Annotated in this window: 76 protein-coding genes; 44 read left to right on the top strand and 32 right to left on the bottom strand. The window is 55.3% G+C overall.

Features of this window, described 5'->3' with window-relative positions; all coding sequences use genetic code 11:
• Positions 1-373 precede the first annotated feature (373 nt).
• Positions 374-2,971: a bifunctional aconitate hydratase 2/2-methylisocitrate dehydratase gene (gene acnB / locus IBT47_RS22235; RefSeq protein WP_200563076.1), complete on the top strand. Its 2,598-nt coding sequence runs from the start codon at positions 374-376 to the stop codon at positions 2,969-2,971.
• A gap of 258 nt (positions 2,972-3,229) precedes the next feature.
• On the opposite strand, the gene IBT47_RS22230 is transcribed toward acnB, so the two are convergent.
• A complete protein-coding gene (locus IBT47_RS22230; RefSeq protein ID WP_200563074.1) occupies positions 3,230-4,153 on the bottom strand; it encodes a LysR family transcriptional regulator in 924 nt (307 codons plus the stop codon).
• Between the two features lie 66 nt (positions 4,154-4,219).
• Here IBT47_RS22230 and IBT47_RS22225 point away from each other — a divergent pair, with 66 nt between their 5' ends.
• Positions 4,220-4,837, top strand: a complete 618-nt coding sequence (locus tag IBT47_RS22225; RefSeq protein WP_200563072.1) for a LysE family translocator — start codon at positions 4,220-4,222, stop codon at positions 4,835-4,837.
• Positions 4,838-4,999: 162 nt separating this feature from the next.
• Positions 5,000-5,365: a protein YacL gene (yacL, locus tag IBT47_RS22220; protein WP_105595406.1), complete on the top strand. Its 366-nt coding sequence runs from the start codon at positions 5,000-5,002 to the stop codon at positions 5,363-5,365.
• A gap of 165 nt (positions 5,366-5,530) precedes the next feature.
• On the opposite strand, the gene speD is transcribed toward yacL, so the two are convergent.
• From speD to IBT47_RS22205, 3 genes are all read right to left on the bottom strand, one after another.
• Positions 5,531-6,340: an adenosylmethionine decarboxylase gene (speD, locus tag IBT47_RS22215; protein WP_105595407.1), complete on the bottom strand. Its 810-nt coding sequence runs from the start codon at positions 6,338-6,340 to the stop codon at positions 5,531-5,533.
• Between the two features lie 27 nt (positions 6,341-6,367).
• Positions 6,368-7,225: a polyamine aminopropyltransferase gene (gene speE / locus IBT47_RS22210; RefSeq protein WP_200563071.1), complete on the bottom strand. Its 858-nt coding sequence runs from the start codon at positions 7,223-7,225 to the stop codon at positions 6,368-6,370.
• Positions 7,226-7,334: 109 nt separating this feature from the next.
• The gene (locus IBT47_RS22205; RefSeq protein ID WP_105595409.1) at positions 7,335-7,682 is read right to left on the bottom strand and encodes a YacC family pilotin-like protein; all 348 of its coding nucleotides are present in this window, start codon (positions 7,680-7,682) and stop codon (positions 7,335-7,337) included.
• Between the two features lie 180 nt (positions 7,683-7,862).
• On the opposite strand from IBT47_RS22205, the gene cueO reads away from it, so the two are divergent.
• Positions 7,863-9,551, top strand: a complete 1,689-nt coding sequence (gene cueO, locus IBT47_RS22200; RefSeq protein WP_200563091.1) for a multicopper oxidase CueO — start codon at positions 7,863-7,865, stop codon at positions 9,549-9,551.
• A gap of 58 nt (positions 9,552-9,609) precedes the next feature.
• Here the strand turns inward: cueO and IBT47_RS22195 are convergent, their stop codons facing one another.
• Complete coding sequence (locus IBT47_RS22195) at positions 9,610-10,890, bottom strand: cystathionine gamma-synthase family protein (RefSeq protein ID WP_200563070.1); 1,281 nt, start codon at positions 10,888-10,890, stop codon at positions 9,610-9,612.
• 248 nt (positions 10,891-11,138) lie between these two features.
• On the opposite strand from IBT47_RS22195, the gene hpt reads away from it, so the two are divergent.
• Positions 11,139-11,675: a hypoxanthine phosphoribosyltransferase gene (hpt, locus tag IBT47_RS22190; RefSeq protein WP_105595412.1), complete on the top strand. Its 537-nt coding sequence runs from the start codon at positions 11,139-11,141 to the stop codon at positions 11,673-11,675.
• Positions 11,676-11,788: 113 nt separating this feature from the next.
• On the opposite strand, the gene can is transcribed toward hpt, so the two are convergent.
• The gene (can, locus tag IBT47_RS22185) at positions 11,789-12,451 is read right to left on the bottom strand and encodes a carbonate dehydratase (protein ID WP_105595413.1); all 663 of its coding nucleotides are present in this window, start codon (positions 12,449-12,451) and stop codon (positions 11,789-11,791) included.
• Positions 12,452-12,570: 119 nt separating this feature from the next.
• Between can and IBT47_RS22180 the strand changes: the two genes are divergently transcribed.
• Together IBT47_RS22180 and IBT47_RS22175 are read left to right on the top strand one after the other, a co-directional pair.
• Entirely contained in the window at positions 12,571-13,497 is a 927-nt protein-coding gene (locus IBT47_RS22180; protein ID WP_105595414.1) for an ABC transporter ATP-binding protein, read from the top strand.
• Positions 13,494-14,264, top strand: coding sequence for an ABC transporter permease (locus tag IBT47_RS22175; protein WP_200545267.1), 771 nt, complete (start codon positions 13,494-13,496; stop codon positions 14,262-14,264). Before IBT47_RS22180 ends, IBT47_RS22175 begins: the two co-directional genes overlap by 4 nt.
• Before the next feature lie 50 nt (positions 14,265-14,314).
• Here the strand turns inward: IBT47_RS22175 and panD are convergent, their stop codons facing one another.
• From panD to thpR, 9 genes are all read right to left on the bottom strand, one after another.
• Positions 14,315-14,695, bottom strand: a complete 381-nt coding sequence (gene panD, locus IBT47_RS22170) for an aspartate 1-decarboxylase (RefSeq protein ID WP_062747172.1) — start codon at positions 14,693-14,695, stop codon at positions 14,315-14,317.
• 63 nt (positions 14,696-14,758) lie between these two features.
• Positions 14,759-15,613 carry a pantoate--beta-alanine ligase gene (gene panC, locus IBT47_RS22165; RefSeq protein WP_200563069.1) on the bottom strand — a complete coding sequence of 285 codons (855 nt, stop codon included), beginning with the start codon at positions 15,611-15,613 and terminating at the stop codon, positions 14,759-14,761.
• Positions 15,614-15,628: 15 nt separating this feature from the next.
• Positions 15,629-16,423 carry a 3-methyl-2-oxobutanoate hydroxymethyltransferase gene (panB, locus tag IBT47_RS22160; RefSeq protein ID WP_200563068.1) on the bottom strand — a complete coding sequence of 265 codons (795 nt, stop codon included), beginning with the start codon at positions 16,421-16,423 and terminating at the stop codon, positions 15,629-15,631.
• A gap of 102 nt (positions 16,424-16,525) precedes the next feature.
• Positions 16,526-17,005, bottom strand: coding sequence for a 2-amino-4-hydroxy-6-hydroxymethyldihydropteridine diphosphokinase (gene folK, locus IBT47_RS22155; RefSeq protein ID WP_200563067.1), 480 nt, complete (start codon positions 17,003-17,005; stop codon positions 16,526-16,528).
• A complete protein-coding gene (pcnB, locus tag IBT47_RS22150) occupies positions 17,002-18,426 on the bottom strand; it encodes a polynucleotide adenylyltransferase PcnB (protein ID WP_370569935.1) in 1,425 nt (474 codons plus the stop codon). The genes folK and pcnB overlap by 4 nt, the downstream gene beginning before the upstream one ends.
• 58 nt (positions 18,427-18,484) lie before the next feature.
• Complete coding sequence (gene gluQRS / locus IBT47_RS22145) at positions 18,485-19,396, bottom strand: tRNA glutamyl-Q(34) synthetase GluQRS (RefSeq protein ID WP_370569933.1); 912 nt, start codon at positions 19,394-19,396, stop codon at positions 18,485-18,487.
• A 67-nt stretch (positions 19,397-19,463) separates the two neighbouring features.
• On the bottom strand, positions 19,464-19,919 hold the full coding sequence (gene dksA, locus IBT47_RS22140; protein WP_105595421.1) for an RNA polymerase-binding protein DksA: 456 nt from the start codon (positions 19,917-19,919) through the stop codon (positions 19,464-19,466).
• Between the two features lie 269 nt (positions 19,920-20,188).
• Entirely contained in the window at positions 20,189-20,893 is a 705-nt protein-coding gene (gene sfsA, locus IBT47_RS22135) for a DNA/RNA nuclease SfsA (RefSeq protein ID WP_200563065.1), read from the bottom strand.
• A gap of 9 nt (positions 20,894-20,902) precedes the next feature.
• Positions 20,903-21,430, bottom strand: coding sequence for an RNA 2',3'-cyclic phosphodiesterase (thpR, locus tag IBT47_RS22130; protein WP_200545280.1), 528 nt, complete (start codon positions 21,428-21,430; stop codon positions 20,903-20,905).
• A 76-nt stretch (positions 21,431-21,506) separates the two neighbouring features.
• Here thpR and hrpB point away from each other — a divergent pair, with 76 nt between their 5' ends.
• From hrpB to fhuB, 7 genes are all read left to right on the top strand, one after another.
• Entirely contained in the window at positions 21,507-23,948 is a 2,442-nt protein-coding gene (hrpB, locus tag IBT47_RS22125; protein WP_200563064.1) for an ATP-dependent helicase HrpB, read from the top strand.
• A gap of 123 nt (positions 23,949-24,071) precedes the next feature.
• Positions 24,072-26,633 (top strand): bifunctional glycosyl transferase/transpeptidase, encoded by a 2,562-nt coding sequence (mrcB, locus tag IBT47_RS22120; protein ID WP_200563086.1) that lies wholly within the window; start codon positions 24,072-24,074, stop codon positions 26,631-26,633.
• Positions 26,634-26,928: 295 nt separating this feature from the next.
• Entirely contained in the window at positions 26,929-27,663 is a 735-nt protein-coding gene (locus tag IBT47_RS22115) for a phosphatase PAP2 family protein (protein WP_200563063.1), read from the top strand.
• Between the two features lie 248 nt (positions 27,664-27,911).
• Positions 27,912-30,131, top strand: coding sequence for a ferrichrome porin FhuA (gene fhuA / locus IBT47_RS22110; protein WP_200563062.1), 2,220 nt, complete (start codon positions 27,912-27,914; stop codon positions 30,129-30,131).
• Positions 30,132-30,179: 48 nt separating this feature from the next.
• A complete protein-coding gene (fhuC, locus tag IBT47_RS22105; RefSeq protein ID WP_200563061.1) occupies positions 30,180-30,974 on the top strand; it encodes a Fe3+-hydroxamate ABC transporter ATP-binding protein FhuC in 795 nt (264 codons plus the stop codon).
• Positions 30,975-30,983: 9 nt separating this feature from the next.
• Positions 30,984-31,865: a Fe(3+)-hydroxamate ABC transporter substrate-binding protein FhuD gene (fhuD, locus tag IBT47_RS22100; protein ID WP_200563060.1), complete on the top strand. Its 882-nt coding sequence runs from the start codon at positions 30,984-30,986 to the stop codon at positions 31,863-31,865.
• Positions 31,862-33,841: a Fe(3+)-hydroxamate ABC transporter permease FhuB gene (fhuB, locus tag IBT47_RS22095; protein ID WP_234472050.1), complete on the top strand. Its 1,980-nt coding sequence runs from the start codon at positions 31,862-31,864 to the stop codon at positions 33,839-33,841. The genes fhuD and fhuB overlap by 4 nt, the downstream gene beginning before the upstream one ends.
• Before the next feature lie 121 nt (positions 33,842-33,962).
• Here fhuB and hemL read toward each other — a convergent pair whose 3' ends face one another.
• On the bottom strand, positions 33,963-35,243 hold the full coding sequence (gene hemL / locus IBT47_RS22090) for a glutamate-1-semialdehyde 2,1-aminomutase (protein WP_200563059.1): 1,281 nt from the start codon (positions 35,241-35,243) through the stop codon (positions 33,963-33,965).
• Positions 35,244-35,518: 275 nt separating this feature from the next.
• Between hemL and erpA the strand changes: the two genes are divergently transcribed.
• On the top strand, positions 35,519-35,863 hold the full coding sequence (erpA, locus tag IBT47_RS22085) for an iron-sulfur cluster insertion protein ErpA (protein WP_105595431.1): 345 nt from the start codon (positions 35,519-35,521) through the stop codon (positions 35,861-35,863).
• 74 nt (positions 35,864-35,937) lie between these two features.
• Here the strand turns inward: erpA and IBT47_RS22080 are convergent, their stop codons facing one another.
• The 3 genes from IBT47_RS22080 to mtnN form a co-directional block, all read right to left on the bottom strand.
• Entirely contained in the window at positions 35,938-36,195 is a 258-nt protein-coding gene (locus IBT47_RS22080) for a hypothetical protein (protein ID WP_200563058.1), read from the bottom strand.
• A gap of 146 nt (positions 36,196-36,341) precedes the next feature.
• The gene (btuF, locus tag IBT47_RS22075; protein WP_200563057.1) at positions 36,342-37,136 is read right to left on the bottom strand and encodes a vitamin B12 ABC transporter substrate-binding protein BtuF; all 795 of its coding nucleotides are present in this window, start codon (positions 37,134-37,136) and stop codon (positions 36,342-36,344) included.
• Positions 37,129-37,827 carry a 5'-methylthioadenosine/S-adenosylhomocysteine nucleosidase gene (mtnN, locus tag IBT47_RS22070; protein ID WP_200563056.1) on the bottom strand — a complete coding sequence of 233 codons (699 nt, stop codon included), beginning with the start codon at positions 37,825-37,827 and terminating at the stop codon, positions 37,129-37,131. Before mtnN ends, btuF begins: the two co-directional genes overlap by 8 nt.
• Before the next feature lie 89 nt (positions 37,828-37,916).
• Here mtnN and dgt point away from each other — a divergent pair, with 89 nt between their 5' ends.
• Together dgt and degP are read left to right on the top strand one after the other, a co-directional pair.
• Entirely contained in the window at positions 37,917-39,422 is a 1,506-nt protein-coding gene (gene dgt, locus IBT47_RS22065) for a dGTPase (protein ID WP_200563055.1), read from the top strand.
• A gap of 146 nt (positions 39,423-39,568) precedes the next feature.
• Positions 39,569-41,008, top strand: coding sequence for a serine endoprotease DegP (gene degP / locus IBT47_RS22060; protein WP_200563054.1), 1,440 nt, complete (start codon positions 39,569-39,571; stop codon positions 41,006-41,008).
• 101 nt (positions 41,009-41,109) lie between these two features.
• Here the strand turns inward: degP and IBT47_RS22055 are convergent, their stop codons facing one another.
• The 4 genes from IBT47_RS22055 to map form a co-directional block, all read right to left on the bottom strand.
• Positions 41,110-41,502 carry a DUF3461 family protein gene (locus IBT47_RS22055; protein WP_105595436.1) on the bottom strand — a complete coding sequence of 131 codons (393 nt, stop codon included), beginning with the start codon at positions 41,500-41,502 and terminating at the stop codon, positions 41,110-41,112.
• A gap of 334 nt (positions 41,503-41,836) precedes the next feature.
• A complete protein-coding gene (dapD, locus tag IBT47_RS22050) occupies positions 41,837-42,661 on the bottom strand; it encodes a 2,3,4,5-tetrahydropyridine-2,6-dicarboxylate N-succinyltransferase (RefSeq protein ID WP_105595437.1) in 825 nt (274 codons plus the stop codon).
• Positions 42,662-42,757: 96 nt separating this feature from the next.
• The gene (gene glnD / locus IBT47_RS22045) at positions 42,758-45,415 is read right to left on the bottom strand and encodes a bifunctional uridylyltransferase/uridylyl-removing protein GlnD (RefSeq protein ID WP_200563052.1); all 2,658 of its coding nucleotides are present in this window, start codon (positions 45,413-45,415) and stop codon (positions 42,758-42,760) included.
• An 87-nt stretch (positions 45,416-45,502) separates the two neighbouring features.
• Positions 45,503-46,297, bottom strand: coding sequence for a type I methionyl aminopeptidase (gene map, locus IBT47_RS22040; protein ID WP_200563050.1), 795 nt, complete (start codon positions 46,295-46,297; stop codon positions 45,503-45,505).
• Between map and IBT47_RS22035 the strand changes: the two genes are divergently transcribed.
• From IBT47_RS22035 to IBT47_RS21925, 23 genes are all read left to right on the top strand, one after another.
• The gene (locus IBT47_RS22035) at positions 46,285-46,479 is read left to right on the top strand and encodes a hypothetical protein (RefSeq protein WP_146114203.1); all 195 of its coding nucleotides are present in this window, start codon (positions 46,285-46,287) and stop codon (positions 46,477-46,479) included. The two genes, map and IBT47_RS22035, sit on opposite strands and share 13 nt — an antisense overlap.
• A 186-nt stretch (positions 46,480-46,665) precedes the next feature.
• A complete protein-coding gene (gene rpsB, locus IBT47_RS22030; RefSeq protein ID WP_105595440.1) occupies positions 46,666-47,391 on the top strand; it encodes a 30S ribosomal protein S2 in 726 nt (241 codons plus the stop codon).
• Positions 47,392-47,590: 199 nt separating this feature from the next.
• Positions 47,591-48,442, top strand: coding sequence for a translation elongation factor Ts (tsf, locus tag IBT47_RS22025; RefSeq protein ID WP_105595441.1), 852 nt, complete (start codon positions 47,591-47,593; stop codon positions 48,440-48,442).
• Between the two features lie 157 nt (positions 48,443-48,599).
• Entirely contained in the window at positions 48,600-49,325 is a 726-nt protein-coding gene (gene pyrH / locus IBT47_RS22020) for a UMP kinase (protein ID WP_105595442.1), read from the top strand.
• A 246-nt stretch (positions 49,326-49,571) separates the two neighbouring features.
• Positions 49,572-50,129 (top strand): ribosome recycling factor, encoded by a 558-nt coding sequence (gene frr / locus IBT47_RS22015; RefSeq protein WP_105595477.1) that lies wholly within the window; start codon positions 49,572-49,574, stop codon positions 50,127-50,129.
• A 149-nt stretch (positions 50,130-50,278) separates the two neighbouring features.
• Complete coding sequence (gene ispC, locus IBT47_RS22010) at positions 50,279-51,484, top strand: 1-deoxy-D-xylulose-5-phosphate reductoisomerase (protein ID WP_200563048.1); 1,206 nt, start codon at positions 50,279-50,281, stop codon at positions 51,482-51,484.
• A gap of 179 nt (positions 51,485-51,663) precedes the next feature.
• Positions 51,664-52,416: a (2E,6E)-farnesyl-diphosphate-specific ditrans,polycis-undecaprenyl-diphosphate synthase gene (ispU, locus tag IBT47_RS22005; RefSeq protein ID WP_200563046.1), complete on the top strand. Its 753-nt coding sequence runs from the start codon at positions 51,664-51,666 to the stop codon at positions 52,414-52,416.
• Between the two features lie 18 nt (positions 52,417-52,434).
• The gene (cdsA, locus tag IBT47_RS22000; protein ID WP_105595445.1) at positions 52,435-53,292 is read left to right on the top strand and encodes a phosphatidate cytidylyltransferase; all 858 of its coding nucleotides are present in this window, start codon (positions 52,435-52,437) and stop codon (positions 53,290-53,292) included.
• 9 nt (positions 53,293-53,301) lie between these two features.
• Complete coding sequence (gene rseP / locus IBT47_RS21995; RefSeq protein ID WP_200563044.1) at positions 53,302-54,651, top strand: sigma E protease regulator RseP; 1,350 nt, start codon at positions 53,302-53,304, stop codon at positions 54,649-54,651.
• Between the two features lie 96 nt (positions 54,652-54,747).
• Positions 54,748-57,159 carry an outer membrane protein assembly factor BamA gene (gene bamA / locus IBT47_RS21990; protein ID WP_200563042.1) on the top strand — a complete coding sequence of 804 codons (2,412 nt, stop codon included), beginning with the start codon at positions 54,748-54,750 and terminating at the stop codon, positions 57,157-57,159.
• Positions 57,160-57,282: 123 nt separating this feature from the next.
• Positions 57,283-57,780 carry a molecular chaperone Skp gene (skp, locus tag IBT47_RS21985; RefSeq protein ID WP_105595448.1) on the top strand — a complete coding sequence of 166 codons (498 nt, stop codon included), beginning with the start codon at positions 57,283-57,285 and terminating at the stop codon, positions 57,778-57,780.
• A gap of 3 nt (positions 57,781-57,783) precedes the next feature.
• A complete protein-coding gene (gene lpxD, locus IBT47_RS21980) occupies positions 57,784-58,806 on the top strand; it encodes a UDP-3-O-(3-hydroxymyristoyl)glucosamine N-acyltransferase (RefSeq protein ID WP_200563040.1) in 1,023 nt (340 codons plus the stop codon).
• A gap of 159 nt (positions 58,807-58,965) precedes the next feature.
• Positions 58,966-59,421 (top strand): 3-hydroxyacyl-ACP dehydratase FabZ, encoded by a 456-nt coding sequence (gene fabZ, locus IBT47_RS21975; RefSeq protein WP_105595450.1) that lies wholly within the window; start codon positions 58,966-58,968, stop codon positions 59,419-59,421.
• Between the two features lie 3 nt (positions 59,422-59,424).
• On the top strand, positions 59,425-60,213 hold the full coding sequence (gene lpxA / locus IBT47_RS21970) for an acyl-ACP--UDP-N-acetylglucosamine O-acyltransferase (protein WP_200545305.1): 789 nt from the start codon (positions 59,425-59,427) through the stop codon (positions 60,211-60,213).
• Positions 60,214-60,216: 3 nt separating this feature from the next.
• Positions 60,217-61,362 (top strand): lipid-A-disaccharide synthase, encoded by a 1,146-nt coding sequence (gene lpxB / locus IBT47_RS21965; protein ID WP_200545306.1) that lies wholly within the window; start codon positions 60,217-60,219, stop codon positions 61,360-61,362.
• Positions 61,359-61,982, top strand: coding sequence for a ribonuclease HII (rnhB, locus tag IBT47_RS21960; protein WP_200563038.1), 624 nt, complete (start codon positions 61,359-61,361; stop codon positions 61,980-61,982). Before lpxB ends, rnhB begins: the two co-directional genes overlap by 4 nt.
• Before the next feature lie 30 nt (positions 61,983-62,012).
• Positions 62,013-65,495, top strand: a complete 3,483-nt coding sequence (dnaE, locus tag IBT47_RS21955; RefSeq protein WP_105595454.1) for a DNA polymerase III subunit alpha — start codon at positions 62,013-62,015, stop codon at positions 65,493-65,495.
• Between the two features lie 12 nt (positions 65,496-65,507).
• Positions 65,508-66,467, top strand: coding sequence for an acetyl-CoA carboxylase carboxyl transferase subunit alpha (accA, locus tag IBT47_RS21950; RefSeq protein ID WP_200545309.1), 960 nt, complete (start codon positions 65,508-65,510; stop codon positions 66,465-66,467).
• A 132-nt stretch (positions 66,468-66,599) separates the two neighbouring features.
• A complete protein-coding gene (locus IBT47_RS21945; RefSeq protein ID WP_234472048.1) occupies positions 66,600-67,385 on the top strand; it encodes a hypothetical protein in 786 nt (261 codons plus the stop codon).
• A gap of 106 nt (positions 67,386-67,491) precedes the next feature.
• Complete coding sequence (locus IBT47_RS21940) at positions 67,492-69,642, top strand: lysine decarboxylase LdcC (RefSeq protein WP_105595457.1); 2,151 nt, start codon at positions 67,492-67,494, stop codon at positions 69,640-69,642.
• Between the two features lie 83 nt (positions 69,643-69,725).
• Positions 69,726-70,121: a VOC family protein gene (locus IBT47_RS21935; RefSeq protein ID WP_105595458.1), complete on the top strand. Its 396-nt coding sequence runs from the start codon at positions 69,726-69,728 to the stop codon at positions 70,119-70,121.
• Positions 70,122-70,175: 54 nt separating this feature from the next.
• A complete protein-coding gene (gene tilS / locus IBT47_RS21930; protein WP_200563036.1) occupies positions 70,176-71,477 on the top strand; it encodes a tRNA lysidine(34) synthetase TilS in 1,302 nt (433 codons plus the stop codon).
• 14 nt (positions 71,478-71,491) lie between these two features.
• Positions 71,492-71,806, top strand: a complete 315-nt coding sequence (locus tag IBT47_RS21925; RefSeq protein ID WP_105595460.1) for a cytochrome c — start codon at positions 71,492-71,494, stop codon at positions 71,804-71,806.
• A 49-nt stretch (positions 71,807-71,855) separates the two neighbouring features.
• On the opposite strand, the gene rof is transcribed toward IBT47_RS21925, so the two are convergent.
• Positions 71,856-72,119, bottom strand: a complete 264-nt coding sequence (gene rof / locus IBT47_RS21920; RefSeq protein ID WP_105595461.1) for a Rho-binding antiterminator — start codon at positions 72,117-72,119, stop codon at positions 71,856-71,858.
• Positions 72,106-72,306, bottom strand: a complete 201-nt coding sequence (locus IBT47_RS21915) for a YaeP family protein (RefSeq protein ID WP_105595462.1) — start codon at positions 72,304-72,306, stop codon at positions 72,106-72,108. The genes rof and IBT47_RS21915 overlap by 14 nt, the downstream gene beginning before the upstream one ends.
• Before the next feature lie 130 nt (positions 72,307-72,436).
• Here IBT47_RS21915 and IBT47_RS21910 point away from each other — a divergent pair, with 130 nt between their 5' ends.
• The 3 genes from IBT47_RS21910 to IBT47_RS21900 are packed head-to-tail and all read left to right on the top strand — an operon-like array spanning position 72,437 to position 73,857.
• Positions 72,437-72,991 (top strand): YaeQ family protein, encoded by a 555-nt coding sequence (locus tag IBT47_RS21910; protein WP_105595463.1) that lies wholly within the window; start codon positions 72,437-72,439, stop codon positions 72,989-72,991.
• Entirely contained in the window at positions 72,988-73,404 is a 417-nt protein-coding gene (arfB, locus tag IBT47_RS21905) for an alternative ribosome rescue aminoacyl-tRNA hydrolase ArfB (RefSeq protein ID WP_200563034.1), read from the top strand. The genes IBT47_RS21910 and arfB overlap by 4 nt, the downstream gene beginning before the upstream one ends.
• 39 nt (positions 73,405-73,443) lie before the next feature.
• Positions 73,444-73,857: a copper resistance protein NlpE N-terminal domain-containing protein gene (locus IBT47_RS21900; RefSeq protein ID WP_200563032.1), complete on the top strand. Its 414-nt coding sequence runs from the start codon at positions 73,444-73,446 to the stop codon at positions 73,855-73,857.
• Positions 73,858-73,928: 71 nt separating this feature from the next.
• On the opposite strand, the gene proS is transcribed toward IBT47_RS21900, so the two are convergent.
• From proS to metN, 7 genes are all read right to left on the bottom strand, one after another.
• On the bottom strand, positions 73,929-75,647 hold the full coding sequence (gene proS, locus IBT47_RS21895; protein WP_200563030.1) for a proline--tRNA ligase: 1,719 nt from the start codon (positions 75,645-75,647) through the stop codon (positions 73,929-73,931).
• Positions 75,648-75,738: 91 nt separating this feature from the next.
• Positions 75,739-76,446 carry a tRNA (N6-threonylcarbamoyladenosine(37)-N6)-methyltransferase TrmO gene (gene tsaA / locus IBT47_RS21890; protein ID WP_200563027.1) on the bottom strand — a complete coding sequence of 236 codons (708 nt, stop codon included), beginning with the start codon at positions 76,444-76,446 and terminating at the stop codon, positions 75,739-75,741.
• Positions 76,447-76,851 carry an Rcs stress response system protein RcsF gene (rcsF, locus tag IBT47_RS21885; RefSeq protein WP_200563025.1) on the bottom strand — a complete coding sequence of 135 codons (405 nt, stop codon included), beginning with the start codon at positions 76,849-76,851 and terminating at the stop codon, positions 76,447-76,449.
• Positions 76,852-77,060: 209 nt separating this feature from the next.
• Positions 77,061-77,462, bottom strand: coding sequence for an Rcs stress response system protein RcsF (rcsF, locus tag IBT47_RS21880; protein ID WP_200545318.1), 402 nt, complete (start codon positions 77,460-77,462; stop codon positions 77,061-77,063).
• Between the two features lie 139 nt (positions 77,463-77,601).
• Positions 77,602-78,417 carry a MetQ/NlpA family lipoprotein gene (locus tag IBT47_RS21875; RefSeq protein ID WP_105595470.1) on the bottom strand — a complete coding sequence of 272 codons (816 nt, stop codon included), beginning with the start codon at positions 78,415-78,417 and terminating at the stop codon, positions 77,602-77,604.
• A gap of 35 nt (positions 78,418-78,452) precedes the next feature.
• The gene (locus IBT47_RS21870) at positions 78,453-79,106 is read right to left on the bottom strand and encodes a methionine ABC transporter permease MetI (protein WP_105595471.1); all 654 of its coding nucleotides are present in this window, start codon (positions 79,104-79,106) and stop codon (positions 78,453-78,455) included.
• On the bottom strand, positions 79,099-80,130 hold the full coding sequence (gene metN / locus IBT47_RS21865; protein ID WP_200563023.1) for a methionine ABC transporter ATP-binding protein MetN: 1,032 nt from the start codon (positions 80,128-80,130) through the stop codon (positions 79,099-79,101). Before metN ends, IBT47_RS21870 begins: the two co-directional genes overlap by 8 nt.
• 194 nt (positions 80,131-80,324) lie before the next feature.
• On the opposite strand from metN, the gene gmhB reads away from it, so the two are divergent.
• Complete coding sequence (gene gmhB, locus IBT47_RS21860) at positions 80,325-80,885, top strand: D-glycero-beta-D-manno-heptose 1,7-bisphosphate 7-phosphatase (protein WP_105595473.1); 561 nt, start codon at positions 80,325-80,327, stop codon at positions 80,883-80,885.
• The last annotated feature ends 126 nt before the right edge of the window (positions 80,886-81,011 follow it).

Here is an 81,011-nt window from a genome sequence, read left to right as displayed (position 1 = left end):
CAGCCCAGCCCAGCCCCTAACCCGAATCTCAGGTTATCAACTAATGCGAAAAGTTGACGATTTTTAGCACAAAATTAAAAGCGACAAAGATTAATTACTGGATTAAATGCCGCTATATCACCCAACGAACAGAATAAATACTAAACATTAACCACCTGACTAGTGTGGAATGCTGTAAAAAAGGAACTAACCGGAGTTGACGCACCTCGCAAATAATGTTGCTTATTTGTAAACAGATTAACATGCGAACGAAATCCTGCTATGCTGCCCCACGCGGAACCGGGCGCCTTACCCTACACATGGATGGTTATCACTAATAGCGGTGACTTGGGTGACCCGGGATGCCATATACAATGAGAGCGAGGAGAACGTCGTGCTAGAAGAATACCGTAAGCACGTTGCCGAGCGTGCTGCCCAGGGGATCGTTCCTAAACCGTTAGATGCTTCCCAAATGGCCGCGCTGGTTGAACTGCTAAAAGCCCCTCCAGCGGGTGAAGAAGAATTCCTGTCAGACCTGTTGATCAATCGAGTCCCGCCGGGTGTAGATGAAGCGGCCTATGTTAAAGCCGGTTTCCTGGCCGCTGTCGCGAAAGGCGAAGCTACCTCCCCTCTGGTTACTCCTGAAAAAGCAGTTGAACTGCTTGGCACCATGCAGGGCGGCTATAACATCCATGCGCTGATCGAAGCCCTGGATGAAGAAAAGTTGGCTCCGATTGCCGCAGAAGCCCTGTCCCATACGCTGCTGATGTTCGACAACTTCTATGATGTTGAAGAAAAGGCCAAAGCGGGCAACCCACACGCGAAAAAAATTATTCAGTCGTGGGCTGACGCAGAATGGTTCCTGAAGCGTCCTAAACTGGCAGAAAAAATCACCGTAACCGTGTTTAAAGTGACCGGCGAAACCAATACCGATGACCTCTCTCCGGCACCGGATGCATGGTCTCGCCCGGATATTCCACTGCACGCGCTGGCGATGTTGAAAATCGAACGTGATGGCATTGTACCCGACGATGCCGGTAACGTTGGACCGATCAAGCAGATCGAAGAATTACAGAAAAAAGGCTTCCCGCTGACCTACGTTGGTGACGTAGTCGGTACCGGTTCATCACGTAAATCAGCCACCAACTCGGTGCTGTGGTTTATGGGTGACGACATTCCTTACGTGCCTAACAAGAAGGGCGGCGGCGTGTGCCTCGGCGGCAAAATCGCTCCAATCTTCTTTAACACGATGGAAGATGCCGGTGCGCTGCCGATCGAAGTGGAAGTCGACAAGCTGAATATGGGCGATGTGATCGATATCTTCCCGTACAAAGGCGAAGTGCGTAACCACGAAACCGACGAACTGCTGGCGAACTTCGAGCTGAAAACCGACGTGCTGCTGGATGAAGTGCGCGCCGGTGGCCGTATCCCGCTGATTATCGGCCGCGGCCTGACCACCAAAGCCCGCGAATCCCTCGGCCTGCCGCACAGCGATGTGTTTGTTCAGGCGAAAGATGTGGCGAGCAGCAGCCGTGGCTTCTCACTGGCGCAGAAAATGGTTGGCCGTGCCTGTGGCGTAGAAGGCATCCGTCCTGGCGCTTACTGCGAACCGAAAATGACCTCAGTAGGTTCTCAGGACACCACCGGCCCGATGACCCGTGACGAGCTGAAAGACCTTGCCTGTCTGGGCTTCTCAGCCGACCTGGTGATGCAGTCGTTCTGTCATACCGCTGCGTATCCTAAGCCGGTTGACGTGACCACTCACCATACTCTGCCTGACTTCATTATGAACCGTGGCGGCGTGTCGCTGCGCCCGGGCGATGGTGTTATCCACAGCTGGCTGAACCGTATGCTGCTGCCGGATACCGTCGGTACAGGTGGTGACTCACATACCCGTTTCCCAATCGGTATCTCCTTCCCGGCGGGGTCTGGTCTGGTGGCGTTTGCCGCTGCGACCGGCGTGATGCCGCTGGACATGCCTGAATCGGTGCTGGTGCGTTTCAAAGGCGAAATGCAGCCGGGTATCACCCTGCGCGACTTGGTTCACGCCATTCCGCTGTATGCGATCAAAGCAGGCCTGCTGACCGTTGAGAAGAAAGGTAAGAAAAACATCTTCTCCGGCCGCGTACTGGAAATCGAAGGTCTGCCGAAGCTGAAAGTTGAGCAGGCATTTGAGCTGACCGATGCTTCCGCAGAGCGCTCTGCCGCCGGTTGTACCATTAAGCTGGATAAAGAGCCGATCATCGAGTATCTGCAGTCCAACATCGTGCTGCTGAAGTGGATGATCTCTGAAGGCTACGGCGATCGTCGTACGCTGGAGCGCCGCGTAGAAGGCATGGAAAAATGGCTGGCCGATCCGCAGCTGCTGGAAGCCGATGCTGACGCAGAATATGCGGCGGTGATCGACATCGATCTGGCGGATATCAAAGAGCCAATCCTGTGTGCGCCAAACGATCCGGACGACGCCCGTCTGCTGTCTGACGTGCAGGGTGAGAAGATTGATGAAGTCTTTATCGGTTCGTGCATGACCAACATCGGTCACTTCCGTGCTGCCGGTAAACTGCTGGATGCCCATAAAGGGCAGCTGCCAACCCGTCTGTGGGTGGCTCCGCCAACCAAGATGGATGCTGCGCAGCTGACTGAGGAAGGCTACTACAGCGTATTCGGTAAGAGCGGTGCGCGCATCGAGATCCCGGGCTGTTCACTGTGCATGGGTAACCAGGCGCGTGTGAAAGATGGCGCAACGGTGGTATCGACCTCAACGCGTAACTTCCCGAACCGCCTTGGTAACGGAGCTAACGTGTTCCTGGCCTCCGCCGAGCTGGCTGCGGTTGCTTCTCTGCTGGGCAAACTGCCGACGCCGGAAGAGTATCTGAAGTTTATGGATCAGGTGGATAAAACCGCCGTGGATACCTATCGTTATCTGAACTTCGACCAGCTTAGCCAGTACACTGACAAAGCTGACGGCGTGATTTTCCAGACTGCGGTCTGATAACGCCGAGAGTAATGATTTTTCCGATGTCAGTCGGTAAAAATCATTCAGATTGGGCAATATTCAGGCAGAAATAACTGAGCATTGCCCTGTTAAAAAGAGCCGCAGGTCGGCTCTTTTTTATTGTCCTTCTTAAACTTCCACCTCAGAAAGCGGCTGCTATTCCCCTCAGTCTTATCTTTCCCTGAGCTCAGGCGATTGTCATTCCCGTCCCCCTCAGCTTGCCGACTGTCTTTTCTGCGCTGATTTTCCTCTTCTTTATGCCTGCAACCTCAACCATGCCAGCAGATCCGCCTCTGGGCTGCCCGGTACGAGGGGTTTGGGTGACAGCAGGCAGTAGTGGGAACCGTCTTCGATAAACCCCAGGGGCGCGCTCAACACGCCGCTCTCCACATCGTCACGCACCAGGTGCCACGGGCCGATGGCCACGCCGAGCCCTGCCACTGCGGCCTGCAGGCTGAAATAGAAGTGATCGAACGTTTGCCCGCGGGTATCAAAAGGCGAATGCCCCGCAGCGGTCGCCCATTCCTGCCATGCGCCGGGCCGGGTACGCGTATGCAGACGTGGCGCATCCTGCCTGAGTTTGGCAGCGTGCTGTTCTTCGCTAAACCAGCCTGCGGCCTTATCCGTACGGCAAACCGGGCCGACCTTTTCAGCAAACAGCCGTTCGGCGTGATAGCTCCCCGGTAGCGGAAAATCGCTGCGGCGAATCGCCAGATCGATGCCGTTAGCAAAAGAGAACGGGCCACCGCCGGCAACAAGATGAACGTCTGTGCCCGGATGGCGAGCCTGAAAATCTGACCAGCGGGGGATCAGCCAGCGCATCAGCAGCGTTGGCTCGCAGGACAGCACCCACTGCCGCTTCTGGCTGGCGCGGGCGCGCAGCTCGCTGACCGCCTGGCGCATCAAATCCATTCCCTCGCCGACTGCTCTGGCCAGCGTGCGGCCCGCATCGGTCAGAAATACCCGTCGGCTGCGGCGCTCGAACAGCGCCACGCCCAGTTCATCCTCCAGCAGACGCACCGCACGGCTGACCGCGCCGTGCGTAAGGTGCAGCTCCACGGCGGCGCGGCTGAAGTTCTCCAGCCTGGCGGCGGTCTCGAAGCAACGAAGCGCCAGCAGAGAAGGCAGTCGCTCATCGTTTAATGGTGATTCAGACTCACCGTTGATGTCAGAAATCATCGTTATTCATCCTGATAGTCCGCCGCTATTATCGCGGAAATTAACTCATTTCTGACAGGATAACCCATGACCGAACTGATAGCTGTAATCACCATTACTCTGCTGGCCGTGATCAGCCCGGGGCCGGACTTTGCCATGGTCACGCGCAACAGCCTGATGCTGTCGCGCCGGGCAGGCGTGCTGACCGCGGTGGGGATTGGCCTTGGCGTGCTGGTTCACGTGACCTATACGCTGGTTGGCGTCGGGCTGCTTATCCAGCAGTCGCTGTGGCTGTTTAACACCATCAGGCTGGTGGGTGCCGTCTGGCTGGTGTATCTCGGCGTTAAAATGCTGCGCTCCCGCGCGGGCGGTGCGCCGGTTGACCGCCGGGTGATACCGCTGTCCGACGCGGCTGCGCTGCGCACCGGCTTTCTGACCAACGTCCTCAATCCGAAGACGACGATCTTTATCGTCAGCCTGTTTATGCAGGTGGTAGGGCCTGAAACGCCGCTGGTGGTGCAGATCGGCTACGGTGGGTTTATCTCGGTGGCGCATATGGCGTGGTTCAGCCTGGTGGCGCTGGGCTTCTCTGCGGGGGCCGTGCGGGAGCGCCTGCTGGCCGTGCGCCACTGGATTGACCGCGCGTTTGGCGGGCTGCTGGTTGTTTTTGGCCTGCTGCTGGCAGTCACGGGAGGAAATCGTTAAGTGTGGCAGTGCACCCTGCGCCGTAGTGGATGTAACTGACGTCAATATTGCTGTTTTTCCCCCGCCGGGCTGCGATAATGCGCGCTGATGCTCAGTATTATCCAGGCAGAGGCGCAAAATAGCCTTGAGCATGCGCGGTCAGTCTGCCGGGAGGGGAACACGATGGAATATGAATTTTTACGCGATATCACCGGAGTGGTGAAGGTTCGCATGTCGATGGGCCACGAAGCCGTTGGCCACTGGTTCAACGACGAGGTGGATGAAAAGAATCTGGCGCTGCTGGATGAAGTTGAAGCCGCCGTTGCCAGCGTTAAGGGCAGCGAGCGCCAGTGGCAGCGCGTGGGGCGGGAATACACCCTGTGGCTGGATGAGGAAGAGGTGATCGTTCGTTCTAACCAGCTCGGCTTTGAAGGCGATGAAATGGAAGAGGGCATGAACTACTACGACGAAGAGAGCCTGTCTTTTTGCGGCGTAGAGGATTTTCTGGCGGTGATTGCCGCGTATCGCGCCTTTCTGCAGGGGCGTTAAGCCCGATAGCTCCGCGCGATCATAACGTCCTACCTGAAACGATCACTACCTTACAGGCAGCTTATAAATAACAGGAAAGGTATGGTTTTAGACAGCACATCCTTAAGGCTGCTAAAGGGCGACCCGCAGGTCGCCCTTTCAGGCTCTCATGCCTGTATGCAGCAGCTACTGCGTTTTTAATCCCACCGACGGAATATTGCGTCCGTAGTAAATCTCCCGCATCTCTTTCCACAGCAGATCGGTGATCCGCTTATGCTCCTGCGGGCTGAGATCGTCAGGTTTAGTGTTAAACAGATAGTGGCGAAGATCGAAATCCTTCAGCAGCATCTTGGTGTGGAACATATTTTCCTGATAGACATTCACGTCCATCATGTCATACATCCCTTTCATATCGTCGGACATGAAGTTCTGGATTGAGTTGATCTCGTGGTCGATAAAGTGTTTCACCCCGTTCACGTCGCGGGTGAAACCGCGCACGCGATAGTCGATGGTGACAATATCGGATTCCAGCTGGTGAATCAGGTAGTTCAGCGCTTTCAGCGGCGAAATCACCCCGCAGGTCGACACTTCAATATCGGCGCGGAAGGTACACAGGCCGCCTTCCGGATGGCTTTCCGGGTAGGTGTGAACGCAGATATGGCTTTTATCCAGATGGGCAACTACCGAGTTCGGCAGCGGGCCGGGATGTTCAGAGGTATCAATATCGCGCGGATCGATCGGCTCTTCGCTGACCAGAATCGTCACGCTGGCGCCCTGCGGCTCGTAGTCCTGGCGGGCAATATTCAGCACGTTAGCGCCGATAATCGAGCAGGTTTCGCTAAGAATTTCCGTCAGACGGTTGGCGTTGTACTGCTCATCAATGTACGCAATATATCCGTCGCGTTCCGCTTCTGTGTTCGCGTAACAGATATCGTAGATACAAAAACTCAGGCTTTTCGTCAGGTTGTTGAAGCCATGTAGTTTAAGCTTTTGCAATTTCGTTCACCCCCTTAAAATGCCCGGTCAGCCGACCAGCGCATTTAACAGATACTGTGGCAGGGCAAAGCTGCCCGTGTGGATTGCCGGATTGTAGTAGCGGCAGGTCAGCCCGGAGGCGGCAAAGCGCGCGGCAATCGTTGGTGCATCCAACTGGCGCAGCGCCGGATTATCGCTGGCCCAGGCAAAGGTCATGATGCCGCCGTAGTAGGTCGGTACTGCTGCCTGATAGAAGCTGACGTCTGTGAAATAGTGGCCGAGCTTACGGTGGCTGTTGACCGCCTCGTCCTGCTGCAGGAAGCAGACGCCATTCTGCGCCACGAAGATGCCATTTTCATTAAGGATGCGGTGGCAGCCTTCGTAGAAGTCTGAGGTGAACAGGCTCTCTCCCGGACCGATCGGATCGGTGCAGTCAGAGATAATCACGTCAAACTTTTCAGCGGTCTGCTTCACGAAGTTCACGCCGTCATCAATCACCAGTGTAAATCGCGGATCGTCATAGGCACCCTGGCTGTGGTTTGGCAGGTACTGTTTGCAGAAGGTCACCACCCCGGCATCGATCTCAACCATGGTGATTTTTTTGATGCTCTGATGGCGGCTCACTTCGCGCAGCATGGCACCGTCGCCGCCGCCGATAATCAGCACGCTCTCCGCCGCGCCGTGGGCCAACAGGGGAATATGGGTCATCATCTCATGATAAATGAACTCATCGCGCTCGGTGGTTTGTACCACGCCGTCCAGCGCCATCACGCGGCCCAAAGCGGCATTTTCAAAGATGATCAGATCCTGGTGCCCGGTCTGCTCGCGATACAGTACGTTATCGACAGAAAAATACTGTCCGAATCCGGCATGAAGGGTTTCATACCACATTTCTTTATCGGCCATGGTGGGGTTTTCTCCTCATAACAGCCACGAAAAATGGGGAAAACAGGATAGCGATTTCTGACCGTGGTTGCACGGTCAATTCGGACGCGGGGAGGGGAACGGCGGGTGATTATCGGACGTAGGCAAGCAGGCTCAGTGAGTCGCGGGCCAGGGATTTGCACTTAGTGTCGTTCGGAATGGCAATACCGCTCAGATCGCGATAGCTGTCCTCACCGAGTGCTTTCATATTGAAGCTGTTGTAATTGCTTAAATCCCAACGATTCTGCTGTGCATAAAACATCAATGCGCGACGAACCTGCCCGTCCGGAAGATCCTGGTAGCCACAATCATTTTTCAGATAAACAAATACAGCGGTTAAATCGGCCAAATCTTCTGCTTCCGTTTCACTCAGGGCGAAACTGGTGGAGGAGAAGCCAAAAAGCCCTAGCAGCAACAGAGCCTTGATGCTTTTCTTCATAGTTATTCTCATTCGTGTGCAATGAGCAGACGTTAGCACAGTTCAGGCCGGGTGCCAGCCCCTTTTCCCTTAGAAATCCTGCGATATGCCGTTTTCGCATTTTTTATCGCGGCTTGACCTTCCCGCAGGGTAAGGGTTTATGCTGCCTGTATTTTCGACATCTGACAAAAGGAATGGATGATGCAACGTCGTGACTTTCTAAAATTAAGCGCCGCGCTTGGCGCAGCAAGCGCCCTGCCGCTGTGGAGCCGCTCGCTGATGGCGGCTGAACAGCGTCCTTTATTACCCATTCCCTCACTGCTGCTGCCCGATGCGCGCGGTGAAATCAAACTCGTGGCTCAGCAGGGTAGCAGCAACTGGCGGGGCAAAGATGTTCCGACCTGGGGCTATAACGGCGGCCTGCTCGGCCCGGCGATCCAGCTGGAGCGTGGCAAAGAAGTCCGTGTCAATATTTTCAACCGCCTGCCCGACGCCACCACCGTACACTGGCACGGTCTGGAAATTCCCGGCGAAGTGGACGGCGGGCCGCAGGCGAGAATTGAACCGGGGCAGCAGCGCAGCGTCAGCTTTACCCCGGACCAGCCCGCAGCCACCTGCTGGTTCCACCCTCATCAGCATGGCCGTACGGGTTATCAGGTTGCGCAGGGACTGGCTGGCCTGGTGCTGATCAACGATCCCGAGAGCGGCAAACTCCTGCTGCCAAAACAGTGGGGCGTGGATGATATTCCGGTGATCCTGCAGGACAAACGCCTGACCGAAGACGGCAGCAAAATCGATTATCAGCTGGATGTGATGGACGCGGCGGTCGGCTGGTTCGGCGATACGCTGCTGACCAACGGCGCGATTTATCCGCAGCACGGCGTGCCGCGCGGCTGGCTGCGCCTGCGCCTGTTAAACGGCTGCAATGCCCGCTCGCTAAATCTGACTACCAGCGATGGCCGCCCGATGTACGTGATTGCCAGTGACGGTGGTCTGCTGGCGGAGCCGGTCAAACTGAGTGAGCTGCCGATGATACCGGGTGAGCGCTTTGAAGTGCTGGTGGATACCTCCGATGGCAAACCGTTTGAACTACAAACGCTGCCGGTGCGACAAATGGGCATGACGCTGAAGCCGTTTGACCAGCCGCTGCCGGTGCTGTCGATAACTCCGCTGCGGGTGATGGCCAGCGGCACGCTGCCGGACAAACTGCTGGAGATGCCTGCCGTTGCGGTGCCGCAGGCTTCCGACACTCGTTGGCTACAGCTGATGATGGACCCTGAGCTGGACCGCCGGGGCATGCAGGCGCTGATGGATAAATACGGCCATGCGGCGATGGCGGGGATGGACATGTCCGCGCACGGGATGGGTGGGGCGACTGGCGATCGTTCCGCCGCCGCGCCAGCCGGGAAAATGCAGGGCATGGATCACGGCAGTATGGGCGGAATGGACCATGGAAAGATGGCCGGGATGGACCACGGCAAGATGGCGGGAATGGACCACGGCGAGATGAAGAGTAAGCAGGCGAAATCTCCTGCACCATTCGATTTTCACAATGGAAATAAGATTAACGGCGTTGCTTTCAATATGGAGAAACCCGCGTTCGAGGCGAAGCAGGGCGTGTGGGAGAAGTGGACCATCTCCGGCGAGGGCGACATGATGATGCATCCTTTCCACGTGCACGGCGCCCAGTTCCGCATTCTGTCTGAAAACGGCAAACCGCCGGCAGCGCACCGCAGCGGCTGGAAGGACATGGTGCTTGTAGAGGGCTGGCGCAGCGAAATCCTGGTGCGCTTTAACCACAAGGCGGACAAACCCAACGCCTATATGGCGCACTGCCATCTGCTGGAGCATGAAGATACCGGGATGATGCTGGGCTTTACCGTGGCGTGATGATGGCCGTTGCCGGAGTGGAGATGATTTCCCCCGGCAACGGCCATCAATCAAACCGTTATCCCAGCAGCGCCAGCCGCAGATCCTCAATCAAATCGTCTTTATTCTCGATACCGATCGACAGGCGAATGGTGGTGGATTTAATGCCGATGCGGTCGCGGACCTCCAGCGGAACGCCGGAGTGGGTGGTGCTGGCCGGGTGGCTGGCGAGGGATTCGGTACCGCCCAGGCTGACCGCCAGCTTGAACAGCTGTAGCGCATTGAGGAATTTAAACGCTGCTGCTTCACCGCCGTGAATATCAAAGGAGAAGGTGGAACCGGCACCGCTGCACTGTGCGCGATACGTTTTGCCCTGCGGTGAGTCGGCGTCGAGGAACGGCAGGTAGTGGATGTGTTCCACCTGCGAATGGCTGCGCAGAAACTCCGCCACCGCGGCGGCGTTGTCGTTAGCGCGCTCCATACGCAGCGCCAGCGTTTCCAGCGATCGGCCAATCATCCAGCTGGAATGCGGATCGAGCTGGGTGCCGATGGCGCTGCGCAGCGCTTTCACCTGGCGAATCAGCGCCTTGCTGCCCATTGCTGCCCCGGCAATGAGATCCGAATGGCCACCGACGTACTTAGTCAGCGAATAGAGCGAGATATCCGCGCCGTGTTCGGTGGGGCGTGAGAATACCGGCCCCAGCAGCGTGTTATCGCAGGCAATGACCGGGCGGTAATTCTGCTGCTGCTCAATCCTGTCCGCAACGCGTTTAATCAGCGCAATATCCACCAGGCTGTTGGTCGGGTTGGCCGGGGACTCAATCAGGATCATCGAAACGCGACCCTGCGCCAGCGCCTTATCGGCAGCGGCCTGAACCGAGGCTTCATCCACGCCGTCGGCGAATCCCGCGCTGGAAATATTCAAGTTACCGAAGGTTTTACTCAGCAGGGTTTCCGTACCGCCATAAAGCGGCTGGGAGTGCAGAATGGTGTCGCCAGGCCGGGTGAAGGCCAGCAGCGTGGTAGAAATCGCCGACATACCGGAGGAGAACAGCACTGCGCTGTCGGTGCGTTCATATACTGCCAGCCGGTCTTCAACAATCTCGCTGTTCGGATGGTTAAAGCGCGAATAGACCAGGCCATTTCCCTCGCCCGATGGCGGTTCGCGGCGGCCGGAAACGTAGTCAAAGAAATCACGGCCCTCTTCGGCGCTGTTAAACACAAAAGTGGAAGTCAGAAACACCGGCGGTTTGACTGCGCCTTCCGACAGCGCCGGGTCGTAACCATAATTGAGCATCTGGGTTTCCGGCTGCAGTTCGCGGTTGCCGATATGCGTTTTTTTAGAATGTGAGGAAGCCATACAATCTCCTGCCTTTTGGCACGGTGCTTTTATTATTGGCGCTAAACTATCATGCGCGGTATGGGCAGGATAAATGAATTAACGTTCTATGGATAAAACATGTAGCGATATAAAATATGGATATCTTTACGTTTAGCAGTCCGTGTGTCTATTGCGTAATTTAACGCGGCGCGTTGCGCAACGGAGGGCGTCACGAGGGAGAAATGTGCTAAACTGTGCCGCTTTCCCTGAACAATCGACGATTAACTATGAAACATACCGTTGAAGTAATGATCTCCGAAGCCGAGATCAAATCCCGTATCGCTGAGCTTGGCCAGCAAATCAATGAGCATTACCGCAACAGCGGCAGCGACATGGTGCTGGTTGGCCTGCTGCGCGGCTCCTTTATGTTTATGGCCGACCTGTGTCGCGCCATTGATGTTCCTCACGAAGTCGATTTTATGACCGCTTCCAGCTACGGTAACGGCACCTCCAGCACCCGCGATGTAAAAATACTCAAGGATCTGGATGAAGATATTCGCGGCAAAGACGTGCTGATTGTCGAAGATATTATCGATTCAGGTAATACGCTGAGCAAAGTGCGGGAAATCTTCAGCCTGCGCGGGCCTAAGTCACTGGCGATTTGTACCCTGCTGGATAAGCCCGAGCGCCGGGAAGTGCAGGTGCCGGTTGAATACGTCGGCTTCTCTATTCCTGATGAGTTCGTGGTGGGCTACGGAATTGACTACGCCCAGCGCTATCGCCACCTGCCGTATATCGGCAAAGTGGTGATGCTGGACGAGTAAATCGGGCTAAATGACCGCGAGTGCACACCGCACAATCGACCAAGGCCGGAAATTTCGGCCTGTTATATGATATGCGGCAAAGTGCAGTCGGGCAGGGGGTTGCCGCCCGTGGCTTACGGATTGAGGTCCGGGTCGTTCAGCAGGTTAGCGATGCCGTGACGGTAGCGCTGTTCCAGAATCTCGCGGCTGGTGGCCGTTACGCCCAGGTCGCGCAGATAGCCGTCCAGGATGCCGTATACCCAGCCGTGAATTGTCACCTTCTGTCCGCGTTTCCACGCTGACTGCATCACGGTTGAGTGACCAAGGTTGTAAACCTGCTCAATCACGTTGATTTCACAAAGTTTATCGAAGCGTTTTTCTGGTGCCAGCTCACCCAGCAGCGAACTGTGTTTGTACCAGAGATCGCGAATGTGCAGCAGCCAGTTGTTAATCAGGCCGAGTTCCGGGTTCTCCACCGCTGCCTGAACGCCGCCGCAGCCGTAGTGGCCGCAGATAATAATATGTTCTACTTCCAGCACCTCCACCGCGTACTGCACCACGGAAAGGCAGTTGAGGTCGGTGTGAATCACCAGGTTGGCCACGTTACGGTGAACAAAAAGTTCGCCAGGCTCCAGCCCGGTCAGGCGCTCGGCGGGTACGCGGCTGTCAGAGCAGCCGATCCACAGGAAACGGGGTTTTTGTGCCAGGGACAAACGTTCAAAAAAACCGGGATCTTCCTCCTTCAGCAATCTGGACCATTCGCGGTTATTGCTGATAAGGGTTTCAATATCTTTCATAATGGTGTCGACCAGTCACACAAAAACGTTGCGGTAATATAGGGCAATGCTCAGCGATTGAAAACGGCAAACAAGAAACTAAACGCGATACGATAAATACAAAGGGCTATTTCTTACCTATGACTTATGCACTGGAACTTGAAAAACTGACCAAAACCTACGCGGGCGGAGTTCAGGCGCTCAAGGGAATTGATCTCCGGGTTGAAGCAGGTGACTTCTATGCGCTGCTCGGTCCCAACGGGGCAGGTAAATCCACCACTATTGGCATCATCAGTTCGCTGGTGAATAAAACCAGCGGCCGGGTGCGGGTGTTTGGTTACGATCTGCAAAACGATGTGGTCAATGCCAAGCGTCAGCTGGGGCTGGTGCCGCAGGAATTTAACTTTAACCAGTTTGAAACCGTGCAGCAGATCGTCGTCGATCAGGCCGGTTATTACGGCGTGGAGAAGCGCGAAGCGGTGAAGCGGGCGGAAAAATATCTGACCCAGCTCGACCTCTGGCAGAAGCGTAACGAGCGTGCGCGTATGCTCTCCGGCGGTATGAAACGTCGCCTGATGATTGCTCGTGCGCTGATGCACGAACCGAAGCTGCTGATCCTGGATGAGCCAACCGCCGGGGTGGATATTGAGCTGCGTCGTTCGATGTGGACCTTCCTGAAAGATCTGAATGCCCGTGGCACCACCATTATTCTGACCACTCACTATCTGGAAGAGGCAGAAATGCTGTGCCGCAATATCGGCATTATCCAGAGCGGTGAACTGGTGGAGAACACCTCAATGAAGGGACTGCTGGCGAAGCTGAAATCTGAAACCTTCATTCTCGATCTGGCCGCAAAAAGCCCGCTGCCGCAGCTGGAAGGATTTAAATATCGGCTGGTTGACACCTCTACGCTGGAAGTGGAAGTGCTGCGCGAGCAGGGGCTGAACAGCGTGTTTAGCCAGCTGAGCGCCCAGGGCGTGCAGGTGCTGAGTATGCGCAACAAGGCTAACCGTCTTGAGGAGCTGTTTGTTGACCTGGTCAATGGTCACACGGGAGAGAAAGCATGACACATTTGTACTGGGTAGCCCTGAAGAGCATCTGGAGTAAAGAGGTTAACCGCTTCGCCCGTATCTGGATTCAGACGCTGGTCCCGCCGGTGATTACCATGACGCTGTACTTTATTATCTTCGGTAATCTGATCGGTTCACGCATTGGTGAAATGCATGGCTTCACCTATATGCAGTTTATCGTGCCCGGCCTGATCATGATGGCGGTGATCACCAACGCCTATGCCAACGTCGCCTCGTCGTTTTTCAGCTCCAAGTTCCAGCGTAATATTGAAGAACTGCTGGTGGCACCGGTGCCAACGCATGTGATTATCGCCGGTTACGTTGGCGGCGGCGTGGCGCGCGGGGTCTGCGTGGGCGTGCTGGTCACGGCAATTTCGCTGTTCTTCGTGCCTTTCCAGGTGCATTCGTGGCTGATGGTGGCGGTGACTCTGCTGCTGACGGCGATTCTGTTCTCGCTGGCCGGGCTGCTTAACGCGGTATTTGCCCGCACCTTTGACGATATCAGCCTGATCCCGACCTTTGTGCTGACGCCGCTCACCTATCTTGGCGGGGTGTTTTACTCGCTGACGCTGCTGCCGCCAGTCTGGCAGATGATCTCCAAGCTGAACCCTATCGTCTATATGATTAGTGGATTCCGTTACGGTTTCCTCGGCATCAATGACGTGCCGCTGGGCTTTACCATGGCGGTGCTGGTGGCGTTTATCGTGGTGTTTTATGCGCTGGCGTGGTCGCTTATCCAGCGCGGCCGCGGGCTGCGGACCTGATGTGATTGACTGAACTGAACGGGGCGACCAGCAATGGCCGCCCCGTTTTTTTACGCCACCTGAACCGGTACGGCTTTCGCCACGCGCTTCATCTGGTTGTCGCCTTCAAAGTAGGCCACTTTCGGCTGCCATTCGCGGGCTTCCGCATCCGACATCTGCACATAAGAGCAGATAATCAGCAGGTCGCCTTCGCAGGCGCAGCGTGCGGCCGCGCCGTTCACCGAAATGATTTTCGAGCCGCGCTCTGCGGCAATGGCGTAGGTGGAAAAACGCTGGCCGTTGTTGACGTTGTAAATATCGATCGCTTCATACTGCAGGATGCCGGAAGCGTCGAGGAAATCCTGATCGATGGCGCAGGAGCCTTCGTAATTCAGGTCGGCCTGGGTGACTTTCACCCGGTGGAGTTTACCCTGCAACATAGTACGGTTCATAAGCTGTAACTCTGCAATCAGTCGAAAAACGAACGACAGTATTGCCCCTGCGGGCAACGCTGTCTACTGGGTGAGATCAACCTGCTGGTTATCAATCAGGCGGGCTTTACCCAGCCACGCGGCCATCAGGATCACCGCCCGGCGGCTGTCCGTGGTTAACGGCAGCAGGGTATCGGCATCCACAATCGCCAGGCCATCGGCGCGTAGCCCTTTTTCCGCAAGCGCGATCTCCGCGTCGGCAATCAGCTCTTCAATATGGCGTTCGCCGTTGTTGAGTTTGGTGGCGATATCGTTCATCACCTGGCTCAGCCCCGGCGCGATTTTACGCTCATCGGCGGTCAGATAGCCGTTGCGAGAGCTGAGCGCCAGGCCGTCTTTCGCGCGTACCGTTGGCACGCCGACGATCTCTATGTCGTAGCCCATATCCGCCACCATTTTGCGGATCAGCGCCAGCTGCTGGAAGTCCTTCTCGCCGAAGCAGGCAATATCCGGCTGGACCAGGTTAAACAGCTTGCTGACGATGGTGGACACGCCGCGAAAATGTCCGGGACGGCTCGCGCCTTCCAGCAGGGTGGAGAGGCCGGGAACATCGACAAACGTCTGCTCGTGCAGGCCCTGCGGGTAGATATCCGCAGGAGCCGGGGAAAACACCAGATCGACGCCGCGACGGTTCAGCTTTTCACAGTCGGCCTGAAGCGTACGTGGGTAGTTCGCCAGATCGTCGGCGCGCTCAAACTGCATCGGGTTAACGAAAACGGATACCACTACGATGTCCGCACGCGCGCGCGCTTCATCAACCAGTGTCATATGTCCATCGTGCAGGTTACCCATGGTGGGGACCAGCGCGATACGTTTACCATCCTGACGCCAGCGGCGGATTTCACGGCGGAGCAGCGGCAGGGTTTCAATAATCAGCACGGTGTTTCTCCTGGGTTACTGGAAGCTGTGTTCTTCGGCGGGATAGCTGCCGTTTTCCACTTCCGTGACGTACTGACGCACGGCTGCACGGATGTCGCCGGTTTCAGCAAGGAAGTTTTTGGCGAATTTCGGGATATGGCCGCCGGTGATGCCGAAGGCATCGTGCATCACCAGGATCTGTCCGTCGGTCACGTTACCGGCACCGATGCCGATAACCGGAATGGTCAGCGCGTCGGTGACGCGTTTTGCCAGCGCCACCGGCACGCACTCCAGCACCAGCAGCTGCATACCCGCGGCTTCCAGCGCCAGCGCATCGTCCAGCAGGCGTTCGGCATCGGCCTCGGCACGGCCCTGAATTTTATAACCACCGAAGATATTCACCGATTGCGGCGTCAGGCCGAGGTGACCACATACGGGTACTGCACGTTCGGTTAGCTGTTTAACCGTATCGGCCAGCCATTTCCCACCTTCCAGCTTCACCATATTGGCCCCGGCACGCATCAGCTGCGCCGCGCTGTCGAAGGTTTGCTGTGGCGTGCTGTAGCTCATAAACGGCAGGTCAGCGAGCAGCAGGGCGGCTGGAGCACCACGGCGGACCGTTTCGGTGTGATAGGCGATATCAGACACGGTGACCGGCAGCGTGGAGTCGTGTCCCTGAACCACCATACCCAGTGAATCGCCCACCAGCAGTACCTGGATGCCCTCATCGGCAAACAGACGGGCGAAGCTGAACTCATAGGCGGTGATAGAGGCAAATTTACGCCCCTGCTGTTTCCATTGACGCAAGGTCGAGACGGTAGTCGGTTTCATCGTATCCTCAGTAAGAGTCTTCCTGGTTGGCGTATCTTAAAAGGATGGGAAGGAGAGTGCAAAGGAGATATCCGGCGCAGCACAGGCTGCACCGGAAAGGCATTACCAGGGGCGTATCACGCTGCTGTCGAGAGGAGCCAGCAGATCGGCAATACGTGTACCGTCCGGCAGACAGAGATCGGGAGCGATCTCTCGCAGCGGCAGCAGCATAAAAGCGCGGTTGTGCATATCGTAGTGCGGCACCGTCAGGCGAGTCGTTGCCAGCGTCAGGTCGCCAAACAGCATGATGTCGAGATCCAGCGTGCGCGGGCCCCAGCGATGATCCTTACGCACGCGTCCCTGTTCCAGCTCAATACGCTGGGTGTGGTCCAGCAGCGCCTCAGGGCTGAGTTCGGTATCCAGCGCCACGGCGGCATTAAGATAGTCAGGCTGATCGGGTGGCCCGTACGGTGGCGTGCGGTAAAGCGAAGAGCAGGCAATCAGCCTGCTCTGTGGGATCGCCGCCAGCGCATCCAGGGCTGATTGCACCTGGTGCAGCGGATCGGCCAGGTTACTGCCCAGCGCCAGATAAACGCGCATCATGCGTTGTTATTATGGCCGTCACGGCGGCTGTTCCCCGGAACGCGCTTACGCGGACGGCGGGTGCGGCGGCGCGGTGCCGGATCGTCACCGAGGGTGTTGAGCATGGTTTTCTGCTGCGGCGGTGCGGAAACCTGGAACTCGCCCCACCAGGTGGTCAGGCGCTGCAGTTCATGATTGTTTTCCACTTCGGCACGCAGGGCCAGCAGATCGTAGGCGGCGCGGAACTTAGGATGTTCCATCAGCTTCCACGCGCGTTTTCCGTGGCGGCGCGACAGGCGCAGCTGTAAGGTCCAGATATCGCGCACCAGCGAGGTGATGCGTTTCGGAATCGCCAGCGAGCGGCAGGCTTCATCCAGCACGTCGTTCATCGCCAGAGCGAAGGCATCGTAATAGGCAAGGCCGCTTTCCTGGGCAATTTTCTGCGCCGCTTCCAGCTGCGGGTACCAGAACATCGCCGCAAACAGGAATGCCGGATTGACGCGCATCTGACTGTGAATACGGGTATCCGTATTCTTCAGTACCAGCTTGATCATCCGCTCCATATTGCTGTCACCCTGTTCGGTGAAGTAGCGGGTGATAATGGGGAACAGCGGCTGGAACAGCTGATATTCGCACAGCTTGCGGTAGGTGGCTTCACCGTAGCCCGCCTGCAGCAGCTTGAGGGCTTCCTCAAACAGACGTGCCGGTGGAATGTCACGCAGCAGCGTGGCAAGGCGCGGAATTGGCTCACCGGTTTCCGGCGCGATACTCATATCCAGCTTGGCGGCAAAGCGCACCACGCGCAGCATGCGCACCGGATCTTCGCGATAGCGGGTTTCCGGATCGCCGATCATACGGATAATGCCCTGCTGCAGATCGTTCAGGCCGCCGACATAATCGCGGACGGTAAAATCGGCCACGCTGTAGTAGAGGCTGTTAATGGTCAGATCGCGGCGCTGGGCGTCATCTTCGATAGAACCAAAAATGTTATCGCGCAGCAGCATGCCGTTCTGGCCGCGCTGCGAGCTGTTGCGATCGTCAACGGACTGCTGTTCAGCCTCGTGGTGACCGCGGAAGGTGGCCACTTCGATGATTTCCGGGCCAAACATCACGTGTGCCAGGCGGAAACGGCGGCCCACCAGGCGACAGTTGCGGAACAGTTTACGCATCTGCTCTGGGGTCGCATTGGTCGTGACATCGAAATCTTTTGGCTTTTTACCCAGCAACAGATCGCGTACGCCACCGCCCACCAGGTAGGCTTCAAAGCCCGCTTTATTCAGGCGATAGAGCACCTTGAGGGCATTTTCGCTGATGTCCTTGCGTGAGATATTATGACGATCGCGAGGAATAACGGTCATCTGACGCTCTTCCTCGATCCCGGCTGGTACTACCTCATCGCGACTGAGAACTTTTCGGCAAAAATTAGCAACTCGGGTAAAAATGGGACACCTCGATAGTGACAATGAATTCTGTGCGGTAAAAACAGCGGCTAATCATAGCTCAGAGTGAACCGTTTGAGAATGCCGATGTCGCCGTATCCTGCTGCTGCGCGTCGGTAATCGGGATTAAACTCAAATCCCAGCGACTGACAGCCTGCTGTAAAAGTGCTTCCTGTGTCGCATCATGCCAGTCCTCTGTCACCGGCTGGCCAAGAAAGCGCAGCGCCTGTACCAGTGCGGGGCGCGGATCGCCCTCTGGCAGCGGCGTGGCATGATTCTGTTTCGACAGCTTGTTGCCATCATGATTGAGCACCAGCGGCAAATGCAGATGGTCGGGAACCGTCCAGCCAAACTGCTGATAAAGGGTTATCTGCCTGACCGTCGGTTCGATCAGATCGGCACCGCGCACCACTTCAGTGATCCCCTGGAAGTGATCGTCAACCACGACTGCCAGATTATAGGCAAACAGCCCGTCGCGGCGGTGAATAATAAAGTCCTCTGCGGCCAGGCGCGCATCGGCCTGCACTACACCGCGCAGGCGATCGCTGAATGAGCTGACCGGTGCATCCACCTTCAGACGCAGTGCAGCCTGCTGCGGGCCGTGATGCAGGGTGCGGCAGTGACCATCATACAAACCACCGATCTGCTGGATGCGGCTACGTGTGCAGGTACAGTAATAGCTCATTCCCTGCTGTTTTAGCCAGTCAAGTGCGGAGCGGTAGGCATCATGACGCTGCGACTGCCAGAGCACGTCACCGTCCCAATGCAGGCCGTAGTGCTCAAGCTGCCTGAGGATGCGGGTGGCGGCACCGGGAATTTCACGGGGAGGATCGATATCTTCAATACGCACCCGCCACAGACCGTGCTGTGCGCGAGCCTGCAGGTAGCTGCCAACGGCGGCAATCAGAGAGCCGAAATGTAAATCACCGGATGGAGAGGGGGCAAAGCGCCCGATATAGGATGCTGACATCATGAATGGGGAAGGGCAGTGAAACGGGAACGAGAGCCGCTCCCGGATCCACTGCGCAATCCTTGTGCCGTTAACCGGCCATTTGTTTTTCGCGGATTTCCGCCAGCGTTTTGCAGTCGATGCACAGATCGGCAGTTGGACGCGCTTCAAGGCGACGGATACCGATTTCAACGCCACATGATTCACAGTAGCCGAAATCGTCGTCCTGCACTTTCTTCAGCGTCTTCTCGATCTTTTTGATCAGCTTGCGCTCGCGGTCACGGTTACGCAGTTCAAGACTAAACTCTTCTTCCTGTGTTGCGCGGTCAGCGGGGTCCGGGAAGTTAGCAGCTTCATCCTGCATGTGCGAAACCGTGCGGTCCACTTCATCCCGAAGCTGGTTGCGCCAGGCTTCAAGGATCTTCTTGAAGTGCTCCAGCTGGGCTTCGTTCATATACTCTTCGCCTGGCTTCTCTTGGTATGGCTCCACCCCAGCGATGGCGAGAATACTCAGGGACGATGTTTTACGGTTTTGCCCTTCTTGCATGTTGTTTCTCCTGGATAACACGCACTATACCCTTCACTTCTCAGGCTGCAGATACTGTCAGCCGGCGAAGTACCACACGGCTATTACCTGCCCTGCATCCCGAGACTGTCGGGCATCGATCCCCCGGAGGGGAAAAAACAGGCCGCTATAAATAACAGAAGCGATTAAGGTTGGCAATTATTCCTGAACATGCCTTGACAAGCATGTGAGGAAGAGCGTATTTGGCCCCTTGCCGAAAGCGTGCTTATAACAGCAAATTGCGCCAATTTTTACAACTCTACCTTCAGGGGCCGAATCAGGCTTATCCCTTTGGGTGATAACTGCGCCTTATAGCAAAGCAGCTCAACGCCATTTTGCTGTGCCTGTACCAGTAGTTCTGCGTAGCGCGCATCAATGTGACTTGCGGGGGCAACGTCCTCAATCCCCGAGTGCAGAACGGCGAAAAACAGAACTGCCCGTTGGCCGGATTGCGCGATCTGGCTCAGCTCGCGCAGATGCTTCTGACCACGCGTGGTCACCGCGTCCGGGAAGTACCCTTTGCCCTGCTGTAACAACGTAACGGATTTGACTTCAATATAGCAGTTACGGCAACCCTCTGCCTGTAACAGGAAATCAATACGGCTGTTTTCGGCGCCGTATTTAACTTCAGGTTGCAGGCGGGTGTAACCGGATAATTCTGCAATCCGTCCTTCTTCCAATGCTTCACGTACTAACGTGTTAGCCCGCAGGGTATTAATGCATATCAACTCTCCGCTTTGCGTCCCGGTCAGCTCCCAGCTGTGGGGATACTTTCGTGTCAGACTGACGGAGGTGGAATACCACACGGTATCCCCCGGTGTTGCGCAACCGGTCATCGCACCGGTATTGGCGCAGTGAATTGTCAGCGTCTCACCGTCGGGCGTTATCACATCGGCCAGAAAACGCTTATAGCGTTTAATCAGCGTTGCCGGTTGCAGAGCGGGACTGTATTCCATAGGAATTCCTTATTGAAGCGCCCAGTCCTTAATCTCCTTAATACGGGTTTTCCCGCGGGAGAAGTGTGACTGAAACAGCACAAAACGCCCGACGGGCAGCGACCAGCTAAAATGGCGTGCTGGCAGCTTTACCGGCTGCGTAGCCTGGCGCAGTAATGTGACATGCGGATGAAAGGGTTGTGGCGATTGATAGCACCCGCTGCGGGCTGCCTGGGAACGCAGCAATTCTGCCAGCTGGAGCAGGCCCCGCGGTGCGCGGTGCGGCCCGAGCCAGATCGTTCCCGAACGCGGCCAGTGGCCGGCATCGTCCAGTGTCAGGGTGAATCCCGGCTGCCGAATGCGCCCGGCCAGTTGCATCAGCATCTGCGCTTTCTCATCGCTCACTTCGCCCAGATACGCCAGCGTCAGATACAGGCTCTCGGCGGCAACGGGAAAACCGGCCTCAGTGGGAAAGCTGTCGGCACGCCACTGGATAATCTGCTGCTTCACCTCACCCGGCAGATCGAGGCCGAAGAACAGCCGTTTAGATGCGCCCATCGCGTCCTCCGGTAAATTAAACCCGGGAATGCTACAATGCGCGGAAGATTAAGACCATGTTGTTATGGAGCTAAACGTGAGTTCATTACCGGTCAGTGCCATTTTGCCCGAGCTGCTGGTGGCGCTGGAATCCTTCCCTCAGGTCCTTCTGGCAGCCCCCACCGGTGCCGGGAAATCCACCTGGCTGCCGCTACAGATTTTAAAGCAGGCTTCTTTTAGCGGGCGCATTCTGCTGCTGGAGCCGCGCAGGCTGGCGGCACGCAACGTGGCGCAGCGGCTGGCGGAACAGCTGGGGCAGGAGCCGGGTGGGATCGTCGGTTACCGCATGCGCGGCGAAAGCCGCAGCGGGCCGCAGACCCGGCTGGAGGTGGTGACGGAAGGGATCTTAACCCGCATGTTGCAGCAGGACCCGATGCTGGAAGGCGTGTCGCTGGTCATCCTTGATGAATTCCATGAACGCAGCCTGCAGGCCGATCTGGCCCTGGCGCTGCTGCTGGATGTGCAGCAGGGGCTGCGTGATGATCTGAAGGTGCTGATTATGTCGGCGACGCTGGATAACGCGGCGCTAAGCAAACGTCTGCCGCAGGCACCGATGATTGTGTCTGAAGGGCGATCGTATCCGGTGGACCGCCGTTACCAGCCGCTGGCGACGAATCAGCGTTTCGACGAGGCGGTAGCCCGGCAGACGGCGCAGCTGCTGCGTGAAGAACCGGGATCGCTGCTGCTGTTTTTGCCCGGCGTGGCGGAGATCCAGCGGGTGCAAGCTCAACTGGCTGAGATGATCGCGGCCGATATCGATCTCTGCCCGCTTTACGGCGCGCTGCCGCTGTCCGAGCAGCAAAAGGCGATCCTGCCCGCGGCGGAGGGGCGGCGTAAAGTCGTGCTGGCAACCAATATTGCCGAAACCAGCCTGACGATTGAAGGTATCCGGCTGGTGGTGGACAGCGCGCTGGAACGTAGTGCGCTGTTCGATGTGCGCACCGGCCTGACCCGTCTGCAAACCCAGCGCGTCAGCCAGGCTTCGATGACTCAGCGCGCAGGCCGCGCCGGGCGACTTGAACCCGGCATCTGCCTGCATCTGCTGGCGAAAGAGCAGGCGGAGCGCGCGGCGTCACACGGTGAACCGGAGATCCTGCACAGCGATCTCTCCGCCCTTTGGCTGGATCTGCTGCAGTGGGGCTGTCGTGATGCCGATCAGCTCAACTGGCTGGATCGTCCCCCCCAGACGGCTATTGACGCCGCCCGACAGCTTTTATGTCAGCTGGGCGTGGCGGACGACGGCGGACAGCTGACTACGCGCGGGCGTAAAATTGCTGCGCTGGGCAGCGAGCCGCGCTTCGGGGTGATGCTGGCGGCAGCGGGTGACAGTGCCGATGCCGTTGCCACCGCCGCGCAGCTGGTGGCGATGCTTGAAGATCCACCGCGCGGCAGTATCGATCTGCGCGACGGTTTTCATCGCCGTCTGCCGCACTGGCAGCGCCGGGCAAAGCAGCTCCAGCAGCGGGCGGGCATCAGCGGTGGCACAGTGGATGAGGATCGTCTTGCTCCGCTGCTGGCGGCAGCTTTCCCGGACCGGATTGCCCGGCGTCGTGGCGATGGGGGGCGCTATCAGCTGGCGAACGGCAGCGGTGCCACGCTGGAAAATGATGAGGCGCTGACCCGCTACGAATGGCTGATTGTGCCATCGCTGCTGCAAAGCGGCAGCCAGCCCGATGCGCGAATATTGCAGGCGCTGCCGATAACGATTGACTCCCTGATCCGTGAGGTTCCGGCGCTGGTACAGCAGCAAACGGAAGTGGAGTGGGATGAAGAAAAAGGCACGCTGCGCGCCTGGAAACGCGAGCAGATTGGCCAGCTGGCTCTTAAATCGCAGCCGCTGGCTAAGCCCGATGAGCAGGAGCTGCATGCCGCCATGCTGCGCTGGGTGCGCGGCAAAGGGCTGAGCGTGCTGAACTGGACGCCGCAGGCCGAACAGCTGCGACTGCGGTTATTGTGTGCTGCACAGTGGCTACCGGAGGCCGAGTGGCCCGGCGCGGATGAGGCCACGCTGCTGGCCTCGCTTGAACAGTGGCTGCTGCCGGCGATGAGTGGCGTACGCGACGGTAAAGGACTGAAGCAGCTGGATGTGGTGGGGGCGCTCTTACAAATGTTGACATGGTCACAGCGTCAGCAACTGGATACTGTGTTGCCAACTCATTACACTGTGCCCACCGGAAGTCGGCTGCCGATCGTCTACCATGATGATAAGCCCCCGGTGCTGGCGGTGCGACTGCAGGAGATGTACGGCGAAGCGCAGAATCCCAGCGTTGCGCAGGGAAGAGTGCCGCTGGTGCTGGAGCTTTTGTCTCCGGCGCATCGGCCGTTGCAGATCACGCGCGATTTGGCGGCCTTCTGGGCCGGAGCATACCGTGACGTGCAGAAAGAGATGAAAGGGCGCTATCCAAAGCATCTGTGGCCCGACGATCCCGCCAGCGCGCTCCCCACGCGGCGGGTTAAAAAATTTTCCAACCCGTCATAAGCCCCGGCTTTGTTTAGCTGGCATGACGGCCGCGCTATTTCGGAAGGTTCTTCTTCCGCAATAGCCAGAGTAAGACGAGAGTAGTCGGCGTTGCCGACGCCTGCCTCAGGAGAAATGAAACGAATGTCTGACGATCGCGAGCCTATCGGGCGCAAAGGTAAGCAGCCCAAGCCAACGCGGAAATCTGCGGGAAAAGGTCGCTACAGGGAAGAAGAGTATGACGAATATGACGATCAGGATGATGACCAGGAAGACGAGGAGGTAACCCCGGTGCCACGTAAGGGAAAAGGTAAACCACCGCGTAAAAAACGCCGTTGGCTACGACTGCTGCTTAAACTGCTGGTGATCTTTATTGTGGCGATGGCCGCCTATGGCGTTTATCTCGATTCACAGATCCGCAGCCGTATTGATGGCAAAGTCTGGCAGCTGCCGGCCACGGTCTATGGTCGTATGGTCAGCCTTGAGCCGGGCATGTCCTACAACAAAAAAGAGATGATCGCTCTGCTGGAAGGCACGCAGTACCGCCAGGTCACGCGCATGACGCGCCCCGGTGAATTCACCGTGCAGGCCAACAGCATTGAGATGATCCGCCGTCCGTTTGATTTCCCCGACAGTAAAGAGGGGCAGATCCGCGCACGTCTCAGCTTTAGCGGCGACAGCCTGAGCGACATTAAAAACCTCGACAACGGGCGCAGCTTTGGTTTCTTCCGCCTCGATCCGCGGCTGATTACCATGCTGCAATCGCCGAACGGCGAACAGCGCCTGTTTGTTCCCCGCGCTGGTTTCCCGGACCTGCTGGTGGACACGCTGGTGGCTACCGAGGACCGTCACTTCTATCAGCATGACGGCATCAGCTTCTACTCAATTGGCCGTGCGTTCCTCGCCAACATTACCGCCGGTCGCGCGGTGCAGGGCGGCAGTACGCTGACCCAGCAGCTGGTGAAGAACCTGTTCCTGACCAATGAGCGTTCACTGTGGCGTAAGGCGAACGAAGCCTACATGGCGCTGATTATGGATGCCCGCTACAGCAAGGATCGTATCCTTGAACTGTATCTGAACGAGGTTTACCTCGGTCAGGCGGGCAGCGATCAGATCCGTGGCTTCCCGCTGGCCAGCCTTTACTATTTCGGTCGTCCGGTTGATGAGCTGAGCCTCGATCAGCAGGCGCTGCTGGTGGGCATGGTGAAGGGCGCGTCGTTGTACAACCCGTGGCGCAATCCTAAGCTGGCGCTGGAGCGTCGTAACCTGGTGCTGCGTTTGTTACAGCAGCAAAACGTGATCGACCAGGAACTCTACGACATGCTGAGCGCGCGTCCGCTGGGCGTGCAGCCGAAAGGGGGAGTGATTACGCCGCAGCCTGCATTTATGCAGATGGTACGTAACGAGCTGCAGGCGAAGCTGGGTGATAAGGTTAAAGATCTCTCCGGCGTGAAGATTTTCACCACCCTGGATTCGGTTTCGCAGGATGCGGCGGAGAAATCCGTTGAGGATGGCATTCCGGCGCTGCGTAAACAGCGTGGCCTGAACGATCTGGAAAGCGCGATGGTGGTGGTCGATCGCTTCAGCGGTGAAGTGCGCGCAATGGTCGGCGGTGCCGATCCGCAGTTTGCCGGCTATAACCGTGCGCTTCAGGCGCGGCGTTCAATTGGTTCACTGGCGAAACCAGCGACCTATCTGACCGCGTTGAGCCAGCCGGATACCTATCGTTTGAACACGTGGATTGCCGATAATCCGATCTCGCTCAAGCAGCCAAACGGTCAGATCTGGCGTCCGCAGAACGACGATCGTCGCTTCAGCGGCCAGGTGATGCTGGTGGATGCGCTGACCAACTCGATGAACGTGCCGACGGTGAACCTGGGGATGACGCTGGGCCTGCCGCAGGTGGTGGACACCTGGACCAGGCTGGGCGTATCGAAAGATCAGCTACAGCCGGTTCCGGCTATGCTGCTGGGTGCGTTGAACCTGACGCCAGTTGAAGTTGCGCAGGCTTTCCAGACGATTGCCAGCGGCGGTAACCGTGCTCCACTGTCGGCGTTACGCTCGGTGATTGCGGAAGACGGCACCGTGCTGTATCAGAGCTTCCCGCAGGCGGAGCGTACGATCAGCGCGCAGGCGGCTTACCTGACGCTCTATACCATGCAGCAGGTTGCCGATCACGGTACGGCGCGTGCGCTGGGTGCCAAATATCCGAAAGCGATGCTGGCAGGGAAAACCGGTACGACCAATAACCTGGTGGACAGCTGGTTTGCCGGGATCGACGGTAAAGAAGTGGCGATTACCTGGATTGGTCGTGATAACAACCAGCCGACCAAGCTGTACGGGGCCAGCGGGGCGATGCAGCTGTATCGCCGCTATCTGGAAAATCAGGCACCGATGCCGCTGCAGCTGACGCCTCCTGAGGACATCGCCCGAATGAACGTCGACTCTGCCGGTAACTTTGTTTGTGGCTCCGGCAGCAGCAGCTGGCGTTCACTGCCGGTATGGACCACCGACGCCGATGCGCTCTGTCAGCAGCAACAACAGCAGTTTGATCAGCAGCAGCAACAGCAGCATATGCTGCAGCAAAACAACAATCCTCAGCAGAATCCTCAGGGGCAGCCGCAGACTCAGCCGCAGCAGTCACAGGATCAGCAGAAGGATAGCGATGGTGTCGCTGGCTGGATTAAGGATATGTTTGGTCAGTAATTAACCTGAACATATCAGCGTAACCGGGGAGATAATCTCCCCGGAAATAAGGCGTACTTCGGCATATCAGTAAAAAATAAGACCCGAATTCGATATTGTTATCAATTCGGGTTTTTTTATTCTTATGGGATTTGTGAATAATTAATTGTTTGTATTAACTATTTATTTTAACCTTGCGTGCTATTTAAACTTTTATTTTACATCCTTTTATAAAAACAGGATAGTGAGCGCATTTTTTAAACATCTGTTTCAGAGAGTATGTGAGCGCTGATTAATTTTATTAAAGGGATAATGCATGAAGCATAATTTAATAGTTTCCAGCTTGCTGTTTAGTGCTGCGTTATTATCGACGACCGCCATTCAGGCAGCCGATCAACCGCAATTAAAGCCCGCTCCACTTCACGAAGAATCTTATACCGTAGACAGCCTTTACTACCTGCCACCGCCGCCGAAACAGGGGGATGCTGCCTTTGAAAATGACAAAGCGGCCTATCGTAACGGCTTCAAAATGAAGGGATCGGCACGCTGGAAGCAGGCGGCGGAAGATGCCGATCTTCACCTGGCAAATCAGGCTAAGGTCTGGTCGCAAGCGCTGGGTGTTAATATCAGCGAAACCAGCACGCCGAAGACCTGGAAGATGTTGGGAGAGCTGCTGGTGGTAGGGGCTGATTATGCCAGCAACCGGGCGAAGCAGCATTACATGCGAGTGCGTCCGTTCGTGGTGTTTAATAACCCGACCTGCCGGCCTGCCGATGAAGCAGCGTTGCGAAAAAATGGCTCTTACCCTTCTGGCCATACCGCTTTTGGCACGTTGACGGCACTGGCATTCTCGCAGGCGAAGCCGGAGCGGGCAAAAGAGTTAATGAAAAAAGGCTATGAGTTTGGTCAAAGCCGGGTTATTTGCGGTGCCCACTGGCAGAGCGATGTCGATGCCGGACGTTATGTTGGTGCAACCGAATATGCACGCCTGCAAACGTTGCCTGAAGTCGATAAACAAATAGAGCAGGTTAAAGCAGAACTTCATCAGTAAGTATCTTTAATCTATTTCCGGTAATATTATTGATTTGCTATAGATCTTATTTTTAACCTTACAAACAATAATCTCTTTTCTGGTTGCGTGAGCATTGCTTGCGCGGCCTTTTCTGCGTTTCAACAAGCCGATTTTTTCTTGCAGAACTTGCTTTGTTTCGCATATTATCTAATCCGTTATAATAATAATTCTCGTTTAGCTTCACATTTACCACTCACTCAATCACTCTTTGTTCAGAGAAAAGCAATATGGCCCATTCGCGCGATTTTTCATCAAATAATTCAATCATAAACACCCGTAAGCGTCAGCTGGCAATTTTTGTCGCCATGTCGCTGGCGGGAGTAGGCAATGCGATTGCCGCCGGTGAACAGACGATCACCGTAAGTGCTAATGCCGCGAATGGACCGCAGGAAAGTGCATGGGGACCTTCCCCGACGATTGCAGCAAAACGTTCTGCAACCGGGACGAAAACGGACACCGCACTTGAAAAGAACCCGCAGTCCGTTTCGGTGGTGACCAGCCAGGAAATCGAACTGCGCCAGCCGCAGTCGGTCAAAGAGGCCTTTGGCTACAGTGCGGGGGTGATGGTAGGCAACCGTGGTGCCTCTAACGTCATTGACGCTTTGTCTATTCGCGGCTTTAGCGAAACCAATACTAATCAGTATTTTAATGGCCTGAAGCTGCCCGCTGACTTCTATTCTGAATTTAGCATCGATCCTTACTTCCTGGAGCGCGCGGAGTTGCTGCGTGGTCCTACGTCCGTGCTTTACGGGCGCAGTAACCCTGGCGGAATTGTATCGATGATCAGCAAGCGTCCGACCACGGAAACGCTGCGTGAAGTGCAGTTCCAGATGGGCAGTAACAATCTTTATGCCACCGGTTTTGATTTTGGCGGCGCGCTGGATGACAACAACGAATTTTCCTACCGTCTGACCGGTAAAGCCAGCAGTGCCGACTCACAACAACAGATGAACAAAGAGAAGCGCTACACCATTGCGCCTTCGTTCAGCTGGCAGCCAGATGAGAAAACGAACTTCACCTTCCTCAGCTATTTCCAGAACGAGCCGGAAACCGGCTACTACGGCTGGCTGCCGCGTGAAGGGACGGTGGTTCCGCTGATCGACGCCAATGGCAATCAGCACAAGCTGTCGACCGATTTTGATGACGGTGACGGGAAAAATAAAATTTCCCGCAAGCAGCAGATGGTGGGTTACAGTTTTGACCACGAATTTAATGACACCTGGACCGTGCGCCAGAATCTGCGTTATGCGAAAGTGCAAACTGATTACCGCAGCCTGTACGGTTACGGTGTGATACCGGGTACCACAACCCTGCAGCGCTCGACCGCTGTCTCTGATGAAGATCTGAGTTCGTTCGCTGTTGACACCCAGGCACAGGCGAAATTCGCTACCGGTGCGGTGGATCACACTCTGCTGCTGGGCGTGGACTTCCAGCGTATGCATAACGATATCAATGCTGGCTTCGGTTACCTCGCGGGTTCTTCTCTTGATCTGCTCAACCCGCAGTACAGCGAAGATGCTATGGTCACCACTTATCCGAATAGCGTGGTTGATAAGCAGCAGCAGACAGGTTTGTATGCGCAAGATCAGATTGAATGGGATCGTTGGGTCCTCACGCTGGGCGGTCGTTACGACTATGCGATGACCTCCGTTTACAACCGCAATGCTGCCGCCGGAACCGATCCGCTGGATAAACGCAACGACCAGGCCTTTACCTGGCGTGGCGGCGTAAACTACGTCTTTGATAACGGTATTGCGCCTTACTTCAGCTACAGCGAATCCTTCATTCCAACGTCAGGTAAGTCCTATACCTCTCAGGCATTTGAACCTTCCCGCGCTAAGCAGTACGAAGCAGGCGTGAAGTTTGTGCCGAAGGATCGTCCGATCATTATGACCGCAGCTGTTTATGAGCTGACCAAAACCAAAAACCTGACCGCTGATGCCGATCACCCTGGTTACAGCACTATGGGCGGCGAAATTCGCTCACGTGGCATTGAGTTGGAGGCCAAAGCAGCGGTTAATGCCAATATCAATGTGTTGGCGTCCTATAGCTTTACCGATGCAAAGTACACCAAGGATTCCGAGCTTCAGGGCCAGCGCCCGGTGCAGGTGCCAAGAAATATGGCTTCCCTGTGGGCTGATTACACCTTCCATGAAACCGCTCTCAGCGGCCTGACCATCGGCAGCGGCATTCGCTACGTGGGTAACAGCGTGGGTCAGTACAGCACCGGAACCGATATCAATAAAAACTTCAGCGTAGCCTCCTACTCGGTGGTTGATGCGGCGGTGAAATACGATCTGGGTCGCTTCGGCCTGCCGGGCTCTTCCGTCGGTGTGAACATCAACAACCTGTTCGATCGTGAATACGTTGCCAGCTGCTACCGCGACTACGCCTGCTACTGGGGCGCGGATCGTCAAATCGTTGGTACTGCTACCTTCCGCTTCTAAATGTCTAACCGGGCGCGGTTCGCTGCGCCCGCCAATCAGAAGATCGCTATGCAACCTCAGCACGCTACAGAAACGACTTTCTCTCTCGATCACGTCAGTTTTACCGTTCCTGGCCGAACACTGCTTCAGCCGCTGTCTCTGACCTTTCCTGCCGGAAAAGTCTGTGGGCTGATTGGCCACAACGGTTCCGGTAAATCCACCCTGCTTAAAATGCTCGGCCGCCATCATGCGGCAACGGCGGGGCAGGTGATGCTCAACGATCGCCCGGTGGCGGACTGGCAGAACAAAGCCTTCGCCCGTGAAGTGGCCTATCTGCCGCAGCAGCTGCCTGCCGCTGAAGGGATGACGGTGCGCGAGCTGGTGGCGATTGGCCGCTACCCGTGGCACGGTGCGTTAGGGCGTTACGGTATTGAGGACCGCGAACGCGTGGATGAAGCCATTGCGCTGGTCGGCCTGAAGCCGTTTGCCCAGCGACTGGTGGACAGCCTCTCCGGAGGAGAACGCCAGCGTGCGTGGATTGCCATGCTGGTGGCGCAGAACAGCCGCTGCTTGCTGCTGGATGAACCGACTTCCGCACTGGATATTGCCCATCAGGTTGAAGTGCTGGCGCTGATCCAACGCCTCAGCCGCGAGCGTGGTCTGACGGTGATTGCCGTGCTGCACGATATTAATATGGCTGCCCGCTACTGCGACCACCTGGTGGCGCTGCGCGGTGGTGAAATGATTGCTCAGGGCGATCCTGAAGCGATTATGGATGGCGATGTGCTGCAGGAAATTTACGGTATTCCGATGGGGATATTGCCGCATCCGCAGGGTGGGGCACCGGTAAGCTTTGTTTACTAAGGATTGATTGTGACCCCGGATATCACACGCCGCCGTCTGCTGACGGCGCTCGCTTTTTCTCCGCTGCTCGCCCATCTTCCCGCTATTGCCCAGCTACCGACCGAAGAGCGGATTATCGCGCTGGAGTGGCTGCCGCTGGAGCTGTTGATGGCGCTGGGCGTAACGCCAATGGGCGCCGCTGAACTGTTTAATTACCGCCAGTGGGTCGGCAAGCCGGAGCTGCCGTCTTCCGTTGTTGATGTCGGGCTACGTACCGAACCTAATCTTGAGCTGCTCACCCAGATGCGGCCGTCGCTGATCCTCTATTCTCAGGGCTACGGTCCCGATCCGGCCCGCTTTGAGCGCATCGCGCCGGGCCTGGGGTTTTCTTTTAACGATGGCAAAGGTAAACCGCTGAGCGCCGCCCGCGACTCGCTGATGGCGCTGGCTAAACGCATTCATCGCGTGCCGCAGGCGGAGGCGCATCTGGCCGAACTGGATGCGTTGATCCTGCGGGTGAAAACCCGTCTGGCGGCACGACCGCAGCGACCGCTGCTGCTGATGTCTATCTTCGACGCACGCCATGCCATTGTGTTCAGCGCGAACGGTCTGTTCCAGCAGGTGATGGACGAGCTGGGGCTGGTTAATGCCTGGAAAGGGGAGACGACTTTCTGGGGCAGCGTGGTGGTCGGTATTGAACGCCTGGCCGATATGCACGATGTTGAGGCGATTAACTTTGAGCACGACAACCAGAATATTATCGACCAGGTGACGTCCGCTTCGCTCTGGCAGTCGCTGCCGTTTGTCCGCGAGGGCCGTTTCCGCCAGGTGCCACGCGTGTGGTTCTACGGCGCAACGCTGTCGGCTATTCAGCTGATCCATACTCTTGACAGCGCGCTGGGGGAAAAATGATCAAAACGTATCGCTTACCCATTTTCCTGCTGCTGCTGCTGTTTGTTTCCGCGCTGCTGCTGACCCTCAGTAACTTTAAACATCATCTGCCGATGGATCAGTGGCTGCTGGCGCTGCGCTCCCCGGATTCCGATAACATTCAGCAAATGGTGTTCCACCACAGCCTGCTTTCGCGCCTTGCGCTGTCGCTGCTGGTCGGTGCCGGGCTGGGGCTGGTCGGCCTGCTGTTCCAGCAGGTGTTGCGCAACCCGCTGGCGGAGCCGACCACGCTTGGCGTGGCTAGCGGTGCCCAGCTCGGTATCACTGTGGCTACGCTTTGGAGCCTGCCCGGTGGATTAGTCACCCAGCAGCTGGCGGCGACCATCGGAGCGGTGGCTATCGGTCTGCTGGTGTTTGGCGTGGCGTGGGGTAAACGCATGTCGCCGGTGACGCTAATCCTCGCCGGGCTGGTGCTGTCGCTCTACTGCGGTGCGGTAAACCAGATTTTCGCCATCTTTAACCATGACCAGCTGCAAAACATGTTCCTGTGGAGCACCGGTTCACTGAATCAGATGGACTGGAGCAACGTCAGCTTTATCTGGCCGCGCCTGCTGGCCGGTGTGGTGCTGACGCTGCTGATGCTGCGGCCGATGACCCTGATGGGGCTGGACGACGGCGTGGCGAAAAACCTTGGGCTGGGGCTGTCGCTGGCGCGTTTTGCCGTACTGGCGATCGCCATTCTGATCAGCGCCTCGCTGGTGAATGCCGCCGGGATTATCGGCTTTATCGGGCTGTTCTCCCCGCTGCTGGCGAAGATGCTCGGTTTCCGTCGTCTGTTCAGCCGTCTGCTGCTGGCACCGCTGATCGGCGCACTGCTGCTGTGGCTGGCGGACCAGTGCGTGCTGTGGCTGACCGATCGGCTGGGGGAAATCTCCACCGGAACGGTGACGGCGGTGATCGGTGCGCCGCTGCTGCTGTGGCTGCTGCCGCGCCTGCGGACCGGCGGCAGCGGTCCGGCGATGAACTTTGGCGATCGCGTGCCGGCGGAACGGCAGAACGTGCTGCTCTGGTCGCTGTGCTGCGGCGGAGTCATGCTGGTGCTGGCGGCGATCGCGCTGAGCTTTGGCCGCAATGCCGATGGCTGGGTATGGGCAACCGGTGACCTCTGGCAGCAGCTGCTGCCGTGGCGTGGCCCAAGGCTGGTTGCCGCGCTGGCCACCGGGATGATGCTCGGCGTGGCGGGTTGCATGGTGCAGCGCCTGACGGGGAATGCGATGGCCAGCCCGGAAGTGCTGGGCATCAGCTCCGGTGCCGCCTTCGGCGTGGTGATCATGCTGTTTATCGTGCCCGGTGATGCGTTTGGCTGGCTGCTGCCTGCGGGTACGCTGGGGGCGGCGGTGACGCTGCTGATCATCTCGATTGCTGCCGGGCGGGGGGGCTTCTCGCCGGAACGTATGCTGCTGGCGGGGATGGCGCTGAGTACCGCCTTTACCACCATCACCATGCTGCTGCTGGCCAGCGGCGATCCGCGGATGGCCAGCCTGCTGACCTGGATGGCGGGATCGACCTACAAAATCGATGCCCCGCAGGCGCTGCGTACGGTGATAATCGCCGTGGTGCTGATTGCGCTGGTGCCGCTCTGCCGCCGTTGGCTGACCGTGCTGCCGCTGGGCGGCATGACGGCGAAAGCGGTAGGCATGGCGCTGACGCCTTCGCGGCTGGCCCTGCTGCTGCTGGCGGCCTGCCTGACCGCTGCCGCGACGTTAACCATTGGTCCGCTGAGTTTTGTCGGCCTGATGGCACCGCATATGGCGCGTATGCTCGGCTTCCGCCGCGCGCTACCGCAGCAGGTGATGGCGGCGCTGCTGGGCGGTGGCCTGATGGTCGCGGCCGACTGGTGCGGGCGCATGCTGGCCTTCCCCAATCAGATCCCGGCGGGGCTGTTGGCGACATTTATCGGTGCGCCGTACTTTGTTTATCTGCTACGGAAGTCGTGATGAAAAAGACGAACCCCATCTGAAAAATGGGGGGCATCAGCAATATGAACGGGGCGAAAGCCCCGTTTTTTATACTGCGGTCAGCGACAGATGGCCGCCGACGCGATGCGAGGGAACGTGATTACAGCTTAGCGAAACTGCGGCGTGCAGCAGAAATCGTGCGCTGGATATCCTCTTTACTGTGTGCAAGGGACATAAAGCCGGCCTCAAACGCTGAAGGCGCTAAATACACCCCTTCTTCCAGCATCAGGTGGAAGAAGCGCTTAAAGCGTTCCACATCGCATTTTGTCACGTCTGCGTAGCTGGTGACGGTCTTTGCATCGGTAAAGAACAGGCCGAACATACCGCCGACGTGGTTCACCACCAGCGGGATATTTTCCGCTGCGGCGGCTTCCAGCAGGCCTTCCGCCAGTTCAGTCGTCAGATCGGTCAGCGTGGCATGGGTACCCGGCTGAGAGATTTCGGTCAGGCAGGCGTATCCTGCCGCCATCGCAATCGGGTTGCCGGAAAGCGTGCCCGCCTGGTAAACCGGACCGACCGGCGCCAGCGCATCCATCACTTCACGGCGACCGCCGAACGCGCCCACCGGCATGCCGCCGCCGATGATTTTGCCCAGGCATGTCAGATCCGGCTCAACGTCGTAGTAAGCCTGCGCGCCCGCCAGCGCCACGCGGAAACCGGTCATCACTTCATCGATAATCAGCAACGCGCCGAACTCATCGCACAGCGCGCGCAGGCCCGGCAGGAATTCCGGCAGCGGTGGGATACAGTTCATATTCCCGGCCACTGGCTCAACGATGATACAGGCGATATCTTCCGGGTACTGCTCGAAGGCGGCACGTACGCTGTTGAGATCGTTATAGGTGCAGGTCAGCGTATGTTTGGCGAAATCGGCCGGGACACCCGGAGAGTTCGGCTGGCCGAGTGTCAGCGCACCGGAACCGGCTTTCACCAGCAGGCAGTCGGCGTGGCCGTGGTAGCAGCCTTCAAACTTGATGATTTTATCGCGGTGGGTGAAGCCGCGCGCCAGGCGAATGGCGCTCATGGTGGCTTCGGTTCCCGAGTTAACCATGCGCACCGTATCCATGGTCGGCACCAGTTCGGTGACCAGCTGCGCCATTTTCACTTCCATCTCGGTTGGCGCACCGAAGCTGAGGCCGCGCTCGGCCGCCTCGATCACCGCATTGCGAATAGCGGGATGGTTGTGACCGAGAACCATTGGCCCCCAGGAACCGACGTAGTCGATATAGGCTTTGCCGTCGGCGTCATACAGCCAGGCACCGTCGGCGCGTTCAATGAAGAGCGGCACGCCGCCGACGCCGGTAAAGGCTCGCACCGGCGAATTCACGCCGCCGGGGATGAATTGCTGCGCCTGAGCGTACAGGTTTTCAGACTTACTCATGGAACCGCTCCTGATTATTCATTAAAAAAACCCGTCTATTCTAAGTGAACACCTGCGCGAAACGAAAGGCAGAAAAAATTAACTCAGAGACTGCGCTTGTATTCCACACTATCTGCCCGCACTCTGAGTACGGTAGGGCAGCAGATAGGGATCACCGCACGGGGTGGTACAGCCATAACTTGATTGCTACCCCTGCGTATAAGATAATAGCCATAACAATGGTCGAATAATGACCTGTCAGGCAAATGGCCTGAGTGCATCCTGGAGTATTTTAAATGAGCGACGACGTAGCCGTACCCCTGCAGTTTACCGAAGCAGCGGCCAGTAAAGTGAAGAATCTGATTTCCGATGAGAACAACCCGGATCTGAAACTGCGCGTGTATATCACCGGCGGTGGTTGCAGCGGTTTCCAGTACGGCTTCACTTTTGACGATAAAATTAACGACGGTGACATGACTATCGAGAAAGCGGGCGTAGCGCTGGTTGTCGATCCGATGAGCCTGCAGTATCTGGTCGGCGGCGCGGTGGACTATACCGAAGGGCTGGAAGGTTCGCGCTTTATTGTGACCAACCCGAATGCGAAAACCACCTGCGGCTGCGGTTCCTCCTTCAGCATCTGATTGCTTCTCTTCTGAGATTACCCTGGCCTGCACGGTAAGGGTAATCACCCGGCACAGCGGTGCCGGGCAGGGCTTTACCATTCAACGGTGATGAGCCTTTTTTCCAGATCGGTTTCCGTTTTTGGGCTGAGAATCGCCTCGGTGATTTTCGGCTGAACGTCGTTGCGCGTTCCGCAGGCGACGGTGGGCAGGTGTGAGGTGGCTGACATACTGCCATTAACCTGGCACGGTGGTGCAATGATGGTGAGTTGCACACCAATGGTGCCGCTGGTCGCAGCCACACAGGTATGCGCCGCCATTATCAGTCCCAGAGACAGATAAACGGTTTTCATGATCTGATTTTCCTGATGTTTCAATAAGGCCTGTTGGCCAAAATCAGGTAGCTCGCGCGACTGCACGGCTACCGTATTTCTTCTTCACGCTACTGGCCAAAAAGCGGCATTCAGTGCGCGATTCTTAACTGCGTTATGGGTATTTCTTACTTTCTGTCGGGCTGTAACTGGGCGCAAAGCTGCCGCGCGGCCAGAATGATGCGCGGCCCGGCCCGGCTGAACCAGTCGTCGTTGACCGTATAGACCGGAACCTTAAGCTGTGGTTGCCAGAACTGTTCAATCGTCACGGCCCGGGCGGCGTCACCCGGCATCACGATGGCCTGCGGCTGGCGCACCAGCACCTGCTCACGGCTGACCTGCGGCCAGGGCACGCGGCTGTCGGAAAAAATATTCTCTCCGCCGCACAGCCCGAGCACTTCGTTTTGCAGCGTGTTATCCGCTGCGGTAAACAGCGGCTTCATACCGAACTGCAAAAACACCCGCTTACGCTGCGGCTGGCGATAGCGCTGCTGAAGATCGTCGAACTGCTGCTGAAGTGTGGCAGCGGCCAGCTCTGCCTGCTGCGGCTGCGGGCTGTACTCTGCAAGCTGACGCAGGGTAGCGATAAGCTGTTCGATAGAGTCCGGGGCCAGCCACAGCACCTTCACGCCCAGCGACTGGAGCTGCTCGATCTGGCGCGGTGATGTTCCTCCGCGCCAGGCGATGACCAGGTCGGGCTTCAGGCTCAGCAGCTTTTCAGTATTGATCCCCTGCCAGTTGGCCACGTGAACAATACTTTTTGCCTCCGCAGGATAATCCGAATAGTCGCTCACGCCGACCGGCGTGATGCCAGCAGCAAACGCCAGTTCGGTAAGATTGGGGGCCAGTGTGACCACCCGCTGCGGTGCCGCTGCTGCGGAAAAGGTCAGCCACAGCAGCAGGGCGATGAGGCCTTTAGCCATTGGCCAGGCGGGCCAGCAGCGTTTCAACCATCAGGGAAGACTGCGTAGCAGCAACGGCCAGGAATTCTTCAAAGCTGAGGTGAGATTCCTGGTCTGCCACATCGGAGATCGCGCGGACGACTACAAACGGCGTGCCGAACTGATGACACACGTGGCCGATTGCCGTGGCTTCCATCTCGACGGCGATCGCCTGCGGGAAGGTGCCACGAATGCGCGCCAGCGGCTCTGCACCGTTGATAAAGGCGTCGCCGCTAACCACCAGGCCGCGTACCGCATTCAGCTGCAGATCGCTGATGCACTGTTCTGCCGCCGCAATCAGCTTATCGTCGGCTTTAAACGCTGCCGGGCAGCCGGCCATCTGGCCTGGCTCGTAGCCGAAGGCGGTAACGTCGGCATCGTGATAGCGCACTTCATCGGAAACGACGATATCACCGACTTTCAGCGACGGGGCCAGGCCACCGGCAGAACCGGTATTAATAATGAAGTCGGGTTTACACAGTTCCAGCAGCAGCGTGGTGCCCAGCGCGGCGGAGACTTTACCAATGCCGGATTTCAGCAGGGCCACCTCAACGCCGTTTAACGTACCGGTATAGATTTCGCAGCCTGCCAGCGTGAGCGTTTGACGGTTTTCAATCTTGTCACGCAGCAGCGTCACTTCCTGTTCCATTGCACCAATAATGCCTGCTTTCATGGGGATACTCGCTATTTCAGTGGAATTTTTCGTGGTTTTCGGCGCATAGTCTATCATGGCAACATGATGGAAATAACAGGGAACTCCGGATGACCGGGATCGACTTTCGCAAAAAAATTAACTGGCAGCGCTGCTATCGTCCCTATGAAGGTGAGAAGGACGAGCACGAGATCCTGCGCATTTTTGAAAGCGATCGCGGGCGGATCGTTAACTCGGCGGCCATTCGTCGGCTGCAGCAGAAAACCCAGGTCTTTCCGCTGGAGCGCAACGCCGCGGTACGAACCCGGCTGACGCACTCGCTGGAGGTGCAGCAGGTGGGGCGCTATATCGCCAAAGAGGTGCTCACCCGACTGAAGGAGCAGGGGCAGCTGGAACAGCTGGGGCTGTCGCAACTGACCGGGCCGTTTGAAAGCATCGTCGAGATGGCCTGCCTGATGCACGATATCGGCAACCCGCCGTTTGGTCATTTCGGCGAGTCGGCGATTAACGACTGGTTCCGCCAGCGGTTGGATGCTGACTGGCAGCCGCAAAGTGCCACTGCCGATCGCTGTGAGGTGGCGGTTTTACGCAGTAAAGAAGATGGCCTTGACCCGCTGCGTGCAAAGATTCGTCAAGATTTATCTCACTTCGAAGGTAATGCGCAGGCGATCCGCATGGTACATACGCTGATGAAAATGAATCTGACGTGGGCGCAGGTCGGCTGTATTTTAAAATATACGCGCCCCGCCTGGTTTACCGGCGATATCCCCGTCAGCCATCGTTATTTGATGAAAAAGCCGGGGTATTATCTCGCTGAAGAAGAATATGTCGCAAATTTGCGGCAGGAATTAGATTTAGAGCCACATTGCCGTTTCCCACTGACCTATATTATGGAAGCGGCGGATGATATTTCTTACTGCGTTGCCGATCTGGAAGATGCGGTAGAAAAAAATATTTTTACCGTTGAGCAGCTTTACGAGCATTTATACCGGCTTTGGCCGAAACATCAGTCCGATGACCTGTTTTCTGAGGTGATTACCGTTGCGCTGGAGAAGTCGCGCAGAACGCCCGCCGACCGTTGCAACGAAGACCAGTTCTTTATGTATTTACGGGTGAATACCGTTTCTCGCCTGGTGCCGCATGCTGCAAATCGTTTTATCGATAATCTTCCCGAGGTCTATCACGGCGAGTTTAATGAAGCCCTGCTGGAGGACGGCAGCCCGCACAGCCTGCTGCTGGATATCTTTAAGAAAGTCGCTTTTCGCCATGTTTTTAACCATCCCGAGGTGGAACAGCTGGAGCTACAGGGATATCGCGTGATCAGCGGGCTGCTGGATATCTACCGTCCGCTGCTGCTGCTGACACAGCAGGAATTTAGCGAGCTGGTTGAAAAAGATTATCTGAAAGGATATCCGATCGAAACGCGGCTTTTTCATAAGCTGTCTACCCGTTTCCGCCAGGCCTATAATGAAGCGGTTGAACGGCTGGATAAAACTCCCGCTGAGACCGAAATCTGGGAATATTATTATCGCGCCCGCCTGTTGCAGGATTACATTAGTGGAATGACCGATCTGTATGCCTGGGATGAGTACCGCCGTTTGATGGCGGTAGAATAAAAATGCCAGTGATGAGTTTTGTAAAGATGCACAATAATTTTTTACTTTTCATCAATATTCAAACATGAACTTCGCGCTAAAAAATTAATCTCAATGACACGACCGCAGCAATGGTTACTTAACTGAATCACTTGAGAATCCAACGAATGAAAAAAACAACGTTAGCACTAAGCGCACTGGCCTTCAGCATTGGACTGGCAATGAGCCCTGTTACCGCCAGTGCCGCTGAAACCGCGTCATCAACAACCTCCACTCAGCAGCTGCCAAGCCTGGCACCGATGCTGGAAAAAGTGATGCCTTCCGTGGTCAGCATTAATATCGAAGGTAGCACCACAGTGCGGACTCCACGCCTGCCGCAGCAGTTCCAGCAGTTCTTTGGCGATAATTCTCCGTTCTGCCAGGACGGTTCGCCATTCCAGAGCTCGCCAATGTGCCAGGGCGGTCAGGGCGGTGCGGGCGGTGATGATACGCAGCAGCAGAAATTCCGCGCGCTCGGTTCCGGTGTGGTGATTGATGCCGCTAAAGGCTATGTGGTGACCAACAACCACGTGGTGGATAACGCCACCAAAATTCTGGTGCAGCTGAGCGATGGCCGTAAGTATGACGCGAAGGTGATTGGTAAAGATCCGCGCTCTGATATCGCGCTGATCCAGCTGAAAGATGCCAAGAATCTGACTGCAGTGAAAATTGCCGATTCCGACAGCCTGCGAGTAGGTGATTATACCGTAGCTATCGGTAACCCTTACGGTCTGGGTGAAACCGTGACCTCGGGCATCGTATCCGCGCTGGGCCGCAGCGGCCTTAACGTAGAAAACTATGAGAACTTTATTCAGACCGATGCCGCCATCAACCGGGGTAACTCCGGCGGTGCGCTGGTTAACCTGAACGGTGAACTGATCGGGATCAACACCGCGATCCTGGCACCGGACGGCGGTAACATCGGTATCGGCTTCGCTATCCCAAGTAATATGGTGAAAAACCTGACCAGCCAGATGGTTGAATTCGGCCAGGTGAAGCGCGGTGAGCTGGGTATTATGGGGACCGAGCTGAACTCTGAGCTGGCGAAGGCGATGAAAGTCGATGCTCAGCGCGGCGCGTTCGTCAGCCAGGTGCTGCCGAAGTCTTCTGCGGCGCAGGCTGGAGTGAAAGCCGGGGACGTGATCGTTTCTCTCAACAACAAGCCAATCTCCAGCTTTGCTGCACTGCGTGCTGAAGTGGGATCGCTGCCGGTGGGGACCAAGATGGAGTTGGGTCTGATCCGTGATGGCAAACCGCTGACGGTCAACGTTGAACTGCAGCAGGGTGCGGGCGTGAAGGTAGATTCCGGCACGATTTACACCGGTGTTGAAGGGGCTGCACTGAGCAACTACGACAGCAAAAATGTTAAAGGCGTGAAGGTGGATAGTGTGAAAGCCGGTTCGGCAGCGGCGCGTATTGGCCTGAAGAAAGACGATATCATCCTCGGGGTTAATCAGCAGCCTATTACCAATCTGGGCGAGCTGCGTAAAATCCTGGATGCCAAACCGTCCGTGCTGGCGCTGAATATTCAGCGCGGTGATAGCTCTATTTATCTGCTGATGCAGTAAGCGCAGAATAACGGCCGGCTATCCGGCCGTTTCTGATGGGCAATAAAAAAACGGTGCTAATAAATAGCACCGTTTTTTTTAATTCTGCCGAACGGAATAAATTAGCGACCGCCGCGGGTCAGCTTATCCAGGTCAGATTCAATCTCAGCGATTTTATTGGATACCACGCTTTCCAGATGACGCAGATCGTCCAGGATTTTGCGTTTCAGATCGACTTCAACCTGATCGCGCTGGCAGATCTGATCCAGTTCATCAATCACGTAGCGCAGATTCGGGCTGATTTCCTGAATCTCTTTATAACCCTGGCTGGCGTTATCGGCCACTACGGTTTTGCGCTGGCGCGGATATTTGAATTTTACGCTTTTGGCAAAAAACTCGCCTTTATCCTTACGGAAATAGATTTTCAGGATGTCGTTATTCGCTTCCTGGCGCAGGCTGTAGCGATCGATATCTTCAGGCGATGTAATACCCAGACCTTTTAAATTGTCATACATAGCATCGGTTCCTTATAAGTTAGGTGGCGATCCGGCTGCGCGTTGTGACTACTGCGTTGTGCAGAGCTGGCCTTACCTACGTATTTTATACGCTCTGGTGGCTGCGCGCTTACGCCTTGTCTTCACTTAGCTCGTGTGTTTCAAACTACGGTGTATCCGAAGGATGCATCTGAAACAGTCAGGATCGTTTAAATTTAATACTGGAATTAACTGGCGCGGATTATACGCCTGGAATGTGCGCAATATCACTATCTGATGAAAGGCAAAAAAGCGGTTGTGTAACGGAAAAGCGTAAAGAAAAAATTACGGGCCGCCGCAGCGGCCCGCAGATAAATCAGTCGATGGTACGCAGCAGCTCGTTAATACCGACTTTGCCACGGGTTTTCGCGTCAACTTTCTTCACGATCACCGCGCAGTACAGGCTGTAGCTACCGTCTTTAGACGGCAGGTTGCCGGAAACCACTACGGAGCCAGCAGGTACGCGACCGTAGTGAACTTCACCGGTTTCGCGGTCATAGATTTTGGTGCTCTGGCCGATGTAAACGCCCATGGAGATCACTGCACCTTCTTCCACGATCACGCCTTCAACGATCTCAGAACGCGCGCCGATGAAGCAGTTATCTTCAATGATGGTTGGGTTAGCCTGCAGCGGTTCCAGTACACCGCCGATGCCCACGCCGCCTGACAGGTGAACGTTTTTACCGATCTGCGCGCATGAACCCACGGTCGCCCAGGTATCCACCATTGAGCCTTCATCAACATAAGCACCGATGTTGACGTAAGACGGCATCAAAACGGTGTTGCGGGCGATGTATGCACCCTGGCGTACTGCGGCCGGTGGTACAACGCGGAAGCCTTCTTTTTTGAAACGCGCATCGTCGTAGTCAGCGAATTTCATCGGAACTTTGTCGTAGTAACGGCTCTCTGCGCCATCAATTACCTGATTGTCATTGATGCGGAAAGAGAGCAGAACGGCTTTCTTCAGCCACTGATGCGTCACCCACTGGCCGTCAATTTTTTCTGCTACACGCAGGGCACCGCTGTCCAGCAGGGCGATAACCTGGTTAACCGCTTCACGGGTAACGGTGTCAGCATTCGCTGGGGTGATGTCAGCACGGCGCTCAAAGGCCGCTTCAATAACACTCTGTAACTGTTGCATGGTTTCTGCTTTCCTGGTTCTGCCATCCCGTGAAACCGCATAACAATGCGGTTTATAAGGCATTGCGGGGTGGCGAGGTTAAAAAGTAAATCCGGGTCACACTTTATCGTTTGGATTAAGGGCCTCTGTCAACCGTTGTTGCAGCACTTCGCGCATTTCTGCATCTAATGCCCGCCGATCGCTGTTAGCAAGGATAAATAAATCCTCTACCCGTTCCCCAATCGTACTGATCCGCGCTCCGTGCAGCGAAATATTCAGGTCGGCAAACACTTCCCCTACGCGGGCAAGTAATCCTGGCTGATCGAGGGCGATGAGTTCCAGGTAGGTGCGGCGATCGGTGTGGGTTGGCAGAAAATTAACCTCGGTATCGACATTAAAATGCTTCAGCCGCGCCGACTGACGACGGGCACGCGGAGGCTGCCAGCTGCTCTGGGTGATTGCCTGCTCCAGCGCGTGGCGGGTCAGCTCATGCCGATCGGCCGACAGCGGGCTGCCGTCCGGCTCCAGCACGATAAACGTATCCATGGCCATGCCGTCGCGGCTGGTAAAGATTTGCGCATCGTGAACGCTGAGGTTGCGGCGATCCAGCTCACCGGCAACGGCGGCAAACAGATACGGGCGATCCGGACTCCAGATAAAGATCTCGGTGCCGCCGCGCGTTGCCTGTGGGCTGACGAGGATCAGCGGCTGGTCGAGATCGTGCTTCATCAGATGGCGAGCGTGCCAGGCCAGCTGATTCGGCGTGTGCCGCAGGAAGTAATCCGCGCGGCAGCGCCCCCAAATCTGATGCAGTGCCTCTTCGTTAATATTATCCATCCGCAGCAGGGCCAGCGCCTGCAGGCGGTGGTGGCGCACCCGCTCGCGCAGGTCAGGGCTGTTTTCCATGCCCCGACGCAGCTGTTTCTCAGTAGCGAAGAACAGCTCGCGCAGCAGGCTCTGCTTCCAGCTGTTCCACAGGGTTTCATTGGTGGCGCAGATATCGGCGACGGTCAGGCAGACCAGATAGCGCAGGCGGTTTTCGTTCTGCATCACTTCGGCAAACTGCTGAATAACGGTCGGGTCCTGAATGTCACGGCGTTGGGCGGTGACCGACATCAGCAGGTGGTGGCGCACCAGCCAGGCAACCAGCTGGGTTTCTCGCGAGTTCAGGCCGTGCATCTCAGCAAACTCCAGCGCATCCTGCGCGCCGAGGATCGAATGGTCGCCGCCGCGTCCTTTGGCAATGTCGTGGAACAGGGCGGCCATCAGCAGCAGCTCCAGCTGCGGCAGGCGCGGCCACAGCTCTACGCAGAGTGGATGAAGAGAGCGGGTTTCTTCATGAGCAAAGCTTTCCAGCTTTTGCAGTACGCGAATGGTGTGTTCATCAACCGTGTAGGCATGGAACAGGTCGAACTGCATCTGGCCGACAATGTTGCTCCACTGGGGCATATAGGCCCACAGCACGCTGTGGCGATGCATCGGAACCAGCGCCCGGCTGACCGCCCCCGGATGGCGCAGAATCGACATAAACAGCTCGCGCGCGACAGGGATGGTGCACAGAGGCTGTTTCAGATTGCGCCGCGCGTGGCGAAGATGGCGCAGCGTAGTGGAGTAAATACCGGTGATTTTCGGCGTACGCACCATGGTATAAAACATGCGCATAATCGCTTCCGGCTCGCGGTTGAACAGCGTTTCATCGCGCAGGTCGATCAGTGAACCGCGCAGCTGGAAATTATCGTCGATCGGCCGCGGCTTTTCATCGGTCGGCAGGGCCAGAATCGCTTCATCAAACAGCTGCAGCAGCATCTGGTTCAGCTCGCCCACCCGGCGGGTGACGCGAAAGAAGTCCTTCATCATGCGCTCAACCGGCTCATTGCCTTCGCCCTCGTAGTTGAGGCGGCGGGCAACGTTAAGCTGGCGGTCAAACAGCAGGCGGTTATCGTAGCGGGTCAGCGTCAGGTGCAGGGCGAAGCGAATCCGCCACAGAAAGCTCTGACACTCATTGAGTTCATTGCGTTCGGCCTGAGTTAAAAAGCCAAAGCCGACCATCTCATCCAGGGACGTTGCACCAAAGTGGCGGCGCGCAACCCACAGCAGGGTGTGAATATCGCGCAGGCCGCCGGGGCTGCTTTTGATGTCTGGCTCAAGGTTATAGCTGGTGCCGTGATAGCGTTTATGGCGCTCCTGCTGTTCGCTAATTTTTGCCGCGAAGAAGCGGTCGGAAGGCCAGAAACCATCGCTGAAGACGTTTTTCTGCATCTCCAGAAACAACGCCAGATCGCCGGTCAGCATGCGCGACTCAATCAGGTTGGTCGCCACGGTCAGATCGGACAGCCCCTCCAGCAGGCACTCTTCCAGCGTGCGTACGCTATGGCCGACTTCAAGCCGGAGGTCCCACATTAGCGTCAGCAGATCGCTGGTACGCTGTGCGTCAGTATCGGAAAGCGGTTTGCGGCTGAGGATCAGCACATCAATATCGGAGAGCGGGTGCAGTTCACCGCGCCCGTAGCCGCCGACCGCAACCAGGGCGATACCTTCTTTTTCCGGGAAGCCAAAGAAGCGCCAAAGACGGCGCAGCAGCCGATCGATGAACAACGTGCGTGCGGCAATCAGGCTTTCCGCATCCTGGCCTGCATCGAAGGCTCCGGCCAGATGTTGCTGAAAGTTATCCAGATGAGTCTTCAGGAATTCGCGAGTGATTTCAGCATCTTCCCAAAGTATGGGCGACTTGGTTAAAATTTTCAGCGTGCTGGCATCGGTCACATCTTTATTCATTTCACCGCTCCGGACAGATACTGCAGACATTAAAAAAGCCGGCGGGTGCCGGCTTCAGACTCACTGTAAGGGTCGATTTTACGGCGATTAACCTTCGTGCGTCAGAACGGACGGAAGGGTTTCATCTTTACGCAGCGTCATAATTTCGCAGCCGTTTTCCGTTACTACAATAGTGTGTTCATACTGCGCGGACAAGCTGCGATCTTTGGTTTTTACCGTCCAGCCGTCTTTCATCGTACGAATGCGGTAGTCACCGACGTTGACCATCGGTTCAATGGTGAATGCCATACCTGCCTGTAATACTACGCCGCCGTCATCGGCATCGTAATGCAGAACCTGAGGTTCTTCATGGAAGCCTTTACCGATACCGTGGCCGCAGTATTCGCGCACCACCGAGAACTGCTCGGCTTCAACAAATTTCTGAATTTCACGGCCCAGGGCGCGCAGACGAATGCCCGGCTTAACCATGCGCAGCGCCAGATACAGGCTCTCCTGGGTGACACGGCACAGGCGTTCGCCCTGAATAGTTGGTTTACCAACGATAAACATGGTGGAGGTATCGCCGTGATACTCATCCTTGATGACCGTCACGTCAATGTTGACTACGTCGCCATCCTTCAGGATTTTTTCATCGCTTGGGATACCGTGGCACACCACTTCGTTGACCGAAATACATACCGATTTCGGGAAGCCGTGATAGCCAAGGCAGGCGGAAACGGCCTGCTGCTTGTTGACGATGTGCTCGTGGCACAGGCGGTCCAGCTCTCCGGTGCTTACGCCGGGTTTAACATAAGGTTCAATCATCTCAAGAACTTCGGCTGCGAGGCGACCGGCCACGCGCATTTTTTCGATTTCTTCAGGTGTTTTAATTGAAATTGCCATTCATTAAGTCCGCATTTGTCGTCATTTTCGACAATAATAAAGAAAGTGCTGCAATGGTAACAGCCCGTCCGGACGCTGCCAATTGTCGTTTATGGCGATGCTTGTTCGCTATTGGTATGGGTGATGCAGCGCAGCGCAAAGCGGCAACAACTATTGGCGTCAACGGCTGCTTTATGGTATAAAGCGCGCCGACGATTCTTTGTTCGGTGGATTTCTCCCCGTCTGAGAACGCGAAAATCTCACTTTGTGTAAATAACACACACGTATCGACACCTTACTCCGGGGTGCCCAAAAGCGTTAACGCTTTTGTGGTCGGTTGTATGGGATACGTGGAGGCCTAACCCCAATCAATCTATTTAGAGGTAATCATGGCAACTGTTTCCATGCGCGACATGCTCAAGGCTGGTGTTCACTTCGGTCACCAGACCCGTTACTGGAACCCGAAAATGAAGCCATTCATCTTCGGCGCACGTAACAAAGTTCACATCATCAACCTTGAGAAAACTGTACCAATGTTCAACGAAGCTCTGGCTGAGCTGAACAAGATCGCTGCTCGTAAAGGCAAGATCCTGTTTGTTGGTACTAAGCGCGCTGCAAGCGAAGCGGTAAAAGATGCTGCTCTGAGCTGCGACCAGTTCTTCGTTAACCACCGCTGGTTGGGTGGTATGCTGACTAACTGGAAAACCGTTCGTCAGTCAATCAAACGTCTGAAAGATCTGGAAACTCAGTCTCAGGACGGTACCTTCGACAAACTGACCAAGAAAGAAGCGCTGATGCGCAACCGTGAACTGGCCAAGCTGGAAAACAGCCTGGGCGGTATTAAAGACATGGGCGGCCTGCCAGACGCACTGTTTGTTGTTGATGCAGATCACGAACACATCGCTATCAAAGAAGCAAACAACCTGGGTATCCCAGTATTTGCTATCGTTGATACCAACTCTGATCCAGACGGCGTTGACTTCATTATCCCTGGTAATGACGATGCAATCCGTGCTGTTAGCCTGTACCTGACTGCAGTGGCTACCACTGTACGTGAAGGTCGCTCTCAGGACCTGGCTCAGCAGGCAGAAGAAACCTTCGCCGAAGCTGAGTAATAAGGCTTGCTCTTAACAGAGCCCTTATCAATCAGATGTAAATCTGTAAGGGGCCAGAATGGCCCCTTTATTTTTTCGACTTCGCTTTGCCGTTTGTCACAATCGGCGAGGCAGAATGTATCTCCCGAGAAATAGACATGTGATGTGGACTTGCCCGATGGCGAGCTGCAGCAGATGCTGACTAACCGAGGATTAGAGAATGGCTGAAATTACCGCTGCTCTGGTAAAAGAACTGCGCGAGCGTACTGGCGCTGGCATGATGGACTGTAAAAAAGCACTGACCGAAGCGAGCGGCGACATCGAGCTGGCGATCGAGAACATGCGTAAATCTGGCGCGATCAAAGCCGCTAAGAAAGCAGGCAACGTTGCTGCTGACGGCGTGATCAAAACCAAAATCGTTGGTAACTACAGCGTGATTCTGGAAGTTAACTGCCAGACCGACTTCGTTGCTAAAGATGCTGGTTTCCAGGCGTTCGCTGATAAAGTGCTGGATGCCGCAGTTGCTGGCAAAATCACTGACATCGAAGTGCTGAAAGCACAGTTCGAAGAAGAGCGTGTTGCGCTGGTTGCTAAAATCGGTGAAAACATCAACATCCGTCGCGTATCTTCTCTGGAAGGCGAAGTGCTGGGTAGCTACCTGCACGGCGCACGTATCGGCGTTCTGATCTCTGCTAAAGGCGCAGACGAAGAGCTGGTTAAGCAGCTGGCAATGCACGTTGCAGCAAGCAAGCCAGAATTCGTTAAGCCAGAAGACGTTTCTGCAGAAGTGGTTGAGAAAGAGTACAAAGTTCAGCTGGACATCGCCATGCAGTCCGGTAAGCCGAAAGAAATCGCAGAGAAAATGGTTGAAGGCCGCATGAAGAAATTCACCGGCGAAGTTTCTCTGACCGGCCAGCCTTTCGTTATCGACCCAAGCAAAACCGTGGGCCAGGTTCTGAAAGAGCACAATGCTGACGTTGTTAACTTCATCCGCTTTGAAGTGGGCGAAGGTATTGAGAAAGTTGAGTCTGACTTCGCAGCAGAAGTTGCTGCCATGTCTCAACAGTCTTAATCGCGATAAAGGAACCGCCAAACGGCGGTTCTTTTTTGCCTGCCTCTGGCGCAGCGCAATTTCAGTCTCATCCCAATAGCATTCTTCTCCTGCTTCCAGGATGATACCGCACAGTTTATACCCCTTTTTTCGATGATTGCTTCCAGGAAAAAACACCATGGCGACTAATGCAAAACCCGTATATCAACGTATCCTGCTGAAACTGAGTGGCGAAGCACTGCAAGGCGCAGAAGGCTTTGGTATTGATGCCAGCGTTCTGGATCGCATGGCTCAGGAAGTGAAAGAGCTGGTTGAACTGGGCATTCAGGTGGGCGTGGTCATCGGTGGGGGGAACCTGTTCCGTGGTGCAGGCCTGGCACAGGCCGGCATGAACCGCGTTGTTGGTGACCACATGGGTATGCTGGCAACCGTGATGAACGGCCTGGCAATGCGTGATGCGCTGCACCGCGCCTATGTGAATGCTCGCCTGATGTCGGCAATCCCGCTGAACGGCGTTTGCGACAACTACAGCTGGGCAGAGGCGATTAGCCTGCTGCGTAACAACCGCGTAGTGATTTTCTCTGCCGGTACCGGCAACCCGTTCTTTACTACTGACTCCGCAGCCTGCCTGCGCGGCATCGAAATCGAAGCCGATGTGGTTCTGAAAGCCACTAAAGTGGATGGCGTTTATTCTGCGGATCCGGTGAAGAACCCGGATGCAACGCTGTACGAACAGCTGACCTATACTGAGGTGCTGGATCAGGAACTGAAAGTAATGGATCTGGCCGCCTTTACGCTGGCGCGCGATCACCAGCTGCCTATCCGCGTGTTCAATATGAACAAACCTGGCGCACTGCGTCGCGTGGTGATGGGCGAAAAAGAAGGCACGCTGATTACGCATTAATATCAGTCTGCATTTAAAATGGTTAAGATAAGGTATATTCTGCCAGTCAGGGTTATCCTTCATACTCTAAATAATTCGATCTGCGGCAAAGCCGTTAATCTGCGGGAGCACCGATAACGGTGTGACCGGGGTGAGTGGTTACAGCAAACGCACCTGCAGCTTGAATTATGACGTGTATACATATATTTGAACGGCTTCCGGCGCTGCCGGTTGCTGGTGGATCAAACAGAATCCAAGGGTTTCAACGTGATTAACGACATCAAGAAAGATGCAGAAGTACGCATGGATAAATGCGTAGAAGCATTCAAAAACAACATCAGTAAAATTCGTACCGGCCGCGCATCGCCGTCTATTCTTGACGGTATTATGGTCGAATACTACGGGTCTGCGACCCCGCTGCGCCAGCTGGCGAGCGTCACAGTCGAAGACTCCCGCACGCTGAAAATCAACGTGTTTGACCGCTCAATCAGCAATGCGGTTGAAAAAGCGATTATGTCTTCTGACCTCGGTCTGAACCCAATGTCTGCGGGCACCGATATCCGTGTTCCACTGCCAGCGCTGACGGAAGAACGTCGTAAAGATCTGATTAAAATCGTTCGTGGTGAAGCAGAGCAGGGCCGTGTGTCCGTGCGTAACGTGCGCCGTGATGCCAACGATAAAGTCAAAGCGTTGCTGAAAGACAAAGAAATCAGTGAAGACGATGATCGTCGTTCACAGGAAGACATCCAGAAAATGACCGATGTTGGTATCAAGAAAATTGATGCTGCACTGGCCGAGAAAGAAGCGGAGCTGATGGAATTCTGATTTCATCATGATCCGATGAAACGCCGTACAGATCGCCTTTCCTGGGAACGGACGATCTGGCGGCGTTTTGCATTTACTCATTCCCCCAAAGGGCGGTTTTGCCTTTCTCTGGTTGCCGCCTGTGACGGGTCACTACACAGAGCAGCCTCATGAAGCAATTGACCATTCTCGGTTCGACCGGTTCAATCGGCACCAGTACGCTGGCCGTCATTCGTGCTAATCCTCATCTGTTTTCCGTCAGGGCACTGGTTGCCGGGCGTAATGTTGAACTGATGGTTGAGCAGTGCCTGGAATTTCGCCCCACTTATGCCGCGATGTCGGATGAGCAGGCGGCGGTAGAACTGCGCCTGCGTCTGCAGAGCCTTAATGTGAAGACGGAAGTGCTGAGCGGCGAGCAGGCGGCCTGCGATCTGGCCTCGCTCGATGATGTCGATCAGGTGATGGCAGCGATTGTCGGCGCGGCGGGTTTACTGCCGACCCTGGCAGCCATTCGCGCCGGTAAGCAGGTGCTGTTGGCAAACAAAGAAGCGTTGGTGACCTGCGGACGTCTGTTCCTTGATGCTGTCAGCGCGTCAAAAGCCCAGCTTTTACCCATTGATAGTGAACACAATGCTATTTTTCAGAGTTTGCCTGCTTCCTTACAGCAGCAGTTAGGGTACGCTTCTCTCGAGGAAAATGGCATCGACAGCATTATCCTCACGGGGTCGGGTGGCCCGTTCCGTGATACACCGCTGGCTGAACTCAGCCGCGTTACGCCAGATCAGGCGTGTGCACATCCGAACTGGTCAATGGGAAGAAAAATCTCCGTTGATTCGGCCACCATGATGAACAAAGGCCTGGAATATATTGAAGCCCGCTGGTTGTTTAACGCCACGGATGCGCAGATGGAAGTCATTCTGCATCCGCAGTCCGTTATCCACTCAATGGTTCGCTACCGTGACGGCAGCGTGATTGCACAGCTGGGGTCACCGGATATGCGTACGCCAATTGCCCATGCGATGGCGTGGCCGGAGCGCGTTAACTCAGGTGCTCAGCCGCTGGATTTCACCCGTATGAAGGCACTCACTTTTGCGGAGCCGGACTACGCGCGTTATCCGTGCCTGAAACTGGCAATCGATGCAAGTCTTGCCGGACAGGCGGCGACTACCGCACTGAATGCGGCCAACGAGATCGCCGTTGCGGCGTTTCTTGCATCGCAAATCCGCTTTACCGATATTGCAGCACTCAATGTTGCGGTACTGGAAAAACTGTCAAGCCAGGAGCCGCAGAGTGTAGAGGCGGTGCTCGCTATCGATCGCGAAGCGCGTGCACTGGCGACGTCACTGGTACCTCGTTTTTCTGCTCACTCGGCGTAACGCGATTTCGCGAACCGCCATTTGTGGGCATCGGGAGGAGATGATATAGTCTCCGCCCACCGAACAGAGGTACTACGTGATAAAGCGGATGAGTTAACCCTTTTTGCACGAATTTTGTGCTGTGCGGGTGAAATATTCCTAAGCCGTTGTATTTCTGAACAAGGAAATCATTACGCGTTATGTCGTCCGAAAATTTATTACAAAGCGATGACCAGGCGGGGCTGAAGCCTCGCCATGTGGCCATCATTATGGATGGCAATGGCCGCTGGGCTAAAAACCAGGGTAAGCTGCGCATTTCCGGCCATAAGGCGGGGGTTAAATCCGTGCGCCGCGCCGTCAGTTTCGCCGTGAGCAATAAGCTGGACGCGCTGACGCTGTATGCCTTCAGCAGCGAAAACTGGAACCGTCCGCAGCAGGAAGTTCTGGCTTTAATGGAGCTGTTTGTCTGGGCACTCGACAGTGAAGTAAAAAGTCTCCATAAGCATAACGTCAGACTGAGAATTATCGGTGACATCAGCCGCTTTAATTCCCGTTTGCAGGAACGTATTCGCCGCGCTGAGGAACTTACTCAACAAAATAATGGACTAACGCTCAACATAGCCGCGAATTATGGCGGTCGTTGGGATATTATCCATGGTGTCAGAAAATTGGCCGAGCAGGTCCAGGAAGGTCTTCTTCGCCCCGATCAGATTGGGGAAGAGACGCTGGAACCTTATCTTTGCCTCAATGAACTGGCCCCTGTGGATTTAGTAATAAGGACTGGGGGAGAGCATCGCATCAGTAACTTCCTGCTGTGGCAAGTCGCCTACGCAGAGTTCTGGTTTACTGATACTCTCTGGCCTGATTTTGATGAACAAGTTTTTGAAGGTGCACTGAATGCGTTTGCACAACGAGAGCGCCGATTTGGCGGCGCAGCACCCGGCAGCGTATAGGCGCACTGGGGGTAATCTTTGCTAAAGTCTCGCCTGATTACCGCATTTATTTTAATTCCGATTGTGATTGCAGCGCTGTTTCTGCTGCCACCGTTAGGATTTGAGATCGTCATTTTAGTGATTAGCATGCTGGCTGCCTGGGAATGGGGGCAGTTCTCCGGCTTTGCTTCGCGTTCGCAGCGGATCTGGCTGGCGCTGCTTTGCGGCTTGCTGCTGGCATTTATGCTCATCACTCTTCCTGCTTATCAACATTTGGTTCAGCTGCCACAGGTTAGTGGTGCGCTCTGGCTCGCCTTAGGCTGGTGGATTGCGGCGCTGCTGCTGGTGCTGTTCTATCCGGGCTCCGCAGCGCTCTGGCGGACATCTAAGCCGCTAAGACTGATATTTGGTTTGCTCACGATAGTACCGTTTTTCTGGGGCATGCTGGCGCTACGTCAGTATCATTACGAAGCCGATCATTTTGCCGGTGCCTGGTGGCTACTGTACGTGATGCTGCTGGTATGGGGCGCCGATTCCGGTGCCTATATGTTTGGTAAGCTGTTTGGCAAACATAAGCTGGCACCGAAAGTTTCTCCGGGTAAAACCTGGGAAGGTTTTATCGGCGGGCTGGTCACCTCTGCGTTGCTCTCGTGGTTGTTCAGCGCGTTTGCTCCACTTGAGGTTTCCTTAGGCACGCTGTTGGTTTGCTCTATCGCGGCCGCACTGGCCTCGGTGCTGGGCGATTTAACCGAGAGCATGTTCAAGCGTGAAGCGGGCATCAAGGACAGCGGTAATCTTATTCCCGGCCACGGTGGCATCCTTGACCGTATTGATAGCCTGACCGCGGCGGTTCCCGTTTTTGCCTGTCTTCTACTGCTGGTGTTTGGGACTCTGTAGGGAAACATTATGTTGAGCGTACTCTGGAGTCTTGCTGCTTTTATCGTTGCGCTGGGGATTTTAATCACCGTGCATGAGTTTGGTCACTTTTGGGTGGCCCGCCGCTGTGGCGTCAAAGTCGAACGTTTCTCGGTCGGCTTTGGTAAGGCCCTGTGGCGTCGTCGTGATAAGCAGGGAACAGAGTACGTTATCGCCCTGATCCCACTCGGCGGCTACGTCAAGATGCTCGATGAGCGTGTTGAGAGCGTGCCGCCGGAGCTTCGCCATCAATCCTTCAACAACAAAACCGTTCTTCAGCGCGCAGCTATTATTGGCGCCGGGCCAATGGCCAACTTCATCTTTGCTATCATTGCCTACTGGCTGGTATTTATCATCGGCGTTCCCGGTGTTCGACCAGTTATTGGTGAAATAACCAGCAATTCGCCTGCTGCAATCGCGCAAATTACCCCAGGCATGGAACTTAAAGCCGTTGACGGTATCGAAACGCCTGATTGGGATGCTGTGCGTATGGCACTTGTTGCGAAGATTGGTGATGAAAGTACCACCGTCAGCGTAGCGCCGTTCGGTAGCGATCGGACAAGTGACAAACGCATCGATCTGCGCAACTGGCAGTTCGAACCCGATAAGCAGGATCCGGTTGTGGTCCTGGGTATTCAGCCCCGCGGACCACAGATAGAAACGACACTGGCGCAGGTACAGAAGAACTCCGCAGCAAGTAAGGCGGGTTTGCAAGCGGGCGACAGGATCGTTAAAGTCAGTGGTCAGCCGCTGGAGCAGTGGCAGGATTTTGTGACGACGGTGCGTGATAATCCGGGAACGGCAATCGCACTGCAGGTTGAACGTCAGGGCGGCACGGTTGATTTAACGCTGACGCCGGACATCAATCCACGTAATAAGGCAGAAGGGTTTGCCGGGGTAGTCCCCCGGGTTATTCCGCTGCCCGATGAGTACAGAACGGTACGACAGTATGGACCGTTTGCCGCTATCGGTGAAGCCAGTGCGAAAACCTGGCAACTGATGAAGTTAACGGTAAGCATGCTGGGTAAACTGATTGTCGGTGATGTGAAACTGAATAATCTCAGCGGGCCGATTTCTATCGCCCAAGGGGCTGGGATGTCAGCGGAGTATGGCTTGATTTATTATCTGATGTTCCTCGCTCTGATTAGCGTGAACCTTGGCATAATCAACCTGTTCCCACTGCCGGTGTTAGATGGTGGACATTTGTTGTTCCTGGCGATCGAAAAGATCAAAGGGAAGCCGGTGTCCGAGCGAGTTCAGGACTTCAGTTATCGTATCGGCTCTATTTTGCTGGTGCTGTTAATGGGGCTTGCACTATTCAATGATTTCTCGCGCCTCTAGGAGCTCAGGAATTAGCCAGCGAAGGCCACAACAGGCCAGCGTAAGCTGAAATCCCCTTAAGCGATGAGAACCAGTTAGGAAGAATGCATAACAACGATGGCGATGAAAAAGTTGCTCATAGCGTCGCTGCTGCTTAGCAGCGCTACCGTATACGGTGCAGACGGATTCGTAGTGAAGGATATTCATTTCGAAGGCCTGCAGCGAGTCGCCGTCGGTGCGGCATTGCTCAGTATGCCAGTCCGCGTGGGAGACACTGTCTCCGATGAAGATCTCAGTAATACTATCCGCGCACTTTTTGCGACCGGGAATTTTGAAGACGTTCAGGTCCTGCGCGACGGCAACACGCTGATTGTTCAGGTTAAAGAGCGTCCGACGATTGCCAGCATCACCTTCTCCGGCAATAAAGCGGTGAAAGAGGACATGCTGAAGCAAAACCTCGAAGCTTCAGGCGTGCGTGTGGGTGAAGCACTGGATCGCACCACCATTTCCTCGATTGAGAAGGGACTGGAAGACTTCTACTACAGCGTCGGTAAATACAGTGCCAGCGTTAAAGCAGTGGTAACGCCGCTGCCGCGCAACCGTGTTGACCTGAAGCTGGTGTTTACCGAAGGTGTTTCCGCACAGATTCAGCAGATCAACATCGTTGGTAACAAAGCCTTCAGCTCTGAAGAGCTGATCTCCCGCTTCCAGCTGCGTGACGAAGTGCCGTGGTGGAACGTGGTGGGCGATCGTAAATACCAGAAACAGAAACTGGCCGGTGACCTTGAGACGCTGCGCAGCTTCTATCTGGATCGCGGCTATGCTCGTTTCAACATCGATTCCACCCAGGTCAGCCTGACGCCGGATAAAAAAGGCATTTACATTACCGTTAACATCACCGAAGGCGAACAGTACAAGCTCTCTGGCGTGACGGTAAACGGCAACCTGGCAGGGCACTCGGCGGAGATCGAAGGGTTGACTAAAATCACCCCGGGTGAACTCTATAACGGTGCCAAAGTGACCCGTATGGAAGACGATATCAAGAAGCTTCTGGGGCGCTATGGCTATGCCTACCCGCGCGTTCAGACTCAGCCTGAAATCGACGACAGCAATAAAACCGTTAAGCTGCATGTGAATGTGGACGCGGGCAACCGTTATTACGTGCGTAAAGTTCGCTTTGAAGGTAACGATACCTCGAAAGATTCCGTACTGCGCCGCGAAATGCGCCAGATGGAAGGCGCATGGCTGGGTAGCGACCTGGTTGAGCAGGGTAAAGAGCGCCTGAACCGCCTTGGTTACTTCGAAACCGTGGATACCGATACGCAGCGCGTACCGGGCTCGCCGGACCAGGTAGACGTCGTCTATAAGGTGAAAGAGCGTAATACCGGTACGCTGAACTTTGGTATCGGTTACGGTACTGAAAGCGGCGTCAGCTTCCAGGTGGGTGTGACCCAGGATAACTGGCTGGGTACCGGTAATACCGTCGGTATTAGCGGAACCAAAAACGATTATCAGACCTATGCTGAATTCTCTCTGACCGATCCGTACTTTACGGTCGACGGTGTCAGCCTGGGTGGTCGTATTTTCTACAACGACTTTAAAGCTGATGATGCTGACCTGTCTGACTATACCAACAAGAGCTATGGTTTAGATGGCACGCTGGGCTTCCCGGTGAACGAAAACAACACCCTGCGTGTGGGACTGGGTTATGTGCATAACAGCCTGTCTAACATGCAGCCGCAGATTGCTATGTGGCGCTATCTGCGTTCTGTTGGGCAAAATCCAACAATTGCGGGTGACGAAGACTATTCGGCCGATGACTTCACCTTTAACTACGGCTGGACGTACAACACGCTGGACCGCGGTTTCTTCCCGACGTCCGGTAACCGTACTAACCTGAATGGTAAAATCACCATTCCTGGTTCAGACAACGCCTTCTATAAGGCAACGCTGGATACGCAACAGTATCTGCCGCTGAATCAGGATCGTACCTGGGTGATGTTGGGCCGTGGCCGCGTAGGTTATGGTGACGGGCTCAGCAGCAAAGAGCTGCCGTTCTATGAGAACTTCTATGCCGGTGGATCCAGCACCGTGCGTGGCTTCCGTTCCAATAACATTGGTCCGAAAGCGGCATACCTGAACAACGGTTCTTCAGACTGTTCCGGCACTGACGTGAACAAAGTCTGTAATTCAGACGATGCGATCGGTGGTAACGCCATGGCTGTCGCCAGCCTTGAGCTGATTACGCCAACGCCATTTATCAGTGAGAAGTACTCGAACTCGGTACGTACGTCACTGTTTGTGGATGCGGGTACGGTCTGGGATACTAAGTGGGAAAACACCGCCGAAACGCGTGCGGCAGGTATTCCTGACTATAGCGATCCAAGCAACATTCGTATGTCTGCCGGCTTAGCGTTGCAGTGGATGTCACCTTTAGGTCCTCTGGTGTTCTCCTACGCTCAGCCGTTTAAAAAGTATGATGGAGATAAAGCCGAACAGTTCCAGTTTAACATTGGTAAAACCTGGTAATTCGGTGTAGCAAGGAAGTACGCAAAAGAGTATCGCGCAGTTAAGTGATGGCCTGCTTAAGCAGGCCACACAATGCGCAACACATGTGTCCATGACACAAACGTTGATGGTAAGGAGTTTATAGTGAAAAAGTTGTTGTGTGCCGCAGGTCTGGGTATTGCTATGGCGGTTTCCGCTGGAGCCCAGGCAGCTGACAAAATTGCAGTGGTGAACGTTTCCAGCATTTTCCAACAGTTACCAGCGCGTGCGACCGTTGCGAAGCAGCTTGAGAATGAATTCAAAGGCCGTGCTACCGAACTTCAGGGCATGGAACGCGATCTGCAAACTAAAATGCAGCGTTTACAGCGTGACGGTTCTACCATGAAAGCCAGCGATCGTAGCCGTCTGGAAAAAGACGTGATGGCACAGCGTGAAACCTTCTCAACCAAAGCGCAGGCTTTCGAGCAGGATAACCGTCGTCGTCAGGCTGAAGAGCGCAACAAAATTCTGAGCCGCATTCAGGATGCCGTGCAGAAAGTTGCTGATAGCGAAGGCTATGATGTGGTTATCGATCAGAATGCTGTAGCCTATTCGGCTAAAGCAAAAGACATCACTGCAGATGTACTGAAACAGGTTAAATAATACATGTCTTCAATTCGACTGGCTGATTTAGCCCAGCAGTTGGATGCAGAATTGCACGGAGATGGCGATATCGCCATCTCCGGCATTGCTTCTATGCAATCCGCTCAAACCGGTCAGATCACTTTCCTTTCCAACAGCCGTTATCGTGAACAGCTGGCTACCTGTCAGGCGTCTGCCGTGGTGCTGTTAGAAGCAGACCGCGAATGCTTTGCTGGCGCGGCTCTGGTAGTGAAAAATCCTTATCTGACCTATGCCCGTATGGCACAGCTGCTGGATACGACACCGCAGCCGGCCACCGCTATCTCGCCTCACGCAGTGATCGATCCTACTGCGACTTTGGGCAAAAATATCTCGATTGGCGCACATGCGGTGATCGAATCCGACGTCGTGCTGGGCGATAACGCGGTTATCGGTGCTGGCTGCTTCGTTGGGAAAAAAGCACGAATTGGTGCCGGTAGCCGCCTTTGGGCCAATGTGACCGTTTACCACGAAGTGCAAATCGGCAGCGATTGCCTGATCCAGTCAGGTACAGTCATTGGTGCTGACGGTTTCGGCTATGCCAACGATCGCGGCAATTGGGTGAAAATCCCCCAGCTCGGCACGGTCATTATTGGCGATCGCGTTGAGATCGGCGCCTGTACCACCATCGATCGTGGTGCGCTGGATAACACTCAAATCGGGAATGGTGTTATCATAGATAATCAGTGCCAGATTGCACACAATGTTGTGATCGGTGACAACACTGCCGTTGCAGGCGGAGTGATTATGGCTGGCAGTCTTAAGATCGGTCGTTACTGCATGATCGGCGGTGCCAGCGTAATTAATGGTCATATGGAAATTTGTGACAAAGTAACCGTCACTGGAATGGGAATGGTGATGCGACCAATCACCGAACCTGGAGTATACTCTTCGGGGATTCCACTGCAGCCCAACAAAACCTGGCGCAAAACTGCAGCGCTGGTGATGAACATCGACGAACTGAGCAAACGCTTGAAGGCCGTCGAACGCAAGGTTGATAAAGACTGAGCGACGATTCACCACTTACGCTGCCCAGCTTTCATAAATAGAACATGCTAAGCAGGGAAAGCCAAGCGCACGGAAATGATTTGCGGCCTGCTAACGATCTCCGATTGTTGCAGGCCGTGTTATTGATGCCATCAGAATGTTTAGGACAGGAAGAGTATTTTGACTACTGAAACGCATACTCTGAAGATTGAAGAGATTATTGAACTACTGCCGCACCGCTACCCGTTTCTGCTGGTCGATCGCGTGCTTGAGTTTGAAGAGCACAAGTATCTGCGTGCGGTGAAGAACGTCTCGGTTAACGAACCGTTTTTCCAGGGCCATTTCCCTGGTAAGCCGATTTTTCCAGGCGTGTTGATCCTGGAAGCGATGGCTCAGGCCACGGGAATTTTGGCGTTCAAGAGCGTAGGGAAACTGGAACCGGGTGAGCTGTACTACTTCGCCGGAATTGACGAAGCGCGCTTTAAGCGCCCTGTAGTGCCTGGTGACCAGATGATCATGGAAGTGACCTTCGAGAAAACCCGCCGTGGGTTAACGCGCTTTAAGGGCGTGGCAACCGTTGACGGTAAAATTGTCTGCGAAGCAACAATGATGTGTGCCCGCAGCCGGGAGGCTTAATTCGTGATTGACAGCACCGCCGTAATTCACCCAAGTTCGATCGTTGAAGAAGGTGCCGTCATTGGCGCTGGCGTTCAGATTGGTCCCTTTTGCGTCGTAGGCGCTAATGTATCAATCGGTGAAGGCACGATTCTAAAATCGCACGTCGTGGTGAATGGCCATACCCGTATTGGTAAGGACAACACCATTTACCAGTTTGCCTCCATCGGTGAGGTAAACCAGGATCTGAAATACGCCGGTGAACCTACCCGTGTTGAGATTGGCGATCGTAACCGCATTCGTGAGAGCGTGACTATCCACCGTGGTACTGCTCAGGCAGAAGGCGTGACCAAACTGGGTGATGATAATTTGCTGATGGTGAATGCGCATATTGCCCATGACTGTGTCGTTGGTAATCGCTGTATCCTGGCGAATAATGCCACGCTGGCAGGCCACGTTACCGTCGATGACTTCGCGATTATCGGTGGTATGACGGCGGTGCATCAGTTCTGCATCATTGGCGCGCATGTGATGGTCGGCGGCTGTTCCGGTGTAGCGCAGGACGTTCCTCCTTACGTTATCGCCCAGGGCAATCACGCAACGCCATTTGGTATTAACCTTGTGGGTCTGCAGCGCCGTGGCTTCAGCAAAGATGCCCTGCACGCAATCCGTAATGCTTACAAGCTGCTGTACCGCAGCGGTAAGACGCTGGATGAAGTGAAGCCAGAGATTGCAGAGCTGGCGAAAGCGCACCCTGAAGTTCAGCCTTTCTATGACTTCTTTGCGCGCTCGACCCGGGGTCTGATTCGTTAACTCATGCCTAAGCATCCCTTAACGATTGCCCTTGTCGCCGGAGAAACCTCCGGCGATATTCTTGGTGCCGGTCTGATCCGTGCGCTGAAGGCAAAGCATCCTGATGCCCGTTTCGTTGGCGTAGCGGGCCCGCTGATGCAGGCCGAAGGCTGCGAAGCGTGGTATGAGATGGAAGAGTTAGCCGTGATGGGTATCGTCGAGGTACTCGGGCGGCTGCGCCGTATCCTGCACATCCGCCGGGATTTGACTGCCCGCTTTACCGAGCTGAAGCCCGATGTTTTCGTCGGTATTGATGCGCCCGATTTCAATATTACGCTGGAAGAACGTCTGAAACAGCGTGGTATCCGTACGATTCATTACGTCAGCCCGTCAGTCTGGGCATGGCGGCAAAAGAGGGTATTTAAAATAGGCCGTGCTACCGATCTGGTGCTGGCTTTCCTGCCGTTTGAAAAAGCCTTTTATGACCGCTTTAATGTACCCTGCCGCTTTATCGGCCATACGATGGCCGATGCGATGCCGATAGAGCCTGATAAGCTGGCTGCGCGGCAGGAACTGGGCATCGCGCCCGATGCGCTTTGCCTCGCTCTGCTGCCGGGCAGCCGCAATGCCGAAGTGGAGATGCTCAGCGCAGATTTCCTGCGTACCGCCATGCTGCTGCGGCAAAAATACCCGCAGCTGGAGGTGGTTGTTCCGCTGGTCAATCCGCGTCGCCGCGAGCAGTTTGAAAAGATAAAAGCCGACGTTGCGCCGGATCTGACCATGCATTTGCTGGATGGCAAAGGCCGCACTGCAATGGTGGCCAGCGATGCCGCACTGCTTGCCTCCGGCACTGCCGCGCTGGAGTGTATGCTGGCGAAATGTCCTATGGTCGTGGGCTACCGTATGAAGCCGTTCACTTTCTGGCTGGCGAAACGCCTGGTGAAAACGGATTATGTTTCACTGCCCAATCTTCTGGCCGGTCGTGAGCTGGTGAAAGAGCTGTTGCAGGACGAGTGTGAACCGCAGAAACTGGCTGCGGCGCTGGAACCACTGTTGTTCAACGGTGAAGCTCGTCAACAGTTACTGGCGACCTTTACCGAGTTGCACCACCAAATCCGCTGGAATGCGGATGAACAGGCTGCGGCCGCCGTACTGGAGCTGTGTCCATGAGTGATTTTATTTATCCCAACGCCGCGCTGATTGCTGGCGTTGATGAGGTAGGGCGTGGCCCGCTTGTCGGTGCCGTGGTAACCGCCGCAGTAATTCTCGATCCTGCCAACCCTATCCAGGGCCTGGCCGATTCGAAAAAACTGTCTGAAAAGCGGCGGCTGGCGCTGTACGATGAAATCGTTGAGAAAGCGTTGAGCTGGAGCCTGGGACGGGCAGAACCGGAAGAGATCGATCGGATCAATATCCTGCATGCCACTATGCTGGCGATGCAGCGTGCCGTGGCCGGTCTGCATATCACGCCTGATTTTGTACTGATTGACGGCAACCGCTGCCCGGCGCTGGCGATGCCCAGCCAGGCTGTGGTCAAAGGGGATAGCCTGGTGCGTGAAATCAGTGCGGCTTCCATTATCGCCAAGGTGACGCGCGATCGTGAAATGGCCGAGCTGGATCTGCTGTATCCCGAATACGGTTTTGCCCAGCACAAAGGCTACCCAACCGCCTTGCATATGGAAAAACTGACGCAGCACGGTGCAACGCCGCATCATCGCCGCAGTTTTGCTCCGGTGCGCAATGCGCTGCTGGATGCTGAAATTGCCGCTACGCGTTCCCGTACGCTGTAATCTTCCCCTTCAGTTTTAACGGAATCCCAGATGGCCGAACCTCGTTTTATTCATTTACGCGTTCACAGCGACTACTCCATGATCGATGGACTGGCGAAGACGGGCCCGTTGGTGAAAAATGCGGCGAAAATGGGTATGCCGGCAATTGGTATCACCGATTTCACCAACCTGTGCGGGCTGGTCAAGTTTTACGGGACTGCACACGGGCAGGGAATGAAGCCGATTATCGGCGCAGATTTTAACGTTGCCAGTCCGCTGATGGGCGATGAACTGAGCCAGCTGACCGTGCTCGCTGCGGATAACGAAGGCTATCAAAACCTTACCCTGCTGATTTCCCGCGCCTACCAGCGTGGCTACGGACCGGCGGGCCCGACCATTGACCGCGACTGGCTGATGGAGCACCAGCAGGGCATTATTCTGCTCTCCGGTGGGCGGCGCGGTGACGTCGGCAAAATGCTGCTGCGCGGCAATCCCACCGGCGTTGCCGAGTGCCTGAGCTTCTACCAGACCTATTTCCCGGATCGTTACTATCTGGAACTGATCCGTACCGGCCGCCAGGATGAAGAGGTTTACCTGCACGCAGCGGTCGATCTGGCGATTGCTGAAGGGATACCGGTAGTGGCAACCAACGAAGTCTGCTTCCTGCAGGAAGATGACTTTGACGCCCATGAGATCCGTGTGGCGATCCACGACGGCTTCACGCTTGACGATCCCAAGCGCCCGAAAAACTACAGCCCGCAGCAGTATATGCGGACGGAAGAGGAGATGTGCGAGCTGTTCTCGGACATCCCGGAAGCGCTGGAAAACAGCGTGGAAATTGCCCGACGCTGTAACGTGACCATCCGCCTTGGTGAATACTTCCTGCCGCAGTTCCCGACCGGTGAAATGACCACCGAAGATTTCCTGGTGATGAAATCGAAAGAGGGGCTGGAAGAGCGTCTGGAATTCCTGTTCCCTGATGAACAGCTGCGTGCCGAACGCCGGCCGGAATATGACGAGCGTCTGGATGTTGAACTCAATGTTATCAACCAGATGGGGTTTCCTGGCTACTTCCTTATCGTAATGGAGTTTATCCAGTGGTCGAAGGATAATGACGTACCGGTGGGGCCGGGTCGTGGTTCCGGTGCCGGTTCGCTGGTGGCGTATGCGCTGAAAATCACCGACCTCGATCCGCTGGAGTTTGACCTGCTGTTCGAACGCTTCCTCAACCCTGAACGTGTTTCCATGCCGGACTTCGACGTTGACTTCTGTATGGAGAAGCGCGACCTGGTCATCGATCACGTGGCGGAAATGTACGGGCGTGAAGCGGTATCGCAGATCATTACCTTCGGTACGATGGCGGCGAAGGCGGTTATTCGCGATGTGGGGCGCGTGCTCGGGCATCCGTACGGCTTCGTCGATCGTATTTCCAAGCTGGTGCCGCCCGATCCGGGGATGACGCTGGAAAAAGCCTTTGCCGCTGAACCACAGCTGCCGGAAATCTACGAGGCGGATGAAGAGGTTAAAGCGCTGATTGATATGGCGCGCAAGCTGGAAGGCGTCACACGTAACGCCGGTAAACACGCCGGGGGCGTGGTTATCGCGCCGACTAAAATTACCGACTTTGCGCCGCTTTACTGTGATGAAAACGGCAACCACCCCGTTACTCAGTACGATAAGAATGACGTGGAATACGCAGGGCTGGTCAAGTTCGACTTCCTCGGCCTGCGTACGCTGACGATCATTGACTGGGCGTTGGGAATGATCAACGCGCGGCGTAAAAAAGAGGGGCTTGAGCCGATCGATATCGCGGCCATCCCGCTTGAAGACCAGAAAAGCTTCGACATGCTGCAGCGTTCGGAAACCACCGCGGTCTTCCAGCTTGAATCGCGCGGCATGAAGGATCTGATTAAGCGCCTGAAGCCCGACTGCTTCGAAGATATGATCGCTCTGGTTGCCCTGTTCCGTCCCGGGCCGCTGCAATCCGGCATGGTAGATAACTTTATTGACCGTAAGCACGGACGTGAGGAAATCTCCTATCCTGATATTCAGTGGCAGCACGAGTCGCTGAAGCCGGTGCTGGAACCCACCTACGGCATCATCCTGTATCAGGAACAGGTTATGCAGATTGCCCAGGTGCTGGCGGGATACAGTCTGGGCGGCGCGGACATGCTGCGTCGCGCAATGGGTAAAAAGAACCCGGTTGAAATGGCCAAGCAGCGCGGCGGCTTTGAAGACGGCGCGAAAGCTCGCGGCGTTGACGGCGAACTGGCGATTAAGATCTTTGACCTGGTGGAGAAATTCGCCGGGTACGGCTTTAACAAATCACACTCTGCCGCCTATGCGCTGGTTTCCTATCAGACCCTGTGGCTGAAGGCGCACTATCCGGCCGAGTTTATGGCCGCGGTAATGACCGCCGATATGGACAACACCGAGAAGGTGGTTGGCCTGGTGGATGAGTGCTGGCGTATGGGCCTCAAGGTGCTGCCGCCGGATATTAACTCCGGGCTGTATCAGTTCCACGTTAATGACGATGGCGAAATCGTTTATGGCATCGGGGCAATTAAGGGCGTCGGCGAAGGCCCGATCGAAGCGATCATTGAGGCGCGTAACGAGGGAGGATACTTCCGCGAGCTGTTCGACCTCTGTGCCCGTACCGACACCAAAAAGCTGAACAAGCGGGTGTTGGAAAAACTGATTATGTCCGGTGCATTTGACCGTCTGGGGCCACACCGTGCCGCGCTGATGAGTGCGCTGCCCGATGCGTTGAAGGCTGCCGATCAGCATGCGAAAGCAGAAGCGATTGGCCAGGCGGATATGTTTGGCGTGCTGGCGGAAGCGCCTGAGCAGGTAGAAAAGTCCTATTCTGACGTCACACCCTGGCCTGAACAGATCCAGCTGGATGGCGAAAGAGAGACTTTAGGGCTTTACTTAACCGGTCACCCGATTAATCAGTATTTAAAAGAAATTGAGCGCTATGTCGGTGGACTGCGCCTGAAAGACATGCACCCGACCGAACGTGGCAAAATGACCACTGCGGCCGGTCTGGTGGTGGCGGCCCGCGTAATGGTAACAAAACGCGGTAACCGGATTGGTATCTGTACACTTGACGATCGTTCGGGTCGTCTGGAAGTGATGTTATTCACAGATGCGTTAGATAAGTTCCAGCATATGTTGGAAAAAGACCGTATCCTGATCGTCAGCGGACAGGTCAGCTTTGATGACTTCAACGGCGGGCTTAAAATGATGGCCCGAGATATGATGGACATCGACGAAGCACGCGAAAAATATGCGCGTGGACTTGCTATATCGCTGACGGACAGGCAAATTGATGACCAGCTTTTGAACCGTCTCCGTCAATCCCTGGAACCCCATCGTTCGGGGACAATTCCGGTACATCTCTACTATCAGAGAGAGGATGCGCGGGCGAAGTTGCGCTTTGGCGCGACCTGGCGCGTGTCGCCCAGCGATCGTTTATTAAACGATCTGCGGTCGTTGATAGGATCGGAGCAGGTGGAACTGGAGTTTGACTAAAACAGGATTATTATGAGTCTTAATTACCTGGATTTTGAACAGCCAATCGCAGAGCTTGAAGCGAAAATTGATTCACTGAAATCGGTTGGCCGTCAGGATGAAAAACTGGATATTAATCTGGATGAAGAAGTTCAGCGTCTGCGCGATAAAAGCGTGGAACTGACCCGTAAAATCTTCTCCGATTTAGGTGCATGGCAGATCGCGCAGCTTGCGCGTCATCCGCTGCGTCCTTATACGCTGGATTATGTTCGTAACGTTTTCACCGATTTTGATGAGCTGGCGGGCGACCGTGCCTATGCCGATGATAAAGCCATTGTTGGCGGCATCGCTCGTCTGGAAGGCCGTCCGGTGATGATCATTGGTCATCAGAAAGGGCGCGAAACCAAAGAGAAAATTCGCCGTAACTTCGGCATGCCGGCACCGGAAGGTTACCGTAAAGCGCTGCGTCTGATGGAGATGGCCGAGCGTTTTAATATGCCTATCGTCACCTTTATCGATACCCCTGGTGCTTATCCGGGTGTGGGTGCGGAAGAGCGCGGTCAGTCTGAAGCTATCGCCCGCAACCTGCGTGAGATGTCCGGTCTGAAAGTGCCGGTTATCTGTACGGTGATTGGTGAAGGTGGTTCAGGTGGTGCACTCGCTATCGGCGTGGGCGACAAAGTGAATATGCTGCAGTACAGCACCTACTCGGTGATCTCACCGGAAGGCTGCGCATCGATTCTGTGGAAAAGCGCTGACAAAGCGCCGCTGGCTGCGGAAGCGATGGGGATTATTGCCCCACGTCTGAAAGAGCTGAACCTGATCGATACCGTGATCCCGGAACCGCTGGGCGGCGCGCACCGTAATCCACTGGCGATTGCTGATTCTCTGAAAGCGCAGCTGCTTTCAGATCTGGCGGAGCTGGATGCATTGAGCAAAGAGGAATTGCTGGATCGTCGTTATCAGCGCCTGATGAATTACGGCTACGCTTAATTTCGTCATCCTCGCAACCAAGGCCCCTCAGGGGCCTTTTTTGTCTCAGAATTTTCACAATTTATGCTATCTGTAATCTTTCCCGAATCATGTTAGCCTTTTTTTGCTAACTCACTAAAAGGAAGGGAAATTATGGATATTAATCGTCGTAAATTAGCCATGGGTTTACTGACCCTCCCGGCAGCTGCCGCCGTTGGCGGCTGCGTTTCAGCAGAAAAGCCACACAAAGATAAAACCTTCGATCGGATGGCGCTTAATCAGCTGAGCGACCAGCTGGAGGATCGCCACACGGCCGATATTCTGGCCCCGTTTATTCTGGATGCCGCTTTTAACATGACACCACCGACTGGCCGCATACAGGAGGCCAGTATGGTGATGGCTTTCGCCTTCGGCAACCGACCTAATCCTGAACACGATCCCAATAAGCTTGCTTTACCTGGACCGATGAACAGGGCACTGGCCCAATGCTGTGCTGCCGTATGGCGTAATAAACGCATGCCTCTCTATCTGCAATGGGAAATTGCGCGCTGGATGGATTCCTCCGAGTTTTCGGATATTCCACGAAGTGACATTATTTCTATAGAGCCCTACTGGGATGAAAGCGGTAAGCTGATTTATCTCAGCACTGATGGTGTTGTACAGGAAATTATTAACAAATACTTTTCCGGCGATCCTGCAATAATGGGCAAGGCAGCGATCGTGGGTCATCGCGACCATGTTAAACGCTGCATTATGACCTGTGCGGCGCGTAAGGTGCGTGGGTTTGCACCCGGGGGAATTTCCCTGCCGCGATGGTATGACCCACAGTCCGATCAACCCTGGACCCGGCGTCGCGATCTTTATGTGCTACAGGACATTACCGCGCAGCTGTCGATGAGCGCTCAGGCAAACATTGCTAAGGCTTACCCGCAGGGATAAGCGCAAGAGGATGCGATCCGCTATGCTTACAGTTTGACTGCAGGGTCAACCGGTCTTGACCAGGCGGAAGCAATCTTCCGCCTTTGTATGCAGATGGAGGTAAGCATTGAACATTATCGCGATCGTAGGACCGCACAACGTTTTTTATAAAGATGAACCAATCCGACAGCTGGATGCCGCACTGCAATTACAGGGCTTCCAGACCATCTACCCGCACGATGCTGCGGACCTGCTGAAGCTGATTGAGCACAACCCGCGAATAAGCGGCGTGATTTTTGACTGGGATGAACACAGCTTTGAGCTTTGCAGTGAAATCAATCAGCTGAACGAATATCTGCCGCTGTATGCTTTTATCAATACCCATTCGACGATGGACGTCAGCATTAACGAAATGCGTATGGCGATCTGGTTCTTCGAATATGCGCTTAACGCGGCAGAGGATATCGCTCAGAGGATACGCCAGTACACCGATGAGTATCTGGAAAACATCACGCCGCCGCTGACCCGCGCGCTGTTCACCTACGTTAAAGAAGGAAAATACACCTTCTGTACCCCCGGACACATGGCCGGAACGGCCTTCCAGAAAAGCCCGGTAGGCTGCCTGTTTTACGATTTCTTTGGTGCAAACACTCTGAAGGCGGATATTTCCATCTCGGTGACCGAACTGGGATCGCTGCTCGACCATACCGGTCCGCATCTTGAGGCCGAAGAATATGTTGCCCGCACCTTCGGTGCCGAGCAGAGCTATATGGTCACTAACGGAACCTCGACCTCAAATAAAATCGTCGGCATGTATGCAGCCCCCGCCGGAAGCACCGTGCTGGTCGATCGCAACTGCCATAAATCACTGACCCATCTGTTGATGATGAGTGATGTTATTCCGATTTGGCTGAAGCCGACGCGCAACGCTCTGGGGATACTCGGTGGTATACCGAAACGAGAGTTCACCAGAGAGAGTATTGAACAGAAAGTGGCCCAGACGCCGCGTGCCAGCTGGCCGGTTCACGCGGTGATTACCAATTCAACCTACGACGGGCTGCTGTATAACACGCAGTATATTAAGGAGACGCTGGACGTTCCCTCTATCCACTTTGATTCTGCCTGGGTGCCGTATACCAATTTTCATCCTATCTACAGCGGGTTGAGCGGCATGAGCGGCGAGCGAACGGCGGGGAAAGTGATTTATGAAACGCAGTCGACGCATAAACTGCTGGCCGCTTTCTCGCAGGCGTCGCTGATCCACATTAAGGGCGACTACGACGAACAGACCTTTAATGAGGTCTATATGATGCACACCACCACGTCGCCCAACTATTCAATCGTCGCTTCCATTGAAACGGCGGCGGCCATGCTGCGCGGTAATCCCGGTAAGCGGCTGATTAACCGTTCGGTTGAGAGGGCACTGCATTTCCGCCGTGAAATCCAGCGCCTGCGCGAAGAGTCAGACGGCTGGTTCTTCGATATCTGGCAGCCGGAAGGCATTGATGAACCGGAATGCTGGCCGATCCAGCCTGGCGAGGAGGACTGGCACGGTTTTCGCGATGCGGATGCCGATCATATGTACCTTGATCCGATCAAAGTCACTATCCTGACTCCCGGTATGAGCGAGCTTGGCGAGATGGCGAAAGAGGGGATCCCGGCGGCGCTGGTAGCGAAATTCCTCGATCAGCGCGGTATCGTGGTGGAGAAAACCGGGCCTTACAATCTGCTGTTCCTGTTCAGTATCGGCATTGATAAAACCAAAGCGATGAGCGTGCTGCGCGGGTTGACGGAGTTCAAGCGGGCTTACGACCTTAATCTGCGGGTCAAAAATATGCTGCCGGATCTGTATGCGGAAGATCCGGACTTTTATCGCAATATGCGTATTCAGGATCTGGCGCAGGGGATCCACTCACTGATCTGCCAGCATGACTTACCGCGCCTGATGCTGCAGGCGTTTGCCGTACTGCCGGAGATGAAACTTACTCCACACCAGATGTTCCAGCAGCAGGTTAAGGGCAATGTTGAAACCGTGGATATCAGCGAGCTGGTGGGGCGGATCTCGGCCAATATGATCCTGCCCTATCCACCGGGCGTACCGGTGGTAATGCCGGGTGAAATGATCACTGCTGAAAGCCGCGCCGTGCTCGATTTTCTGTTGATGCTGTGTTCGGTGGGGGAGCGCTATCCCGGCTTTGAAACGGATATACACGGTGCCACCCTTACCGAGGACGGGCAGTATCTGGTGCGGGTGCTGAAAGATGACGCGGTAATTTAGGCCGTTTTACGGAATCTCACCCGTTGCGGTCAGGTTCGTCGCTGCGTAAGGTACTGCTAAACAGCATTGATTCAGGTGACAGCATGTCCGGTTTACAGTTAAAGCAGGTGCATCATATCGCGATTATTGCGCGAGACTATCCGCTCAGCCGAGCGTTTTACTGCGATATTCTGGGTTTTACGCTCATGGCAGAGGTATATCGCGAAGCGCGTGATTCCTGGAAGGGCGATCTGGCACTGAACGGCAGCTATGTGATTGAGCTGTTTTCGTTCCCTGAACCCCCGTCGCGGCCTTCGCGGCCGGAAGCCTGCGGCCTGCGCCATCTTGCATTCAGCGTGGAGGATATTGATGCCGCCACGCAGTATCTGAGCGAACGCGGCGTGATCTGTGAAGATATTCGCATCGATCCGCTGACCGGCAAGCGTTTTACCTTCTTCAGCGATCCTGACGGTTTGCCCCTGGAACTGTATCAGGCTTAAAATAGGAACGTCCAAACCCGGCGTACCGCGCCGGGTGTTCTCTTTAGGATTACCATGTCAGATCTTGCTCATCTTGAACGCTCACTGACGGCAGAGCAGCCCGTACTGCTGGCCTACAGCGGCGGTCTGGATTCCACCGTGCTGCTTCACCAGCTGGTGCAGCTGCGCCAGCAGTGGCCGACGCTGCGACTGCGGGCGCTGCACGTTCATCATGGTCTTAGCCCGCTGGCGGACGGCTGGGTGGCACACTGCCGCCGCCAGTGTGCGGAGTGGCAGGTGCCGCTGGAGGTGGTGAAGGTGACGGTTGATGCGCGGCTGGGGGGCATTGAGTCGGCGGCGAGAAGCGCACGCTATCAGGCGCTGGCTCAGCACATCGATCCGGAGGAAACGCTGTTGACCGCGCAGCACCGGGACGATCAGAGTGAAACCCTGCTGCTGGCGCTCAAACGCGGTAGCGGCCCGGCGGGCCTGGCAGCCATGTCACCGGTGCAGATGCGCGGTGACAATCTGCATCTGCGCCCGCTGCTGGATTTCAGTCGTCAGCAGCTTGAGGCGTGGGCCGCGCGCCATCGGCTCAGCTGGATTGAAGATGAGAGTAATCAGGACACGCGCTATGACCGCAACTTCCTGCGCTTAGAGATATTGCCGTTACTGAATGAACGCTGGCCACACTTTTCTGCCGCCGCTGCCCGCAGCGCCGCACTGTGCGGCGAACAGGAGCAACTGCTTGACGAGCTGCTGGCCGAGTCGCTTGATGCGCTGATCGCCGAAGATGGAAGCCTGGGTTTCACGCCGCTGTTGAGCATGAGCCCGGTCCGCCGCGCTGCGCTGCTGCGGCGCTGGATTGCGCGGCAAAACGGTGCGATGCCCTCGCGGGAAGGGCTTGAGCGGCTGTGGCAGGAGGTGGTGCTGAGCCGTGAAGATGCCACGCCGTGCCTGCGGCTTGGAGTTTCTGAAGTTCGTCGTTTTCGCGATCGTCTGTGGTGGTTACGCCCATCTGAGCCGCTGGCCGATCGTCAGATCGACTGGGCTGCACCCTGGTTGCCGTTGACGTTACCGGCTGAGCTGGGGCAGCTGGCTGTAGATGATGCCGGGATATCGCTGCGTCAGCCGCAGTCATCGGAAACGGTCAGCGTACGATTTCAGGCGCGGGGCTCGTTTCATATCGTGGGCCGTGCGGGCAGCCGCCCGCTGAAAAAGCTCTGGCAGGAGGCCGGTATTCCGCCCTGGCGGCGTGAACGTATACCGCTGCTGTTTTATGGTGAACAGCTGATTGCCGCGTTGGGGGTATTTGTGACCCATGAAGGGGCGCCATCTTCAGCGGAAACCGCCTGGCGGATACGCTGGCAACAATGAATTCAGGGAGTGCTATGTTGAAAAAAAGCCTGACGGCAGCGATGTTTCTGTTAACCAGCCTGCCGGTTATTGCGGCGGGTGACAGTAGCGCCGGGCAGCAAAAATCCGCAGCCTGTATGGCCTGCCATGGTGCAGACGGTAAAGCCGCTGCGCCGATCTACCCTAATCTGGCTGGGCAAAATGAGGCGTATCTTGGACTGGCGCTACACGCGTATAAAACGGGTGCCCGCAGTGGCGGACAGGCTGAGGTGATGAAGGCGTTTGTTGCCGGTCTCAGTGATGAAGATATCGATGATTTAGCGGCGTACTACGCGGGCCTGAAGCCCTGACGGGGAAGGGGCGAGGTGTTTTCCGCCCCTGTTATGATTGACGTGTGGGTTAATCTGACTCGCTAACCACGACGGTGCCGAGGTCGGGATGGCTGAAACTGGCAATATGATCGAGGCGGAGGTCGCTGGTTTCACCGGCAATCTCCACCGTCAGGTACTCAACGTTTTTCCGCGACAGAATATCTTTCGCTTTGGCTTTTAACTGCTCGCCGCTTTTCAGCGTCAGCGCCAGCGTCCAGTGTTTTTGGCAGGCGAGTTCCAGGCTGTCGTAGTCATCACAGTTGATCGGTTTGTAGGCTTCATTCGTCAACATAGTCGCTCACCAATAAGTTAGCGGCAGCAAAGGCTGCCTGTTCCCTGATGGAAGAGTTTAGCTCAGGATTCCCGGCTATTTCATCGAGTGCTTTCAATACGCAGGCCAGAGCATCCGGCACGTATCCCAGGTCGCCACTGCCGATCTCGGCATATTTACGGCGAACTAATTCACAATAGTTTTGCACTTGCACCTCCTTCAGAGTGTTTCTCTGACTAACATCGACTATAGCACAGGCTTTTATCGGAAATCAGCCGGGTACGGGTGAATTGCTGCGCCATCGGTTACAATGACCGGTAACGAAGATAAGGATCCCTATGGCACTGAAAGCAACGATTTACAAAGCGACGGTTAACGTCGCGGATATGGACCGCAATGTATTTATTGACCAGGTACTGACGCTGGCACGTCACCCGTCTGAAACCGAAGAGCGCCTGATGCTACGACTGCTGGCGTGGATGGTTCATGCCCATGAACGTTTAACGTTTACCCGCGGCTTAAGCGCCGAGGATGAGCCGGAAATTTGGCAGCTTAACGATCATAACGGCATTGATCTGTGGGTAGAACTGGGGCTGCCCGAAGAGCGACGTATTAAAAAAGCCTGCAGTCGTTCGCAGCACGTCTGGCTGTATGCCTATAACTGGCGTGCGGCACAGCCCTGGTGGCAGCAGAATCAGAACAAGCTGGCACAGCAGGATAATTTGTCCATTCGTTACCTGAACGATGAACAGCTCAGCGCACTCACCCAGCTTGCATCCCGTTCCATGCAGTTACAGGCAACCATTCAGGATGGCACAATCTGGCTATCTGATGATACCCACCACCTTGAAATTCAGTTTGAGACGTGGTTGGATGCAGGTAAGAAGCCATGATTATTCTTTCACGTAATGTCACCATTCCCGACGCTGAAATCGAAATTACTGCGATTCGCGCGCAGGGAGCGGGTGGGCAACACGTGAATAAAAGCTCTACGGCCATTCATCTGCGTTTTGATATCCGGGCTTCCAGCCTGCCCGAGTTTTATCAGTCGCGCATGCTGGCCGCCAGTCATCATTTGATTACGCCTGAGGGCATAGTGATTATCAAGGCGCAGGAGTATCGCAGCCAGGACATGAACCGTGAGGCGGCATTAAAAAGGCTGGAGAATTTAATCCTTGAGCTGACGGTTGTTGAAAAGGTTCGCCGCAGTACGCGCCCGACGCTGGCATCTAAAAAGCGCAGGCTGGAGAGTAAAGCGCGTAAATCGTCGACCAAATCGCTTCGCGGCAAAGTTCGCAGCGACTAACGGACCTTGGGTCTATTTATTCAGGCAGCAGGAGATGCGATGAAAACGGTTTTGTTAAGTTTCAGTGCCGCACTGGTACTTGCCACGCTGATTGGCTGTAATAACCATCAGCCCGCGCAGCAGTATGCGGCACTGGAACCGATGCGTCAGAGCTATAGCGGGCTAATGCCCTGTGGGCAAAACTGCCGCGACAGCGAATCTTCGCTTTTCCTGGCCGCTGATGGCAGCTATGTACTGGAGCAGCGAGAAATGGGTGCCAATGGAATGCGGTTTGCTCAGTACGGCAAGTGGGCGCGCACGGCAGACACGTTAACGCTGGTGGCGATGAACGGCGAGAAACAGCTGTTCCGCCCAACGGAAGAGGGACTTGAGGTGTTATCGGTCCGTGGTGTGCCGCTGAGTAATCAGCAGCGCTATCATTTAACCGCCCGTTCGCAACAGCCCGCCAGCTAAGCGTCTTTCTCCGCTTAAAATAAAACGGCCACCGCATTAGCGATGGCCGTTTTCGTTAATAAACCAGTGAATTACTTCGCCAGTTCGGCAACCAGGAACTCAACGATCTCGTTGGTTTTGATCATACGCTTCTCACCTTCGCGGCGGGATTTGTACTCAATTTCTTCGCTGTCGAGATTACGATCGCCAATCACGATGGTATGCGGCACGCCAATCAGTTCCATATCGGCAAACATCACACCCGGACGCTCTTTACGGTCGTCAAGGATCACATCAATGCCTTTGGCTCGCAGCGTGCTGTACAGCTCTTCCGCCAGCTCTTTCACGCGGAATGATTTCTGCATATTCATTGGCAGGATCGCGACCTGGAACGGTGCCAATGCGGCTGGCCAGATGATGCCGCGTTCATCGTGGTTCTGCTCAATTGCCGCCGCCACAACGCGGGTGATACCGATACCGTAGCAGCCCATGGTCATAATCTGGTTACGGCCATCTTCACCTTGTACGGAGGCTTTCATCGCTTCCGAGTATTTGGTGCCGAGCTGGAAGATATGACCCACCTCGATACCACGCTTAATCTGCAGCGTACCTTTCCCATCCGGGCTGGCATCGCCTTCCACGACGTTGCGGATATCCGCGACGCGCGGCAGCGGCAGATCGCGCTCCCAGTTAATACCCGAGAAGTGTTTGTGATCGATGTTCGCACCGGCGCTGAAGTCGCTCATCGCGGCAACGGTACGGTCTGCGACGATTGGCATTGGCAGGCCAACAGGACCAAGCGAACCCGGGCCAGCGCTTACCAGCGCACGGATTTCTTCTTCGGTCGCGAAGGTCAGCGGTGCCGCAACGATATCAATTTTCTCAGCTTTGACTTCGTTCAGTTCGTGGTCGCCGCGTACCAGCAGGGCAACCAGCGTGTGGCCGCTCTCTTCTGTCGCTTTCACCATCAGCGTTTTCACGGTTTTCTCAACCGGAAGGTTAAACTGCTCAACCAGCTCGGCGATAGTTTTGGCATTTGGCGTATCGAACTGCGCCATTTCCTGAGATGGCGCGGCACGGCCACCGGCTGGTGCTACCGCTTCCGCTTTTTCCATATTGGCCGCGTAATCTGACTCGGTGGAGAACACCACATCGTCTTCACCGCTTTGTGCCAGTACCTGGAACTCGTGGGAAGCGCTACCGCCGATTGAACCGGTATCGGCATCAACCGCACGGAAGTTCAGTCCCATGCGGGTGAAGCTCTGGCTGTAGGCGCGATACATCGCGTCGTAGGTTTCCTGCAGCGATTCCTGCGTGGTGTGGAATGAGTAAGCGTCTTTCATGATAAATTCGCGCGAGCGCATCACACCGAAGCGCGGACGGACTTCATCGCGGAATTTCGTCTGGATCTGGAATACATTCAGCGGCAGCTGTTTGTAGGAGCTCAGTTCATTGCGAATCAGATCGGTGACCACTTCTTCATGCGTTGGGCCGAGTACAAAAGGACGATCGCCGCGATCGACAAAGCGCAGCAGCTCCGGACCGTACTGCTCCCAGCGGCCGCTCTCCTGCCAGAGATCGGCAGGCTGGACAACCGGCATCGAAATCTCAATGGCACCGGCGTTGTTCATCTCTTCGCGCACGATGTTTTCAACTTTTTTCAGCACGCGCAGGCCGGTCGGTAACCAGGTATAAAGGCCGGATGCCAGTTTGCGGATCATCCCGGCGCGCAGCATCAGCTGGTGGCTGATCACTTCAGCGTCGGCAGGTGTCTCCTTTTGAGTGGAGAGCAGGTATTGAGTAGTACGCATGAGTTACGATTCCATATGAACGGAAGAGAGTCAAAAAACGTGGCGGCTAGTGTACCAGCGTGTCGGGTGAGTCAAAAGATGCCGGACTAAATTAACGTGGGTCGATAGCGATAACTTCGGTACCCGCAAGGGTGACACGCCAGCGAACGTTAAAATCCAGCAGCCAGGCAGCATATTCCCGATCCGGTTCTTCGCCTTTACGATAGGCCGGCCGAGGGTCCTGTGCCAGCACCTGAGAAATAAAACGCTCAAGATGTGGATAACGAAACAGATGTTGTGCCAGCTGTTCCTGGGCTGCCGGAGTAAAGAAAACGGCCATATCTGCTGCGGGGGCCTGTTGAGCAAAACCCGCGCGCGCATCGGGCAGGGCTTCGGCAAAAGGCAAATAGGGTTTGATATCGACAATCGGCGTGCCGTCGACCAGATCGAGACTGCCCAGCTCCAGAATAACCTGCTGCTGTTCATAGCGAATGCCTTTCAGCTCAACCAGGGACATCCCGACTGGATTAGGGCGAAAGGTTGATCGGGTAGCGAATACGCCCATACGTGCATTACCGCCCAGACGCGGTGGTCGTACGGTAGGGCGCCAGCCACCTTCCATGGTTTGATGGAAAATAAACAGCAGCCAGAGATGGCTGAATGCCTCAAGGCCTCTCACCGCTTCCGGCTGATTATAGGGAGGTAAAAGACGCAGTTCACCACCGCCGTCCTCAATCAGACCGGGCTGTCTGGGAACGGCAAATTTCTCCTTCCAGGGGGAATGAATAGTACCAATTTGCTGGAAGGAGAATGAGGACATTTACTCTGCGACTCTTATGGCTGAACCCTGACACGTGGCTTCGCGATAACAACCCGGAGCGCCACTCAATACTTCGCAGCTTTGCATCAGCAGGGCATTACCTGACAGCGCAGCAGCGCGTTTTTGCATTTGCTGGCGAACATTAACCAGATTAGGTGGGAAATCTTTCGCTTCAACCTGACAATCATCACCTGAAACGCCACCCAGCGCAAGAAACGCTTTGCCGTTCAGCGCTTCAACGCTGTTATAAATAGCAATGTTTGGGCTGCTGGTGTTGGTCAGCATTTTTTTTGCTGGAGCAGCGTGCTGAGCGGGTGTTGCAGCCTGGATCGGCTTAGTTTTATGAGACTGTGCAGTACAACCTGCCAGAGCCATAGCCAGCAAACAAAATGTAATAAGACGCATGGAAAATCCTTTTTATGTTAATTGTGGGGGCTGAATATAACAACCCCATAATTAACCCGCAATCTTACTAAGCGATTAAAAAATAATGATTTTACCCTTCTGTTTTAGCGATATTTTACGGCCTGGTTCTTACTTTTTGTCATAGGTTGCGAGATGAAATATCGCAATAAATTCTTGAGGATTCTGGCTGAGTGGACCAATAACGATTGTTAATTGGAGACTTTCAGTGCCGAGCCCTGACAAATCGCCTGGCGGTAGCATCCCTGTGCTGAACTCACAATTTCACACTTATGCAGCAGTACAGCATTGGCCTTCATGCCTGAAGCCCGGACCTGCATCCGCTTGCGTGCAGTCGCAATATTCGGTGGAGAGTCCTGGGTGCTGCTTTGGCAGTCATCACCGTACACTTCTCCGAGATCGCGGAAAGGCTTGCTGACCAGTTCAGCCGCATCGGTATACAGTTTTACCGGAGCTGGATGAGCCGTAGGTTTAGCACGTGCAGGTTCCGTTTGCGCTGGTTTCTCGATTGGCGTGATGGGCTGGTAGGGTTTCTGCAGCAGCGAACAGCCTGTCAGCGACAGGGCCAGCAAACAGAGCGGCAAAACACGCATGGGGAATCCTCATGTTCGGTAAAAGTGGCGTTATTGAAGCAAGCCGTAGCAGAAATAACAAGGGGAGAGCGGGATATGCAGAACGGGAGTCAGTTATTCGTAAAGCATGCAGGCCGCTGGTACGGCCTGCATTAAGGTATTACCAGCCTTTAACCGCGCCGCCGTTAAAGGTTTTGTTAGCCGCTTCGTTAACTTCGTCAGACTGATAGGCCTGAACGAATTTCTTCACGTTTTCTGCGTCTTTATTATCTTCGCGCGCAACGATCAGGTTAACGTATGGGGAGTTTTTATCTTCTACGAAGATACCGTCTTTCGCCGGGGTCAGGCCGATCTGGCTGGCGTAGGTAGTGTTAATTACCGCCAGTGCGATCTGCTGATCGTCCAGGGAGCGCGGCAGCTGTGGCGCTTCCAGCTCAACCAGTTTGATGTTTTTCGGATTCTCAACAACATCCAGTGAGGTTGGCAGCAGACCAACGCCATCTTTCAGTTTAATCAGGCCCACTTTCTGCAGTAGCAGCAGTGAACGACCCAGGTTGGTTGGATCGTTAGGAATGGCAACCTGCGCGCCTTCCTGCAGTTCATCCAGTGATTTGATTTTTTTCGAATAGCCGGCAATCGGATAAACGAAGGAGTTACCCACTGCAACCAGTTTGTAGCCGCGATCTTTGATCTGCTGATCGAGGTATGGCTTATGCTGGAAGGCATTGACGTCAATATCGCCTTTGCTCAGTGCTTCGTTAGGCAGTACGTAGTCGTTAAACGTCACCAGCTCCACGTTCAGGCCATATTTCTCTTTCGCCACTTTCTGTGCCACTTCAGCAACCTGCTGCTCGGCACCGACAATCACACCCACCTTGATGTGGTTTGGATCTTTCTCTTTCTGATCGCAGCCAACCAGAGCCAGAGTACCGATAAGTGCGCCTACGGCAGCAAACGTTTTAAAATTAAAAGACATGTCCCTTCCTTAAATAACGAATATTACTGTTGTGTTTACTTATGAGTGACCGCGCGAACAATGCGATCGCCGCCAAACTGAATCAGATACACCAGAACAACCAGCAGGACTAAAACGGTATTCATCACAGTGGCGTTATAACCAATATAGCCATACTGATAGCCAATCTGCCCCAGGCCGCCTGCGCCCACTGCACCGCCCATTGCGGAGTAACCCACCAGGGTGATCAAAGTAATAGTAGCTGCATTCACCAGACCCGGCAGCGCTTCCGGTAGCAGAACCTTACAGATGATTTGCAGCGGGGTTGCGCCCATGGCGCGCGAGGCTTCAATCAGACCGGTTGGCAGCTCTAACAGGGTGTTTTCCACCATACGTGCAATAAACGGTGCCGCACCAATGGTCAACGGTACAATCGCCGCCTGAAGACCGATTGAAGTTCCGACAATCATTCGGGTGAATGGAATCATCCACACCAGCAGTATAATGAAAGGGATCGAGCGGAAGATGTTAACCACCGCCGACAGCACGCGATAGAGTTTTGCGTTCGCGATAATCTGTCCCGGGCGGGTAACGTACAGCAGTACACCGACCGGCAGACCGATAACAAAACCAAAAAAGCCGGAGACAAAGGTCATCATCAGGGTTTCCCAGATGCCGCGGCCCATTAACCACATCATTGCCTCAGACATAACCTAATACCTCTACCTTTACATGATTTTGCTGCAGAAACGCGATAGCGGCCTGAGTATCGTCGGCGCTACCGTGGATTTCCGCCAGCATAATGCCGAACTTGACGCCGCCCGCGTAATCCATTTGAGCGCTGATAATGTTGTTATTCACATTGAAACGGCGAGCGGATTCTGAAAGGAGGGGGGCATCAACCGACTGGCCGGTAAATTCCAGACGCAGTAAAGGAACGGTATTCTCACGGGCTTCAGGGGACAGGCGCTGAAGGTAATCTTCAGGAATATCCAGATGCAGTGTGGACTGAATAAACTGTTGGGCCAGCGGCGTCTTAGGATGGGAGAAGACCTCACTCACCGTATCCTGTTCAATCAGCTTACCGTCACTAATCACCGCGACGCAGTCACAGATGCGTTTCACCACATCCATTTCATGAGTGATTAGCAGGATGGTGATACCCAGGCGGCGGTTAATATCCTTCAGCAATTCAAGAATTGAACGCGTGGTTGCCGGATCGAGGGCGCTGGTGGCCTCATCGCACAGTAGCACTTTTGGGTTGCTGGCCAGCGCGCGAGCAATTGCCACGCGTTGCTTCTGACCGCCGGAAAGGTTGGCTGGCCATGAGTCATACTTATCGGCCAGGCCGACCAGTTCCAGCAACTCAACCACGCGGTTCTTTATTTCTGCTTTCGACATATTGCCCAACTCCAGCGGCAGCGCAACGTTGCCTGCAACAGTTCGGGAGTTCAGCAGATTAAAATGCTGGAAGATCATGCCAATCTGGCGGCGTGCCAGCGTCAGCTGTGCTGATGAGAGCGTGGTGAGATCCTGATTATCGACCAGCACTTTACCGGAGGTCGGGCGCTCCAGCAGATTAACACAGCGAATAAGGGTACTTTTACCGGCGCCGGAAGCGCCGATAACCCCGTAAATTTGCCCGGCAGGCACGTGCAGGCTGACATCGGACAGCGCTGTAATCGTGCGTGAACCCTGCTGGAACACTTTGGTAATATTTGAAAGTTTTATCATTGCTTTATTTATTATCGTGATGGGGGTTGTCCGTGGCGTTCATTCTTACTTATGCATTCAGCAGTAAAGCAGAACGCAAGTGGATGTTAAGGCATCCAGACGTCTAAATCAATCGAAGTCATTCAAACTGGCATTCTCTCTTCTATGGCAATCGTGAGATACTCTATGGCAAATTTTTTAGCAGGAGTGACTACGTGGCTACCAATGTCCCGGCAATTTTTCTCGATCGTGATGGCACCATTAATATCGATCATGGCTATGTTTCAGAAAGCGACAACTTTGAGTTTATCGATGGCGTTATTGAAGCCATGGCCGAATTAAAGAAGATGGGTTTCGCGCTGGTGCTGGTGACCAACCAGTCTGGTATCGCCCGCGGTATGTTTACCGAAGATCAGTTTATGCACCTGACCGAGTGGATGGACTGGTCGCTCGCCGATCGTGATGTCGATCTCGATGGCATCTATTTCTGCCCACATCATCCTGAAGCTGTAGTAGAAGAGCTTCGTCAAAACTGTGACTGCCGTAAACCGCAGCCGGGAATGCTGCTGTCTGCACAGCAGGAATTGCACATTGATATGGCCGCTTCTTATATGGTTGGCGACAAAATAGAGGACATGATGGCAGGTGCGGCGGCTGGAGTGGGTAAAAAAGTACTGGTTCGCACCGGGAAGCCCGTTACCGCCGAGGGTGAAAAAGCGGCAGATTGGGTGCTAAATAGCCTTGCAGAGCTGCCTGCACGCATCAAACAGGGCTAAAAAGCAGCGTTTCGCACGAAGTTTCAGCAAGCAGATAAAAACTTAATATTTCTGCTTGCGTTCCCGCTCGGCCTCCCTATAATGCGCAACCACTGAGACGGCACAGCGACTGACAAGTCAGCCACT

Source organism: Erwinia sp. S43 (assembly GCF_016624745.1).
In the GTDB taxonomy this organism is placed as follows: Bacteria; Pseudomonadota; Gammaproteobacteria; order Enterobacterales; family Enterobacteriaceae; genus Erwinia; species Erwinia coffeiphila.
Note: the sequence above shows the minus strand (reverse complement) of the source record. Positions and strands in the feature narration are given on the sequence as shown.

Excerpts from the sequence above, each read along its gene's own strand:
- IBT47_RS22230 (WP_200563074.1), bottom strand. The coding sequence starts at position 4,153 with ATGATTTCTGACATCAACGGTGAGTCTGAATCACCATTAAACGATGAG.
- IBT47_RS22225 (WP_200563072.1), top strand. The coding sequence starts at position 4,220 with ATGACCGAACTGATAGCTGTAATCACCATTACTCTGCTGGCCGTGATC.
- yacL (WP_105595406.1), top strand. The coding sequence starts at position 5,000 with ATGGAATATGAATTTTTACGCGATATCACCGGAGTGGTGAAGGTTCGC.
- speE (WP_200563071.1), bottom strand. The coding sequence starts at position 7,225 with ATGGCCGATAAAGAAATGTGGTATGAAACCCTTCATGCCGGATTCGGA.
- IBT47_RS22205 (WP_105595409.1), bottom strand. The coding sequence starts at position 7,682 with ATGAAGAAAAGCATCAAGGCTCTGTTGCTGCTAGGGCTTTTTGGCTTC.
- cueO (WP_200563091.1), top strand. The coding sequence starts at position 7,863 with ATGCAACGTCGTGACTTTCTAAAATTAAGCGCCGCGCTTGGCGCAGCA.
- IBT47_RS22195 (WP_200563070.1), bottom strand. The coding sequence starts at position 10,890 with ATGGCTTCCTCACATTCTAAAAAAACGCATATCGGCAACCGCGAACTG.
- hpt (WP_105595412.1), top strand. The coding sequence starts at position 11,139 with ATGAAACATACCGTTGAAGTAATGATCTCCGAAGCCGAGATCAAATCC.
- can (WP_105595413.1), bottom strand. The coding sequence starts at position 12,451 with ATGAAAGATATTGAAACCCTTATCAGCAATAACCGCGAATGGTCCAGA.
- IBT47_RS22180 (WP_105595414.1), top strand. The coding sequence starts at position 12,571 with ATGACTTATGCACTGGAACTTGAAAAACTGACCAAAACCTACGCGGGC.
- IBT47_RS22175 (WP_200545267.1), top strand. The coding sequence starts at position 13,494 with ATGACACATTTGTACTGGGTAGCCCTGAAGAGCATCTGGAGTAAAGAG.
- panD (WP_062747172.1), bottom strand. The coding sequence starts at position 14,695 with ATGAACCGTACTATGTTGCAGGGTAAACTCCACCGGGTGAAAGTCACC.
- panB (WP_200563068.1), bottom strand. The coding sequence starts at position 16,423 with ATGAAACCGACTACCGTCTCGACCTTGCGTCAATGGAAACAGCAGGGG.
- folK (WP_200563067.1), bottom strand. The coding sequence starts at position 17,005 with ATGATGCGCGTTTATCTGGCGCTGGGCAGTAACCTGGCCGATCCGCTG.
- gluQRS (WP_370569933.1), bottom strand. The coding sequence starts at position 19,396 with ATGATGTCAGCATCCTATATCGGGCGCTTTGCCCCCTCTCCATCCGGT.
- dksA (WP_105595421.1), bottom strand. The coding sequence starts at position 19,919 with ATGCAAGAAGGGCAAAACCGTAAAACATCGTCCCTGAGTATTCTCGCC.
- sfsA (WP_200563065.1), bottom strand. The coding sequence starts at position 20,893 with ATGGAATACAGTCCCGCTCTGCAACCGGCAACGCTGATTAAACGCTAT.
- thpR (WP_200545280.1), bottom strand. The coding sequence starts at position 21,430 with ATGGGCGCATCTAAACGGCTGTTCTTCGGCCTCGATCTGCCGGGTGAG.
- mrcB (WP_200563086.1), top strand. The coding sequence starts at position 24,072 with ATGTCTGACGATCGCGAGCCTATCGGGCGCAAAGGTAAGCAGCCCAAG.
- IBT47_RS22115 (WP_200563063.1), top strand. The coding sequence starts at position 26,929 with ATGAAGCATAATTTAATAGTTTCCAGCTTGCTGTTTAGTGCTGCGTTA.
- fhuA (WP_200563062.1), top strand. The coding sequence starts at position 27,912 with ATGGCCCATTCGCGCGATTTTTCATCAAATAATTCAATCATAAACACC.
- fhuC (WP_200563061.1), top strand. The coding sequence starts at position 30,180 with ATGCAACCTCAGCACGCTACAGAAACGACTTTCTCTCTCGATCACGTC.
- fhuB (WP_234472050.1), top strand. The coding sequence starts at position 31,862 with ATGATCAAAACGTATCGCTTACCCATTTTCCTGCTGCTGCTGCTGTTT.
- hemL (WP_200563059.1), bottom strand. The coding sequence starts at position 35,243 with ATGAGTAAGTCTGAAAACCTGTACGCTCAGGCGCAGCAATTCATCCCC.
- erpA (WP_105595431.1), top strand. The coding sequence starts at position 35,519 with ATGAGCGACGACGTAGCCGTACCCCTGCAGTTTACCGAAGCAGCGGCC.
- IBT47_RS22080 (WP_200563058.1), bottom strand. The coding sequence starts at position 36,195 with ATGAAAACCGTTTATCTGTCTCTGGGACTGATAATGGCGGCGCATACC.
- btuF (WP_200563057.1), bottom strand. The coding sequence starts at position 37,136 with ATGGCTAAAGGCCTCATCGCCCTGCTGCTGTGGCTGACCTTTTCCGCA.
- mtnN (WP_200563056.1), bottom strand. The coding sequence starts at position 37,827 with ATGAAAGCAGGCATTATTGGTGCAATGGAACAGGAAGTGACGCTGCTG.
- dgt (WP_200563055.1), top strand. The coding sequence starts at position 37,917 with ATGACCGGGATCGACTTTCGCAAAAAAATTAACTGGCAGCGCTGCTAT.
- degP (WP_200563054.1), top strand. The coding sequence starts at position 39,569 with ATGAAAAAAACAACGTTAGCACTAAGCGCACTGGCCTTCAGCATTGGA.
- IBT47_RS22055 (WP_105595436.1), bottom strand. The coding sequence starts at position 41,502 with ATGTATGACAATTTAAAAGGTCTGGGTATTACATCGCCTGAAGATATC.
- dapD (WP_105595437.1), bottom strand. The coding sequence starts at position 42,661 with ATGCAACAGTTACAGAGTGTTATTGAAGCGGCCTTTGAGCGCCGTGCT.
- glnD (WP_200563052.1), bottom strand. The coding sequence starts at position 45,415 with ATGAATAAAGATGTGACCGATGCCAGCACGCTGAAAATTTTAACCAAG.
- map (WP_200563050.1), bottom strand. The coding sequence starts at position 46,297 with ATGGCAATTTCAATTAAAACACCTGAAGAAATCGAAAAAATGCGCGTG.
- rpsB (WP_105595440.1), top strand. The coding sequence starts at position 46,666 with ATGGCAACTGTTTCCATGCGCGACATGCTCAAGGCTGGTGTTCACTTC.
- tsf (WP_105595441.1), top strand. The coding sequence starts at position 47,591 with ATGGCTGAAATTACCGCTGCTCTGGTAAAAGAACTGCGCGAGCGTACT.
- pyrH (WP_105595442.1), top strand. The coding sequence starts at position 48,600 with ATGGCGACTAATGCAAAACCCGTATATCAACGTATCCTGCTGAAACTG.
- ispC (WP_200563048.1), top strand. The coding sequence starts at position 50,279 with ATGAAGCAATTGACCATTCTCGGTTCGACCGGTTCAATCGGCACCAGT.
- ispU (WP_200563046.1), top strand. The coding sequence starts at position 51,664 with ATGTCGTCCGAAAATTTATTACAAAGCGATGACCAGGCGGGGCTGAAG.
- rseP (WP_200563044.1), top strand. The coding sequence starts at position 53,302 with ATGTTGAGCGTACTCTGGAGTCTTGCTGCTTTTATCGTTGCGCTGGGG.
- bamA (WP_200563042.1), top strand. The coding sequence starts at position 54,748 with ATGGCGATGAAAAAGTTGCTCATAGCGTCGCTGCTGCTTAGCAGCGCT.
- lpxD (WP_200563040.1), top strand. The coding sequence starts at position 57,784 with ATGTCTTCAATTCGACTGGCTGATTTAGCCCAGCAGTTGGATGCAGAA.
- lpxB (WP_200545306.1), top strand. The coding sequence starts at position 60,217 with ATGCCTAAGCATCCCTTAACGATTGCCCTTGTCGCCGGAGAAACCTCC.
- rnhB (WP_200563038.1), top strand. The coding sequence starts at position 61,359 with ATGAGTGATTTTATTTATCCCAACGCCGCGCTGATTGCTGGCGTTGAT.
- dnaE (WP_105595454.1), top strand. The coding sequence starts at position 62,013 with ATGGCCGAACCTCGTTTTATTCATTTACGCGTTCACAGCGACTACTCC.
- accA (WP_200545309.1), top strand. The coding sequence starts at position 65,508 with ATGAGTCTTAATTACCTGGATTTTGAACAGCCAATCGCAGAGCTTGAA.
- IBT47_RS21945 (WP_234472048.1), top strand. The coding sequence starts at position 66,600 with ATGGATATTAATCGTCGTAAATTAGCCATGGGTTTACTGACCCTCCCG.
- IBT47_RS21935 (WP_105595458.1), top strand. The coding sequence starts at position 69,726 with ATGTCCGGTTTACAGTTAAAGCAGGTGCATCATATCGCGATTATTGCG.
- tilS (WP_200563036.1), top strand. The coding sequence starts at position 70,176 with ATGTCAGATCTTGCTCATCTTGAACGCTCACTGACGGCAGAGCAGCCC.
- IBT47_RS21925 (WP_105595460.1), top strand. The coding sequence starts at position 71,492 with ATGTTGAAAAAAAGCCTGACGGCAGCGATGTTTCTGTTAACCAGCCTG.
- rof (WP_105595461.1), bottom strand. The coding sequence starts at position 72,119 with ATGTTGACGAATGAAGCCTACAAACCGATCAACTGTGATGACTACGAC.
- IBT47_RS21910 (WP_105595463.1), top strand. The coding sequence starts at position 72,437 with ATGGCACTGAAAGCAACGATTTACAAAGCGACGGTTAACGTCGCGGAT.
- arfB (WP_200563034.1), top strand. The coding sequence starts at position 72,988 with ATGATTATTCTTTCACGTAATGTCACCATTCCCGACGCTGAAATCGAA.
- IBT47_RS21900 (WP_200563032.1), top strand. The coding sequence starts at position 73,444 with ATGAAAACGGTTTTGTTAAGTTTCAGTGCCGCACTGGTACTTGCCACG.
- proS (WP_200563030.1), bottom strand. The coding sequence starts at position 75,647 with ATGCGTACTACTCAATACCTGCTCTCCACTCAAAAGGAGACACCTGCC.
- tsaA (WP_200563027.1), bottom strand. The coding sequence starts at position 76,446 with ATGTCCTCATTCTCCTTCCAGCAAATTGGTACTATTCATTCCCCCTGG.
- rcsF (WP_200563025.1), bottom strand. The coding sequence starts at position 76,851 with ATGCGTCTTATTACATTTTGTTTGCTGGCTATGGCTCTGGCAGGTTGT.
- rcsF (WP_200545318.1), bottom strand. The coding sequence starts at position 77,462 with ATGCGTGTTTTGCCGCTCTGTTTGCTGGCCCTGTCGCTGACAGGCTGT.
- IBT47_RS21875 (WP_105595470.1), bottom strand. The coding sequence starts at position 78,417 with ATGTCTTTTAATTTTAAAACGTTTGCTGCCGTAGGCGCACTTATCGGT.
- IBT47_RS21870 (WP_105595471.1), bottom strand. The coding sequence starts at position 79,106 with ATGTCTGAGGCAATGATGTGGTTAATGGGCCGCGGCATCTGGGAAACC.
- metN (WP_200563023.1), bottom strand. The coding sequence starts at position 80,130 with ATGATAAAACTTTCAAATATTACCAAAGTGTTCCAGCAGGGTTCACGC.